Below are 115,343 nucleotides of genomic sequence, written 5' to 3'. Positions count from 1 at the left end.
GACCACGCTGGATCATCAGCAGGCGAGGATACTCTGCCGCTGCGAACGCTCGCACCCTGCATCGGCCTGACTCCCGTGTCATGCGTCCCGATTCATGATCGTCATCACAATGTGAAGCGGACTCCCCACACCGTGCCCTCCCCCTGGCGCCGATCAAGCCATAACAGGCGTCAAGGTAGTGCAATTACGATACGCCGAGTGCGGGACGCGTCAATCGCGCCGTCTCGTTTCGGGACGGCGCGCACAATCGGGAGTCAAAAAGGCGACTTACTGCTCCGGACGCATGTACGGGAACAGCAGTACATCGCGGATCGAGCTGCTGCCGGTCAGCAGCATCACCAGACGATCCACGCCGATGCCGAGGCCGCCGGTCGGTGCCATGCCGTACTCCAGCGCACGGATGTAGTCGGCGTCGTAGTGCATGGCCTCGTCATCGCCACCTTCCTTCGCGGCCACCTGGGCCTGGAAGCGCTGGGCCTGGTCTTCCGGATCGTTCAGCTCGGAGAAGCCGTTGGCCAGCTCCTTGCCGTTGACGAACAGCTCGAAGCGGTCGGTGTAGCCCGGATCATTGTCGTTGGCACGGGCCAGCGGCGAGACCTCCACCGGGTGGTCGGTGATGAAGGTCGGCTGGATCAGGGTGTGCTCGACGGTGGCCTCGAAGATCTCCAGCAGCAGCTTGCCCCAGCCGTAGGACGGCTTGACGCGGATCTTCAGGCGCTCGCAATGGCGCAGCAGCGCGTCGCGGTCGGTACAGTCGGCGACGGAGATTTCCGGGTTGTGGTGGCGGACTGCCTCGTCCATGCGCCAGCGGCGGAACGCCGGGCCCAGGTCGATCTTCGCGCCATCCCACTCGACCTCGGTGCTGCCGTTGACGGTCCTGGCCACGTCACGGATCACGCCTTCGGTCAGGTCCATGATCTCGTTGTACGTGGCGTAGGCCTCGTACAGCTCCATCATGGTGAATTCCGGGTTGTGGCGGGTGCTGACGCCTTCATTGCGGAAGTTGCGGTTGATCTCGTACACCCGCTCCAGGCCACCCACGGTCAGGCGCTTGAGGTACAGCTCCGGCGCCACGCGCAGGTACAGGTCCAGGTCCAGCGCATTGTGGTGGGTGGTGAACGGCTTGGCCGCCGCGCCGCCGGGGATGTAATGCATCATCGGCGTCTCGACTTCCAGGAAGTCGCGGCTGTCCAGCCATGCGCGCATGGCGCGGATGATCTTGGAGCGCTTGATGAAGACCGCGCGCGACTCCGGGGTCACGATCAGGTCGACGTAGCGCTGGCGATAGCGCTGCTCGACGTCGGCCAGGCCGTGCCACTTGTCCGGCAGCGGGCGCAGCGACTTGGTCAGCAGGCGGATCGACTCGGCCTTGACCGACAGTTCGCCGGTCTTGGTGCGGGTCAGGCCGCCTTCGACGGCGATGATGTCACCCACGTCCCAGCCCTTGAACGCGGTGTAGGCATCGCCCAGCACGGCACCCTGCAGGAACAGCTGGATGCGGCCGGACTCGTCCTGGATCTGCGCGAAGCTGGCCTTGCCCATGATGCGCTTGGCCATCAGGCGGCCGGCCATCTTCACCTGGCGGCCGTTGCCTTCCAGCGCCTCGGCGGTCCACTGTTCGGCATCGGCGAATTCTTCCTGCAGGCGGCCGGCGAAGTCCTCGCGACGGAAATCGTTCGGATACGCGATGCCCTGCCCACGCAGCGCTTTGAGTTTCTCGCGGCGCTCGGCGATCAACTTGTTTTCGTCGACGGGGGGGGTATCGGTAGCTTCGCTCATGGATCTGCGGGAATCGTGTAGTGAGGGGGGATGCAGCGCCCGGCACAGCCGGTTGCCCAGCATACCAAAACCGCCCTGCCCCAGCCGGGAGAGGGGTCAGATCCCCCTGCTGCGCAAAGGAATCTGACCGCCTCCGGGACCCTGCCTGGACCCTGGATGTCTACCTGTTGCCGGGGAAGGCCTGCCGCAACTCATCCACCAGCACCCGCTGGTTCTCCGAATAGTCTACCGGCACCGAGACCAGGTGCACCCCACCCTCGTTGAACGCAGCTTCCAGGGTCGGGATGAACTGCTCGATGGCGGTCACCTCGTGGCCCTTGCAGCCGTAGGCCTCCGCGTACTTCACGAAATCCGGGTTGCTGAAGGTCATGCCATAGTCGGTGAAACCATCCACCGCCTGCTTCCAGCGGATCATGCCGTAGGCGCCATCGTTGAGGATCAGCACCACCAGGTTCAGGCCCAGCCGCCGCGCCGTCTCCAGCTCCTGGCTGTTCATCATGAAGCCGCCGTCGCCACACACCGCCAGCACCCGTCGTTGCGGGTACAGGATCGAGGCCATGATCGCCGACGGCAGGCCCGCGCCCATGGTCGCCAGCGCGTTGTCCAGCAGCAATGTGTTGGCCACCTGGGTGCGGTAGTTGCGCGCAAACCAGATCTTGTACATGCCGTTGTCCAGCGCCACGATGCCATCGGGTGGCATCACCTGGCGCACGTCGTGCACCAGCCGCTGCGGGGTGAACCGGGCCTCATCGGCACGGTCGGCCAGGTGCTCGAGGATGGTTGCGCGCAGCGGCAGCAGCGCATCGGCATTGGGCACTGCACCTTCGATGCGATCGGCCAGCTGGGTCAAGGAACGGCCGATATCACCGATCACCTCCACCTGCGGGAAGTACACCTGCTCCACCGCCGCCTGCGAGTAGCCGATATGGATCACCGTCGGCCCACCGGGGCGCATCACGAACGGCGGCTTCTCGGTGACTTCGTGACCGATGGTCACGATCACGTCGGCCTGGTCGATCGCCATGTGCACGTAATCACGCTCGGTCAGCGCCGCGGTGCCCATGTACAGGCCCGAGCCCCCGGCCACCGCGCCTTTGCCCATCTGCGTGGTGAAGAACGGAATGCCGGCGCGCAGCACGAACGCCGACAGCGCCTCGCTGGACTGCGGCCGCGACGCCGCCGAAGCGATCATCAGCAGCGGACGCCGGGCGTTGCGGATGATCTCTGCCGCGCGGTCCAGCGCTTCCGGGCTGGCGACCGGGCGGTCCACCGCGTGCGGCGGGATCAGCGCCGCGCCCTCGACCTCATCGGCGGCGATGTCCTCGGGCAGCTCCAGCAGCACCGGGCCTGGCCGCTCCTCCTGGGCAACCCGGAACGCCTCGCGGACGATGGTCGGGATCGTGCGCGCCGAGACGATCTGCCGCGCCTGCTTGGTCAGCGGCTTCATCGTGCTGACGATGTCGACGATCTGGAAGCGCGCCTGCTTGCTGGCGACGATGCCCTTCTGTCCGGTGATCAGGATCACCGGCCACGCACCGAGCAGCGCATAGGCAGCGCCGGTGGTGAAGTTGAGCGCGCCCGGACCGAGCGTTGCCAGGCATACGCCCGGCTTGCCGGTCAGGCGACCGTAAGTGGCCGCCATGAACACCGCCGCCTGTTCGTGGCGGGTGATGACCAGTTCGATGCTGGAATGGCGGAGCGACTCGACCACGTCGAGGTTCTCTTCGCCGGGAATACCGAAAATGCGCTCGACGCCTTCGTTCTCAAGTGCGGCGACGAGCAGATCTGAACCCTTGGACATCGGATGCCGTCCTTTGTGCTGGACTGATGGTGGATCGTTGCAGGAAGGATGAGAGCCGCGCGTCAATGCTTGTCGAACCACACTGTCTGCGCGTTGACGAATTCACGGATGCCGAAGTGCGAGAGCTCGCGGCCGAAACCGCTCTTCTTCACGCCGCCGATCGGCACGCGGGGGTCGGAAGCGGAGAAGCCGTTGACGAACACACCGCCGGTCTGCAGCCGGCGCGCCAGCTGCATGGCACGGGCGCGGTCACCGGTCCACAGGTTGCCGCTGAGGCCGAATTCGCTCTGGTTGGCCAGTTCCACTGCGTGGTCGGCGTCACGGGCGCGGCTGATCGAGGCCACCGGCCCGAACGTCTCCGTATCAAAGGCCTGCATGCCCGGCTCCACGTCCGCCAGCACGGTGGGCGCATAGAACGCGCCCGGGCGACCGAGCTGATGGCCACCGACGAGCAGCTTCGCGCCTGCGTCCACCGAGGCGCGCACCTGCGCGTCCAACTGTTCCAGCAGGTCCTGGCGTGCCATCGGCCCGATGCGGTTGCCTGCCTCGCGGCCATCGCCGATGGTCAGTGCCTGCACCTTCTGGCAGAACTGCGCGACGAAGCGGTCGTACACCGCGTCTTCAACGATGATCCGCTTGCCGGCAATGCAGACCTGCCCGGTATTCTGGAAGCGCGAGGCCACCGCCGCGTCCACGGCAGCGTCCAGATCGGCATCGGCCAGCACGATGAACGGATCCGAGCCCCCCAGCTCCAGCACCACCTTCTTCAGCGCCTGCCCGGCCTGGGCGGCGATGCTGCGGCCGGCGGCCACGCTGCCGGTCAGGGTGACTGCCGCAATGCGGTCATCGGCAATCGCGCGGCTGGTGCCCTCGCGGCTGATGTTGGCGGCGATGAAGGTGCCTTCCGGCAGCCCCGCGTCGCGCCAGGCGGCGTCGAGCAGCTGCGCGGTACCGACGATGTTCTCGGCCGGCTTCAGCAGGAAGCCGTTGCCCCCCATCAGGATCGGCACCGCCGCGCGCATCACCTGCCAGTACGGGAAATTCCACGGCATGATGCCCAGCACCACGCCCAGCGGCAGGTAGGACACGTAGGCCTTGTCATCGGGCACCTGGGTGGGTTCGTCACGCAGGAACTGCGCGCCGTGGTCGGCGTACCAGTCGCACAGCACGGCGCACTTCTCGATCTCGGCCAGTGCTTCGGCCTGGACCTTGCCCATTTCGGCAGTGGCCAGCGCGGCCAGCTTTTCACGGTCACGGCGCAGTACGGCGGCCATCGCACGCAGCACTGCGGCCCGCTGTTCGAGGCTGCTGGCGCTCCAGGCGGCGAAGCCGGCCTGGCCACGCTCGAGGATCGCATCCAGTTCGGCATCGGTGGCGAAGGGATGGCTGGCGATCTGCTGGCCGGTAGCCGGATCGCGGGAAATGGCGGTGGTGGGGGCAGCGGACATGCAGGGCTCCTGTTGTCTCGACAACGGGCGGTGGCCCGTCTTCTGCACAGGAATGTGGACCCGATTGGCGGAGGCAACAAGGCGTCTGCCTATCCTGTGACCGGCACTTACCTGGCTGAATGGGGATAGATGCGGGCAGGCCGCTGTAGTCCCGGCCGCTGGCCGGCAACCTCAAAAGCAGAAGCTGGCCGTCCGCGGGATGGCGGTTTTCCGCAATCTATCGGAACGACTCTCGGGGTCAGATCCGTTTTCCGAAGGCAAACGGATCTGACCCCGGAATCTCATTCGATATCCCACAGAATGTCCGCTGTTGCTGTTGCTTCTGAGGTTGCCGGCCAGCGGCCGGCACTACCGCAGGTGCAGGGCTGCAAGCCCTGCCGAACACCCCCTACTTTCGCGGCAGGTAGGTCACCAGGGAAAGATCGTGCCGGCTCTCCGGCACCAGCGCCACGTACTGCAGGTCCAGCAGCCCGCGCGTGGGATGGTTCAGCTTCTTCGCACCCTCATCGAACCGGCGCACGTCGTGCTCCGGCCACCACTGGCGGAATTCTTCGCTGTGCGCGGCGAGGTTCTCGACCAGCGCCAGGAACGGCGCCTTGTCCGGCGCCTGCGCCATCGCCGCGCGGAAGCCGGCCAGCAGGCCACGGGTCATTTCTTCCCAGTTGAGGATCAACGTGCGGTACGGCGGGTACAGGAACATCAGCCGCAGCGTGTTGCGCTCATGCGGCGCCAACTGGCTGTAGTCCACGAACAGATCGGCAATGGCCGGATTCCAGGCCAGGATATCGAAGCGGGTGTTGCGCACGTAGGCCGGGATCGGCTGCATCGCCTCCACCAACTGGCGCAGGCCATCGGTCACGCTCTCGTCCGGCGACTCCAGCGGCACGCCGTAGCCGGACAGCGCAAACGCATAGGCGCGCTCGTCGTCGCTCATGCGCAGCACCTGCGCCAGCCGCTCCAGCACCTCGGGCGAGGCGCGCACTTCACGGCCCTGCTCGATCCAGGTGTACCAGCTGACGCTGACCCCGATCGCCAGCGCGACTTCCTCGCGTTTCAGGCCCGGGGTACGCCGGCGCCCGGCCGGCAGGCCGAGCGTGGCGGGGTCGACACGGGCGCGGCAGGCCTTGAGGAAGCCGCCCAGTTCCTTGCGTTCACTTTCGCTGCGCATCATCGCCCTCCGTTGCGGAAGGCGATGCTATCCGCGCAGGCGCGTCGATCAGGCATCGACGCGCTTGGAGCCCACGGCCAGGCCGGCCTTCAGGCTGGCCTCGACGAACTCGTCCAGGTCGCCGTCGAGCACCTTCTGCGTATCCGAGCGCTCGATGCCGGTACGCAGGTCCTTGATACGGCTCTGGTCGAGCACGTAGTTGCGGATCTGGCTGCCCCAGCCGATGTCGGACTTGGTGGCTTCCACCGCGTCCTTCTCGGCGTTGCGCTTCTGGATCTCCAGCTCGTACAGCTTGGCGGCCAGCATCTTCATCGCGTTGTCGCGGTTCTGGTGCTGGCTGCGGCCGGTCTGGCAGGCCACGACGATGTTGGTCGGGATGTGGGTGATGCGCACCGCCGACTCGGTCTTGTTCACGTGCTGGCCACCGGCACCGGACGAACGGTACACGTCGGTACGCAGGTCGGCCGGGTTGATGGTGATGTCGATGTTGTCGTCGATTTCCGGCGACACGAACACCGAGGTGAAGCTGGTGTGGCGGCGATTGTCCGAGTCGAACGGCGACTTGCGCACCAGGCGGTGCACACCGGTCTCGGTCTTCAGCCAGCCATAGGCATAGTCGCCTTCCACGCGCAGCGTGGCCGACTTGATGCCAGCAACGTCGCCGCCGGATACTTCCATCAGCTCGGTCTTCCAGCCACGCGATTCACACCAGCGCAGGTACATGCGCAGCAGGATCTCGGCCCAGTCCTGGGCTTCGGTACCACCGGCACCGGCCTGGATGTCGACGAACGCGGCCGCATTGTCCATCTCGCCGGAGAACATGCGCTGGAACTCCAGCTTCTCCACGTGCGCCTGGTGCTTGTCGAGGTCGGCGACCACGGCCAGAGCGGTTTCCTCGTCCTGCTCGGACTCGGCCAGCTCCAGCAGCTCGGTGGCGTCGTTCAGGCCATCGAGCACCGAGGCGATGCCGCCCACGGTCTTTTCCAGGCTGGAACGCTCGCGGCCCAGGTTCTGGGCGTATTCGGCGTTGTTCCAGACGTCGGGGCTTTCCAGCTCCCGCGTTACTTCTTCAAGACGCTCTTTCTTGGCGTCGTAGTCAAAGATACCCCCGAAGCGACAGCACGCGATCGGTCAGATCGGTGATGCGCTGGCGGACAGGATTCAGTTCGATCATGTCGGCGGTCGTGCATTCAAAAGATGACTCGTAATGATACCGCAGGCGGCGGGTGCCCGGAATGAGGGCCCGGGCAGGCTGCGGGCGGGCGCGAGCGTGGTCCACCGCCGCAGCCTCCGGACCGGGGGGATGGCCGCCATGGGCCGGGAGCGGCTGAGCGGCAGCCGCCCCCCCCCCAGGGCATCGATGCTCTGCGGCCGACGACGGTGTCCCCGGCCCAACCCACCGGACCGCGGCCGCCAGCCGATCACTACTTCACCTCGAACTCGCCTACCAGCACGGTCTCGGCACGGTCCTTCAGCCGCATCGTCACGCTCTGGTCCTTCTGCTTCGGCGTACCCCAGTGGGTGGTCAGGCGCAGCATGAGCGTGGTGGCACCGGTGACCAGCTCCTGGCGGCTGCCGAAGTAGTTGGCCTCCACCTTGTACCTGCCCGGCTTGGCGTTGCGCAGCGAGAACTGCTCGGGGCCATAGCCGCCGGTGAAGTCCTCCGACATCTGTCCGCCCTGGTAGGTCAGGCGGTTGCCGTAGTACGCGCGCTCGCCGTTCGGGTCGGTCACCCACAGGTCCATGTCGCTGTTGTCGGCATCCCAGGACAGCACCACGCGCAGGTCCAGCGGCATTGCCTGCAGCAGGCGCGGGTCGATGGCCGAGGTATCCAGCCGCGGCGTGCTGCGTGCCACCAGGTTGGTCAGTTCATCCAGGGCAACCAGCGCGATGCCGTCGAAGCGGCTGTCCCACGGCCGCACCACCACCTGGTACAGCGGCGCCAGGGCCTGCTGCGGCTGGCCGGCCGCTGCCAGTGCCAGCCCCAGGTCGCGGAAGCTCTGCGGTTCCTCCTGGCCCATCGCCAGCACCTGCTCGAATACCGGCACCGCCAGTGCGGGCGCGTCGGCCTGCATCAGCCGGTAACCGAGCACGCGCAGCAGGTGGCGGTTGTCCAGCTCCATCTCGGCCAGGTTCGACAGCACCCGCAGCGCCAGCTCGCGCTGGCCCTGCTCCATCAGCAGGTCGGCCACATCGAGGAAGAACGCGCTGCTGTCGGCGTGGTCATCGCGCTCGGCCAGATAGCGGTCATAGAGCTGCGACGGCTGCCCCTGGCGCAGGCGCCGGGCGACGGCCGAGTCCGGCTGCCAGGCCGCCAGCCGGATGCCGAGCTGGCCATCGTTGGCGGCTGCAGCGGCATCGACCGAGCCGCCGGTGACCACAATCGAATCCAGTGCATTCTCCGACGCGGGCGCCGGACGACGCGCGCGTGCGCTGCTGGCCTGCATGCGCTGTTCTGCCGCCGCGGCCATCGGTGCAGGCGCGGGCGGTGCCGCGGGCGCCGGTGCGACGAGCATCGCCATCGGCGCTGACTCAGCAGGATAGTCGGCCGAAGCAACGTGCAGCGCTGCTTCCTTGGCCCGCGGCGGCGCACCCTTCGGCCAGCTGCGGCTCCACCACTGCTGGCGCTCCTTCCAGCGCGCAGCCACCTGGTCCAGGCGCTCGCGATCGGCAGCAGCGCGGTCAGTCACCTGCCGTGCGAACCGCGCATCGTAGTCCGCGCGCAGCTTGCCGGACGGACGGATGGCATAGCGCAGGTAATCCTCCAGCGTCTCCAGCACGATCAACGAGGTGTCCGGCCCGACCAGGCCAAACTGCTGCGACAGGCGCTGCATGGCCTCGCGGTTGCCGCGGCGGTCGACGGCCAGTTGCTGCAGGCGCGCCTGCGCCCACAGGCCGGCCAGCAGTTCGCCGTCCTCGCTTTTCTGCGTGGCCGGCAGCGCCTGCCATTCGCCGCCACCCACGCGCACCCGCATCGGCACGCCGTCGGCTGCCAGTCGTGCATGCAGCCACAGCCAACCCTGGGCTTCACTGCGACGGTCGACGACCACGTCCTGCACGCCGCGCCCCGCATCGACCTGCACATCCAACGGCGACGCCAGCAGCGCATGCGCGGCCGCGTCGACATCCTTGCCCAGCGCGACGAAACGGCCGCCATGCGCCTCACTCCAACCCCGCAGTCGCACGGCATCGGTGCGCGCGCCGGCGCTGCTGACCGCAAACAGGCGTTGATCCGGCGCCATCGCCGGCAGCTGTTCCGGCCCATAGGTCAGCAGGCCATCGCTGAACAGCAGGTATTCCGTCACGCTCGCTTGCGGCTGCCACTGCGCCAGCGCGCTGGCACCGTCCGGGCGCACGGCCTGGAGGGCTGCGCGCAGCTCGCTCCAGTTGCCGGCGCGGATACGGAATCGACGCACCGGCTCGGCGCGATCCCGCAGCACGGTCAACGCCACGCTGCCGTCACCCAGCGCAGCGAAATAGCGATCCAGCAGGGCGAACTCACGTGTGCGATCGCGCTGGCCCGCCGAGCCGGAACCGTCCCACAGCAGCCCGATCTCACTGGGCAACGTGCGCGGCGTGCTGCTGGCCGCCACCGGCAGCTGCGCCAGCAGGTAATGGCCGTCCTGCCAGGGCGCCACCTGCACCTGTGCCTGGCGGGCTGCCGGCAGGCTCCACTGCAGTTGCTGCGGCAGCTGCGCACCCCTGCCCTGCCACTGCAGCTGGCCCGCGCTGATGCGGAAGGGTGCCGTACCCGCAGTAGTCGCGCCGGGGGCCTGCAGTTTCAGCTCAACCGAGGCTGCACCGGCGGCAAACTGCAGCGGCAGTGTCCACTGCCAGCCTTGGCCGGCGAAGGCCAACGGCTCGCGGATCACCAGCTGCACGCGCCGGCTACCGCCGGCCGGCAGCGGATAGATGCGCAGCCGGAACTGGTTGCCGGCGGTCTGTTCCAGCAGCCCCGGGTCGACGCCACGACGGGCGATCTCCTCGAACACCTGGCGGCCGCGGTCCTTGGGCACCGGCACCGCGTCACGCATCTCGCCGTTGATATCCAGCGCGAAGCCGCTGATCTGCTGGCCATCGGCCAGCGGGAACTGCAGCTCGCCCTCCAGCACAAGCCGGTTGGGGTTGTGGAATTCCAGCGTGATCCGGGTCTGGGCGATGCCGGCCTGCACCTCGCCTTCGATGCGGGCTTGTCGTAATTGAACCGGCTGCTCAGCCGCCGGCGCGATCAGCAGCGGCGTGGCGGACTGCGGCCGGGAGATCGGCGGCGCCTGCGCGCCAGCGGGCCAGGCCGCAAGGGCCAGCAGCAATACGGTGCAGCAACGGGTGAAGACCATGACCGGGCTCCAGTGGGATCGTGGACCGTTGAACGCACCAGCAACCGTAACGGGGTTGGCACCCCCAAAAAGGGGACGGAGGGGATTAAGTCGCAATTGGCATACAAGGCAAAAGCGGCTTAATCCCCTCCGTCCCCTTTTTCTATGCGGGCAGGCAGTGCTCCACGATCAGCTGGATGGCGCTGCCGCCACGGTAGTCATCACAGGCCAGCCGGTAGGCCAGGTGGACGTGACGTGATGGCGCGTTGCCGTGCCAGCCGCCGAAATGGATGGCGTTGATCGTGCCGGGTACGCCGGGCAGGCGCAGTTCCAGCTTCAGGTGACGCTCCTTCAGCACGCGCCAGTTGGCCACTTCGAAGTGGCCGTCGAACAGCGGCTCGGGGAAGCCCTGGCCCCACGGCCCGGCCAGGCGCAACGCATCGGCGTGGCGATGGTCCAGCTCGTCCGCGGCCAGCTCGCCGTCACTGAGCACCTGCTGCTGCAGTGCCGCCGGATCGAGCATCTCCAGCACCACCGCGACGAAGGCGGCCTTGAAGTCATCGACGTGGTCACGCCGCAGGCTGAGGCCGGCCGCCATGGCGTGGCCACCGAAGCGTTCGATCAGGCCCGGGTGGCGCGCATCGACCAGCGCCAGGGCGTCACGGATGTGCAGGCCGGGAATGGAGCGCGCCGAGCCTCGCAGGGTGTCGGCGCCGGGTTCGGCCGGCGCGAAGGCGATCACCGGGCGATGCAGGCGATCCTTCATCTTCGACGCGACCAGGCCGACCACACCCGGATGCCAGTCGGCATCGAACAGGCAGGCCGCCACCGGGCGCTGCCCGGCCATGTCCAGCACCACGCGGGTCAACGCCTGCTCGGCGTCATCGGTCATCGACTGCTGCACCGCACGACGTTCTGAGTTGATCTGTTCCAGCGTCTGCGCGATCTCCCGCGCCTGGCGCGGGTCTTCGGTCAGCAGCAGCGCGATGCCCAGCGCCATGTCTTCCAACCGGCCCGCGGCATTCAGGCGCGGGCCGAGCGCGAAGCCGATGTCGGTGGCAGTGAGCCGCGCGGCATCACGGCCGCTGGCTTCGATCAGCGCACGCAGGCCGACACAGCCCAGCCCCGCGCGCAGGCGCCGCAGGCCCGCGCTGACCAGTGCCCGATTGTTCGGATCCAGCGCCACCAGGTCGGCGACGGTGCCGACCGCCACCAGGTCCAGCAGCGTGGTCAGGTCCGGCCCCTTGCCATCGGCGAAGACGCCGGCCTCGCGCATGTGCCGGCGCAGCGCCATCAGCACGTAGAAGATCACGCCGACGCCGGCCAGTGACTTGCTGGGGAACGCATCACCGTCAAGATTGGGATCGACGATGACATCGGCCGGCGGCAGCTGCGGCCCGGGAAGGTGATGGTCGGTGACCAGCACCTGCCAGCCACGCGCCTTGGCCGCGGTCACGCCCGCATGGCAGGCGATGCCGTGATCGACGGTCACCAGCAGGTCCGGCTGCAGCGCGGCCAGTTCCTCCACCAGCGACGGCGACAGGCCATAGCCATGCACCATGCGGTTCGGCACCGCGTGGAAGACGTGTTGCGCGCCGAGCATGCGCAGGCCGCGCACGCCGACCGCACAGGCGGTGGCGCCATCGCAATCGAAATCGCCGACCACCAGGATGCGCCTGTCATTGGCGATGGCCTCGATCAGCAGACCCACCGCATCATCGATGCCGGTCAGCAGCTCCGGCGCGTGGAGGCTGCCCAATTTCGGCAGCGCCAGCTCTGGCGTACCTGCGCCACGGCTGGCATACAGGCGCGCCAGCAGTGGCAGCGTGCCCTCTGGCCAGCTGCCGGGTACGACCGCATCGCGGCGGCGGATCATCGGCGTATCGGAGGGGGAGTGCGCAGCATCGGCGGCAAGGGACATCGGCATCGCCGGGTTGCGGAAGACATCCCCATGATAGCGCGGGGTCGGATCTCTCTGCCCGCAGGAGGCTCCACCCCGATCGCGAGCATTTGGAATTTGCCAGCATATCTTCCATGCTTGTCGGCCCGGAAATGGACTTCAACGCATGCATCGCACGCTCCTTCCCGCGCTGCTGGGCCTCGCCCTGGCCCCGGCCACCCACGCCGCCACGCCCGAACCGAGGGCCGGCGTGCAGTTCCAGCACAACGACTGGTCGCTGGCCTGTGACAACACCCGCACCTGCCGCGCCGCCGGCTACAGTCCGGAACAACCCGGCAATCTGCTCAGCCTGATGCTGGAACGCGCGGGCGGCCCGGGTACGAAGGTGCTCGCGCGGCTGCGCAATGGCGAGGATGGCGAAAGCGCGACGCCGGCCGGGGCGCTGCGCCTGCGCCTGAACGGCAAGGACCTGGGCCCGGTGCGGGACACCGGCGACGGGGACAAAGTGTTGTTGCAGCAGGCACAGACCGATGCCCTGGTCGCCGCACTGCCGCGCCAGGCACGCATCGAGATCATCGACGGCAAGGGCAAGGCGTGGCCGATCTCCGACAGCGGTGCAGCGGCCGTCCTGCTGAAGATGGACGAGGCCCAGGGCCGGCTGGGCACGCCCGGTGCGCTGGTGCGGCGTGGCGACAAGCCCGAAGCGAGCGTGCCTGCGGCATTGCCGGTGCCAGTGATCATGCGCGGCACGCTGGTGGCACCGCGCGCCTCGGACGCGGCACTGGCGAAAGCACCGGGGCTGCGCAAGGCACTGATCGCCAGCCTGCCGAAGCCGGATGAGTGCGGCCGCCTGAGCGAGGGCGGGACGGATGAGATCGAGATCCAGCGACTGGACGCCCAGCATGTGCTGGCAAGCACCAGCTGCTTCATGGGTGCCTACAACTTCAGCAGCGGCTACTGGGTAGTGCAGGACAAGGCGCCGTACGAAGCACGCTTCGTCACGTCCGATGCGGAAGACTTCGATCGCGACGACGCTATGTTGAGCGGTCGCTTTCGCGGGCGCGGCGTCGGCGACTGCTTCTCCGGCCACGACTGGGTCTGGGATGGAACGCGTTTCGTGGAGGCCAGTGCGTTCACTACCGGGCAGTGCCGGGGCGTAGCGGGCGGGCACTGGACGCTGCCGACGGTGGTCAGCGAGGTCCGCTGAGGCGCCGCTACCTGCGGTAGTGCCGGCCGCTGGCCGGCACCCCCGACAAACATCGGGGTCAGAGCCATTTTCCGATGGAAAACGGATCCGACCCCGATCGGGCACTGGACGCTGCCGACGGTGGTCAGCGAGGTTCGTTGAGGCGCCGCTACCTGCGGTAGTGCCGGCCGCTGGCCGGCAACCCCGGCAAACATCGGGGTCAGAGCCATTTTCCGATGGAAAACGGATCCGACCCCGATCGGTCGACCCCGTCGGGCACTGGACGCTGCCGACGACGGTCAGCGAGCTTCGTTGACGCGCCGCTACCTGCGGTAGTGCCGGCCGCTGGCCGGCAACCCCGTTAATCCCTGGGGATCAGCGCCGTTCTCCGATGGAAAACGGATCCGACCCCGCTCGGCCGACCCCGGCGGGCACTGGACGCTGCCGACGGTGGTCAGCGAGGTTCGTTGACGCGCCGCTACCTGCGGTAGTGCCGGCCGCTGGCCGGCAACCCCGGGAAACATCGGGGCCAGAGCCATTTTCCGATGGCAAACGGATCCGACCCCGCTCGGCCGAGGCCCCGATCAGTCGTGGAGCTGGCGCGGCTTCTTCCAGAACTGCCAGCGCTGGCCGCGGTCCAGCTGGAACTGCAGACCGTCCTCGAAATCCAATACCAGCCGCTGCAGTTCGCCACGCTTCAGCGCGGCCAGCAACGGCCGGATCGCATCGTTGCCGAGCTGCTGCAGCGAACGCAGCTGGCGCAGATCAACCAGTGCGTCCACCGCCTGCTCGCCGTCGACCGCCACACCGGCGGCAAGGGCCAGGCCCTGCAGCAGCGCGTCGCGGCTGCGCACCTGCGCGTGCGGCGTGCTGACCGACACCGGCATCACGCCACCGCCCCAGAACCACAGCGAATTGATCGGCTGCTGTCCCTGCGCGGCGCGCTGCTGGTTCCAGGAATGGTTGTGCAGCAGCACCTGCGCCTCGGTCATCAGCGCCCGCCAGCGGCGGCCGCCCTCGCCTTCCGGCAGGTGCGAGAACAGGTCATCGCCGAGGACCTCGTCCGGACTGTCGAAGTCCGGCAGGACCACGTCGATCGGCAGGCGCAGGTACCAGCGCGAAGGATCGGGTGCATCAAGCACGAACCCGGCATCGGCGAACAAGGGCTGCAGCACCGGCAGCAGGGCCAGGCTGTCGGCCAGCGTCGGCCGCAGCGTTTCGCCGTAGGCCATCATCCGCGCGCCATGCATGTCCGGCACCATGCAGGCCGGATCGGCACGCAGCCAGCTGGCGCCAGCGGCATCGCCGACATCGCGCTGGCGGGTCAGCGCGGCCACCGGCCAGTGCGGCGCGGCGACCGAGAAATGGCGTGACAGCTGCGCGCGTTCGCCCGGCGCGACCTGCACGGTCGTGGCACGGCCGAGCGCACGTGCCACATCGTCCGGCAACGCCGCCGCGGCAAAGCGGCTGCGCGCCGGCAACAGCAGGGTCGCCGTCGCCACCCGGTCAGTCCACGTAGCTGACGCTGACGATCTCGTACTCGCGCTGGCCGGCCGGGGCGTCGATCACGATCGAATCGCCTTCCAGCTTGCCGATCATCGCGCGCGCCACCGGCGAGGAAATCGCGATCAGGCCCTGCTTGATGTCCGCCTCCAGGTCACCGACGATCTGGTACTTCTTCTCTTCGTCGGTTTCCACGTCGGCCAGCGTCACGCTGGCGCCGAACACCACCTTGGAGCCGGCATTGAGCTTGCTCACGTCGATGATCTCGGCGTGCGACAGCTCGCCTTCCAGCTGCTTGATGCGGCCTTCGATGAAGCCCTGTTCCTCGCGCGCGGCGTGGTACTCGGCATTCTCCTTCAGGTCGCCATGCTCGCGCGCTTCGGCGATCGCGGCGATCACCTTCGGGCGCTTGACCGACTTCAGGTGATCCAGTTCGTCGCGCAGCTTCTGCGCGCCCTTCATGGTAATGGGGGCTCTCATGCATTCAACTCCTTGTGCAGCTCCTGCAGCGACCAGACGGGACCGGTGCCGCGGAATTCCAGTGAATCCACCAGCGCCTTGGCGCCGGCAATGGTGGTCGAGTAGGTGACGCGATGCTGCAGCGCCTCGCGACGGATCGAGAACGAGTCGTTGATCGCCGAACGACCTTCGGTCGTGTTGACGATGTAGACGATCTCGCCGTTCTTGATCGAGTCGACGATGTGCGGACGGCCTTCGACCACCTTGTTGATGATCTCGCAGTCCATGCCGTGCTGCTGCAGCCACGCGGCGGTGCCACGGGTGGCGACCAGGCTGTAGCCACGCGCCAGCAGCGCCTTGGCCACCGGCAGCACGCGCTTCTTGTCCGGATCACGCACCGAGACGAACGCCTTGCCGACCGGCGGTGCCTTGATGCCACCGGCCTCCTGCGCACGCGCGAAGGCGGCGTTGAAGCTGCGGCCCACGCCCATCACCTCACCGGTGGAGCGCATCTCCGGCCCGAGGATCGGGTCGACGCCCTGGAACTTGGCGAACGGGAAGATCGCTTCCTTCACCGAGTAGTAGTCCGGCACGATTTCCTTGGTCGCGCCCTGCTCGGCCAGCGTCTTGCCGGCCATGCAGCGGGCGGCGATCTTGGCCAGCGGCATGCCGGTGGCCTTGGACACGAACGGCACGGTGCGCGAGGCACGCGGGTTCACTTCCAGCAGGTAGATGGTGTCGGCACCTTCGTCGCTGGTCTGGATCGCGAACTGGGTGTTCATCAGGCCGACCACGTTCAGGGCCTTGGCCAGCTCCACCACCTGGCGGCGCAGCTCGGCCTGGGTTTCAGCCGACAGCGAGTACGGCGGCAGCGAGCACGAGGAATCGCCCGAGTGCACGCCGGCTTCTTCGATGTGCTCCATCACGCCACCGATCAGGACGTTGCCGTCCTTGTCGGCGATGATGTCGACGTCGCACTCGACGGCGTTGTCGAGGAAGCGGTCCAGCAGCACCGGCGAATCGTTGGACACCTTCACCGCGTCGCGCACGTAGCGGGCCAGGTCGGCTTCACCGTAGACGATTTCCATCGCACGGCCACCCAGCACGTAGCTCGGGCGCACCACCAGCGGATAGCCGATCTCGCGGGCCAGCAGCAGGGCTTCCTGGTCGTTGCGGGCGATGCGGTTCGGCGGCTGCTTCAGGCCCAGCTTGTCGACCAGCTGCTGGAAGCGCTCGCGGTCTTCGGCCAGATCGATCGAGTCCGGGCTGGTGCCGATCACCGGCACGCCGTTGGCTTCCAGCGCGCGCGCCAGCTTCAGCGGGGTCTGGCCGCCGTACTGCACGATCACGCCCTTCGGCTGCTCCAGTTCGACGATTTCCAGCACGTCTTCCAGGGTCAGCGGTTCGAAGTACAGGCGGTCGGAGGTGTCGTAGTCGGTCGACACGGTCTCCGGGTTGCAGTTGACCATGATGGTTTCATAGCCATCCTCGCGCAGCGCCAGTGCCGCGTGCACGCAGCAGTAGTCGAACTCGATGCCCTGGCCGATGCGGTTCGGGCCACCGCCCAGGATCATGATCTTGTCGCGGTTGCTCGGCGCGGCCTCGCACTCATCCTCGTAGGTGGAGTACAGGTAGGCGGTGCCGGTGGAGAACTCGCCGGCGCAGGAGTCCACGCGCTTGTAGACCGGGCGCACCTTGTGCGCACGACGCAGCGCGCGGATGGCGGCTTCGTTGGTGCCGGTCAGCTGCGCCAGGCGCGCGTCGGAAAAGCCAGCGCGCTTCAGCTTGCGCAGGCGTGCGGCGTCCAGCGCGTCGATGCCACCGGCAGCGACTTCGCCTTCTGCAGCGATGATTTCCTCGATCTGATCCAGGAACCAGTGATCGATGAACGACAGCGCGTAGATCTCTTCCACGCTCATGCCGGCGCGGAACGCATCGGCGACGAAGAACAGGCGCTCCGGGCCAGGCGCCTTCAGCTCGCGGCGCAGGGTCTGCAGGTCGTCTTCGTTGGCCAGGTCCAGCCCGGTCGGGTCGAAGCCGACCTTGCCGGTCTCCAGGCCACGCAGGGCCTTCTGCACCGACTCCTGGAAGGTGCGGCCCATCGCCATCACCTCGCCCACCGACTTCATCTGGGTGGTCAGGCGGGCGTCGGCGGCCGGGAACTTCTCGAAGGCGAAGCGCGGGATCTTGGTGACGACGTAGTCGATGGACGGCTCGAACGAGGCCGGGGTCAGGCCGCCGGTGATCTCGTTCTTCAGTTCGTCCAGGGTGTAGCCCACGGCCAGCTTGGCGGCGACCTTGGCGATCGGGAAGCCGGTGGCCTTGGAGGCCAGCGCCGAGGAACGCGACACGCGCGGGTTCATCTCGATGACGACCACGCGGCCGGTCTTCGGGTTGATGCCGAACTGCACGTTCGAGCCACCGGTATCGACGCCGATCTTGCGCAGCACGGCGATGGAGGCATCGCGCAGGCGCTGGTATTCCTTGTCGGTCAGGGTCTGCGCCGGCGCCACGGTGATCGAGTCACCGGTGTGCACGCCCATCGGGTCCAGGTTTTCGATCGAGCAGACGATGATGCAGTTGTCCGCAGTGTCGCGGACCACTTCCATCTCGAACTCCTTCCAGCCCAGCACCGACTCTTCCACCAGCACTTCGGTGGTCGGCGACAGTTCCAGGCCGCGGCTGACGATCTCGACCAGCTCTTCGCGGTTGTAGGCAATGCCGCCACCGCTGCCGCCCAGGGTGAAGCTGGGGCGGATGATGGTCGGGTAGCCGACGCGGGTCTGGATTTCCAGCGCTTCGTCCAGGGTGTGGGCGACGGCGGCGGTCGGGCATTCCAGGCCGATCTCACCCATGGCCACGCGGAACAGCTCGCGGTCTTCGGCCATGCGGATCGCTTCGCGCTTGGCGCCGATCAGTTCGACGTTGTACTTCTCCAGCACGCCGTTGTCGGCCAGGTCCAGCGCGCAGTTCAGCGCGGTCTGGCCACCCATGGTCGGCAGCAGCGCGTCAGGCTTTTCCTTAGCGATGATCTTCTCGACCGTCTGCCAGTTGATCGGCTCGATGTAGACAGCGTCGGCCATCTCCGGGTCGGTCATGATCGTGGCCGGGTTGCTGTTGACCAGCACCACGCGGTAACCCTCGTCGCGCAGGGCCTTGCAGGCCTGGGCGCCGGAGTAGTCGAACTCGCAGGCCTGGCCGATGACGATCGGGCCAGCACCGATGATGAGGATGGTCTTGAGGTCAGTGCGCTTGGGCATTTTCTTCTCTAAGTCAGTACAGCGTGACAAGGGGGGTGATCGCACGCTGTCGATCAGGAATCTTGATCCGCAGCGCCGCGCCGGGGGCAGCAGCGATGCGGGGTTTACGGTCCATCGCGACGCCACCGGCAGGCCGGCGGCGTACTGATCACGCCTTGGCCTGCTCCATCAGCACCACGAAGCGGTCGAACAGCGGACCGACGTCATGCGGGCCCGGCGACGCTTCCGGATGTCCCTGGAACGAGAACGCCGGCACGTCGGTGCGCGCGACGCCCTGGTTGGTGCCGTCGAACAGCGAACGGTGGGTCACGCGCAGGGTCGGCGGCAGGGTTGCTTCATCGATCGCGAAACCGTGGTTCTGCGAGGTGATCATCACCCGCCCGCTGTCCAGGTCCTGCACCGGGTGGTTGGCACCGTGGTGGCCGTGGCCCATCTTCATGGTCTGCGCGCCCGAGGCCAGGCCCAGCAGCTGGTGGCCCAGGCAGATGCCGAAGGTCGGGATCTTCACATCGATGAAGGTCTTGATCGCCTCGATGGCGTAGTCACACGGCTCCGGGTCACCCGGGCCGTTGGACAGGAACACGCCGTCCGGCTTCAGTGCCAGCACTTCGGCGGCCGGGGTCTGCGCCGGTACCACGGTCACTTCGCAGCCGCGCTCGGCCAGCATGCGCAGGATGTTGGTCTTCACGCCGAAGTCGTAGGCCACGACCTTGAACCGGGCCGGCACGCTGACGAAGGCATTGGCATCCAGGTCCAGCTGGCCCTCGGTCCAGGTGTAGGTCTTCTCGGTAGTGACGACCTTGGCCAGATCCATGCCCTTCAGGCCCGGGAACTTGCGGGCGGCTTCCAGTGCCTTTTCCACGTCGATGTCGCCGGCCATCAGCGCACCGTTCTGCGCGCCCTTCTCGCGCAGGATGCGGGTCAGCTTGCGGGTGTCGATGCCGGCGATGGCAACCACGCCACGCTGGATCAGCCAGTCCTGCAGCGACACCTGGCTGCGCCAGTTGCTGGGACGGCGCGGAACATCGCGCACGATCAGGCCGGCCGACCACACCTTGGACGCTTCATCATCCTGGTCGGTCATGCCGGTGTTGCCGATATGCGGATAGGTCAGCGTGACCATCTGCCGGGCGTAGGACGGGTCGGTCAGAACTTCCTGATAGCCGGTCATGGCGGTGTTGAACACCACCTCACCGACGGACAGGCCGGGCGCGCCTACGGATTCGCCCTCGAATACGGTGCCGTCTTCGAGGACGAGGATTGCGGCTTGGGTCACGGGAATCTCACTTTGGCTACCGAGGGGGCTGCCGAAGTCACGCCTGCGCTTCACGGAAATCCGGTTGCAAAAAAGCGCGGACGTACGGTCTGGGACCGGTCCGGCTTTCGTGATTCGGCGAGTGCGAATTGTAGCGCTGCCGGGGCGCTCGCGCCAGCGGTTATCGCGCTTCATGAACAGGCGATTGCGCATTCATTTCAATCCGGCGGCGTATGCGGCACCCGCTACCGGATAGTGCCGGCCGTTGGCCGGCAATCCCATTGGCGCCCCCGTAACCCAAGGTTGCCGGCCAGCGGCCGGCACTACCGCCTTACGCCAGCAGGTCCCGCACCCGGTAGCTGCCCGGGCCCCGGCCCTGCAGCTGGCGGGCGGCGAACAGGGCGCCGCGGGCGAAGATGTCGCGGTTGGTGGCCCGATGCACCAGCTCGATGCGCTCGCCCAGCCCGGTGAACTGGACCAGGTGCTCGCCGACGATGTCGCCGGCACGCAGGCTGGCGTAGTGCGGCTCCGCCCCGCCCCGCTGCGCGGCCGCACCCAGGGTCAGCGCGGTGCCCGACGGCGCGTCCTTCTTCTGGGTGTGGTGCGATTCGACGATGTCGCAGTCCCAGCCGGGCAGCGCCTGCGCCGCGCGCTCGACCAGCTCGTCCAGTACCGCCACGCCCAAGCTGAAGTTCGAGGCCCAGACCAGCGGAATCTTCGCCGCTGCCGCCTCCAGCGCCTGGCGCTGCGTGCTGGAGATGCCGGTGGTGCCCGACACCAGCCCGGCCCCACGCTCCACGCACAGCGCCAGCAGCGGGTCGAAGCCCTCCGGCAGGCTGAAGTCGATCGCCACGTCGAACACCGGCGCGCCGGGCAGTTCGCTGGCACCGAAGAACGGCACGCCGTCGACCACGCGCTGCGCCGGCGCACGGCCGGTCACCGCGGCCACGATCTGCAGGGTTTCGGGATGTTCGGCGGCCAGCCGCAGCAGGGCCTGGCCCATGCGCCCGGAGGCGCCGTGAATGAGCAATCGCAGGGGAGTCTGGTTCATGCCTGCAGGCTAGCGGCAGCACGCCCGCTCCGGCAAGCGCCATCGCTGTGACGCTGCATGCTCTTTGATTGAGGGCGCTCATTCCTCGCGACGCACGGTGTTGCCTGCGCGCAACTGTCAGGCCGTTCGACTCCGGCGGTGACGGGTTTGCCACTGGACGCGACAACGCTCCGCTTCAAGTCTGTGGCCCTCCCTTCAGCCGGGGCAACACCCATGAAATCCTCGACCGTCTTCAGCAAGTGCGCAAGGAAGACCGGCTTTGCCGGGACGTCGACGACCCGCTACCGCTTGTTGGATGCCGCGCTGCTTGTCGTGAATCACCAGCGTGCCAGCGAAAGCCGGGGCTTCTATGTGAATGCTGGACTCTACTTCCCAGAGCTGCTCGCGTATCCGCTCGCGCCTGACGATCTTGAAACGGCCTTCCGGTACCGCTCCAGCATTCCCACGCCCCATGTCGACTGGCGGATCGAAGAAACGCCGGGCCTGCGCCGGGCCTTCATCCAGCAGGATCTTGAAGATCTGCTCGAGGCCGGCAATCGCGACGCATTGAAGGCCCTGCTGCTCGATGCCCTGGCGGACGTGGCGGGTTTTGCGGCAGCCCATGGGAACAGGGAATCGGTGCGGCGATTGAACCGGGACGGGAACTTCCGGGCGATCATCCGCAGAGAGGTCTGAACACTGAGAGCGTGCGAACCAAGGTTTGCACCCACCGGGCGACCGCCGCCGAGCATGGCTCGACGCTACCTCTTGGTCGGCCCGCAGCTGTCGCAACCGCCACAGGCACCCGCACCGCCGCTCGCCGGCGGCGCGATCTTTCGCCCCAGCGCCTGCGCCCAGGCCGCGCGGCCCGGCTTCAGCAGGGCCAGCGCCAGCGCCCCGCGCAGCGTGCGCACGGTGCCGGGGAACTGCTTCTTCAGCACCACCCAGGCACTGACCAGCACGGCCACCGCGATGATCAGGTACTGGACCAGCAGACCGGTATCCATCAGCCGCCTCCCAGCGCCCTGGTCACTTGGTAGGTGATCAGCGCGGCCACATAGGCCGCCGCGAACAGGTAGAACGCCGCGAAGCCCATCTGCTTCCACGAGTTGGTCTCGCGCTTGATGGTGGCCAGCGTCGAGATGCACATCGGGGCGTAGATGTACCAGACCAGCAGCGACAGAGCCGTGGCCAGCGACCAGCCATCGCTGATCAACGGCGTCAGTGCCTGGCTGGCGGCATCGTCGTCGGCCGCCGACAGCGCATACACCGTCGCCAGCGACGACACCGCCACTTCACGCGCGGCCAGGCCCGGAATCAGCGCGATGCAGATCTGCCAGTTGAAGCCCAGCGGCGCGAAGAACACGGCCATCGCATGGCCGATCCGGCCCGCGTAGCTGTAGTCGATCGCCGGCAGGGTGGCATCGACCGGGGCCGCCGGGAACGACAGCAGCACCCACAGCAGGATGGTCAGCGCCAGGATGATGCCGCCGACGCGCTTGAGGAAGATCATGCCGCGCTCATACAGGCCCACCGCCAGGTCACGCACGTGCGGCAGCCGGTAGGACGGCAGCTCCAGCATCAGCGGGTGCTCGCTCTTGTCGCGGCGCCACTTCTTCATGATCCACGACATCGCCAGCGCACTGAGGATGCCGGCCGCGTACAGGCCGAACAGGACCAGGCCCTGCTGGTTGAATACCCCCCACACCGTCTTCTGCGGAATGAACGCACCGATCAGCAGCGCATACACCGGCAGGCGCGCCGAGCAGGTCATCAGCGGTGCGACCAGGATGGTGGCCAGGCGGTCACGCGGGTCCTGGATGCTGCGCGTGGACATGATGCCCGGCACCGCGCAGGCGAAGCTGGACAGCAGCGGGATGAACGAGCGGCCGGACAGGCCGGCGGCAGCCATCATGCGGTCGAGCAGGAACGCCGCACGCGGCAGGTAGCCGGATTCCTCCAGCACCAGGATGAAGAAGAACAGGATCAGGATCTGCGGCAGGAACACCACCACGCCACCGACGCCGGCGATGATGCCGTCCGTCAGCAGGCTGGCCAGCGGGCCCTCCGGCAACACGCCGCCAACGAAAGTACCGAGCCAGGCGAAGCCAGCCTCGATGCCGTCCATCAGCGGCGTCGCCCACGCGTACACCGCCTGGAAGATAAGGAACATCACCACCGCCAGGCTGATCAGCCCGAACACCGGGTGCAGCAGCCAGCGGTCCAGCGCGTCGTCGATCTTCGCGGTCCGCGCCGGCATCCGCACGGCGACTGACAGGATCTCGCGCACCCTGGCGTGGTAATCGATGCCACCTTCCGGGCCCGGCACCGGTGCATCCAGGTGCGGCACCATCGCGTCCAGGCGCTCGACCAGGGCCCTGGCCCCCTGCTTGCGCACCGCCACGGTCTCCACCACCGGTACGCCCAGCTCGCGCTCCAGCGCGGCCACGTCCACCTGGATGCCACGGCGCTGGGCCGCGTCGACCATGTTCAGGGCCACCACCATCGGCTTGCCCAGTTCGCGCAGCTCCAGCGCGAAGCGCAGGTGCAGGCGCAGGTTGGTGGCGTCGATCACGCACAGCAGCACGTCCGGCGCCGCCTCGCCCGGGTAGAAGCCCCGGCACAGGTCACGGGTGATCGCCTCGTCCAGGCTGGCCGGATGCAGGCTGTAGGCGCCCGGCAGGTCGAGCACGGCGAATTCACGGCCGGACGGCGCACGCAGGCGGCCTTCCTTGCGCTCGACGGTGACGCCGGTGTAGTTGGCGACTTTCTGCCGGCTGCCGGTCAGCTGGTTGAACAGCGCGGTCTTGCCACTGTTGGGGTTACCGACCAGCGCGATGCGCAGGGGGGCGGAGGAGGCAGTAGCGGTCATGCACGGCGTTCCTGACTGACGGCGTCGACCACGACGCGCTTGGCTTCACTGATCCGCAGCGCGAACCGGGTGAACCCGACTTGCACCAGCAGCGGCTCGCCCCCCACCGGACCCTTGGCCACCAGGCGTACTTCCTCGCCATTCACGAAACCCAGCTCGCGCAGGCGACGGGCAATGGCATCGTTGGCATGCAGGTCCTGCACGGACTCGACCACGGCCGAGGTGTGCAGCGGCAGTTCGGACAGCGTCATCTAGCGTGTTCTCTGCTGGATGTAAATGGTTCTCGATTCTAACATTCCCGCGTCGCGTCATGGCCCATGACCAACGGCCCGCTATGATCCATACAGGTACAGGTATGGAGTGACTCTGGAATCCCATGAACGATGCTTTGCAGATCGAGCGCCGCGGCGCCGTCCTCACCCTCTGGCTGAACCGGCCGGAGCTGCACAACGCCTTCGACGCCAGCCTGATCGCCCGGCTGACCGCCGCGCTGGAGGCCGCCGGGCGCGACGATTCGATCCGGGCCGTGGTGGTGGCCGGTCACGGCGCCTCCTTCTCGGCCGGTGCCGACATGCAGTGGATGCGCGGCATGGCGGCGGCCAGCGAAGCCGACAACCGTGAGGACTCGCTGGCCCTGGCACGGCTGATGCGCACCCTGGACGAGCTGCCCAGACCGACCCTGGCACGGGTCCACGGCGCGGCCTTCGGCGGCGGTGTCGGCCTGGTCGCCTGCTGCGACATCGCCATCGCCAGCACCTCGGCCCGCTTCGGCCTGACCGAAAGCCGCCTGGGCCTGCTGCCCGCCGTCATCTCCCCCTATGTGATCGAGGCCATCGGCCCCCGCCAGGCCCGTCGCTGGTTCGCCACCGGCGAGCACTTCGATGCCGACACCGCGCTGCGCATCGGCCTGGTCCATCAGCTGGTCGAGCCCGAGCGCCTGGACGAGGCGCTCGAACGCCAGCTGGCGCTGCTCGACAAGGCCGGCCCGATCGCCTCGTCCACCGCCAAGCAGCTGGTGCGGCAGGTCCGGGACAGCCATGACCGCGACGCCCTGGATCGCGATAATGCGGCCCTGATCGCGCGCCTGCGAGTCTCCGCCGAGGGCCAGGAAGGCCTGGGCGCCTTCCTCGACAAGCGCGCCCCCCATTGGGTCACGGAAGCCTGAACATGCTCGATCATCTTGGTTTGACCAGCGCCGACCTGGCGCGCAGCAAGACCTTCTTCCTGCAGGCGCTGGCGCCGCTGCAGATCGACGTGGTGATGGAAGTGAGCGCCGAACAGACCGGCGACCACGACCACGTCGGCTTCGGCAGCGACGGCAAGCCGTTCTTCTGGCTCGGCAATGGCGGCACCGCCAGCCACGGCGTGCACGTGGCCTTCGCCTGCGCCCGCCGCGCGCAGGTGGACGCCTTCCACGCCGTTGTCGCCGCCGGTGGCCGCGACAACGGCGCCCCGGGCCTGCGCCCGTGGTACCACCCGGATTACTACGCTGCCTTCGTGCTCGACCCGGACGGCAACAACATCGAGGCGGTCTGCCACCTCCCGGCCGATGGGGCAGCCGCATGAGCGATCATGTCCGCATCGTCGAGGTTGGCCCGCGTGACGGCCTGCAGAACGAAAAGCAGTCGGTGTCCACCACCGACAAGATCGAACTGATCAACCGCCTGTCGGCCACCGGCCTGCGCAGCATCGAGGCGACCAGTTTCGTCAGCCCGAAGTGGATCCCGCAGCTGGCAGACGCCGCCGAGGTCTACGCCGGCATCCAGCGCCGGCCCGGCATCCACTACCCGGTGCTGGTGCCGAACGAACAGGGCTACGACCGCGCCCGCGCGGTGGGCGTGGAGGAAGTGGCGGTGTTCACCGCTGCGTCCGAGGCCTTCAACCGCACCAACACCAATGCCGGCATCGACGAATCGCTGGCCAGGTTCGAGCCGATCCTGCGCCGCGCCGCCGCCGATGGCGTGCGCGTGCGCGGCTACGTCTCCACCGTGCTCGGCTGCCCTTACCAGGGCGAGGTGCCGCTGGCCGACGTGGTGCGGGTGGCGCGCGCGCTGCACCAGATGGGCTGTTACGAAATCTCGCTGGGCGACACCATCGGCGTCGGCACCCCGCGCAAGGCACGGGCGATGCTGCAGGCGGTCGCCGCCGAGATTCCGATGGACGCCTTGGCCGTGCACTTCCACGACACCTACGGCCAGGCCATCGCCAACATCGCCACCTGCCTGGAAGAAGGCGTGCGCGTGGTCGACAGCGCCGTGTCCGGTGCCGGTGGCTGCCCGTATGCGAAGGGGGCCAGCGGCAACGTCGCCAGCGAGGACGTGGTCTACCTGCTGCAGGGCCTGGGCCTGGACAGCGGCGTGGACCTGCCGGCACTGGCCGAGACCGGCCGCTGGCTGGCTGGCCTGCTCGGCCGCGCCACCGCCAGCCGCACCGGGCAGGCGCTGGCAGCGACCGGCTGAGCACCCCGCTGCGCCGCTCCTGCCGGGGCGGCGCAGTGCACAACGGCGGCGGTCGCCGCTTCCGTTAGAATCGGCGGTTCTCGAACCTGCAGGACCGTTCAATGCAGCTGTCTTCCGTACGTGCCGTGATCACTGGCGGCGTCTCCGGCCTCGGCCTGGCCGTGGCCCAGCACCTCGTCGCCCAGGGCGGCAAGGTGGCCCTGTTCGACCTCAACGATGACAAGGGCGCTGCCGCCGTCACCGCATTGGGTGCCGACAAGGCCCGCTATTTCAACGTCAACGTCAGCGATGAGTCGGCCGTGGCTGCGGCCATCGACCAGGCCCGCGATTTCCTCGGCGGCCTGAACGTGGCGATGAACTGTGCCGGCATCCTCGGCGCCGGCCGCGTGCTGGGCAAGGAAGGCCCGATGCCGCTGGCCGCTTTCCAGGGCACGGTGATGGTCAACCTGGTCGGCAGCTTCAACGTGGCCAAGGCCGCGGCCAACCGCATGCAGCACAACGACGCCGGCGAAGACGGCGAGCGCGGCGTGATCATCAACACCGCCAGCATCGCCGCCTATGAAGGCCAGATCGGCCAGGCCGCGTATGCGGCCAGCAAGGGCGGCGTGGTGTCGATGACGCTGCCGATGGCGCGCGAGCTGTCGCGCTTCGGCATCCGCGTCAACACCATCGCCCCGGGCGTGTTCTGGACGCCGATGGTCGATGGCATGCCCGAAGCCGTGCAGCAGTCGCTGGCCGCCTCGATCCCGTTCCCGTCGCGGCTGGGCAAGCCGGAAGACTTCGCCAGCCTGGTCGGCTTCATCCTCGGCAACACCTACCTCAACGGCGAGACCATCCGCCTGGACGGCGCCACCCGCCTCGCTCCGAAGTGATTCCCCCCGGGCGCCGGGACGGCGCCCTCCCCCAACGACCTAGATCACCATGAAAGCCAACGACATCAAGAAGGGCAACGTCGTCGAGTACAACAACGGCGTGTACCAGATCCGCGACATCGAGCGCAGCTCGCCGCAGGGTCGCGGCGGCAACGTGCGCTTCCGCTTCATCATGTACAGCGTGCCGGGCGGCAACAAGCTCGATGCCAGCTTCGATGCCGACGACAACCTGGTCGAGGTCGAACTGCTGCGCCGCCAGTCCACCTATTCGTACAAGGACGGCGATGCCTTCGTGTTCCTCGATGACGAGGACTACACCCCCTACACCCTGGACGCGGACGTGATCGGCGATGACGCCGGCTACATCACCGACGGCCTGACCGGCATCTACGTGCAGGTGATCGACGAGCAGCCGGTGGCGATCCAGCTGCCGGCCTCGGTGGTGCTGGAAGTGATCGAGACCCCGCCGGAACTGAAGGGCGGCACCGCGACCAAGCGCCCGAAGCCGGCCAAGCTCAACACTGGCATCGAGATCATGGTGCCGGAGTACATCGTCAACGGTGAACGCGTGCTGGTGAACACCGCCACCGGCGAATTCGCCGGTCGCGCCGACTAAGCGCTTTCGCTGATCGGCAGCCTGTCCCTGCCTGCGGCAAGTTCACCGCAGGCAGCGGGCAGCGCATCGGATGCAGCAGCCGTGTAGAGCCGAGCGCGGGCTCGGCTCCACAGGAAGCTTACGGCTGCTGTGTACCGAAGTTGCCGCAGCCGTGGTACTGGCGGGTGCCGATGGTCAGATTCACCTTGGCCTCGAACGCCTCGCCGCTCATGTCGTCCTGGCAGGAGGTGCGCTGGAAGCTGAGCTTGACGTCGGTGCCATCGGATGCTTTGCCGCTCCATCCGTCAGCGCCCTGGGTGGGCTGGGCGACGTCGAAGCGGCGCTCGCCATAATCGACTTCCACCTGCAGGCCCGGCGCGTCGCCATCGACGACCGCCAACCAGCCCGGCTCGTTGCCCGTGGCGCGGAACGCGGCCGTGCCCGCGCTGCCATCGCCTTCGGTCGCTTCGACCGCATGGCACTCGCGGTCCGTCTCGCCCTTCAGGCTCAACAGGCCGTCATCGCTGCCCTTGGTCCAGAAGCTGTTGCCCTGGCCATCGCTGTACTTGGCGCCGGATGCCGCGCGCTCGGAGGTCATGGCGAAGGTACGGTCGCCGATCACCACGGTCGCCGCATCCTCGCCATTGAAGGTCGCGCGCACGCCCAGGTCACCGCATTGATAGTCGGTCTCGCTGCCGCCGCCCTTGGCGCCGGGGTCCGGCTGCGGCGTGGCAGGCGGGGTGTCATTGCCGGCGGCGGGTGCCTGAGCCGGCTGGCACGCGGCCAGCACCAAGCCGAGGGAGGCCGCCAACAGACTGGGAACTACACGCATGGCTCGACTCCTTGTCGAAACTACAGAGACGCTCGACCCTACCACCTTGCGGTGAGCAGGGCCTGAAAGCGGCCTGACCGCACTCACGCGGCCAACACCGCCATCGACAGCAACCGGGCGCCGCTGTCTCCAGAACTGCAGGTCCAGACCCGCAGCAGGCGCAGTTTCAACTCGCGCTCCCGGCCCTGCCAATGCACCACCCCGTGCACATCGCCGGACAGCAACGCCAGGCGGCCACACAGCAGCGTTTCCACCGCGTGCAGGCGCAGGCTCCGCACCTGCAGGCCACCGGCACGCCACGCTCCCAGCCACGGCAGGTCGCGCATCCGGCCACCGTGGCCATCCATCATGAACAGGGCTGGCGATAGCAGCGTGGCCAGCGCATCGTGATCATTCTCCAGCAGTGCCGTGCACAGGCGCTGCTCCAGCGCCATCAACTGGGGCTCGTGCAGATCTTCAACGCTGTTGCGTTCCATCCACGGTTCCTTCCGGCATCGGCCGGCGCCTGCGCAGCCGCTGCGCGATCCACTGCCGCGCGCGCTGCACCACTACATAGAAGACCGGCACGAAGAACACCGCCAGCACGGTCGCACTGACCATGCCGCCGAACACACCGGTTCCAATCGCCTGCTGGGTTTCCTTCGACGCGCCCTGCGCAAGCATCAGCGGCACCACGCCCAGCGCGAACGCCAGCGAGGTCATCACGATCGGCCGCAGGCGCAGCCGCGCCGCCTCAAGCGCTGCTTCAACCAGGCCGCGACCCTGCTGCTGCAACTGGCGCGCGAACTCGACGATGAGGATCGCGTTCTTCGCCGACAGCCCGATCACGGTGATCATGCCGACCTTGAAGAACACGTCGTTGGGCATGCCACGCAACAGCACCGCAGCAACCGCACCGAGCAGGCCCAGTGGCACCACCAGCATCACCGCCAGCGGGATCGACCAGCTCTCGTACAGTGCCGCCAGCACCAGGAACACCACCAGCATCGACAGCAGCAACAACCACGGTGCCTGCTGTCCCGATTCGCGCTCCTGCAGCGACTGGCTGGTCCACTGCAGGGCAAAACCGGACGGCAGCTTGTGCGCCAACCGCTCCATCTCCGCCATGGCCTGGCCGGTCGATACGCCGGAGGCCGGTGCGCCGGACAGATTCAACGCCGGGAAGCCGAGATAGCGCTGCAGCTGCAGCGGCGCCTCGGTCCAGTGCGGGGTGACCAGCTCGGACAGCGCCACCATGCCGCCTTCGCTGTTGCGCACGTACAGCTTCAGCACATCCTCCAGTTCCATCCGGTGGGGTGCGTCGGCCTGCAGGATCACCTGCTGCAAGCGGCCCTTGTTGGGGAAATCGTTGACGTACTGCGAGCCCATCGCCGCCGACAGCGTGCTGCTGATGTGCTCGAAGCCCACCCCCATCGCCTCGGCCTTGGCCCGATCGATGTCCAGCCGCACGCTGGTGCCGGCCGGCAGGCCGTCGGCATGCACCTCCGACAGCAGCGGACTGGCCTCGGCCAGCTTCAACAGCTGCTGCAGGGCCGCGCGCAGTTCGGCCTGGCTCTGCCCGGTGCGCGCCTGCAGGGCCAGCGAGAAGCCGGACGATCGGCCCAGGCTGTCGATGGCGGGCGGCATCACGCTCATCACCTCGCCCTCGGCAACCGCCGCCATCGCCTTCTGCGCGGCCTCCACTTCGCCGGCCGCGGTGGCCCCTGCACGCTCACCCCAGTCCTTCAGCATCGTATAGGTCAGCGCTGCGCTCGGGCCGGAACCGGAGAAGCTGTAGCCGAGGATCGCCTGGTTGGAGCCGATGCCCGGCCGCGAGGCCACATGGCGTTCGTAGGCTTCGACCACCGCCAAGGTGCGTTCGGCCGTCGCCTCGGCCGGCAACTGGATCGAGGTCATGAAATAACCCTGGTCCTCCTCCGGCAGGAACGCGCCCGGCAGCCAGTGCAGGCCCAGCAGTAGCGCCACGACCAGCGCCGCGAACACGCCCATCACCCGCCCGCTCCGCTGCAGCACCGAAGCAACACCACGCTGGTAACGCCCGGTCATCCGCTCGAAGCCGCGATTGAAGGCACCGAACAACCCGCCGCGGCCATGATGGTCATGGGTGCTCGGGCGCAGCAGCGTCGCGCACAGCGCCGGGGTCAGGCTCAACGCCAGCAGCGCCGAGAACAGGATCGACACCGCCATCGCCACGGTGAACTGGCGGTAGATAGCGCCCACCGAGCCGCTGGCCAGCGCCATCGGGATGAACACCGCGGTCAGCACCAGGGTGATGCCGATCACCGCACCGGTCAGCTCGCGCATCGCCTTGAGGGTGGCCTCGCGCGGGGGCAGGCTCTCCTCGGCCATGATCCGTTCCACGCCTTCGACCACGACGATTGCATCATCGACGATGATGCCGATCGCCAGCACCATGCCGAACATGGTCAGCACGTTGATCGAGAAGCCCAGGGCCAGCATCACCGCGAAGGTCCCCAGCAGCGCGATCGGTGCCACCAGCGCTGGAATCAGCGTGTAGCGCCAGTTCTGCAGGAACAGGTACATCACCGCGAACACCAGCAGCATCGCCTCCAGCAGGGTCTGCACCACCTTCTGGATCGAGATCTTCACGAAGGGTGCGGTATCGAACGGAATGCTCGACTCCACCCCGCGCGGCAGCAGCGGTGCCAGCTCGGCCATCCGCTCGCGCACCGCCGCGGCCGTGCGCACCGCGTTCGCGCCCGGGCGCAGCTGCACGCCGGCGGCGGTGGCCGGGTGACCGTCCTCGCGGGTACCCCAGGCGTAGCTCTGCGCGCCCAGCTCGACGCGGGCGACATCGCCCAGCAGTACACGCGAACCGTCGGCCCCGGCGCGCAGCACGATGGCGGCGAACTGCTCCGGCGTGGACAGCTGGCCATCGGCGCTCAACGGCACGGTGATGCGCTGGCCCGGCACACCCGGCGAATCGCCGATGCGCCCCGGAGAGATCTCCAGGTTCTGCTGCTCGATGGCCGTGGCCACATCAGTGATGGTCAGGCCGTAACCGGTCAACCGGGCCGGGTCCAGCCACACGCGCATCGCCTGTTCGGCGCCGAACAGCTGCACGCGGCCGACGCCATCGATGCGGCGCAGCTCCTCGATGATGTTGCGGGCCATGAAGTCGCCCAGCGCCGCTTCGCTGACGCTGGCATCCGGTGAGCGCAGGCCGACCAGCATGAGGAAGCCGGAATCGGCGGCCTCCACGAACAGGCCGTTCTGGCGCACGCTGCGTGGCAGGCGTGGCTCGATCGCCTTGATCCGGTTCTGCACGTCCACCTGCGCCAGCTCCGGGTCGGTCCCCGGCTTGAAGGTGGCCGTGATCGACGCTTCACCGGAGGTATCCACCGACGATTCGAAGTACAGCAGATGCTTGACGCTGGACAGCTCGCGCTCGATCAGGCCGACCACGGCGTCGTTCAGCGTCTGCGGGCTGGCGCCCGGATAGCTGGCGTAGATGCTGACGCTGGGCGGCGCAACGGCCGGATAGCGCTCCACCGCCAGCCGCGGGATCGCCAGTACGCCGGCCAGGATGATGAAGATCGCCAGCACCCAGGCGAACACCGGGCGATCGATGAAAAAACGTGCCATGTTGGATTTCCCTGGAGGGACCGGCCCGGGAAAGGCTCAGCCCTGGCTGCCGGCCTGCACGGCACCGGCGCTGGCGACTGGCCTGTGCCAGTCGCGTGCATCGACCACCACGCCTTCCTGCAGGCGTTCCTGGCCCTCGACCACCACTTTCTCGCCCGCCTTCAGGCCAGAGCGCACCAGCCATTGCCGGTCGACGCTGCCGTCCACCTCCAGCGTGCGGATCACCGCCTTGCCGTCGCCGCCGATCACCCAGGCATAGGCCTGGCCACCGGCGCTGCGCAGGACCGCCTGCTGCGGCACGGTCAGGGCACTGGCCGGCGCGCCGCGTGGCACCCGCGCGCGCACGTACATGCCAGGCAGCAGCTGGCGGCGTGGGTTGTCGACCAGGATGCGGAGGATCACGTCTCCCGTTCGCGCATCGACGTTGATGCCGGAAAACAGCAGCGTGCCACGCTCGGGCAAGGGCTTGCCAGCGGCGCCGATGATCGTCACCGGCAGTTCGCCGGCACCGCCCGCACTGCGCTGCAGCGATTCCAGCTGCGCGGCGGGCTGCCGCACATCGACGTAGACCTGGTCGATCTGCTGCACCACCGCCATGGGCTCGGAATCGGCCACGTCGACCAGCGCGCCTTCGGTCACCAGCGCCTGGTCGATGCGACCGGCAATCGGTGCGCTGACCGTCGCATGGCGCAGGTCGAGCTGGCGACGCGCCAGGATGGCGCGTGCCTCGTTCACGGCGGCACGGGCCTGTTCGTAATCGGCGCTGGCGTCGTCGCGATGCTGCTGGCTGACCGCCTGCGCGGCGGCCAATGCATGCAGGCGCTGCGACTGAACGCGGCTGCGGGCCAGCGCGGCCTCAGTGCGCTGCAGCGCGGCCAATGCCGAATCGACATCGGCACGGAACGCTGCCGGGTCGATCTGGAACAGGGCCTGGCCGGCACTGACTTCCGCGCCCTGTTCGAACAGGCGCCGCTGCACGATGCCGCCCACCTGGGCTCGGATCTGCGCGGTGCGCACCGCCGCCACGCGGCCGGGCAGTTCGTCATCGCGCTGCACCACCTGCGGACCCACGCTCACCACGCTGACACGCGGCGCCGGTTCCGGGGTGGCTTCGGGGGAGGAGCAGGCCGTCATGGCCAAGGCAAGGGCCGCGATCAACGCGACCGGAGTCCTGAAGGTTCTCATTGCTGTGCACAATGCCGCGCAGGCGGCGGATAGGTTCTGAAGCGCGCAGTGTGCGTGGCGATGATGGGGTTTCGATGGAGGAAGTGTGGAGATACGATGGAGGCAAGCACCTTACGGCCCCGCCCTGCATGCATGCCTCACCCGCCCTCGCCGCCCTCGTCCTGATTGTCGAGGATGAGGTCGAGATCGCCGACATCCTTACCGCCTACCTGGAACGCGAAGGCCTGCGTACCCTGCGTGCCGCCGATGGCCACAGCGCACTGGATCTGCATCGCAGCGCCCGCCCCGACCTGGTCCTGCTCGATGTGCAGCTGCCGCGCCTGGATGGCTGGAGCGTACTGACCCAGCTGCGCCAGCGTGGCGAGACGCCGGTGATCATGCTGACCGCATTGGACCAGGACCTGGACAAGCTGACCGCGCTGCGGATGGGCGCCGACGACTACGTGGTCAAGCCGTTCAACCCGGCCGAGGTGGCCGCGCGCGTGCGCGCCGTGCTGCGGCGGACGTTGCGGGCCTCGCGGGTGGATGCACCCACTGCGCTGCGGGTCGGCCCACTGCTGATCGATTCGGCCACCCATGCCGTGCACGTCGAGGGCGAAGGCTACAGCCATGAAGTACTGCTCACCCTCACCGAGTTCAAGCTGCTGCACTGCATGGCGCTGGCGCCCACGCGCATCTTCAGCCGTAGCGAACTGATGCATGAATGCCTGCCGGAAAGCGAAGCGCTGGAGCGCACCGTCGACAGCCATGTCAGCAAGCTGCGCCGCAAGCTCGACGAAGTGGGCATGGTCAACGTGCCGGCCAGCGTGCGCGGCGTCGGCTACCGGCTGATGGCCGACCGCTGATGGCCCGCCTGCGCCGCTCCGGGCTCAGCCGCCACATCATCGTGTCGATGTCGCTGATGGTGATCGGCGTCATCGTGATGATGATCCTGTCGTCGTGGCTGCTGTATGCGGTGCTGGTCGAATTCTTCCCCGGCAGCACCGAAGAGCCCGAAAGCTGGCTGCCGACCGGGCCGGAGCTGGCATGGATGGTCGGCGTGATCCTGACCGGACTGGCGCTGGCCCTCGCTGCTTCATTCCGCCTGGCCCATCGCATCCTGTCGCCGTTGAATTCGGTGGTGGACAGCGTGCGCGCGCTTGCCGGCGGCGACCTCGGCGCACGTGCCAGCGCCGAGGAGAATTCCCCCGGCGAAGTGGCCACCCTGGTCGAGGATTTCAACGCAATGGCGCGCCGCCTGCAGCACATGGAGAGCGAGCGCGCGATGTGGCACGCGGCCATCGCCCATGAGCTGCGCACGCCGGTGACGATCCTGCGTGGTCGCCTGCAGGGGCTGGCCGAGGGTGTGTTCCAGCCGGACGAGTCGCAGTTCCGCAGCCTGCTTGCGCAGGTCGAAGGACTGTCGCGCCTGATCGAGGACCTGCGCGTGCTGAGCCTGTCCGACAACGCACGGCTGGATGTACGCCGCGCGCGCACCGACGTGGTGGCCGAGGTGCACTCGGTGATGACGTTGGTCGACCCGCAGTTCCGCGCCGCCGGTTTCGTGCTCGAACTGGAAACCACCCGTGAGGAGCACAACGCGCACTGTGATCCCACGCGCCTGCGCCAGGCGTTGCTGGCATTGCTGGAGAACGCGCGCCGCTATGCCAGCCCGGGCAAGGTGCGCATCGCCGTGCATGACACGCCGGGCCACGTGCAGGTGGCAATCGAGGATGAGGGCCCGGGCATCGATCCGGCACTGCACGCGGACATCTTCACGCCGTTCACGCGCGCCGACGGCTCGCGCTCACGCCAGGGCGGTGGCAGCGGGCTGGGCCTGGCGGTGGTCAAGGCGATTGCCGATGCGCACGGTGGCCAAGCCTACTGCACGCCGGGCAGCGCCGGCGGCAGTCGCTTCGTCATCGAACTGCCGCGCCAGTAGCCGGAGCCGCGGCCTGTGCCCGCAGCCGTGCACCGAGCGCGGCCAGGTTCGCGTCGATCGCATCCATTTCCTCGCGTTGCCGCACCGGCAGCTGCTGGCGCAGCCGCGAACGCAAGGCCTGCCATGCCGGTACGGCCTGTGCGCTGGCCGTGGCCACGGCCGTGGACAGCAGTGCCTGCTCGTCGGCCAGCGGCAACCCGTAGCCGCCATCCTGCAGCAGCGTACCGGGGCGCAGCCATTGCCCGCCCTGCTCCAGCAACGCGCGCAGGCTGCGGGTTTCTGCGCTGTCCGGCGCCGCCAGCAGCTGCCGCTTGAGCACGTCGCGCGCGCGCAGCTCGGCGCGCCGCTGCGCGGCCTGTTCCAGCAGAAGCAGGCCGGCACTGGCGCGCAGGTCACCCTGCAGCAGCCACGGCGCGCGCTGCCGTGCCGGCAGCTTCAGCCAGCCGTGCACATCACGGGCGGGCAAGGCCAGCTGCGCCGCCGCCACTGCGAACAACTGCTGGTACTGGTCGCGCGCCGAAGCGAAGTAATACCCCTGCGCCTGTGCTGCGCTGCGATCGGCCAGCACGCGCTCATCGAGCGCATCCAGCCGTACCAGTCGCCGTTTCAGGCCACGCGGGCTCAGCTGGGCCAGCCCGGCCTCGCCCAGCCGTGGCACACCGGCCTGCAGCAGCTTCGCGGTTTCCACTGCGCAGTTGTTGCTGACGAAGTAATAGCGCCCGTCATAGCTCCAGTGCACCTGGGCGGTCCGCTCCAGAAGGCTGGCGATCTCCTCGCGGTGCAGCCGCAACGGCAGCGACTGCAGCCCGCGCAGTTCCACCTTGGTGTATTCGTCCACCACCTGCTGCAGCGGCAGCACGAACAGGCGCGACGGGTAGCCGCCGGTGAGGCCGCGCCAGTTGGATATCTGCACGTCGCCGACGAAGGCGCGGAAGGACAACACGCGGTGGTGCTCCAGGTCCAGGCGGCAGTCCGGTCCCGGCGCGCGGCCCGGTTTGCAGATCACCAGCCGCAGCATGCTGTGCCCCCAGCGGCTCATCGGCTGCGCACTGCCTTCGGCGAACAGGTAGTCCACGGCGTAGACGCGGGCGGGATCGAGCTGCAGCAGCGATGCCGCGCCCTCTTCCGATTCGGCCTGCAGCAACGGCAACGCTGCGGCACACTGCGGTTGCGGCAGCGAGGGCGGCGCTCCGAAGTGGGCCTGGTACCACTGCGCCAGCGCCGGGCGCCGGCAGGCGAACGTGCTGTCGAGCACGAAGTGCTCGGCGTTCACCGCCAGGTATTCGGCGGGGTCCTTCCGTTCATAGGCATCGGGGCTGCGGTCACGGAAATCGTTGTCGCCACGACCGAGGTGCCAGGGTTTGCGCTGCCAACCGGCCAGGTCACGCCAGCGCGCACTGCGCGACCAGTTCGCGCCGCCGCGGTCGGCAACGTGGGTCAGCTCATGCACCAGCGCGCTGCGTCGCGCGCGCCGCGCACCCGGCACCGCCTCGTCCAGCAGGTCGCGGCGCAGCGCGATGCGCCCGCCGAAGGCACGGCCATGTACATCGACCGGCAGGTCATCGCTCCAGCGCACCTGGACCTGCGCCGGCAATGCGCGCAGCAGGCCCTCGGGCAGCAATGACTGCACATCGGCGAGCGTCTGCGACGCCGCCTGCCGTTGGGCAGGGCTCAACCCTGCCGGGTCCAGCTGCAGGCGATCAGCTGCGTGCGCGACGTGGGCGGCCAGCAGTAGAGCCACGCCATGCGTGGCGGCGTTCCGTACAGATGTCATGCAGTTGCCAGCCAGCGGCCGGCACTACCCGAAGGCCGGATCAACGCGCCAGCAGTGAGCGGGCCAGTTCCAGGTCGCTCTGCTGCTGCGCGGCGGCGCTCTGCTCACGCAGGTGGGCCAGTGCGGCCTGCAGGCGGGCGCCGCGGATCTGGCCGTCGCTGGCGACGAAGGCAGCGGCGTCGTCGCGTGCCGCCAGCACCACCTTGTCGTCACCCGAGCTGCTGCCCGAGGAACCGGAAGAGGCACCGGTCGCCGAACCGGCCGAGGTGCCGGCGAAGCTGGAAGCAAAGCCGGCCAGCGGCAGGGACAGCAGGGCGAGCAGCAGGATCGGACGGGTCATCGGTTCGAAGCCGGTTGTGAGGATCCGTGGAGCGTAACGGGTGCGTGAAGGATTTGCCCGGTTCAGGCGTCAAACAGCTTGCCGGGATTCAGCCGCGCTTGGGGATCGAACGCGCGTTTGACTGCTTTCATCAGCGCGATCTCGGCCGGGCCGCGGGTACTGTCCAGGTAGCCCTTCTTGACCAGGCCGATACCGTGCTCGGCCGAGATGCTGCCATCGAAGCGCGCCAGTACCTGCGCCAGCAGCTTCGTTACCTGCTCGCACTGCGCGACGAAATCGGCGTCGCTGGTGTCGTCGGGCTTGAGCACGTTGATGTGCAGGTTGCCGTCGCCGATATGGCCGAACCAGACCACGTCGAAATGCGGGTAAGCCTGCCCGATCAGTGCCTGGGTCTCGGCCAGGAACGCCGGCATCGCCGAGATCCGCACCGAGACATCATTCTTGTAGGGCTTGTAGCGCGCCAGCGATTCGGTGATGCCTTCGCGCAGGCGCCACAGCTGGGCGGCCTGGGCGTCGCTGGCACTGATCACCCCGTCGCTGACCCAGCCGTTGCCCATGCAGTCCTCGAAGGCCGCCATCGCCGCCGCTTCCTGCGCTTCGTCGTTGGCGGCGAACTCGGTGACCACGTAATACGGGTGCACCTCGTCGAACGGTGCCTGGGCGCCATGCGCCAGCACGTGCTCCAGCGCCCGGTCGGTAAAGAATTCGAAGGCCTGCAGCTGCAACCGCGCGCGGAACGCGGCGAATACCTGCATCAGCACTTCGAAGCTGGGCAGCGCCAGCAGCATCACGTTGCTGGCCGGCGGCGGATCGGTCAGCTTCACCGTCGCTTCGACGATCACGCCCAGCGTGCCTTCCGAACCGATCAGCAGCTGGCGGAAGTCATAGCCGCTGGAGTTCTTGATCAGGCCCTTGTTGAGCTCCAGCAGTTCGCCGCTGGCGGTAACCACCTTCAGCCCGGCGATCCACTCGCGGGTGTTGCCGTAGCGGATCACGCGGATGCCGCCGGCATTGGTGGCGATGTTGCCGCCGATCGTGCACGACCCGCGCGCGGCGAAGTCCACCGGGTAGATCAGGCCGTGGTCCAGCGCGGCGTTGTGCACGGCCTCCAGCGGCATGCCGGCCTGCACCACCAGGGTGCGATCGACCGCGTCGTAGGCCAGCGCCTTGTTCATCCGCTCCAGGCTGAGCACCAGCTCGCCATTGGCCGCCACCGCGCCACCGGAAAGGCCGGTGCGGCCACCGGACGGCACCACGGGCACGCCCTCGCCCGCGCTCCAGCGCATCACCGCCTGCACTTCCTCGACCGTGGCCGGCAGTGCGATCGCCAGCGGCGCCGGCGTCCAGCGCCGGGTCCAGTCACGCCCGTAATGCTCCAGGTCGGCCGGGTCGGTCTTCAGCTTCAGGCCGGGACAGGCCTGCTGCAGCGAGGCAATGCGGGAATCGGTCATGACGGTCCAGCGCGGTGCGTGAAGAACGGGCAAGCGTGCCAGCGGCACGCGCCAGCGTCCAGCCCCGCAGCCGTACAGATAGCTACGGATGCAACCAATTGCGCACTGCACCATGGGCGTTGCGATCTGGCATAGTGGTCAGCCCCTGTCCCACTGGCCGTGTTGCCCCATGTCGCCGAAGAAGACCTCGTTCCCCAAGCAGGATATCCGCGTGCTGTTGCTGGAGGGGGTCAGCCAGACCGCCGTGGAGGTGTTCAGCGCCGCCGGCTACAGCCAGATCGAGGCGCACACCAAGGCACTGCCCGAGGACGAACTGAAGGCGCGCATCGCCGAGGCGCACATCGTCGGCATCCGTTCGCGCACCCAGCTCAGCGCCGAGGTGCTGGCCGAGGCCAAGCGCCTGATCGCGGTGGGCTGCTTCTGCATCGGCACCAACCAGGTCGACCTGGACGCGGCCGAGCTGGCCGGCATCCCGGTGTTCAATGCGCCCTACTCCAACACCCGCAGCGTGGCCGAGCTGGTGATCGCCGAGGCGATCATGCTGACCCGTGGCATTCCGCAGAAGAACGCCGAATGCCATCGCGGCGGCTGGTCGAAGTCGGCCAGCGGCAGCCATGAGGTGCGTGGCAAGACCCTGGGCATCATCGGCTATGGCCACATCGGCACCCAGGTCGGCGTGCTGGCCGAATCGCTGGGCATGCAGGTGATCTTCCACGACGTGGAAACCAAGCTGGCGCTGGGCAATGCGCGTGCCGCGGCGAGCCTGGACGACCTGCTGGCCCGCGCCGACATCGTCACCCTGCACGTGCCGGAGACCCCGGCCACGCAGTGGATGATCGGCGGCACCGAGCTGGCGAAGATGCGCAAGGGCGCGCACCTGATCAACGCCGCGCGTGGCACCGTGGTCGACATCGATGCACTGGACGCTGCGCTGGCCAGCGGCCACGTCGGCGGTGCCGCGCTGGACGTGTTCCCGGTCGAACCGAAGGGCAATGGCGATATCTTCGAGTCGCCGCTGACCCGCCACGACAACGTGATCCTGACCCCGCACGTGGGCGGCAGCACGCTGGAAGCGCAGGACAACATCGGCGTGGAAGTGGCGGCCAAGCTGGTGCGCTACAGCGACAACGGCAGCACCCTGTCGGCGGTCAACTTCCCGGAAGTGACCCTGCCCGAGCACGAAGACAGCCTGCGCCTGCTGCACATCCACCAGAACGTGCCGGGCGTGCTGTCCAGGGTCAACGAGATCTTCTCGCGCCACAACGTCAACATCGACGGCCAGTTCCTGCGCACCGACCCGAAGGTGGGCTACGTGGTGATCGACATCACCGCCAGCGAGGCGCAGGCCGCCGCCGTCCGCGACGAACTGGCCGCGATTCCGGGCACGCTGCGGACGCGCATCCTGTATTGAGCAAGGCGTCGCCGGGCATGCCCCGGCGGATTGCTTCCGGCGTCGCACCATCCACGCATGGCGTGGATGGAAAACCTCAGAACCTTACGGCGTGGAGGTTCTTGTAAAAGTCCCAATGGATCAGAACCCTGTCTTCCATCGACAGGAACAGCGTATCGACGAAATCCAGCTCCTCGGCATGAACCAGCCAGTCCTGCAGGCGGCTGCCCAGCGAAGGTACCGCCCCATCCACCTGGACAACCGTCAACGCAGCCTCGCTTGGCAAGCCAACAGCATCTGCAATGGCGCTCAACTCCTGCGCCAGCCGCTCCCGCCCCACCCCGGGGACCTCCAGGCGCGATGGCACGCGCTCCCAGTCGATGGATGTGATGACTGGCAATGCAGCCTTGATCATCGCAAGGGCAGCATCCTGCTTCGCCTCGCCACAGGCATGAGCCGCAACAAACGCGGCACAGCCGTCCGAGAGCATCAACGTGCCAGCCATCGGCGCGCCATGCGCTGCATGGATTCATCCGACGCCGGGTCGGCCGCGACCTCGGTTACCGGCCGCCAGGCCAGCTCCAGCGATTCCTCGCTGAGCACGAATGCCTCGCCACCGAGCGCCCGGATCACGAAACGCACGTCGTAGTGCCAGTGCCCCGGCACATCCTTGCGCTCGGGAATCCAGTGCTTGTCCAGATCGAAGATGGCGGGGTCTTCCAGTACCAGGCCGCTCAGACCGGACTCCTCCTCGGCTTCCTTCAGCGCCACCCGGGCCAGGTCGCGGTCACCGTCGGCGTGGCCGCCCAGCTGCAGCCAGCGCTGCAGCTTGCGATGGTGGGTCAGCAGCAGGCGCTGGCCGTCGGCGCTGACCAGCCAGCAGCTGGCGGTGAAGTGGCCGGCCAGCCGCTCACGCCGGAACGGATCCTGCGGATCATCCAGCAATGTGCCGAATTCGGCAGCCAGGGCGTCGTGGGCGGGATCGCGGCGCGCGTAGTCGCGGAGCAGGCCGCGCAGGCGATCGTCAAGCGCGGCAAGGGTTTCGACGGTCTGGCTCATGAATGGGGGCAGTTCGGAAAAATACTGCTCATTATCGCCGTTCATTGTTGCGATTGCGCTTGTGCGTTGGCTTCAGCTTTGGCTAAGGTACAGCGGGCCGTTCGCACGGCCTTCACCATTCAAGGCAGCCGGCAACGTATCGGCCGCCCACCCCATCCGATCACTAGGAAGTACTGCATGCTGAAAGCTCTGTTGAGGGTCAAGCCGGTCGAGCCGGCCGGGCACGTCGATGCCGGCGAACCCATCGAAGGCAGCCTGGACGGCGAAGCCACGTTGAAACGGACCCTCACGGCTAAACACCTCATCCTGCTGGGCGTGGGTGCGGTGATCGGCGCAGGCATCTTCGTGCTGACCGGCCAGGCCGCAGCCAACCACGCGGGCCCGGCGGTGATGCTGTCGTTCGTGCTGGCCGGTTTCGCCTGTGCGCTGGCAGGCCTGTGCTATGCCGAGTTCGCGGCGATGATGCCGGTCTCCGGCAGTGCCTACTCCTATTCCTATGCCACCCTCGGCGAAGGCATGGCCTGGTTCATCGGCTGGTGCCTGGTGCTGGAGTACCTGTTCGCCTCAGCGTCGGTCGCGGTGGGCTGGTCGGCCTACCTGATCAGCTTCATCACCACCACGCTGCACATGCCCTTCCCGGACCTGCTCAGCGCCGCGCCCATCGCCTGGACCGGCAGCGAGTTCGTCTCCTCCGGCAAGCTGTTCAACCTGCCGGCGGTGCTGATCGTGGCGGCGGTATCCGGCCTGCTGTACGTGGGCGTGACCCAGTCGGCGTTCGTCAACGCGATCATCGTGGCGATCAAGGTCACCGTCATCTGCCTGTTCATCGGCATCGGCGCGGCCCACATCGACCCGGCCAACTGGCACCCGTTCATTCCGGAAAACACCGGCGTGCCGGGTGAGTTCGGCTGGAGCGGCATCTTCCGCGCCGCCACCATCGTGTTCTTCGCGTACATCGGCTTCGATGCGGTCTCCACCGCTGCCGGTGAAACCAAGGACCCGCAACGCAACATGCCGATCGGCCTGCTCGGCTCGCTGGCCGTGTGCACCATCGTCTACATCATCGTCTGTGCGGTGCTGACCGGCATGATGCCGTACCACCTGCTGGGCACCGACAAGCCGGTGGCGACCGCGCTGGAGCCGTACCCGACCCTGTCCTGGCTCAAGACGTTCGTGGAAGTCGGCGCCATCGCCGGCCTGTCCTCGGTGGTGCTGGTGATGATGATGGGCCAGACCCGCATCGCCTACACCATCTCCCGCGACGGCCTGCTGCCGAAGTTCTTCGGCAAGGTCCACGCCCGCTTCCGCACCCCGTACGTCGCCACCATCGTGGTCGGCGTGATCGCTGCCGCGCTGGCCGGCCTGGTGCCGCTGAACGTGCTCGGCGAACTTGTCTCGATGGGTACCCTGCTGGCCTTCGCCACGGTCTGCATCGGCGTGCTGGTGCTGCGCTATTCCAAGCCGGACCTGCACCGCCCGTTCCGCGTGCCGATGGTCTGGATCATCTGCCCGCTCGGCGCGGCCACCTGCCTGTTCCTGTTCTGGCAGGCGTTCGTGGTGCACTGGCACCTGTTCGTTGGCTGGACGCTGCTCGGCCTGCTGATCTACCTGGGCTACGGCATCCGCAACAGCAAGCTCGCCAAGTCGCCCTGATCCGCCTTCGGGCCGGCCTCGCGCCGGCCCGTCCGTTTTCCCGCGCGCCGCCCATGGCGCGCTTCGACAAGACCACCACACATGTTCAAGCAACTGTGGGCCACCAAGCATCCGCATGCCGCCCATGAAGACGCCAACGGCCTGAGCCTGCGTCGCCACCTTGGCCCCTGGGGGCTGACCGCGCTCGGCATCGGCGCGGTGATCGGCGGAGGCATTTTCGTCATCACCGGCCAGGCCGCCGCCAACCACGCCGGCCCGGCGATCATGCTGTCCTTCGTGCTGGCCGCCGTCTGCTGCGCCTTCTGCGCGCTGGCCTATGCCGAATTCGCCTCGATGGTGCCGGTCTCCGGCAGCGCCTACACCTACACCTACGCCACCTTCGGCGAGCTCTCGGCCTGGTTCATCGGCTGGATGCTGGTGCTCGAGTACGGCGTCTCCGCCTCGGCGGTGGCGGTCAGCTGGACCGGTTATTTCCTCAGCCTGCTCAGCCAGTTCGACATCCATCTACCGGCGGCCCTGGTCAGTGCCCCGCTCGACGCGCAGCTGCGCCCCACCGGCGCGATCGCCAACCTGCCCGCCGCCGCGCTCGTGCTGCTGCTGACCTGGCTGTGCTACGTCGGCATCAGCAAGTCCTCGGCGATGAACATGGCGATGGTCGTGCTCAAGACCGGCCTGATCGTGCTGGTCATCGTGGTCGGCTGGAAGTACGTGGACACCAGTAACTGGACTCCGTTCATCCCCGCCAATGAAGGCCCCGGCAAGTACGGCATGGAAGGCGTGCTGCGTGGCGCGGCGATGGTGTTCTTCGCCTACATCGGTTTCGAGGCGGTATCGGTGGCGGCGCAGGAATCGAAGAACCCGCAACGCGACATGCCGATCGGCATGATGCTGTCGCTGGTGATCTGTACCGTGCTGTACATCGCGATGGCCGCGGTGATGACCGGCCTGGTGCCGTTCCAGCTGCTGGGCACCGATGAGCCGGTGGTGACCGCGGTGGCGGCGCATCCCCAGCTCGGCTGGCTGCGCTGGGTGGTCGAGGTCGGCGCGCTGGTCGGCCTGTCCTCGGTGGTGCTGGTGATGATCATCGGCCAGCCGCGCATCTTCATGATCATGGGCCGCGACGGCCTGCTGCCGCCGGTGTTCACCCGGATCCACCCGAAGTACCGCACCCCGCACATCAACACCGTGATCACCGGCATCGGCATCGCGCTGCTGGCGGCGCTGTTCCCGCTGGACATCCTGGGCGAGCTGACCTCGATGGGCACGCTGATCGCCTTTGCGGCGGTGTGTGCCGGCGTGCTGATCCTGCGCCGCACCCAGCCGGACCTGCCCCGTCCGTTCCGCATGCCGATGGCGTGGCTGATCTGCAGCCTGGGCGTGCTGAGCTGCCTTGCCCTGCTGTCGGCGATGACGATGCACAACTGGATGCTGATGGGGGTGTGGACGTTCGTCGGCTTCGTGATCTATTTCTGCTACGGGTTCCGGCACAGCCGCCTGCGGGGTCAGTAAGGGGTTTTTGTATTGCAGGGCCTGCGGCCCTGCACCCGCGGGAGCAACGTCAACAGCAACAGCTGGACTGAGGGCTTGGCGGGACGGGTTGGGTTCGCGGGGGACGCCGTAAACCCATCCTTGGGGGCTTGGCCGTGGCATCCATGCCGCGGACACCCCCGCGAACCCAACCCGCCCCACCTCCGAGAGTCCACCGGCGCGTTCAGTAGATCCACGCCATGCGTGGATGAAGCGTTCTCATGAACGAATGTTCCGGAATGAATATTTCTGTCGAGCGGAGCCATGCTCGACTGCGAGCAAGCGCAGCGAAGCGAAGCGACCCGCTTTTCGCTTTTCCTTATTCACTCCGTGGCAGGCCGCGCGCGGAACCTGTCAGAGGCGGGGCGGGTGGGCCGCGCAGGGGCGTTGGCGCCATGGATGGCGCCATCGAGCTTACAGGGACGTACTTGCAGCGTCCCCTGCACGGCCCACCCGCCCCGCCCGCCATGAACCGCTCTACAAGACCCGCCACGAGGGGCTCAGCCGTTGGCCGAATCCAGTAAAATCGCCCACATGAACGCCCCCACCTTCCCGTACGACACCGCGCGCCTGAGCGAACTGGCCCAGCTGCTGATCGACAACGTCCGCGAACTGGCCCAGGCCGGCTGGACCCCGGCCACCAGCAGCAACTTCTCCCACCGCCTGGACGACCGCCACGCGGCGATCACCGTCTCCGGCAAGGACAAGGGCCGCCTGATCGAGGACGACATCATGGTGGTGGACTTCGATGGCAAGGCCGTCGGCCGCCCGCTGCGCCCCTCCGCCGAAACCCTGCTGCACACCCAGCTGTACCGCCGCTTCCCGGAAATCGGCTGCGTACTGCACACCCATTCGCCGGTGCAGACCATTGCCTCGCGCCTGTACGCGCCGCAGGGTCATGTGCACCTGGAAGGCTACGAACTGCTGAAGGCCTTCGCCGGCAACAGCACCCACGAGATGGCCATCGACGTACCGGTGTTCGCCAACACCCAGGACATGAACGTGCTTTCGCAGCAGGTCGATGACCTGCTCGACCGCCAGAACCTGTGGGGCTACCTGATCGACGGCCATGGCCTGTATGCCTGGGGCCGCGACATGGCCGAGGCACGCCGCCACCTGGAAGCGTTCGAGTTCCTGTTCCACTGCGAACTGGAGCTGCGCAAGTTGCGCAGCTGAACCGGCGCGCAGGTGCAGATGCCGATCCGGAATCTGCACCCCGCGCCCGCCCTGCTACCCTGTCTTCCCCCCGAGACGTTCAAGCTGCCGCCATGAGCCGACTGCGCATCTACGACGACACCCGCCCCGAATCGCCGCTGCTGGACACCCAGGACGGCGCGGTCATCACTGCCGAACTGCAGAAGATCGGCGTCACTTTCGAGCGCTGGCAGGCCGCCGCGCCGGTCGCGCCGGGCGCCAGCCAGGAGGAAGTGTTCGCCGCTTACCGTGCCGACATCGATCGCCTGGTCGCCGAGCGCGGCTTCAAGAGCGTGGACGTCGCCTCGATCGCCCCGGACAACCCGAACCGCGCCGAGCTGCGCAAGAAGTTCCTCGACGAGCACTTCCACAAGGAGGACGAGGTGCGCTTCTTCGTCGCAGGCTCGGGCCTGTTCACCCTGCACGTGGGGGACAAGGTCTATGAGATCGAGTGCGTGAAGGACGACCTGATCGCCGTGCCCGATGGCACCTCCCACTGGTTCGACATGGGCGATGAGCCGAGCTTCGTGGCGATCCGCTTCTTCACCGAGCCGGACGGCTGGGTGGGTCATTTCACCGGCACCGACATCGCGCAGAAGTTCCCCCGCTACGTACCCACCCAGGCGTCCTGATCCATGCAGCCCCGCGTCATCCTGACCGATATCGAAGGCACCACCAGCAGCATCTCGTTCGTCAAGAACGTGCTGTTCCCCTATGCCCGCAAAGCGCTGCCCGCGTTCATCGCCGAGCACGGCCAGCAGCCCGACGTCCGCCGCTGGCTGGATGCGGTCGCTGCCGAGATCGGCGGGGCCTGCCAGGACAGCCTGGTGGCCGAAACGCTGCAGGGCTGGATCGACCAGGACCGCAAGCACACCGCGCTGAAAGCGCTGCAGGGGCTGATCTGGGATGAAGGCTACCGCCGCGGCGACTACACCGCGCACTTCTACCCGGAAGTGGCGCCGGTGCTGAAAGGCTGGCATGCCTCCGGCCTGCCGCTGTACGTGTACTCCTCCGGCTCGGTGCCGGCACAGATGCTGTTCTTCGGGTTCAGCGATGCCGGTGACCTCAGCCCGCTGGTGTCGGGCTGGTTCGATACCGAGATCGGCGGCAAGCGTGAGGCCGACAGCTACCGCCGCATCGTGCAGTCGATCGGCGTGCCCGCCGGCGAGATCCTGTTCCTGTCCGATGTGGTGGAAGAGCTGGATGCCGCCCGTGAAGCCGGCCTGCAGACGCGCCTGATCGACCGCCGCGACGACTACCCGATGCCGCGCACCGGCCAGGCCGCCAATGGCCACGAGCGGGTCGAGAACTTCCAGCAGATCCAGCTGTAAGCAGGAAAAAAGGGACGGAGGGGATTAAGTCGTTTGTGGCACACAGGGGCCACAACCGACTTAATCCCCTCCGTCCCCCTTTTTTTGCTCAACGATCGTTGAGGGTCTTCACCTTCAGCGCTTCGCGCAGCGCTGCCAGGTCCACCGGACCGCGCACCGCGATATCGCGGGTTTCACCCGGCAGCAGGTCCAGCAGGTTGTCTTCGAGCTGCACGTCCAGCGCGCCGAAGTCGATCCACGCCGCGCGCACGTACGCCGCGCTTTCCAGGCGCAGGCGGTAGTGGTCGCCGTCAATGGCCAACGTGGCCTTGAGTTTCTGCCGCGGCAGCACCTGGTCCTTGGCCTCGACGAATCCGACCACCTGCCGCGCACGCACCGCGCCGTTCTGCAGCAGCTCGAACACGGCCACCGTGTGCTTCGGGTCGGCGCCGGCCAGCAGCTCGGCATCGCGGAAATCACCGATCGAGGTGACGCCCTCCGCCGACAGCATCACCGCGTCCTCGCGACGACGCAGCACCTTGCCATCCACATCCATCACCCGCAGCCGCCAGCGCGCTTCCAGTGAGGCGCCATCATTGATCAGGCGCACCCGCGTCCTGCCCTCATCACGCAATGCCGCCAGCGTGACCGGCGCGAAGAAACGCCGCGCGGCAAAGTGCAGCGCCTTCCAGCGACCGAAGTAGTCCACGCTGGACCATGAAGCACCCGGCCAGACATCGTTGAGCTGCCAGTACAGCGAGCCCATCGTGTACGGCCGCGAGGCGCGATGGTGCAGTGCCGCCAGAGCGATGCCATCGGCCTGCATGACCTGGCTGAGGTAGACGAAGTCCTCGAAGTCCTTCGGCGCACCGTAGCCCAGCTCGATGTAGTGCAGCAGGCGGCTGTTGCCCTCGCCAGCCATGAACTTCTGGTGTGCACGGATCACCGGGCTGTCGATGCGCTGCTCGGCGCGGGTGGCGATCTGGTCCACGGTGGCCACCGACGGCCACGCCTGCAGCCCGTACTCGGACATGAAGCGCGGCGTCTCGCGCAGGTAAGCCTGCACCGGCAGCGCCGGATTGCCCCAGACCTGCCAGTAGTGCTTGTCGCCACGGGTCGAGTCGTTCGCCTTTTCGTCCAGGTCGTTGCTGGGCGAGCTGGACCAGTACGGCACGCCCAGCCCCTCCTCACCCACTACCTGGCGCAGGTCATTGCCGAACAGGTCGACATAGCCCTGCCAGACCTTCTCTGCAAACGCCGGGTCGGCCGCCTTCAGGTCGCGGCCGTGGCCCCAGTCCTTCCAGGCGGTTTCTTCCTCGTTGTTGCCACACCACAGCACGATGCTGGGGTGATGGCGCAGGCGGCGCACGTTGTCGCGCGCCTCGGCGACCACGCTGGCGCGGAACGCCGGATCGTAGCCCGGCTGCATGCCGCCACCGAACATGAAGTCCTGCCAGACCAGCAGGCCCAGCTCGTCGGCGATGTCGAAGAACGCGTCGTCCTCGTAGTAGCCACCGCCCCAGTTGCGCAGCATGTTCATGTTGGCGTCGCGCGCGGCGGTCAGCACCTGGCGCAGGCGCGTGGCATCGACGCGTGCGGGGAAGGCATCGAACGGAATCACGTTGGCGCCCTTGGCGAAGATCGGCACGCCGTTGATGACGAAGGCGAAGCCCTGCCCGCCCTTGCCGTCCTCATCGCGGCGCAGTTCGACCGTGCGCAGGCCGATGCGCTGCTCGCGCACCAGCGTTGCGTCGGCACCGCCATCCAGGCGCGCCTGCACGGTATAGCGATCCTGCGCACCATGGCCGACCGGCCACCACCGCTTCGGTTCCGCCAGTTCAATCGGTAGTTCAACACTGTTCTGCCCGGGCTTCAGCAGTACGGTGCGCTGCTGCTGGGCCACGCCGCGACCCTGCGGATCGCGGACTTCCACATTGACGACCGCAGAACCGGTGGCGCTGCCCTGCTCCACCTGCAGCAGCACCGCCAGCTTCGCCTGCTCCGCGCTCAATGCATCGGTGCGCACCGCAAGATCGGTCAGGCGGTGCGTGTCCCAGGCCTGCAGGTCGATTCCACGCCAGACGCCGGCGGTGACATAGCGCGGACCCCAGTCCCAGCCGAAGTGGTAGGCCGGCTTGCGCGCGAAGTTGCCGACCATCGCGTCCTTCGGCTCGTCCCCATAGGGCGAAGGATAGTTGCCGGCGATCTTGTGCGGCATCGCCTGTACGCCCGGCAGCAGCGTGCGGATCGGTGAGCGGAACACGATCTGCAGTTCATTGTCCCTGGCCCGCAGGCGCCCTTCCACGCGCGCACGCCAGGTCCGGTGCGCGTTGTCCGCGCGCAGCAGCGGCTTACCGTTGAGGCTGACTTCGGCATAAGTGTCCAGCCCGTCGAAGCGCAGTTCGGCATTGGGCTTGGCCAGCGTCGCCGCGTCCACGTCGAAGCGCGCGCGGTACTCCCAGGCCGCCAGGCCGATCCATTGCAGCTCGGCTTCGGGCGCACCCACGTACGGGTCGCGGATCAGCGCATGCGCCAGCAGGTCGGTGTGCACGCTGCCCGGCACCGTGGCCGCACGCCATTGCTGCAGGCCCGGGTGCGCGGCGCCCTGCGCGTCGCCGGGCAGCATGCGGAATTCCCATTGCGCCTGCAGCGGGGCTGCAGTTGCCGGGAAGGCCGACGTTGCGACCAGCAGCAGGAGCAGACGGACAACGAGGGAAAGACGATGCACGCGGGGCTCCTGTTTTTCCGCCGGGCGTGGCCCGGCGCTACCGATTTGGGATTGCCAGGCATGGTCTGGCACTACTGCATTCGAACGATCTTCAACGCACGACGTTCAACACTTCGTAGCACGCACCCATGGTGTGGTAATCCACCTTGCCGGCCGGGCTTTTCTCGTCGCTGTACTTGCGGTTGTCAGCATCGAGGATGCGGAACCAGGCGCCGTACTGATGGTCGACGAAGTGCGCCCACGCGTACGCCCAGATGCGCTCGTAACACTGCCAGTAGCGGTCATCACCGGTGCGCTTGGCCATCAGTGCGGCGGTGGCCAGCGTTTCGGCCTGCACCCAGAAGTACTTGTCGTCGTCGCAGACGAAGCTGTCGCCACCGATCGGCGCGCCATCCATGCCCGGCTGCCGGCGCGATTCCGGTGCGAAGCCGTAGTACAGGCCGCCACGGGCGTCGTCCCAGCTGCGCGCCACGGCCACGTCGAACAGGTGCTGGGCGGTCGGCACCAGCCAGTCGGCCTGCACGTGGCGATCGAGGATCAACAGCAGTTTGGCCCATTCGGTCTGGTGGCCCGGCTGGAAGCCCCACGGGCGGAACAGGTGCTTGGGGTTGTCCAGGTTGTAATCCCAGTCGATCTCCCAGTTCTCATCGTAGTGCTCCCAGACCAGCCCGCCGGCCTTGGCCGCCTGGCGGCGGGTCATGTTGTCGGCCAGCTGCAGCGCACGCTCGACATAGCGCCGCTCGCCACTGGCCTCGAACGCGGCCAGCATCGCCTCGCACATGTGCATGTTGGCGTTCTGTCCACGGTAGCCGGTGAAGTTCCACTGGCCGTCCGCTTCATCCTTGTAGAGTCCGTGCTGCGGCTCCCAGAAGCGCGTTTCCAGCAGCTGCCAGGTCTCGTCCATCCACGCGCGCGCCTGTTCGATGCCTGCCTTCAGCGCACAGCTGTAGGCCAGCAGCACGAAGGCCACGCCGTAGCAGTGGTTCATATCGTCCTCGACCTTGCCATCACGCAGGGTCCAGGCATAGCCGCCGGTGGCGGGGTTGCGGTGCACCTCGCGCAGGTAGCGCACGCCGTGCTCGACCGCGTCGCGGTACTCGGCATTGCCGAACTCGCGGTAAGCCATCGCATAGTTGAAGACGAAACGGGTGCTGCTCACCAGGTGGCGATGGCTGGCATCGTAGATGCTGCCGTCGTCACGGAAGTAGTGGAAGAAGCCACCGTTGGGATCGATGCAGCGCGGGTGGTAGAACGCCATGGTCTCGGCGATGTGCGCGCGCAGGAACGCGGGCGAACGGAAATCGGGCGAAGGGCTCATGCGGTAATGTCCTGTGCCTGCAGCAGCTGCTGCACTTCATCGAGCGAGGGCATCGCGGCGAACGCGCCCTTGCGGGTAACAGCCAGCGCGCCGACCGCAGCGCCGAAGCGCAGCGTGGCGGTGATCGCCTCGGGGTCCTGGCAGAAGGCGGCAAAACCGGTACCGGCACCGCCGCGCTCCAGCAGCCCAACCAGCACGCCACCGACGAACGCGTCGCCCGCCGCCGTGGTGTCGACCGTAGCCACGCGGAAGCTGGTGACGGTGCCGTGGTTGTCGCGGGTGTACCAGTGCAGCGTGGCGGCACCGTCGGTGACGATCACCCAGCGCGCCTGCGCAGCCAGCAGGCGCCGCAGCACCGCCGCCTCGCCGTCGGCACCCAGCGGCGCAGCCAGGTAGTCCAGCTCCTCGCGCGACAGCTTGACCAGGTCAGCGCGTTCCAGTGCCTGCCACAGCCGCGGCGTCGGATCTTCGTTGGCGGGCCACAGCGCCGGGCGCAGGTTGAGGTCCAGGCTGACCACCGCACCGGCGGCACGGGCGCGGTCCATGCCGGCGAAGGTCGCCCCGGCAATGGCCGGCTCGGTCAGGCTGTTGGAGCAGACGTGGAAGCACTGCGCGCTGTCCAGGCACGCGGCCTGGAAATCGCTGTCACGGAACAGCAGGTCGGCCGCCGGCGGCCGGTAGAAGCTGAAGCTGCGCTCGCCATTGGCATCCAGGGCCACGAAGGCCAGTGCGGTCTTGGCCGCGTCGGTGCGCACGATGTAATCGGTACCCACGCCGTGCTCGACCAGGCTGTCGGCCAGGAAGTCACCGAACATGTCGCGGCCCAGCATGCCGACGAACTGGGTCTTCGCGCCCAGCCGTGCAGCCGCCACGGCGACGTTGGCCGGTGCACCGCCGGCGTACTGCAGGAATGCGCGCGGCGTGTCGGCCGAGGCCGGCGGCTGCGCTAGTAGATCGATCAAAATTTCGCCGAAGCAGACAATGGCACCCATTCCGAACTCAGCCTCCCTGCGTTGCGGAGGCCGGCGTACGCGCGCCGACCAGTCCGTAGAAAATGATGTAGCCGTAGCACAGCAGCGGCAGGATGAAGCTGGCCTGCACGCCGATGTGGTCGGCCAGCACGCCCTGCAGGTACGGCACCACGGCACCGCCGACGATGGCCATGATCAGCAGGCTGGAGCCCTTGTTGGTCAGCGGGCCCAGGCGCTCGATGCTCAGCGCGAAAATAGTGGGGAACATGATCGAATTGAACAGGCCGATCGCCACCACCGAGTACAGCGCGATGTTGCCGGAGGTCAGCATGGTGGTGACCAGCAGCGCCACGTTGACCAGCGCGAAGATCGCCAGCAGGCGGCTCGGCGAGAAGCGCGCCAGCAGCGCGGAGCCGGCGAAGCGGCCGATCATCGCCATCGTCCAGTAGGCCGACACGTAATGCGTGGCTTCCTGTTCGCTGAAGCCACCGATGTTGGGCATCGACAGGTAGTTGACCAGGAAGCTGCCGATCGACACTTCGGCGCCGACGTAGAAGAAGATGCCCAGCACGCCCAGCAGCAGGTGGCGCTTGCGCAGCGCATCCAGGTAGCTGTGGTGGTGGCCCTGGTCGGCCTGCTCGGTGGCGTCGCTCAGCGCCGGCAGGCGGAACAGGAACACGAACAGCGCCAGCAGCACCAGCGCCACGGCCAGGCCCACGTACGGACCCTGCACCGCCTGCGCCTCGGCGGCACGGTAGGCCAGCTGCTCGGCGGCCGGCAGCGCCGCGATGTCGTCAGCGCTCTTGACCGTGTTGGACAGGATCAGCATGCCGCCGAAGATCGGCGCGATGGCGGTACCCAGCGAGTTCAGCGCCTGCGCCAGGGTCAGGCGACTGGAGCTGGTCTGCTCCGGGCCCAGCAGCGCGACATAGGGGTTGGCGGCCACCTGCAGCACGGTAATGCCGGTGGCCAGCACGAACAGGGCACCGAGGAAGGCGCCATAGACGCGCAGTTCGGCCGCCGGCCAGAAGCCCAGCGCGCCGATGCCGGCGATCACCAGGCCGGCCACGATGCCCTTCTTGTAGCCCAGCGCCGCCACCAGCCGACCGGCCGGCAACGACATCAGGAAATAGGTGCCGAAGAAGGTGAACTGCACCAGCATCGCCTTGGCGTAGTTCAGTTCGAACACCGCCTTCAGGTGCGGGATCAGGATGTCATTGAGGCAGGTCAGGAAGCCCCACATGAAGAAGATCGTGGTGACGACAGCCAGCGCCTTGCCGTTGGTGACGGCGGGTGCGTTGCCCGAAGAACCCGATGGACGGGGCGTTGCGGAGATCGGCATGCGGTACGCGCCTCGATGCGCGGAAGATCGTTGTTGCGTGGAAGGGGTATGCGGAAGGAATCAGTTCGGTCGTGCGGCACTGCTTTCGCGGATGCGCAGCTGCACCGGCGCGACCGTGCGCCGCGGCGGCGCGTCCGGTTCGTCCAGCCGTTGCAGCAGCAGCGCCGCAGCCTGGCGGCCACGCTCGCGCGGATCGGCGGTAAGCGTGGTCAATGGCGGTACCGCCACCGCCGCCTCGGAAATGTCATCGAAGCCGGTCACGGCGAAATCGCCGCCCGGACGGATGCCCCGCGAGTTCAAGCCCAGCATCAGGCCCAGCGCGACGGTGTCGTTGTAGCAGACCGCCGCACTCGGCCGATGACCGTCGGCGAAGAGCTCATCGGTGCGCGCTGCCGCTTCCAGACGGTTAGGCGCCGACTCGATCATCCAACCCGGCGGCAGCGACAGCCCGGCCTCGGCCAACGCCTGCTGGAACCCGGCGCGGCGCTGGTGGCAGGAACTGGATGCGGCGTGGCCGCCGAAGAAGGCGATCTGGCGATGGCCGCGCTCGATCAGGTGGCGCGTGGCCAGATAGGCGCCGTGCTGGTTGTCCAGGGTCAGGAAGTCCCAGTCAGCCCCGGCCAGTTCGCGGTTGAACAGCAGCACGTTGGCATTGGCGCCCAGCGCCTGCCGCAACTGCGCGGTGTCGCTGCCCTCGGCCGGCGACAGGATCAGGCCGGCCGGGGTGTGCTCCATCAGCGTGGACAGCACCGCCTGCTGGCGCTCCGGCGATTCCCCGGTGCTGCCCAGCAGCGTCACGTAACCGCGCCCGCCCAGCGCCTCGTCCACGCCGGACGCGAATTCGGCGAAGAACGGGTTGGACAGGTCGTTGATCACCAGCGCAATGCTCGACGAGGTGCGCCGGCGCAGGTTGGCCGCCGCGCGGTTGTAGACATAGCGCTGGCGGCGCAGCTCGGCCTCGACCTTGGCGCGGGTATCGACATTGACCAGCGGGCTGCCGCGCAACACCAGCGACACGGTTGCCCGTGACACGCCGATCGCACGCGCGATGTCGGTCACCGTCACCGCCTTGCCGGCGCGCTTGCTGGGACTGCTGCCGTTGTCGTTCATCGTCTTCCCGGACTCCGCTGGAGGCTCAAGCCTAATGGATCAGGGCCGTGTCGTGCCGTGCCGTTCGCTGGGTCACCGCGAACGGCACAGTCCGGCTCAGCGCAGCTGGCTGCCCGGTGCCGCGCACCAGGATACCGGCAGGTCCTTCACCGCCGTGCCCCAGCCCTGCTCCGGCACCTTCGCATCCAGCGCAAAGCGCACGCGCGGGCCCTGCTGCAGGCGGCTCCAGTCCAGCCACACCGGTGCATGCGCCTGGCCATCGACCTGCACGCCCTGCACGTACTGCAGGCGGCGGCCATCGGCGCCCGGCGCGTCGATGCGCAGGGTGCGGCCGTTGCCCATGTCCACTTCCACCTTGCTGAAACGCGGGGTGTGCAGCAGGAACTGGCCGCTGCCCGGCACCGCCGGGTACACGCCGATGGCGCTGAACAGGTACCAGGCCGACATCGTGCCAAGATCATCGTTGCCGGTCACGCCGTTGGGGGCATTGGTGAACAGCTGCTGCGCCGCACGCACCACGGCCGCGGTCTTCCACGGCTGGCCGATCAGCGTGTACAGCCACGGCGAATGCAGGTCCGGCTCGTTGTTCGGGTTGTAGCGGAACTGGTTGTAGTAGCTGTACGGCCCGACCACCCACGCCTTGCGCGCGGCGTTGAGCGGGTCGGCCTGCAGCGCGTCCATCGCGAAGAACGCATCGAGGCGGCGGCCCGCTTGTTCGCGGCCATCCATCGCTTCGACCAGGCCCGGCACGTCCTGCTGCGCCAGCCACTGGTACTGCCACGCCGTGCCCTCGTGGAAACCGTGGTGCGAACGCGGGCTGTAATGGCCGTCGGACGGGGTGTACCACTGGCCATCCTCGGTGCGCGGGCGCGGGAACCCGGTGAAGCCGGTCTCGGCATCGCGCACCTGCGGGTCCCACACCTTGCGCCAGTTGCGGCCGCGCTCGCGCAGCGTCGCCGCATCCTGGGCGTGGCCCAGGCCATGGGCCATCTGCGAGAGCGCGCAATCGGCCAGCGCATACTCCAGCGTGGCCGAGCCACCGTGGTGCGGATCGACGTCCATGCCCTTGGACGGGAATGCACGGTCATAGGCCACGTAGCCCTTGTCCAGGTAGGTCGGGTTGCCGGAGCGACCGGCCATGCGCGAGTTCAGCGGCGGCGTACCGAAGGCATTGCGGCGCAGCGCATCCCAGGCCTGCGATTCACGCCCCTTGAGCGCACCGAAGCGCCACAGGTCGACCATGAACGGGGTGACCGGATCGCCGGTCATGATGTTGGTCTCGAAGTTGGCATAGCCCCAACGCGGCAGCCAACCGCCCTGCTCATCGATCGCCAGCAGGGTGCGGCCGATGTCGCGCGCCACGTCCGGGCGGGTCAGTGCCAGCCACTGGTTCTGCGCGCGGTAGGTATCCCACAGCGAGAAGTACTCGTAGTAGGTCCAGCCATCGGCACGGTGGATGCCATCGTCATAGCCGCGGTAGCGGCCGTCGGCGTCGTTGCCGGTCATCGGCTGCAGCAGCGCGTGGTAGACCGCGCTGTAGAACACGGTGCGGTCATCGGCGGTACCGCCCTGCACGCGCACCCGGCCCAACTGCTCACGCCAGGCCTGCTGGGACAGCGCGCGCATGCGGTCGAAGCCGAGCAGCGCCCCACCCTGCATGCCCTCCGCGCGCAGGTTGGTGCGCGCGCCTTCGGCATCCACGTGCGAGATCGCGCTGACCGCTGTCACCGACTGGCCCTTGGCCAGGTCGAAGCTGAGCCAGGCACCGTTCGGCTTCTGCTCGCCTTCCATGCTGTGGCGCGCGCCCGGCAGGCCACCGCCCTCGCCCCAGGTGCCATGCGCCTTGAACGGACGGTCGAACTCGATGCGGAACCAGGTGGTGTACTGATGGCCGCCGCAGAAACTCTTGGTGACCAGCTTGCCCTCGACCACGCGGTCGCCGACCACATCGACCACGCTGCCGATCACCGAATGGCGCTCGTTGGCCTGGCCGACGTTGACCAGCACGTGGCCATCGCCACTGCGCTGGCTGAAGGTATAGCGCTCGGCCGCGGCACGGGTACGCGCGGTCGCCTCGGCATCGATGCCGCCGTAGCTGGTCAGGCGCACCTTGTAGTAGCCGGCCTGGCCGACCTCGCCGTCATGGGTGTAAGCCGAGGCATAGGCCTTGTGGTCGAACTGCTTGGCGTTGCCGGTATCGAAATCACCGCCCGGACCGATCGAGCCGGTCACCGGCAGCACCGACACCTGGCCGCCCTGTTCCCAGCAACCCGCGCCGGACAGGAAGGAGTGGCCGAACCCGCGGATCTTCTCATCGTCATAGCGCCAGCCCGAGTAGTGGCTGCCGATCGGGCTGACCTGGATCAGGCCGAACGGTGCCGACGCACCCGGGAACGTGTTGCCGTCGTCCTTGCTGCCGATGAAGGTGTTGACCTCGCGCTCCAGCGCTGCCGGCGCGGCCTGCAGCAGCATCGGCGCCGCCGACAGCGCAAGCAGGCAGGCCAGGCGCACCAGCGGGCGCGAGGATGATGGGACGGCGGGAGCGGACGGCACTGGACGCATGTCGGGTTCCTGTAGTCGATGGCGCGGAGGCAGACGGCCGGGGCCGTCCGGCAGCGTTCCGCTGAGCCCTGCCCTGACCTGCAGAGAGCTCCCCCTGGAATGATGCCCGACCCGTGCGACCGTGAATTTAGATCGATTCAAGTAGAGCATGCGGGTTCAGCCGAATGCATTCTGCGGCGCAGCATGAGGGGGTTCGGCAGGGCTGCGCCCTGCACCCGCGCGTACTGCCGGCTGCTGGCCGGCAACGCCAGAAGCAACAGCAAAAGCCGGCGATCCGTGCGATGGCGGGGTGGGTCCGGTTGCGGGGGGCGCCGTAAATACGTCCATGTAGGCTCGGTCGCCGCATCCATGCGGCTCACGCCCCCGCAACCGGACCCACCCCGCCTTCGACAGATCTCCGTGATCTGCAATGGATCTCTGACGGATAACGAAAATCGATCCGGGGTCAGATCCGTTTTCCAACGGAAAACGGATCTGACCCCATGACCCCATGTCGCTCCAGGATCAATCCAACCGTCACCGGGAAACTGTCAACGGTGGGGCGGTGTGGGCTGGCAGGACCGTTGGCGCCATGGATGGCGCCATCGAGCCCCCATGGGTGAGGGCGCTTTGCTTGCGAAGCACTGCTTCGCAAGCGCCCGAACGCCCAGCCGCCAGCGGCTGGGCCGGACCCCGGAGGGGGGGTTACGGCGTGTCCTGCCAGTCCACACCGCCCCGCCAACCCACAGACAACCCCGAGCCGCTTTGGCTTTGGCTCTTGCCGGCCAGCGGCCGGCACTACCCCCCGCAGGTGCAGGGCGCAGCCCTGCCGACCCCCTCTCCCTGCGCACGAAAACGATTTCACTGATTTCAGCAAACCGTCATCCCTTCGCCACGCCAGTACCATATTGCGCAGCAGCATGCGCCTGCGGGCGACCCGTGCTAAAAATCGCCCGCCCATCGCTTAGATCGATCCAAGACGACGCTGCGATGGCCGGGAGTTGGGGGAGCAGCAACAGGACGTACCAGGCCACACGCGCGGTGCTACTGCCACTGCATGGCGACCGCCGCAAAGTCACTTCAAATTAGATCGATTCAAGTTGTCCGTGCCACGTCACCGGATCAATCCAGGAGAGAGGGAGAGATGGGAATGAAGCATTCAACACGTACGCACGGCCAGGACGCATTGTCGCTGGCCATCGCGCTGGCCCTGGCTGCCGCCGTCATTCCGGCAGGCGCCGCCGCGCAGCAGGCCGCGTCCACCGGCACGCAGGACGCCACGACTCTGGACAGCGTCCAGGTCACCGGCTACCGCTACGCCATTGAAAAGAGCCTCGAGCAGAAGCGCGATGCCAACGCCGTGGTCGAAGTGATCACCGCCGAAGACGTCGGCAAGTTCCCCGACAAGAATGTGGCCGACGCCCTGCAGCGCGTGCCCGGCGTGGTCATCACCCGCAGCGGTGGCGAAGGCAAGAGCGTCAGCGTGCGCGGCCTTGCACCGGACCTGACCCTGACCCAGTTGAACGGCAACTTCGTCGCCTCGTCGGAGACCAATAACGAAGCGACCCGCTCCTTCAACTACACCCTGCTGCCGTCGAACATGCTGTCCAGCGCCGAGCTGTTCAAGTCGCCGGAAGCCCGCATCGACGAAGGCGGCATCGGCGGCACGGTCATCCTGCATACCCGCCGTCCGCTCGACATGGAATCCAACTCCGGCTACGTGAACCTGGAGGGCACCACCTCCGACACCAGCCACGACGTCGATCCGCAGGTGTCGGCGCTGTATTCCTGGCACAGCAAGGACGAGCGCTTCGGCGTGCTGGTCGGCGTGACCCAGCAGAAGCGCACTACCCGCACCATGGAAGCCAGCACCGAGGACTACCAGTGGTACGGCAACGGCACTACCGCCCGCGATGCCAACGGCAACCTGCTGGAGCAGGATGGCATCCACTACTGGTGGGGCCAGTCCGGCTTCAACAACCAGACAGGCAAGAACTACAGCGAGTTCTTCATGCCGACCTCGGTGAACTTCGCGGTGAAGGAAGAGAAGCGCGAACGCAAGGGCGGGCAGCTGACCTTCCAGTTCAAGCCGGTCGACAACGTCACGATGACGGCCAACTACTTCCGCTTCGAACTGCAGGGTGACTACACCCAGAACATGCTGAAGGTGCCGGAATGGAACCTGGCCCGCTACAACCAGGACGGCAACTGGGCCGGCGGCCGCCTGCTCAATGGCCTCGACTTCGATCCGAGCGGCAGCATCGTCACCGGCGCGCAGTACCAGAAGCTGGCCGGCAAGACCTACTACTGCAGCGAGGATGAAGCGGCTGCCGCCGGCCTCAAGCCCGGTGGCTGGGGCCCGGACGACTGCACCATCCCCACCCCGCAGCTCACCGGCGGCTACAGCAAGGAAAAGGCGCTGTCGCAGACTGCGGACCTGACCATTGACTGGGACATCAGCCCGCTCTGGAAAGCCTCGTTCACCGGCGGCCGCACCTGGTCCGAAGGTGGCCCGTCGATGAACTTCCGCATGTCGGCCAAGCCGCGCCGCAAGGTTGGCAACCAGTGGCAGTCCGGCAACCAGTACACCGCGTGGGACCTCACCGGGACGCCGTCGGTGCAGTTCTCGCCCGACCTGCAGCAGCAGCTGATGGCCGGCATCGCCGAAGTCGATACCGGTTCCACCGATTCGTCTTGGATGCAGACCGAAGTCAAGCAGAACTACTTCCAGGCAGACGTCACCAAGCTGTTCGAGGCGGGTTGGCTGGACTCGATCCAGTTCGGCGCCAAGTACCGCGACGGCAAGGTCCACCGCAACACCGGCAACACCTACTGGGTGTGCCCGGGCCTGGACCCGTCCGACTATGACAACAACCGCTACCAGGCCGGTTGCGATCCGACCGCTGGCAACGCGCAGCCGGGCTTCTTCCTGTCCAACCCGATCAGCAACATCACCGGCGCCTTCAACGCCAATGTGTTCCCGGGCATCAACTACCCGGCCTACATCGATTACCTGAACAAGACCTACGGCGGCTCGCACAACCGCACCGAGGAAGACTTCGTCTACGACGTCAACGAGAAGATCTACTCCGGTTACTTCCAGGCCAACTTCCGCACCGAGCGCGTGCGCGGCAACGTCGGCGTGCGCGTGGTGCGCACCAAGCAGTTCGCCCAGTCCAGCGACTCGGTCGAGCGCTTCAACGACTACTTCGTCGATAACGCCAGCGGCGCACCGATGAGCTGCGATGATCCGGCCGCCGATCCGAACCTGCGCTGCCAGGGTGGCTTCGTCCGCCTGCCCGACGCCCAGGTGCGCGACAAGGTGTACGCGCTGTCGTCGCTGGAAAAGACCTATACCGACGTGCTGCCCAGCTTCAACATCGCCTGGGACATCACCGACAACCTGGTGCTGCGCGGCGCAGCATCGAAGGTGGTCGCGCGCCCGAGCTACACCAGCATCGCCTACCCCGGTGGCCTGCGTTACATCAGCGAGGAGTACGCCAACGATCGCCGTGTCACCGGCGGCACCGACACGCCCGGCTGGTACGGCTCAGGCAGCAACAAGGCGCTGGAGCCGTTCAAGGCGGTCCAGTTCGACTTGGGCCTGGAGTGGTACTTCAAGCCGGGCGCCGTCGCGGGTGTTTCGCTGTTCCGCAAGAACGTGGACAACTTCACCGTGCCGGTGGTACGCGACCAGCAGATGAACGTCGGCGGGCAGTCGGTCACCGTGCAGAAGTACGAGACCCAGGCCAACGGCCGCGATGGCGTTTCGCAGGGCGTGGAACTGTATGGCCAGTACACCTTCGACTTCGGCCTGGGTATGCAGGCCAACTACACCTACAACGACACCAATCTGGCCTCGATCGTGCTGGACGGCGAGGAAATCGGCTCCTCGCCGCTGGTCGGCAGCGCCAAGAACCAGGCCAACGTCACCGTGTTCTACGAGAACGACAAGTTCCTGGCGCGTGCCTCGTACAACCGTCGCGGTGAAGTGGTCGGCGGCCTGAACAATGGCATGACCACCTACACCAAGCCGTACAGCCAGCTTGACCTGAACGTGGCCTACAACCTCACCCCGGACTGGACGGTGACCGCCGCCGTGCTGAACGCCACCAAGTCCGAGCTGCGCAGCTACATCGGCAACGACAGCCAGGCCCGCCTGCTGTCCAACCTGTACGCCGGCCGCCAGCTGTATTTCGGCGTGAACTGGAAGTTCTGAGGCGGCGCCGGGCCTGCCCGGCGCGCTCTCGCCCCGTTCCGGCGGGGAGGGTCCTCCACGGCAGCCACGCTGGTACAGGTGGCTGCCGTTTTTCATGGATGCATGTTCATGGGCCCCTTGGCCGCCGTTCAGTCCGGCGCTTGACCCTGCCATCGTTGGAAGGTGCACACTGGCCCTATCCCAAGAGCATCGAAGGAGGCACAGATGGAATTCCATGTCGACGGCATGACCTGCGGCGGCTGCGCACGCAGCGTGACCCGCGCGATCCAGCAGATCGATCCGAACGCCCGCGTAGTCGCTGACCCGCCGAGCGGCCTGGTCAAGGTGCAGACCACCGCGTCGCAGGAACAGGTGTTCGCCGCGGTGAACGATGCAGGTTTCCCGCCGCGCAGCGCCTGATCCCCTGCCCGGCATCCACAACGAAGCCCGCCCCGTGCACTGTCACAGGGCGGGCTTTTCAATGCATGCGAACATGAAAACTCAGTGCTTGCGCGCGCGGCGGCGCACCGCGCCGGTCTTGGCCGCTTCCACCGGCAGCGGGTCCTCATCGTCTTCACCCAGCCGCTGCAGGATCGGGCATTCCGGGCGCTCATCGCCGGCACAGCAGCGGATCAGCGATTTCAGCGTATCGGCCATCTGCCGCATGTGCTCGATGCGCTGTTCCAGGTCGGCGATGTGCTGCTCGGCCAGCTGCTTGACGTCGGCACTGTGGCGCGACGTGTCATTCCACAGGCCCAGCAGGTCGCCGATCTCGGCCACCTGGAAGCCGAGATCGCGCGCGCGGCGGATGAAGCGCAGGCGATGGATGTCGGCCTGCGAATACGCCCGATAGCCCGACTCCGTTCTATCCGCCGCAGGAATCAAGCCGATCTGTTCGTAGTAGCGGATCATCTTCGCCGATACGCTGGAGGCCTTGGCGGCTTCACCGATGTTCATGCGATTCTCCTTCAGTGGGTCGCAGCGGCGGCATCGGCCATCGGTGGCTGGAAGCGGCGCAGGCGCAGTGCGTTGCCCAGCACGAACACACTGGACAGCGCCATCGCACCGGCCGCGAACACCGGCGACAGCAGCACGCCCCAGACCGGGTACAGCACGCCGGCGGCCACCGGAATCAACGCGGTGTTGTAGGCGAAGGCCCAGAACAGGTTCTGCCGGATGTTGCCCAGCGTCGCCTTCGATAGCGCAATGGCGTTCGGTACGCCCTGCAGGTTGCCCGACATCAGCACCACATCAGCCGATTCCACCGCGATATCGGTACCGGTGCCAATGGCCAGGCCGACATCGGCCTCGGCCAGTGCTGGCGCGTCATTGATACCGTCGCCGACGAAGGCGATCTGGCCGTAGGTGGACTTCAAGCGACGCACCGCTTCGACCTTGCCTTCCGGCAGCACCTCGGCCACGACCTCGTCGATGCCCAGCTGGCGCGCGATCGCCTGCGCGGTGGCAGCGTTGTCGCCGGTGATCATCGCCACCTTCAGGCCCAGCTGATGCAGCGCCGCGATCGCCGCCGGGGTGCTCGGCTTGATCGGGTCGGACACCGCGATGATCGCGGCCAGGCGTCCATCGATGGCCACGTACATCGGTGACTTGCCCTGCGCGCCAAGTTCCGCCGCCAATGCTGCGAATGCCGTGATGTCCACGCCCAGCTCGCGCATGAAGCGATCGGCACCGACCTCCACCCGAGCACCCTCGACACTGGCCCGCACGCCCATGCCGGTGACCGATTCGAAATCGACCAGCGATGGCAGCACAATGCCCTGCCCGATCGCGGCGTCAACAATCGCGCGGGCAATCGGATGCTCCGAGCGCGATTCCACCGCGGCAACCGCCGCCAGTACGGCGTCGCGCTCGAAACCGGCGGCAACGTCCAGATCGGTCAGGCGCGGGCGTCCTTCGGTCAGCGTGCCGGTCTTGTCCACGGCCACGACCTGCGCGTCCTTCAGCAACTGCAGCGCTTCGCCCTTGCGGAACAGCACGCCCATCTCGGCGCCACGGCCGGTACCGACCATGATCGAGGTCGGCGTGGCCAGTCCCATCGCGCAAGGGCAGGCAATGATCAGCACCGCCACCGCATTGACCAGCGCGAAGCTCAGCGCCGGTGACGGGCCCAAGATCAACCAGAGCACGAAGGTGGCCAGTGCAGCCAGCATCACCGCGGGCACGAACCACAACGTCACCTTGTCGACCACCGCCTGGATCGGCAGCTTCGAGCCCTGCGCCTGTTCCACCATGCGGATGATCTGCGCCAGCATGGTCTGCGCGCCCACCGCGGTGGCGCGCACCGTCAGTGCGCCCGTCTGGTTGACGGTGCCGCCGACCACGCTGCTGCCGGCCTGCTTCTCGACCGGGATCGGCTCGCCGCTGATCATCGACTCGTCGATGAAGCTGCGGCCTTCAACCACCTCGCCGTCCACCGGCACGCGCTCGCCCGGACGCACTTCCACCACGTCGCCGCTCAGCACTTCATTGACCGGGACATCCACCGTTCGGCCGTCACGGATCACATGGGCGACCTTGGCCTGCAGGTTGACCAGGCGCTTGATCGCCTCGGAGGTACGGCCCTTGGCACGCGCCTCCAGGAAGCGGCCGAGCAGGATCAGCGCCACGATCACCGCTGCTGCTTCGTAGTAGACGTTCACCGTACCCGCCGGCAACAGCTTCGGCAGGAAGGTCGCCACCACCGAGTAACCGAAGGCCGCGGCGGTACCCACCGCGACCAGCGAGTTCATGTCCGGCGCACGCCGCAGCAATGCGGGCACGCCCTTCTGGTAGAAGCGACGGCCGGGAACGGCCAGCACCAGCGCGGTCAGCACGAACTGCAAGTACCAACTGGCCTGCATGCCGATCGTGGACATCACCCATGCGTGCATGCCGGGGATCAGGTGCGAGCCCATTTCCAGCACGAACACCGGCAATGCCAGCGCCGTGGCCACGATCAGGTCGCGCTTCAGTTCGGCACGCTCGGCATCCTTCCTTTCTGCGGCCTCGTCATCGGACTGCACACCCGCCTCGATCACGCGTGCGTCATAGCCGGCCTTGTCGATGGCGGCGACCAGCGCCGCAGCATCCGCCACGCCACGCACCGTGGCGCGCTCGGTGGCCAGGTTCACGCTGGCCTGGCTGACGCCTGGCACGGCCAACAGCGCACGTTCGACACGGCCCACGCAGGACGCACAGGTCATGCCCTCGACCGACAGCTCAGTGGTACCGGCGGGCACGTCATAGCCCGCCCGCTCCACCGCCTGGATCAGCGCCGCGCGATCGACCGGGCCCGACGGGCGGATGTCCGCCCGCTCGGTGGCCAGGTTCACCGCGACACTTCCCACGCCCTCGACCCTGGACAGTGCCGCTTCGACCCTACCCACGCAGCTGGCGCAGGTCATGCCCTCGATCGGCAGGCTGATCGGGGCGCTAGTGGGGACGGCAGTGGCGCGTGGCGTGCTCATGATCAGATTCCCGGAATTCCTTCTGGATGCGGACAGGCTAAACCTTGCCATCGTGGGAAGGTCAAATCCAGCCTGTCCGCAGTTCCTGAATGGCACCCGGCATCCACGTCCGTGCATGGCCAGATCCACGCATGGCGTGGATCCATCGCCGGCGGCAGCTCGCCTCAGAAGGTGAACACATACTCCAGTGCGAACTCGCGACCGACCGCGCTCAGCAGGCGGGTCGGGGCGAAGTCATAGTCCAGCTTGTACGGGTCCTTGTGGTTCCAGCTGGCCGAATTGAACACGTTGTTGACGTAGACATTGACCTTGGCGTGCTCGGTTACCTGATAGCCCACGTTGACGTTCCAGGTGATGAACGGCCCGACCCGGCCGAAGTAGCGCGAGGTCTGCTGGCCGGCATTGGGGTTCGGGTTCACCGAGCCATCCGGCAGCCGTGCCGGTTCCAGGCAGTTCAGCGACGGACTGTCACTGGGCACGTAACCGTCGGCGAACGGCAGGCAGCCGCCGGGGTTGTCCAGGCGATCGGTGCCCCAGTGGTAACGCACGCCCGGCACCGAGCCGATGCGGTCGGCATAGACGTTGGCGTTCCAGTTGCCGCGTTGCCAGGCCAGGCTCGCGCGCAGCTTGCTGCGCAGGTCGCGGTCGCGGCGTTCCGGATTCGGATCGGCGGCGTAGCGCTGTTCCTTGGTCGAGATCTGGTTGGTGTAGTTCACCCCAAGCTGGAAGCTGCCCCACTGGGCGGTTTCCAGCCGGTAACGCGCGGTCAGGTCGATGCCGCGCACTTCGCGGCTGGCCAGGTTGAATGGGCCGCGCTCGATCGACACCAGCCGGCCACTGCTGTCACGGTTCACGCGGGCCAGGATGCCGGCGCAGTAGTCGCCACCGGCCGGATTGGCCCACGGCGTGCCATCGATGTTCTTGCCGGTCAGGCAACCGGCCTCGCTGGCCAGCACCTCGTCGGCGCCGACGTCGACGATCATGTCTTCCAGCTTGATGGCCCAGTAGTCGGCGCTGACCGACAGGTTGGGCATCACGTCCCAGACAAAGCCGACCGTCCACGAATCGCCGGTCTCCGAGCGCAGCAGCGGCGTGCCGCGCCGGTTCACGTCGAAGGTGTACCAGACATCGGTGTTGCCCACCCCGCAGTTGTTGACCAGGTAGGCACCGCTCTGGATGCAGCGCAGGCGGTCATAGGTCTGCACTTCGGAACTGCTCGGCTGGCCCAGCAGGTAATGCATGTCCGGCGCATGGAAACTGGTGGCGTACGAGCCACGCACCAGCAGCGATTCGACCGGACGCCATTCCAGGCCAACGTTCCAGGTGGTTTCCTTCTGGCTGCCGATGTCCAGCGCCTGGCTGCTGTCATCGGCCTTGTAGTTGCCGTAGCGGTCGTAGCGCGCGGCTGCGGTGGCGGTCACGCTGTCCAGCAGCGGAATCTTGAACTCGACGCCGGCCGAATAGCGGGTGCGTTCGCCGCCACCGCGGTCAACGTTCTGCAGGTCGAAGTCGATACCGGCGCGCGGGTCCGGGCTGAGGTGATAGCCCTGCTGCGCCACTTCGGCCACGGCGGCGAACGAGATCGGGCCCGCCCAGCCCTGGAACAGCTCACCGGTGATGTCCGCCGAGGCCTGGTTGACCCACGATGACGCGCGGTTCCTCGCCACCGTACCCATCTGCCAGTACTGGTCCGGCGTCAGCGGGTTCCACCAGCGCGACTCGTTCAGCGCGTAGATCGCCTCGCCATCGGCGGTGGTGCCCAGGCGCGGGCCGAGGAAATAATCGTACGACTTCTGCTCGTCGACCACGTTCTGCCGTTCTTCCACGCGGTAATAGGAACGCCCCACCGTCGCGCTCCAGTCGAAGCGGTCGGCGAGGCGGCCACGCAGGCCGGCGCTCCAGTCCCAGGACAGTTCACGATTGGTGTTGCGCAGCGTATCCAGGCCGCCGACCTCGTTCGGGGTGAACTGGCGCACGCCCAGGATCGGCCGGTTACGGTTGGCGTCCCAGTAATAGCCGTTGGCATCGTCGATCAGCGAGACGCTGGGTGGATTGGTGCCCCAGATCGCTTCGGAGCGGTAGACCGCCAGGTTGGTCCAGGCCTGCAGGTCGCTGCTGAAATCGAAGGTGGCATACAGGTTGCCGGACACGTTCTCGGCACCACCGGTGAGCAGCCAGTTGGCGTAGTCGGCGCTCATGCCGCACAGGCGGCCGGTGTTGGTGATGCGGTTGGCGGCGTAGTTGTAGACCAGTCGATCGGCCGTGTAGTACTCACCGTCGAACTTCTCGCAGGTACCGGTGGGCGGCGCCAGGCGCTGGCCCGTCGTCGGATCGATCAGCGCCAGCCCGGCCGTGGGACGGAAGCCGACCTTGCGCTGCTCCATGTTCCAGGACGCATACGGTGCATCATCGGCATCGTCCATCTGCGGGCGATCGCGGCCGAACAACGGATCGCGCTTGGTGTACTGCAACGCATAGGTCACGCTCCAGTTGTCCCCTGTCCTGCCGCCGGCCCAGGACAGGTCCCAGGTATCGCGTCCGCCTTCGGTGGAGGTGCCGCCGCGCACGCGCACTTCGTCACCGTCGTAGTTGGTCTTGAGGATGACGTTGACCACGCCGGCGATCGCATCCGAGCCATAGATGGCCGAGGCGCCACCGGTCAGCACTTCGATCCGCTCCACCGCCGCGGCCGGAATGTTGCCGTAGTTGGAGAAGTTGGTTTCGCCGCCGTACGGCAGCGGGTAATCGGCCACGCGGCGGCCGTTGACCAGCAGCAGCGAGCGGTTCGGCCCCATCCCGCGCAGATTCAGCCCGCTGGCGTTGGGCGTGTGCGAACCCCACTGCGAGGCCGCTTCGACGGTACCGGTCGCTTCGGTAAGCGTCTTCAGCGCGTCATACACGCTGACGAAGCCCTCTTTCTGGATCTGCTGCGCGGTGATCACGTTGACCGGGGCCGGGCCTTCGACCGCGGCGCGCTTGATGCGCGAGCCGGTAACGGTGACCGCGTCGAGATCCTGGGTGGAGGGGCTGGCGGCTTCCTGTGCGCTGGCTGCCAGCGGCAACAGAGCCAGGATCAGGGCCTGGGACAGGAGGTGACGACGCTTGTGGACGATCTGAGCCATGGGTGGTTGCTCTTCGAAGATGTGGACGCACGGGCGGACGGTGGCGCGGCACTACGACGGATCCAGGCGCCTGGATCGGTTCACGACCGATACGGCACCTCCCCTGTGGATCGATCCAAACTAAAGCACAGCTGAACCACACCGGGCATGCGGCGATGCAGCAATGCCCGGGGGAATGCCGTTAACGGCTCCCTCTACGCAGAACAATCAAAGGGTTGCGAAACATCATTGAGAGACCGGCGCACGAAGACGTGACACGGTCACGACAGTCGCGCGCGGAACGGTTTTGTCCGCCCTCAGCGATTCCCCTCACCCGAGCTAGTTGGGACGAAGCGGCCATTTCGGAGGGCGTAGTGGCTCGACGTAACGCCTCCGGGCCCATTACCCCACCACTCGATGGTGAACCCGTCGCCCCGCCAGATGACCGAGGAAAAGTCGGATTCACTGTGGGGTCGCCCTGCGTTCTGGCTGGCGAGGGACACGGATTGGAGGCAGCTGCTGACCAGGATCCTGCCGCGTTCAATGGGCTTCGGCGAGGTCAAATCGTAGACGAACAAACGGATCTCGTGCCCCGCCCCACAGTGCCCCATCGGGTTGGACGCGTTTGAATCGAACACCTGATACAGCGCGCGGAAGCGCTTCTTCCCGATTCGATGTACGCGCGTGTCGACGAACGCGCCAGTAGCAGCAGCGGCTAGCGTCACGCCGTCCAGCACAGCGTCCATGCCGCCTCCCTCCGGTCCGGCCGCCGTCCAGATCAACAGTGGGGGCCGTGCCTCCTCTCCAGCTATTGCGGCGATGGGCAGCAGACAGAGAAGCAGCAAGAGCAGTCGAGACATGCGGAAGGAGGGCCATTGCCACGGGGAGTCGGACCCACTGTCAACAATCCCCGCTTGATCGTCTACACGGAAAGATGGATGCCCCTGCGTTCCGCTGTTTGGCAGACGGACTGGCGATCCGCGCACGTCAGAAGCGTCACTTTTCGGCAACGGGTGCGCGTTCCGCAGCGGGGTCGGAGCCCTTCTGCGAAGGGATCCGACCCCGCCCTGCGATCAGCCGTCGAGGGCCTGACGCAGTGCGGCCACGGTCGCGGTGCTGGTCTGGCTCCAGTCCGGGTCCAGACCGCGCAGCGCCGGGTTCTGGAACTGCATCGCCGAGCGGCGCAGGCCTTTTGCGGACGCGTGCAGTTCAGTACAGCCACTCCGTCGTGCCACGGCGGCGATGTTGGCCGGCCCCAGGCCCGCACCGGCCATCACCGTGATCCGGCCTGCCGCCTGGGTGACCAGACCGGCGAGCATATCCACGCCCGCTTCGGCGCTGACCTGGCCGCCCGAGGTCAGCACGCGCTGGCAGCCCAGCCCGATCACCTGCTCCAGCGCCGCCGACAGATCGCGGGCCGCATCGAACGCGCGATGGAAGGTCACCTGCAACGGCCCGGCGGCCTGGACCAGCTCGCGGCAGAGCGCCAGGTCAATACCGCCCTGCACGTCCAGCGCACCGATCACCACGCCATCGCAGCCCAGCGCGCGGCACTGCGCGATGTCACGCAGCATCAGTTCGGTTTCCAGCGCGTCGTAGTGGAAGTCGCCCGGCCGTGGCCGCACCAGCACGAACAGCGGGATCGACAGGCGTTCGCGGGCAATCGCGATGCTGGCGAAGGACGGCGTGGTGCCGCCCTCGGCCAGGTTGTCGAACAGCTCGATGCGGTCGGCGCCGCCGGCCTGCGCGGCCAGTGCCGAGGCCAACGAATTGCTGGCGACCTCCAGGGTCAGCCGCGTGCTCACGCCTGGCTGCTCGTGTAGATCGACGGCGAGTCGCGCAGGTCATCCTGGCGCTGCGCATCGCACACCGCGTAGACGAAGCCGCGATGCAGGGCGTAGGCACCGACCTCGCCCTGCTTGTTCATCGCCAGGAAGCAGACCTGCAAGGTCTTGCTCGCTTCAGGCCGCTTGCGTACGACGCGGTCGATCGCCTCGCGGCAGGCCTGCGCCGGCGAACGCCCCTGGCGCATCAGCTCGACCACCAGGAACGAGGCGGCGTTGCGGATCATCTCCTCGCCCACGCCCGAGGCAGTGGCCGCTCCGACGTCGTTGTCGACATACAGGCCAGCACCGATGATCGGGCTGTCGCCGACCCGGCCGTGCAGCTTCCAGGCCATGCCACTGGTGGTGCACGCACCGGCCAGGCGGCCTTGGGCATCCAGCGCCAGCATGCCGATGGTGTCGTGGTTGTCGCTGTTACCGGGAATACCTCGCCGCTCGGCGTTGATCTGCGGCTGGTACTTCTCGGTCTTCAGCCACTCGCGCCAGGCCGCTTCGGCCTGCGGCGTCAGCAGATGCTTGCGCTCGAACCCCTGCTGCACCGCGAACTGCTGCGCGCCCTCGCCTACCAGCAGCACGTGCGGGCTGTTTTCCATCACTTTGCGGGCCACCGACACCGGATGCAGGATGTCGACCAGCGCGGCCACCGCGCCACAACGGCCATCGCCATCCATGATGCTCGCGTCCAGGCTGAGCACGCCGTCGCGATCGGGGTTGCCGCAATGGCCGACGGTGGGATTGCACAGCTCGCTCTCGGCCCAGCGTGCGCCCGCTTCCACCGCATCCAGCGCGCTGCCGCCCTGCGCCAGCACCTTCCATGCGGCCTGGTTGGCCGGCACGCCGAAGTCCCAGGTGGAAACCACCCTGGCCCCACCCTGCGTGCGTGCATGCACGCCCGGCAAGGCCGCCATGCCCGCGGCCAGTGCACCGGCCTGCAGGAACTGCCTGCGATCCACCATCTTCCCCTCCCAGTCTGCAATGCGCGGCCGGCCCGATGCCGGCCCCGACGATCAGTCGTGCGTGGGCTGCCGTGCGGCGTGCCAGACCGCTGCGCCGAGCACGCCCAGCTGGCCATGCTCCACGCGCCATACCGGCACCTGGCGCAGCACCTCGGTCAGCACGCCCTTGTTGAGGAAGCGCTCACGGAAGCGACCATCGGCCAGGAAATCCTGCACATGCGCGGAAATGCCCCCGGCCAGGTACACCGAACGCGCACCGACGGCGATCGCTGCGTCGCCGGCCAGGCTGCCCAGCCAGGCACAGAACACCTGCAGCGTCTCCACCGCCAGGGCATCCTCGCCGCTGCGCGCTGCGCCGATCAGTGCCTCGGTGCTGCTCCACACCGGGGTGACGCCGCGCAACTCGCACAGGCACGGATACAGGTTCATCAGGCCACTGCCGGACAGCACGCGCTCGTTGTCCACATGCGGCCAGCGCTGCAGCAGCTTGCCCAGCACCTGCAGCTCCAGCGCATTGCCGGCGCCGAGCGCGGCATGGCCGATTTCGCTGGCCAGCACCGGGCGCTCGCCATCGGCGAAGCGCAGCGCGGCGCCCAGGCCGGTACCGGCGCCCAGAACCAGTGCCGGGAACGCCTGCGCCGGATCCGCGTCGCCATTCAGCGGCACCAGCGTGTCGGGCTGAAGGAAGGGAATGGCCAACGCCACCGCCTCGAAATCATTGATCAGCTGCAGTTCGCGCAGCCCGGACTGCGCGCGCGTGGCTGCGAGCGACACCGTCCACGGCAGGTTGGAATTGATCAGCACGTCGCCATCGAGCAGGCCGGCGATGGCGACCACTGCGGTCTGCACCGGCTGGCCGAGGCCTGCGGTGAAGTCAGCCAGGATCGCGGCCAGGCTGGGATGCTCGGCACAGGCATAGGTGCGGTGGCTGCCCAACGACGGCGCCCTGCCAGGTGCGGTTTCAGCCAGCGCAAGGCGGGCGAAGGTGCCGCCAACATCGGCGACGACCAAGCGGCGCGGAAGACCGCCGCAGGTGGAGTCGGAGGAAACCGGGGACGCTGCTGCGATGGTCACGCTGGCCTGCTTGGATCGATTGAATCGCCCCGATTCTCAGGCATCGGGGCCGCTTTGCCTAGCGCGACGGCGGTTCAGGTTGGCCTGCATGCCTTCCTGCTCGGCCACCTGCACGCCGTCCACCAGCACGCGCAGTCGTTGCGGGCGGAAGCCGGCGAACAACAGCGGCCGGGTGCGCTCGACCAGCACTTCGTGGCCGGCGATATGTCGCAGCCACGACTGTACCAGCGAGAACGAGAAGTGGGTGCCCGGATGCAGCGGATGCTGCACCCAGACTTTCTCGGTGGCGCTTTGCAGCAGCATCGCGCCGGTGAACCAGTGGCGGCTGAGGGTGACCGGCGTGGTGCCGGCCATGAAGCGGATATCCATGCGGGGTCCTTTCGCTGGAACGGTGGTGCGGGATCAGGGCTGGGCGGCCTGCAGGCTGTAGCGGGTGGTCGCGGTGAACACCGCGCCATCGGGCTGGGTGGAGCGTACCTCAACCTTGTGGCTGCCCACCGCCAGGTCGGTCGGCAGCGCACCACGCCACAGGTGCGGCGATGCGGTGGCCTCCGGTGAGCGGTCGTAGCCGCGCAGGCTGTCGGCCAGGTCGTCGGCCACGTTCTCCACCATCAGGCGCGGATCGGGCTGGCTGACCTGCTTCATCGGCTGCCAGGCGCCACCATCGACGCGGTACTCGACCACGCTGGCATCTTCGCCCATGTACACGTTGGCGTACACGCCCCACGCCGGGTAGGCCCCCTGGCGCAGCACCTTGGGTGCATGCAGGCCGATCTGCTCGCTGGCCGGCTTGCCCGCCACCCGGTACTGCAACCGGTAGCTGCCGTTGCCGGCCACGTCGAGCAGCGCATAGCCCTTCGGCGTGCCATCGCTCATCGTGCTGTCCGGCACGCCGGCGGCATTCTTCACCCCGGACCAGAACGCACCGCAGTTGGCCCCGACGTTGTACTCATGCAGCGGCTTGTCGCCGTTCCAGCCGTCGGCCTTGCCGTGGTAGACGTGCTGCTGGGTGTGGCTGTGGCCGCTGAGCACCAGCACGTTGCGGAAGTCCTTCAGCAGGTCGAACAGGCGCTGGCGGTCGGCGTGGCGGAAGGTCTCCCGCCCCGGTGCCGCGTCGAACAGCGGGATGTGCATGCCCAGCACCAGCAGGCGGTCCTTGTGCAGGCCCTTCAGGTAGCTGGCGAGGAAGGCGAACTGGTCTTCGCGCAGGCCACCGACGTACTTCGGGCTGGCCTTGGGGTCGTACACCACGTCGTCCAGGAACACGAAACTGGCGCCGCCCTCTTCCACCGCGTAGGTGTCCGGGCCATAGATGTTGCGCCAGCTGTCCAGCGAATGCGCATCGCTGGCCGCATCGAAGTCGAGGTCGTGGTTGCCCGGCACATGGAACCACGGCACGCCGAGTTCGGTGGTGACCTTGTTGATCGCCGGGTACAGGGTCAGGTCGTCGTTGACGATGTCGCCCAGGGTGGTGCCCATGCGTGCCTTGGTCTGCCCGACCAGCGGCGCCACGATCGACTGCTGGTAGTAGCCGATGTCCTTCAGGCTGGCGGTCTGCGAATCAGTGAACACCAGCATCTGGAAGCCACGACGGCTGTCATGGCGGTCTGACTGCAGGGCGAAATCCCAGTTGCGGGTGACGTCGCCGGTCGCGGCGATGCCACCGTACTTCAGCGCCGGCGAGCCGCTCGGACGATAGTGGCGCCAGAACGAGGGCAGGCCATCGGCCGCCTTCGGGAAGGCGTAGGCATCGGGCTTGATCACGAATACCGTCTGGCCGTCGCGCACCGGCAGGCTGTAGCTGCCGTCAGCGGCAGTCTTGACGATGGTCTCGCCGTTGGAGACCTGCACTCCGGCCAGGCCCGGATCGGTCGCACCGCGGCCAGGCTTGCCGTCACGCTCCAGATACACCTTGCCGGTGACCACGGTGTCCGCGGCCCAGGCCGGCGAGGTCAGCAACAGGCAGCACAGCCAGGTGGCAGGCAGTTTCATGGGAGAGATCCGGCAAAAAGAGACGCGGTATTGTAGAGCCCCGACACGCTCGGCTGCATTTCCGGCCGGTAGTGCCGGCCGCTGGCCGGCAACCTCATGATCGTCGGGCATCTGGGGGTTGCCGGCCAGCGGCCGGCACTACCACGCTTCAGCGATGGCGTTTTTCCAGTACTGCCCGCGCATCATCCAGTGACAGCCCACGCGCGCGCAGCAGCACCAGCAGGTGGTACAGCAGGTCCGAGGCCTCGCCCAGCAGCGCCGCATCGTCCTGCGCCACCGCCGCCAGGGCGGTCTCCACGCCCTCCTCGCCCACCTTCTGTGCGATGCGGCGGATGCCACCCTCGAACAGGCTCGTCGTGTAGCTGCCGGGCGGGCGCTGCGCCTCGCGCATGGCCACCAGCTGGCCCAGCCCGCCCAGGAAATCCTTCGGCGCCTGGTCGAAACAGCTCTCGGCACCGGTGTGGCAGGTTGGTCCCGCCGGCCGTGCCGTCACCAGCAGCGTATCGGCATCGCAGTCGACACGGATCGATTGCACCACCAGTACGTTGCCGGACTGCTCGCCCTTGGTCCACAGCCGTTGCTTGCTGCGGCTGAAAAAGGTCATGTGACCGATGGCCAGCGTGGCGGCCAGTGATTCGGCACTGACATACCCGAGCATCAGCACCTGCAGGGTGTCGGCATCCTGCACCACCGCCGGCAGCAGGCCGTCGCCCTTGCCCCAGTCCAGCGCCTGCAACGCGTCCAGAGAGGGCCTCACTTCAATAGACATCCCGCACCTCGATCTGCTGTGCGCGCAGGTAGCGCTTCAATTCCGGAATGGCGATCGCGCCGCTGTGAAACACACTGGCGGCCAGCGCGCCGTCGACGTCGGCCTGGTCGAAGGCTTCGGCGAAATGCTCCATCGTACCGGCACCGCCGGAGGCGATCAGCGGCACCTGGCACAGGGCCCGCGCCTGCTGCAGCTGCGCGACGTCGTAGCCGCGGCGCACGCCATCGCTGTCCATGCAGTTCAGTACGATCTCGCCCGCGCCACGCCGTTGTGCTTCGACGATCCAGTCCAGGGTGCGCAGCGGCACCGCCTGGGTCTTGTCCGGATCGCCGCTGAAACGACGCACCCGCCACTGCCCGTCGGCCTCGCGCACCGAATCGACGCCCACCACAACGCACTGCACGCCAAACTCGTCCGCCAGCTCGGTGATCAGCTCCGGCCGGCCCAGCGCCGGCGAATTGATCGACACCTTGTCGGCACCGGCAAACAGAACGCGGCGCGCGGTTTCGACGCTGTCGATGCCACCGGCCACGCAGAACGGAATATCGATCAGGCGCGCGATGCGCTCGATCCACGCCACGTCCACCGAACGCGCTTCGGGACTGGCGCCGATGTCATAGAACACCAGCTCGTCCGCGCCCTGGTCGCGATAGCGCTGCGCCAACTCGGCGATGTCGCCCATGTCGACGTGGTCGCGGAAGCGCACGCCCTTGACCACGCGGCCGTCGCGCACGTCCAGGCAGGGAATGATGCGGCGGCTCAACATGCCAGCGCCTCCGCCAGGTCCATGCGCTGCTCCAGCAGCGCCTTGCCGAGAATCGCACCGCCACAGCCAGCGGCACGGGCCTCGGCCACATCGGCCACGTCACGGATGCCGCCGGACGCCTGCACCGCCACGCCCGGCAGCAATGCCGACAGGTGCTGGTAGAGGCCGATGTTGGGCCCGGCCAGCATGCCATCGCGGGCGATGTCGGTGCACAGCAGGTGGCGCATGCCGGCGCGCGCGTAGCGCTGGGCCAGCTCGTCCAGGGTCACCCCGGCATTTTCGGTCCAGCCGTGCACCGGCAGCTGCCATTGCCCCTGTGCATCCTGGCGCGCGTCGAGCGCGATCGTGATGCGCTCGGCACCAAACTCCCCCAGCCAGCCGACCACTTCGTCGGGGCGGCGCACCGCCAGCGAACCGACCACCACGCGGCCGGCGCCAGCGTCGAGGATGCGCGCCACGTCGTCACGGCCTCGCACGCCACCGCCGGTCTGCACCTGGAGTGGCGTGTGCGCACGGATCGCCGCGAGCAGCGGCGCCAGCGTGTAGCCACCGGCGCGGGCGGCATCCAGGTCGACCAGGTGCATCCATTGCGCGCCCTGCGCGGCGAAGGCTTGCGCGCGCGGCAACGGGTCATCGCCATAGGAGGTTTCCTGCGCATAGTCGCCCTGGCGCAGGCGCACCACGCGGCCATCACGGATATCCAGCGCGGGGTAGACGATGAAACTCATGCAGCAGTGCCCTCAAGGAAATTGCGCAGCATCAGCGAACCGGTTTCGCCGGAGCGTTCGGGATGGAACTGCGCGCCGTAGTAGCGGCCCTGCTCCACCACGGCAGTGAACAGGCCGCCATGGTCGCAGGCAGCCACCGTGTGGGTGTTCAGTGGCGCCGCATAGCTGTGCACGAAGTAGGCGCTGGCGCGCTCGGGTACGCCGCGCAGCAGCAGCGACTCACGCAGCGGCAGCAGGCGGTTCCAGCCCATGTGCGGCACGCGGATGCCACAGGCCGGCACCAGCTTGCGCACCACCCCGGGAATCAGTCCCAAAGTCTCCACGCCGGCCTCTTCGGAGCGCTCGAACAGCAGCTGCATGCCCAGGCAGATGCCCATCAACGGCACCTCCAGCCGCTGCAGCGGTTCCACCAGGCCCTGCGCATGCAGGCGCTGCATGCCGGGACCGGCGGCGCCGACGCCGGGCAGGATCACCCGCTGCGCACCGGCCAGGCCGTCCGCATCGCGCACCAGCCGCACCGTCGCGCCCAGGCGCTCCAGTGCGTAGCGCACCGAACCGAGGTTGGCGCCACCGGCATCGATCAGCGCAACGTCGCTCACAGCGCCCCCTTGGTGCTCGGCAGCGCCGTGCCCTGGCGGGCCAGCGCCGGGCGCAGTGCGCGCGCCAGTGCCTTGAAGCAGGCCTCTACCTTGTGGTGATCGTTGTCGCCGCGCACCTGAAGGTTGAGGTTCAGGCCGCTGGCATCGCACAGCGAGCGGAAGAAGTGCGGCACCAGCTCGGTGGGCATGTCACCCACCCGCTCGCGCTTGAACTCGCCCTCGAACACGAAGTATGGCCGGCCACTGAAGTCCAGCGCGGCGCTGGCCAGCGTCTCGTCCATCGGCAGCGTGAAACCGTAGCGGCCGATGCCGCGCTTGTCGCCCAGCGCCTCGCGCAGGGCCTGGCCCAGGGCCAGCCCGGTGTCTTCGATGGTGTGGTGCTCGTCGATGTGCAGGTCGCCCTCGGCCTGGATGTCCAGCGCGAAGCCGCCGTGCTTGCCGATCTGTTCCAGCATGTGGTCGAAGAACGGCAATCCGGTGGAGATGCGTGCATCACCGGCACGGTCCAGGTCCAGTTCCACGCGGATCTTCGTTTCTTTCGTGTTGCGCTGGACCACGGCGGTGCGCGGTGCGTCGGCCAGCGCGTGGGCAATGCCCGGCCAGTCCCACTCACCACCGAACTGCTCGGTGCGCAGCTGGAAGCCCCGGATGTTGAGGTTGTCGGCGAACTGCAGATCGGTGATGCGGTCGCCGACCATGCCCGAGCGCGCCCAGTCGATGCTGCGGTCCTGCAGGTAAGCCGTCATCAGCCCGATGCCCGGCTTGCGGGTCGGTGCATTGTCGTGCGGCCAGCTGCAGTCGATCAGCACGTCACGGAACGTGATGCCCTGGCTTTCGAAGATCTGCAGCATCAGGTCGTTGGGGCCGTCGAAGCTGGCGCGCGGGTAGCTGTCGCTGCCGAGGCCGTCCTGGTTGGTGACGATCACGAACTGATAGCCGGCGTCGCGCAGCTTCAGCAGCGCCGGGATCACCTGCGGCACGAAGCGCAGCTTTTCGTAGGCGTCGATCTGGAAATCGGACGGCTCTTCGATGAGTGTGCCGTCGCGGTCGATGAACAGGATCGGGGTCATGCTGCGGCCCTCCGCGCCGACAGGGCCGCAAGCACGCGGTCATTCTCTTCGGGACTGCCGATGCTGATGCGCAGTGCATCACCCAGTTGCGGCGCGGCGCGCTGGTCGCGCACCACCACGCCTGCGTCCAGCAGTGTATCGAATGCGGCCTGGGCGTCGGCGAAGCGCGCCAGCAGGTAGTTGCCTGCCGAGGCGTACACCCGGCGCACGCCGGGCAGGCCGGCCAGGGCTGCACGCAGGCGCTCGCGCTCGGCGATCACCGTCGCCACGCGCTCGGCGGTGCGCGCCAGCGCTTCGGGTTGCAGTGCCTGCACGGCCAGTTCGGCGCACGGGGTCGGCACCGGGTACGGCGCCTGGCAGCGGCGCAGCACGGCAATCAGCTCCGGTGCGGCGATCAGGGTTCCAATGCGGGCCGCGGCCAGGGCATGCGCCTTCGACAGCGTGCGCAGCACCGCCAGGTTGGCATGCGCGGCCAGCAACGTCGTCGCCGACGGGCGCTGCGCGTATTCCACATACGCCTCGTCCACCACGACCAACGCCTGTCCGCGCAGCGCAACGGCAACGCGCTCGACATCGTCCAGCGCGATATCACTGCCGGCCGGGTTCGACGGCGCGCACAGGAACACCAGCGTGGCATTGCGGGCCTTGGCCGCGTCGATCACCGCATCCAGATCGGTGCGCAGGCCATCCTCGCTGTCCACCAGCGGCACTTCAATCAGTGCGGCCCCCTGCAGCCGCGCGCACACCGCATACATGCCGAACACCGGTGGCGTGACCAGCACGCCATCGCGGCCCGGCACGCACAGGGCGCGCACCAGCAGGTCAATGGCTTCGTCACTCCCACGGCCGATCAGCAGCTGCTGCGCCTGCACGCCATACAGCGCGGCCAGGCCCTCGCGCAGTGCCAGCGGCTGCGGCTCCGGATAGCGCCGGCTGCTGCCCGCCGCATCGGCCGGATTGGCCCAGGCCGACTCGTTGGCATTCAACCAGACTTCGCCCTGCACCGCCGCGCTGCGCGCCGAACTGTAGCCGGCGAACGCCTGCAGGTCCGGGCGCACCAGCGCCAGCACGTCCTCGATCGCCGCGCTCATGCCGCCGCCTCCATGCGCAATGCCACCGCACGCTCGTGGGCATCCAGGCCTTCGGCGCTGGCGATGATGCGCGCGCAGCCGCCAATCGCCGCCAGGCCGGCGGCGCTGGCGCTCTGCACGCTGATCAGGTTCTGGAAACTGGCCACGCTGACACCACTGTAGGCGCGCGCGGCACCGGCGGTGGGCAGCACGTGGTTGGTGCCGCTGCAGTAGTCGCCCAATGCCTCGGGGGTGTAATCCCCCAGGAACACCGAGCCGGCTGCCTGCACCTTGTCCAGCCACGCGCGCGGTTCACGCAGGGCCAGGATCAGGTGCTCGGGCGCATAGCGGTTGCTGATCGCGAACGCCTCGGCCAACGCATCGACCAGGATCAGCCGCGACGCCGACAAGGCCTGCCGTGCGATCTGCTGGCGCGGCAGCAGGGCGACCTGGCGCTCCACCTCGGCTTCGACCGCGGCCAGCATCGCCGCATCGTCGGTCAGCAGCAGCACCTGCGAATCCGGGCCGTGCTCGGCCTGCGACAGCAGGTCGGCGGCGACGAACGCTGGATTGGCGCCGGCATCGGCGATCACCAGCACTTCCGAGGGACCGGCCGGCATGTCGATGGCGGCGGCGCCGTCCTGTGCGACCTGCTGCTTGGCTTCGGTCACGAAGCTGTTGCCCGGCCCGAACAGCTTGTCGCAGGCCGGAATGCTGGCCGTGCCATAGGCCATCGCGGCGATCGCCTGCGCGCCGCCCAGCTTGAACACGCGCTGCACGCCGGTCAGCCGCGCGGCCACCAGCACCGCCGGATCAGCCGTGCCATCGGCACGCGGCGGCGTGCACAGCACCACCTGCGGGCAGCCGGCCAGCTGCGCCGGCACGCCCAGCATCAGCGCGGTGGACGGCAGCGGCGCGCTGCCGGCCGGCACGTAGAGCCCTACCCGTCCGATCGGACGCAGCATGCGTTCGCAGACCACCCCCGGCGCGGTCTCCACCGCGTATCCCTTGCCCATGCCGGCGGCGTGGAAGCGGGCGATGCGCTCGGCGGCGTCCACCATGGCCTGGCGCAGTTCGGCGGGCACGGCGGCTTCGGCAGCGGCGAATTCGGCTTCGCTCACTTCAAAGGACGACAGCTCGACACCATCGAAACGCGCGGTGATCGCACGCAGCGCGTCGTCGCCCTGCGCACGCACCTGCGCGATCAGCGCAGCCACCGCGTCGCGGGTCTGCTGCGCCACGGTCTGCACCGGGCGGGTCAGCGCGGCGCGGCGCGCGGTTTCATCAAGTCGGGACCAGGTCAGACGGTTCATGCCAGCGACCGCTCCACGCTCAACACCATCAGGCCCTGCGCGCCGGCGCGCTCGAGTTCTTCCATGCGCTGCCAGCTCAGCGGGCCCGGGCACATGGTCTGCAGGCGCAGCGCGCCGCCATCGGCCGGCAGCCGCACCAGCGGCTCGGCATCGGCCAGCAGCTGCGCCAGCGCGTCGACGCGATCCTCGCTGGCGCGGAACATCAGCAGCTTGCGGTCCTGGCGCTGCACCACGCCGTCGAGGCGGCGCAGCAGCATCGCGCGCAGCGATGCGCGCGCATCATCCGGTACGCGCACCGCGCCGGCCAGCACTGCTTCGCTGTCGAGCAGGTTGTGTACCGGGGTCAGCTGATTGGCGCGCAGTGTCGCGCCGCTGGACACCAGATCGCAGATCAGGTCGGCCGTGCCCAGGCGCGGTGCGATTTCCACCGAACCGGACAGCTCGACCACCTGTGCATCCACGCCCTGCTCGGCCAGCCACTGCTTGAGGATGGCCGGGTAGCTGGTGGCGATGCGGGTACCGGCCAGCTGCGCCGGTCCCTGCCACTGCCACTCCTCGGGTACTGCCAGCATCAGCCGGCACTGGCCAAAGCCCAGCCCGCGCAGCGCCTGGTACGCATCGGGCAGCCCGATCTGGCGCCGCGCCGCGGCCTGCTCGTCCAGCTCGTTGCGGCCCACGATGCCGAGGTCACAGACGCCGTCGGCGATCAGGCCGGGGATGTCGTCGTCGCGCACCAGCAGCAGGTCCACCGGCAGTGATTCGCCATAGCAGAACAGCTTGTCGCGGCTCTCACGCCAGCTCAGGCCACACGCGCTGAGCAGGTTGCGGGCGGGCTCGGCCAGCCGGCCACTCTTCTGGATGGCGATACGCAGCCGGTCTCGTACCGGCGCTGCCTGGGTTGCACTCATGGGGGAGGTCTCGAAGTTCGGAACGGGGCGCGGATCAGCGCAGGGCAAGGCGGTCGATGGCAGCGGCATAGCCTCGATGGCCATGCTCGAGCGTGCGCGCCACCCGTCCGGTGGTGGTCACGCTGACGCCGGTGCGCTCGTGGATCTCGCGGTACGGCACGCCCTGCTGCAGCAACGGCACCACCTTCCAGCGGTCGGCCATGGCCTCCAGCTCGGCCGGGGTGCAGAGGTCGCGCAGGAAGGCCTCGACCTGCTCCGGCTCGCGCAGGGCGGCAAAGGCCCGGGCCAGGGCTTCCAGGTCGGCCTTGGGGTCTTTGGCGGCAATCTCGGGGCGGGCTTTCACGGGGTCGGGTCCATGCATCAATGTAATAGCGCGTTAGTACATTAGCGCATTCTTGCGCGATGCGTCAAATCGGGGGGATTGGGGGGCGGCAAGGCTGCTGCCCTGCACCCGCAGAGGCAAGAGCCAGAGCAACAGCAAAAGGCGGTTTCCCGAGGGTTGGCGGGATGGATCCGGTTGAGGGGGCCGCTGCAAGTACGTCCATGTAAGCTCGGTCGCCGCATCCATGCGGCTCACGCCCCCTCAACCGGACCCACCCCGCCTTCGACAGTTGACCGCGATCTGTCAGAACAGCATGGATCGGATCGGAACCGGCTTTTGTAGAGTCGAGCCATGCTCGACTGCGCTTCGCCCGCAAACGCAGAACGCCCACCGAAGGGCGGGCGTTCTGCTTTCAAATCAACAATCTGGCCGACTCAGGGCAGACAGCGCACCTCGGCCTGCAGCGCCCCACGCCGCAGGCATTCGCCGAACAGGCTGCCCTGCCGGCTCGGCAGGGACTGGATGTTTTCCAACGCCCCTGCGCCGGCCGGACACGTCCGCGAGGCCAGGGCCTGCAGGTCGCCCTCCAGCTGCGCGCGATCGATCACGTGGCAGCGATCGACCTGCAGCCGGTACTGTGCCGGCCCTATCCGTGCACTGCGCAGCGCCGGGTCGCTCTGGCAGCCCGCCAGCAGGAGCACGCACAGCGCCCCTGCGGCGGCCCGCATCACGCCATTGCCTTGGACTGCTCCAGCTCCACCTGCAGGGTGCTGGCCAGCTCGTCGCGGGAGACTTCGAACTGCTGCTCGCGCAGCAGGTCCTTCACCGCCACCACGCCACGTGCCAGCTCGTCCTCGCCGGCCAGCACCACGAAACGGATGCCGGCCTTGGCCGCGTACTGGAACTGCTTGCCGATCTTCTTCGGCTCCATCTGCACTTCGGTGTTGATGCCACCGGCGCGCAGGCGGCGCGCGATGTCCAGCGACTGCGGCATGCCCTGCTCGTCCATCAGTGCCACCAGTGCCTGCACGCTGCTGGCCTCGATGCCGTCGATCAGGCCGGCTTCGCGCAGCTGCCAGAACAGGCGCGACAGGCCGATGGAGATGCCCACGCCCGGCAGCTTCGACTTGCTGTAGTGGCTGGCCAGGTCTTCGTAGCGGCCGCCCGAGCAGATCGAGCCGATCTGCGGATGGTCGGTCAGCGTGGTCTCGTAGACGGTGCCGGTGTAGTAGTCCAGGCCCCGAGCGATGGAGAAGTTCAGGCAGTACGCGGTTTCCGGCACGCCCAGCGCCTGCACCAGCTGCAGCACCTCGCGCAGTTCGGCCACGCCAGTGCGCAGGATCTCCGAAGAACCGGCGTCGGCTTCAAGGGCAGCCAACTGCGCGAGCGCATCGGCATGCCCCTGCGAACGCACGGCCACGAATGCCAGGATCCTCTCGACCTGTTCGGCCGGGATGTTGAAGCCCTCGCCCACCAGCGTCTCGCGCACGTAATCGGCGCCGCGCTTGTCCAGCTTGTCCACTTCGCGCAAGACCGCCAGCTGGCGCTCGCCTTCGGCCACGCCCAGGCTTTCGAAGAAGCCGCGCATCAGCTTGCGGTTGTTCAGCTGGATGCTGAAGTCACCGATGCGCAGTTCCGAGAACACGGCGTGGATGACCGCCAGCACTTCGGCGTCGTAACGCACGCTCAGGCTGTCCTTGCCGATCACGTCGATGTCGCACTGGTAGAACTCGCGGAAGCGGCCGCGCTGGGCGCGTTCGCCACGGTACACGCGCTGCATCTGGTAACGGCGGAACGGGAAGGTCAGCTCGTGTTCGTGTTCGGCCACGTAGCGCGCCAGCGGCACGGTCAGGTCGAAACGCAGCGCCATTTCCGGCAACGAACGGTCGCCCGATTCAGCCGCATTGGCCAGCGCACCGGTGGACTGCACGAAATACACCTGGCGCTCGGTCTCGCCACCGGACTTGGTCAGCAGCACGTCGGACAGTTCGAACACCGGCGTCTCGACCGGCAGGAACCCGAAGCGCTCGTAGTTGCGGCGGATGACGTCCAGCATGCGCTGGAACGCAATCTGCTCGCGCGGCAGCAGCTCAAGGGTGCCGGGCGGGGTACGGGGCTTGATCACGGGCGGAACTCCTGCTGGAACGGGACGTGGGAGGGGGCGACATTCTAGCGCCCCCGCCTCCGGCAGGGTCGAACGGCCGCTTGAAGTATCATAAGGCCCTCCCCGCCCGCGATACGCCCCCGCAACATGTCACGGCCTTCCGGCGCTCCGCCCGCCAACAACGATCCCGCCGCGCCGTCCTGCATCACGCTGGACTGCCTGCACTGCTCGGTTCGCCACCTTGCGGTGTGCTCGGCGTTGTCGCCCGATGAAGTGCAGGCGCTGGAACAGGTCACCGTTTCGCAGCAGGTCGGCATGGGCAGCACCCTGGCCCGCACCGGCGAGGAGCGCCAGCATGTCTATACATTGACCGGCGGTGCGCTGCGCCTGGTTCGCACCCTGGCCGACGGCCGGCGCCAGATCAGCGGCTTCGTGCTGCCCGGTGACTACCTCGGGCTGAGTGGCAGCGATCACCACCGCTACGACATCGAAGCGATCGCCGACAGCCGCGTCTGCCGGGTCGCGCTGCCACAGATGAAGGCGCTGCGCAGCCGCTTCCCGCACCTGGAGCGCAAGCTGCTGCAGCGCGCCTGCCAGGAACTGGACGCCGCCCAGGATGCGGCGCTGGCATTGGCACGCCTGCAGCCGGCCGAGAAGCTGGCCGATTTCCTGCTGCGCCTGGCCGCACGCGAGGCCAGGCTCGGCGGTGACGGCCTGCGCGTATCGCTGCCGATGGGGCGCGGCGATATCGCCGACCACCTGGGCCTGACCATGGAAACGGTCAGCCGCACCTTCACCAAGCTGCGCCAGCAGGGGCTGATCGCCCTGCCCCACCTGAACGTGGTGGAGATCCTCGACGAGGACGGGCTGCGCACGCTGGCCGGTGAAGGATTGATCTGACGGCATCGCGGTTGATGGGGTTGCCGGCCAGCGGCCGGCACTACCCGTGTTGCATCCTCCATCTGCGATCAACGCATCAACACCTCACGCAACGCCGCGTAATCGGCCGCCAATGGCTCGGCATGCGCCGGTCGCTGCAGCAACGCGTCCAATGCCGGCGGCACCGCGACCGGGCCGCCGATCAACGGCTCCACCACCACCTCGAACTTGGCCGGATGCGCCGTGGCCAGCACCGCCCAGTCGCCCTTGGCACCGCGCGCGCGCAGGTCCTGCAACACCTTCACCGCCGTCGCCGTGTGCGGGCAGAACAGTTCGCCGCTGCTGGCATGCGCTGCGGCAATCGTCGCGCGGATGGTCACGTCATCCACCGCGAACGCGCGGAAGGCAGCGCGCAGCTCGGCATCATCACCGTGATAGAGCCAGCGCAGGCGCTCGAAGTTGCTGGGCGCCCCCACATCCATTGCGTTGGCAACCGTGGCCACACTGGCCTGCGGCTGATAGTCGCCACCGTTGAAGTACGCCGGCAGCACCGCATTGGCATTGGTCGCCAGCACGATCTGCCCGATCGGAACGCCCAGCGCGCGCGCCAGCACTGCGGCCATCGCATTGCCCAGATTGCCGGTCGGCACCACCAGGTTGAGCCGACGACGATGCGCTGCGTAATGGGTCAACGCCGCATGTGCGTAGTAACTCATCTGAGGGAGCAGGCGGCCGAGGCTGATGCTGTTGGCCGAGCTGAGCGGCACCTGCGCCTGCAGGTCACGGTCGGCCAGCGCCTGCTTGACCATGGCCTGGCAATCGTCAAACGCCCCGGCCACACGCAGCGCCTGGATGTTGTCGCCGAAGCAGCCAAGCTGATGCGCCTGCCGCGGCGACACGCGGCCATCCGGGTACAGCACCACCACACGCACGCCCGGCTGGCGATGGAAGGCTGCCGCCACGGCGGCACCGGTATCGCCAGAGGTGGCGACAACGATCGTCAGGTCGCGGTCCTTGCCGGCCTGCAGCCGCGACAGCGTTCCGGCCAGGAAACGCGCGCCGATGTCCTTGAACGCCGCCGTCGGCCCATGGAACAGCTCCAGCACATGGTCGCCGTTGCCAAGTGCACGCAGCGGCACCGGGAAGTCGAACGCCTCGCGGCAGATCGACGGCAACGCGGCCTCGAGTGCGTCAGCGGCGAAGAACGGTGCCAGCAGGTCCGCGGCGGTATCGGCCAGCGTCGCCCCGGCCTGCAGCTCACGTGCCGCCGGCAGGGTGGCGGGCACATACAGCCCGCCGTCAGGTGCCAATCCTGCAGCGATCGCCGCGCTGAGGCCAACGGCCGGGGCCTGGCCGCGGGTCGAAACAAAGTGCATGGGGTCGGTATCCAGTAGGGGGGAAGGATTCAGCACAGCCGGGCTCCCGGCGCATCCAGCGGCGACACCCAGGCGTCGCTGTCGAAACCGGCGGCGGCAAATGCAGCCTGCACCGGTGCAGCGGCGGCACGGGCCTGGTCGGCGTCCTCGAACCAGGCAAACACACTGGGGCCGGCACCGGAGATACCTGCGCCCATCGCCTGCGCCGACAGCGCCGCATCGCGGGCGGCCTCGAAGCCGCCGATCAGGCCAGCGCGGCGCGGCTCCACCAGCACATCGCGCAGCCCCGCGCGGACCAGCCCGGCGTCGCTGCGATGGCAGCCGGCAAGCACCAGCGCCAGGTTCGCGCTCTGTGCCACGAATTCAGCCAGCGCATAGCTGCCCTGCAGGGCCTGGCGCGCAAGCCGGGTTTCCAGCACTGCGTGCGGATGCACCAGCAGGCTGTGCCAGGCGGCCGGCACCGGAATCGGCAGCAGGCGGTCCGCCGTGCACAGCGCCAGCCCGCCCAGCAGCAGCGGTCCCACGTTGTCGCCGTGGCGCCCGCCACTGGCCACGGCTTCGCCGTCCAGCGCAAACGGGTACAGCGCCTCGCGTGGCAGCGGCACATCGAGCAGCGCATTGGCGGCCACCAGTGCAGCAACGCACGACGCGGCCGAGCCGCCCATGCCGGAGCCGAACGGAATGCCCTTGTCGATCTCCACCGCGAAACCGAACTCCAGGCCCAGCCCGGCGCGCAGCGACATCAACGCTGCGCCGGCGGTGTTCCCGGCCGCATCCAGCGGCAGCGCGACGGCGCTGCCACGGATCGCGTCGATGCGCACCCGCGGCTCATCGAGACGGCGCACGCTTACGGTATCGCCGACACCGGCAAGCGCATGGCCAAGAATGTCGAAGCCGACCGCCACGTTGGCCACCGAGGCGGGCGCGAACGCACGTGCGATCACAGGCGTGCTCCTTCGCCAGCGGCCACCCGCAGCAGGTCCGCGAACACGCCCGCTGCCGTGACTTCCGGCCCCGCGCCCGGCCCCTGCACCACCAGCGGATTGTCGCAATAGCGACGGGTACGGAACTGCACCACGTTGTCGGTCAGCCGCAGGTTGGCGAAGGCGTGGTCGGCCGGCAGTTCCTGCAGGCCCACCGAGGCACCGTCCGCACCGAGCCGAGCCACATAGCGCAGTACCGCGCCGCGCGCCCGCGCTTCCTGCAGGCGCTGCAGCAGGCTGGCGTCGGACTCGCCCAGCCGCGCCATGAAGTCGTCCACGCCGCCGTCGCGCAGCAGCGCCGGCACCAGGCTTTCCACCTGCACCTGCTCCAGGCTGAGCGCGTGGCCGGCCTCGCGGGCAAGGATGACCAGCTTGCGCGCCACGTCCACGCCGGACAGGTCATCGCGCGGGTCCGGCTCGGTGTAGCCCATCGACCGCGCCTGCGCGACCAGCGCGGAGAACGGCTGGCTGCCATCGAAGCGGTTGAACAGCCAGGCCAGCGTGCCGGAGAAGATGCCTTCGATGGCCAGTACCTCGTCGCCGGTATCGACCAGGTCGCGCAGCGTGGTGATCACCGGAAGGCCCGCGCCCACCGTGGCCTCGTAGCGGAACCGCGCACCACTGGCCGCCGCCGCGGCGCGGATGCGCTGATAACGCGGCAGCGGGCCGGCGCCAGCCTGCTTGTTCGGGGTGACCACGTGGATGCCGGCTGCCAGCCAGCCCTCATAGCGCTCAGCCACCTTGGCACTGCCACTGCAGTCGATCACCACCGCATGCGGCAGGTGCGCGGCCAACAGGTGTTCGGTGAAGCGATCCAGATCGCTGGGCTCACCCGCCTGCTGCAGGGCATCGCGCCAGTCCGCATGCAGGCCATCCGCCTCCAGCCGCATGCGCGAACGCGAGGCCAGGGCGCGCAGGCGCAGGTCGACGTTGGCCTTGGCCAGCAGCTGCGGACGGGCGGCCAGCAGCTGGTCCAGCAGCGCGGCGCCGACATTGCCCGGCCCGATCACCCCCACCGCGAAGGTCTGCGGCGACAGCCAGAAACCCGCATGCGCGGCGCGCAGCGCACGGGTGGCATCGGCACTGTCCACGGCCACGGAGATGTTGCGCTCGGACGAGCCCTGCGCGATCGCCAGGATGTTCACCTGCGCACGCCCCAGCGCTTCGAACAGGCGCGCGGCCACGCCCGGCTGGCCGGCCATGCCATCGCCGACCGCCGCCAGCACGCTCACACCATCACTGACCTGCACGCGCTGCACCTGGCCCACCGACAGCTCGTGGGCGAACGCGTGCAGCAGGGCCTCGCGGCCGCGGCCGGCTTCGGCAGCGCGTACCACGCAGCAGATCGAATGTTCCGACGAACCCTGCGAGATCATCACCACCGATACCTGCGCCTGGCGCAGCGCGGCGAACACGCGCTCGGCGGTACCGGGCACGCCGATCAGGCCGGTGCCCTCCAGGTTCAACAGGGACAGCCCGGGGCTCAGGGTCAGGCCCTTCACTGGCCCACGCGGCGAGCGTTCTGCACTGATGCGCGTTCCCGGGTGTGCCGGCTGGAAGGTGTTGCGGATGAAGATCGGCAGGCCGAGGCGGATGGCCGGCGACATCGTCTGCGGGTGCACCACCTTTGCGCCGAAGTAGGCCAGTTCGCAGGCCTCGTCGTAGCTCAGCGATTCCAGCTGCACGGCTTCGGGCACCAGCCGCGGATCGGCTGACAGCACGCCGTCGACGTCGGTCCAGATGTGCAGTTCATCGGCATTGAACAGCGCGGCGAAGATCGCTCCGGAGTAGTCACTGCCATTGCGGCCCAGGGTGGTGATGCGGTCATCGCGGTCGCGCGCGACGAAGCCGGTGGCCACCAGCCGCGACTGCGGATGCTGCAGGCGCCACCTGGCGAGCCGGTCAGCACTGGCCTCCCAGTCGACATCCACGCCGAGTTCGCCATGCCCGACCACCAGCACATCGCGGGCATCGAGCACGGCACAGTCTTCGCCCAGGGCACGCAGGTGGCTGCCGAGCAGCTGTGCGGAAAACACTTCGCCCAGGCCCTGCACGCGGTCGAGCACTTCGCGCGGCAGCTCGCCGATCACCGCCAGCGCCGCCAGCACTTCGGCCAGCTGATCGAAGTGGGCGTCGATCCATTCGACCGTCTCGCCGACCTGCTCGCCCAGCAGCGCCACGGCGGCGCCGCGATGGCGCGCGCGCAGGGCATGCCACGCCTCGCGCCAACCTTCGTCGCCCTTGGCCGCCAGCTGCGCCAGATCGATCAGCGCGTCAGTGACGCCCTTCATCGCCGAGACGACAGTGACCTGCAGCGGTTCGGGGCGGGCCAGCAGCAGGCCGGCAACATGGCGATAGCGTTCGGCATCGGCCACCGAGGTGCCGCCGAACTTGTGCACGACAGTGGACGGCGCAGCCAGATCGGCCGGGGCAACGGGATGGGCGGGGGCGTGGGAAGACATGCAGACCTCGGCAGGAGGCCCCGTCGCATGCAGGTGTCGAGTTTCCCCGCCACCTGGATGGTGCGGGGCCGTGGTTTTCGGGAGTTACACGAAGACGACGGGCCGCACCAGGGCAGTGGTGACGGTGGTGGTGGTAATGGTGGTGGTGGCGACCGGCGCAGTCGAACGGCCCGCAGTGGCGGGGGCGATCAGGCTGGCGTGGGCGGCATCAAGGACCATGGCGCACAGAAAACACTGCGCATGGGCCTGCTGTCAAGTGTTGCACCGCAAAAGACCGCTGCCGTGATCATCGGCCAACGTGCGTGCATTTGGTTGCAATTGAGACCAAGCGTGCATCAGCACGCTTGTCGACCGGATTCAGCCTGCATGTTCGGCGATCGCCCGCGGCGTGCGGTGGGCATGCGCGCACAGCATCACGCCGGCCACCAGGAACACGATCGCCAGTGCTTCCAGCAGCGACGGCCAACGCTGTTGCCAGGCGAAGGCATACAGCAGCGCGAACAGCGTTTCGAACACGATCATCTGCCCGGTCAGGGTCAATGGCAGCAGGCGGCTGGCACGGTTCCAGAACGCGTTGCCGAGGATCGAGGCCACCACTGCCACGCCGGCGCTGATCGCCCAGAAGCCACCCCACTGCGCCGCCGTGTGGTCGCCAGGGCCGATGAAGGCCATCGGCACCAGCAGCAGCGCCAGGCCACCGGTGGTGACGCCGGTCAGCAGCGACCAGTCATGGCTGGACAGATCCGGCCTGCGCGCCAGCCAGCGGCTGTTGCCGATCGAGTACAGCGCCCACGAGAACAGCGCGCCGAACGCGCACAGCAGTCCGACCACGCGCTGGCGCCACGGCGTGGCCAGATGCTCGGACATCAGCGACTCCCAGCCGACCAGAGCGACCCCCAGAACGCACAGGCCCAGCGCCGGTAGCAGCTGCTTCAGCGGCACGGCCCCCTGCTCGCGCACGCCGACCAGCGTGACCACCACCGGGATCAGGCCAACGATCAGCGATGCCGCAGCGCCACCGGCCCACTGCACGGCCGTGGCCAGCAGCAGGAAGTACACCAGGTTGCCGGCCAGGCTCAGCCACAGCAGGCCGAACCATTCGGCGCGGCCCAGCCGTGGCGCCAGCCGCCTCCAGCGCGGCAGCAGCAGCGCGACGGCAATCAGGCCGTAGACCAGATAACGGCCAGCCGACAGCTGCAGCGCATTGAACGACTGCAGCACGGCGGGGGCCAGAAAGACCACGCCCCACAGCGCGCCGGCGGCAATGCCGTTGGCGATGCCCAGGGCCATCGGGTTGTTGCGCATTCGGATACTTCGGGGGAGAGAACAGGCCACGCAGTGTATGCGTTGCACGGCGGGCGCTCTTGACCGAGGCTACTGCCCTGCCCGGCTGTGCGCATGCGGAGTCGCCTCGACTCGGGAGCCGAGCCATGGGCTCGGCTCTACAGGTCAGGTGGCGCCCCTTCGCCACGCAGCGGGAGTCTGGCCACATTCGCGGCGCAGCGCACGGGTCAATGCGCTCTGCTCGGAATAGCCTGCGGCCAGTGCGATATCACTGATCGGCGCGGCGCTGGTGCGCAGCTGATGCTTGGCCCAGCGCAACCGGCACGCACTGAGCCATGCCTGCGGGCCGAGCCCGAATTCCCGCTGGAACAGCGCATGCAAGCGACTCTCGCTGACACCGACGAAGCCGGCCATGCGTGCCACCGGCCACGCCTGCCCGGGGTCGGCCTGCACCGCCGCGCACAGGCCCTGCATGCGCGCGCCACTACCGGCGGGCGCAAACACCTGCAGCAACTGCGGCAGCAGGGGCGGCAACGGTTGGCCCGCACGCACCTGCGCCAGGCACTGGCGCAACGCCAGCGGCAGGTGCAGCCAGCGCTGGCGGGACAGGTGTTCCTGGGTTGCGTCATCCAGCACGCCGGGTGGGCAGTCGACAATCACGAAACCGTTGGGACCGTCTGCCATCTGGTCGTGGGCTTCGCCCGCTGCAACGAACGCGCCCTGCAGCAGGTCCAAGCGCCCCCCGCGCCCCTCCATCTCGAACTGCAGCTCGCCCTGCAGCGGCAACACCCACTGCGCATAGTCATGGCGATCCAGGCCGGTGGCCTGGCCGTACTGCCGCAGGTGGAAGATCGCGCCCATCCGGCGAGTGTGCGCGTGCTTGGATATCCCTGCAACGCGGGCGCGCCTCCACACGCGATGGCTCCCACGATCGGTGGCGGGTCGTGCCTGACCGGGCGCCGGACTAACCGTCCACGCCCAGGAAGGTGAACGGTGCACTGGGCACGAACTGGCCCAGCGCATTGCCGGAATAGGTGTTGCGCTGGTCCGGGCCGAGATCGAGCTTGAGCACCTTGCCGCCGAAATCCACCTTGTTGAGGTCGACCCAGAACGTGTTCGGGGTCAATGCCGATTCGAAGAAGTACAAGCGCCGCTTGTGGTCGGCCACGGTACGCCAGCGCGTGGAGGAGATGTTCGGCTCGCCCGGCGTGGTGATGCCGTAGGGCACCGATGTATTGCGGATCACGCTGAACACGCTGGCCAGCGCCACCACCGGGTCTTCGGACTTGGGAATGGCGTTGATGTAGAACGAAGCCCGCGCGAAGCGATCGGCCGAGCGGTTGGTGCCGGGCAGCATCACGGTGCCGCCGATCTGCTGCCAGTAGCTGTTGAGCGCCAGCTGCTGTTCGAAGATCGGCGAATTGGTCATCACCTGGTAACGGCGGTCATGGTGGATCACCTGGCGGCCACCGATGTATTCGACGATGGCGCTGTCGCCGGTGGCATCGGACAGCGACAGGTGCAGCGTTGCCTGGCGGTCTTCGCCCGGCACTTTGTCGGTGACGATCGAGTACGGCTCACGCTCCAACGCCGCCACCGCCTCGCCAACGGTCGCAAAGTTGTCGAGCACGTACTGCGCCCAGAGCGAAATGGCCAGTCCGGGCTTGTTGCCACGCTGCTTCGGATACTCCGATTCGACCAGCCACAGCAGGTTGGCCACCAGGCCCTTTTCGTTCATGCCGTCGGTGGTCGACACGTCGTAGCCGGTGGCCACGACCGAGCCATAGCGCGCCGTCCAGGCCAGCGACTTCGGGCCGGCCTGGCCGGTGCGCGCGATGCCGCGTGGCAGCACATAGAGGTTGGTCGCCACATCGACTTTCCAGTCCATCGAACGCGCGGTGATCACATCACCGTTGTCGCCCAGGTACACCGCCCGCGTGCAGGCCAGCGCCGGTGCGACCGCGGCAGCCAGTGCGACCGCCAGCATTGCCCGGCCCGTCCACTTCATCCGTACCATGTCGTTGCACTCCTTTCCCCGTGATCGGTGGATCTCACCCCATGCAGGGTGACACAGCAGTGAAGCCTCATCGAAGGAGGCGATCGTGCAGCCAGAAGCCTGCCAGCATCGCCGGCACGAACCACAGGGCTTCGTGGGCGCCGACCGCCAGGCCCGCGATGGCCGGCCCCGGGCAGTAGCCCGCCCAGCCCCAGCCGATCCCGAACAGCGCCGCGCCCAGCAGCAGCCGCCCATCAATGCCACGGGCAGTGGGCAACTGGAAGCGCTCCGCGCACAGCGGTTGCGCACGGCGCAGCACCGCGCGCTGCCCGACTGCACTGACCAGCACCGCCGACGCCAATACCCAGGCCAGAGTCGGATCGAACTGCCCGGCCACATCGAGGAAACCGAGAATGCGGCGTGGATCGGTCATCCCGGCCAGCGCCAATCCCGCGCCGAACAGCATCCCTGCGCCACCGGCAGCCCAGGTCGTGCGGCTCACCGGAGGCCTCCGCCGTGGCGAATGAGGAACGTGGTCAGCATGGCGCAGGCCATGAACACCAGCACCGCCAGCATCGAGCGCTTCGAGCCCCGCGCCATGCCACATACGCCGTGCCCACTGGTGCAGCCATTGCCCAGCCGCGTGCCAACGCCCACCAGCACACCGGCGCCGACCAGTTGCCAGGCGGGCAGCGCGTCGCGCAGCAGCGCCCGCGGCGCCTCCCCGGGCGGTGCCTGCCACCACAGCACGGCTGCGGCGGCGGCCGCCAGGCCGAGCAGGAACGCCCAGCGCCAGGCGCGTTCCTCCGGTTCCGCACGCAGGCTGCCGGCGGCGATGCCGCTCACGCCCGCCACGCGCCCGGTGGTGGCCAGCAACAGCACCGCGGCGGCCCCGATCATCGCCCCGCCCGCCACAGCGGCCCATGGCAGGTTCATGTCCGGCCTCCGCGCATTGCATCCATCGACTTGCCTTTTTATTTAGCTTTTTCTAAATTAGCGTCTTCTAAACAAAAAGGTCAACCATGCCGCGCACCGCGCTCGACAGTGCCGCAATGGCAAAGCACGCCGCGCAGGCCGCCGCCCTGCTCAAGAGCCTGGCCCATCCGGCCCGGCTGCGTGTGCTGTGCCGCCTGGTTGAGGGGGAAGCGCCGGTGCCCGAACTGCAGGCGCTGACCGGATTGAGCGCATCGGCGCTCTCGCAGCATCTGGCCGTGCTGCGCGAACTGGGCATCGTGGCGACCCGGCGCGAAGCACAGGCCATCCACTACCGCATGATCGAAGGGCCCGCACTGGGCGTGCTGCACGCACTGCACGCCGCATACTGCGGTAGCGGCACCTCGCGCTGACGCTCAGCCCGCGTGCAGCACCGGCTGCACGACGTTGTCCAGCAGGTCCAGCGGCGTCGGCACGGCGCGATCGCCGTGCAGGGTACGGCTGAAGCCCGACCAGTCGCCGGATGAAAGCCGCCGCAACAGCGCCTCGTCCACCGGCAACGCGCGCATCGACCAGTACGGAAACTGGCGCTGGCCCAGGCGGCCACGCGCCAGTTCAATGATGTCGACATGGCTGCCGGCCTGGAGGATGCGCTCGTACACCGACGCAATGCCATCCGGCGGCCCTTCGATGTACTGCAGGAAGTGCCCGCCATCGTGCAGCAGCACCCCGGTCACGCCGGCCATCTTGTTGAAGCGGGCCGCATCGTCAACCACCGCCTGCAGCCGTTCAGCGGAAAGATCCGCCCGCGCCTGGCTGACGTAGGCGATCGCGCGCAATGGCATGGTGCTTCCTTGGCAGTGGATGCAGCCACGGTAGCAGTTGCGGACGAGTCCGTCTCAGATCCACCGCAGGCTTGCTGAAGGATTCAGGTTGCGGCCGCTGCCGTCCCGTCACAGCGCCGCGGCAACATTGCCTCGAACACCACCAGACCGGCGTCGTTGCGCGCGCCGATGCGGCCACCGTGGGCGCGGACGAACTGGTCGACGATGTACAGCCCCAGGCCCAGGCCATTGCTGGGATGGAAACTGGCCTTGAACGGCTCGAACAGGCGTGGCAGCAGCGCGTCATCGATCCGACCTGCGTTGCTGACCCGCAGCAGCACAGTGCGCGGGTCACGACCGTCCACCTCCACCCTCGCCTCGCTGCCATGGGTGAGCGCGTTGCCGACCAGGTTCGCAGCGACCTGGCCCAGCCGATCCAGGTCGCCCTGCAGGCGGGTATCGCCCAGCGTGTCGAGATGGATCCGCGCATGGCCGTGCGCACTGCCGGCCTCGGCCACCACCGCACGGGTCACCTCGGCAAGGTCGCAGGCACTGGCCTGCAGGCGCAGGCCGCCGCTGCGGATCCGCGAAAAGTCCAGCAGCTGCTCGACCATCCGCGCCATGCGCAGCGTGCTGGCCTCCAGATGTTTCAGGGTCTGCTGCGCGCCGCTGTTGTCCTGCGGAAGCTCCAGCGACAGCTTGTCGGCGCACAGCAGGATCGCCGACAGCGGCGTGCGCAGATCGTGGGTGAGCACGGCCGCCATCGTCTCGTTGAGCTTGAGCGAGCGTTCCAGCGCCTCGTTGCGCGCCTTCAGCAGCTGGCGCTGCTGGTAGAGCTCGATGAAGACGTTGACCTTGCTCAGGATCACCCGCGGTGCCACCGGCTTGTGCAGGAAGTCGACCGCGCCGGTTTCGTAGCCCTTGAACGCACGCACCGGGTCATCCGGCGAGGCCGTCAGGAAGATGATCGGCACATCGCGGCTGCGGTGCGAGCCGCGCATCAGTTCGGCCAGGGTGAAGCCGTCGATCTCCGGCATGTGCACGTCCAGCAACGCCAGCGCCACCTCATGTTCCAGCAGCAACTCCAGCGCCTGCGCGCCCGAGCCGGCCAGCAGCAGGTTCACGCCCTCGCGCTGCAGCAGCGCCTGCATGGCCACCAGGTTCTGCGGCACGTCATCGACGATCAGCAGGTTGACCGGGGTCTGCGACTGCGCAGGGTCCGGTGGCAGCAGGTTCATGCAAACAACTCCTTCAGGCGACGGCACATCAGATCAAGGGGCAGCACGGCGTCGGCGCCGGCATGCTGCAGGGCGGAGGCCGGCATCATCGATGCCTCGGCCTCCTGGGGACATTGCAGCCAGGCGCGGCCACCGGCAGCGCGCACCGCGGCGACGCCTTCACTGCCGTCGCTGCTGGCGCCGGTGAGCAGCAGGGCCAGCACCTGGTCGCCGAACACGGCCGCTGCCGATTCGAACAGCGGATCGATGGCCGGGCGCGAGAACAGCACCGGCGCATCGACCGACAGCGCCAGCGAGCGGGCATCTTCCACCAGCAGGTGGTAATCCGGCGGCGCAAAGGTGACCGTGCCGCGCTGCAGCGGCTGCTTGTCCTCGGCCTCGCGCACCGGCAGCGCGCAGTAGGGCGCCAGCACTTCGGCGATGCGGCTGCTGCGGTCGCGTGGCAGGTGCAGCACCGCCAGCACCGGCGCCGGCAGTGCCGCGGGCAACGCACCGAGCACGACCTGCAGGGCCGCGACGCCCCCGGCCGAAGCGCCGATCACCAGCACGGCCGGGCGTGTCGGCGTGGCCATCAGGCCACCTTCCGGTACAGGCGATGCTCGCGCGAACAGACCTCGAACGCATCATGGTGGCAGCCGAACTGCAGCGACTCCTTGCTGCCGAGGCCGAGGAAGCCGCGGTGCACCAGCGCTTCGCGGAACAGGCCCACCGCACGGTCCTGCAGGTCGCGGTTGAAATAGATCAGCACATTGCGGCACGACACCAGGTGCACTTCGGAGAACACGGTGTCGGTGGCCAGACTGTGGTCGGCAAACACCACGTTGCGGCGCAGCTGTCGATCCAGCACGGCACCATCGTAGGCCGTGGCGTAATAGTCCGACAACGACGCAGTGCCGCCCGCCGCCAGGTAGTTGCGGCTGAACTGGGCCATCCGGTCGATGCCATAGGCCCCGGCTTCCGCCGTGGCCAGCGCCGCCGGATTGATGTCGGTGGCGTAGACGATGCTGCGCTCGAGCAGGCCTTCCTCGTGCAGCAGGATCGCCAGCGACCAGACTTCTTCGCCCGTGCTGCAACCGGCTACCCACAGCTTCACCGACGGATAGGTGCGCAGCACCGGCACCACCTGTTCGCGCAGCTCACGGAAATAGGCCGGGTCACGGAACATCTCCGACACCTGCACGGTGAAGAACTGCATCGCCTGCGCGAACAGGTCCGGCTCGTGCAGCAGGCGATGCTGCAGGTCAACCAGCCGCTCGCACTCATAGCGCTGCATGGCCTGGCGGATGCGCCGGCGCAGCGACGACACCGCATAACTGCGGAAATCGTAGTGGTAGCGCTGGTACAACGCTTCCAGCAGGACCTTCAGTTCCAGGTCGAACAGGGCCTGCTCGTTCATTGCCGCGAGCACCAGACCCGGCACAGCGACACCAGCTTGTCGACGTCGATGGGCTTGGCGATGTAGTCGTTGGCACCGGCCTGCAGGCAGCGCTCACGGTCGTCCGGCATGGCCTTGGCGGTCAGCGCGATGATCGGCAGGTCCTGCAGGTGGCGCTGCGCGCGGATCTCGCGCATTGCCGCCAGGCCGTCCTTCTCCGGCATCATGATGTCCATCAACACCAGGTCGACCTCGCGCTCGGCCAGCCGATCCACCGCCTCCTGGCCATTGCGCGCGATCTCCAGCGTCACACCGAGCGGTTCGAGCACGCTGGACAGGGCGAAGATGTTGCGCACGTCGTCCTCGGCCAGCAGTACCGTGCGGCCGTCGAGTACGGTGTCGCGGCGGCGCGCCTCGCGCAGCAGGCGCTGCTGGTCGGTTGGCAGGCTGGCCTCCACGCTGTGCAGGAACAGGGTCACTTCATCCAGCAGGCGTTCGGGCGAGCGCGCACCCTTGATGATGATGCTCTTGGAATAGCGGCGCAGGCGCTGCTCTTCCTCGCGGCTGAGCGCGCGACCGGTGTAGACGATCACCGGCGGGAAACCGACGTCATCGTTGCCGGCCATGTGTTCGAGCAGGTCGTAACCGCTGCCGTCGGGCAGCGACAGGTCCATCACCATGCAGTCGAACGTGACCGTGCTGAGCTGTTCCAGCGCACCGGCCAGGGTGCCCACCGCGACGATCTGCAGCTGGTCGCGGCCCAGCAGCAGTTCCAGGTTGCGGCGCAGCTCGCTGTCGTCCTCGACGATCAGCAGGCGCCGCACGTCGCGCTGGCTGGTCTGTTCCAGTTGCTCGATGGCCGTCACCAACCGCTCGCGCGTGGTCGGCTTGATCGCAAAACCGATCGCGCCCAGCTCGCGCGCCACCTGGCTGCGGTCCGTTGCCGAGACCACATGCACCGGGATGTGCCGGGTATCAGGGTTGCGCTTCAGGCGCTCCAGCACGCTCAGGCCCGACACGTCCGGCAGGCCGATATCGAGCAGGATGCCGTTCGGACGCAGTTCGCCGGCCAGCGCCAGCGCCTCTTCCGCCGTGCCCGCCACCACGCAGTCGAAGTCCAGTTCATGGGCCAGGGCCACCAGTGCTTCGGCGAACGTGGCATCGTCCTCGACCGCCAGGATCAGGCGCCCGGCGCGCTGGCGGCGGCCGCGGTCGTCGGCCACGCCGGCGGACGCGGTGACCGGCGCCGCCGCAGTGGCAGCGCGCACGGGTGCCGGCGGCAGCACGGCCGGTGTGCGTGCCGGCGTCGGCACTGCCACGGGGGCCTCGGCAGCCTCGGCTGCGCTCGCCGCCGGGGCGCCCTGCAACGGCAGCTCCAGGATGAAGCAGCTGCCGCGCCCGGGCTCGCTGTCGACCTGGATGTAGCCACCCATGCGCTCGGCCAGATCGCGCGAGATCGACAGGCCCAGGCCGGTACCGCCGTAGCGACGGCGGGTGCTGCCATCGGCCTGGCGGAAGGCTTCAAAGATGACGTCCAGCTGCTCGCGGGCGATGCCGATGCCGGTGTCGCAGACCTCGAACCGGATGCGGCCGTTGCCGGCCGCACGCACGTGCAGGCTGACCTTTCCGTGCTCGGTGAACTTCACCGCGTTGGCCAGCAGGTTCTTCAGAATCTGCTGCAGCCGCTGGCTGTCGACCACCAGCTGGCTCGGTGCCAGCGCATCGGCTTCGATCTGCAGGGCCAGGCCCTTCTGCCGCGCCATCGGCTCGAAGGTCTCGCGCAGGCGCTGCAGCGCGCTGTCGACCACCACCACTTCATCGGACAGTTCGACATGGCCGGCCTCGATGCGCGACAGGTCGAGGATGTCGTTGATCAGTGCCAGCAGGTCGTTGTTGGACGAGAGGATCGCACGGGCGTACTTCACCTGTTCCTCGGTGAGCGTGCCGTCCTTGTTGTCGGCCAGCAGCTTGGCCAGGATCAGCGAGCTGTTCAGCGGCGTGCGCAGCTCGTGCGACATGTTGGCCAGGAACTCGGACTTGTAACGCGACGTCGCGGCCAGCTCGTTGCTGTTGCGCACCAGCTGGCTCTGCGCGACCAGCAGTGCCTGCTTCTGCGCCTCCAGCTCGTGGGTGCGCTCTTCCAGCTGCACGTTGCTCTGTTCCAGCTCGGCCTGCTGTTCTTCCAGGTGGCTCTGCGACTGCAGCAGGCTGCGGCTCTGCTCTTCCAGTTCCTCGTTGGCCACGCGCAGCTCTTCCTGCTGGGCCTGCAGCTCCTCGCCCTGGCGCTGCGACTCTTCCAGCAGCACCACCAGCTGCGCGCGCAGCAGCGATGCGCGCAGCGCCATGCCGATGGTCTCGGCACAGCGCTCCAGCAGCTCGCGATCCAGATCACGCAGCTCGCCGACCCGGGCGCGCCCCAGCTCGATGATGCCGACCACCGCGCCATCGCTGCTGAGCGGCGCCAGGATGCGCTCGCGCACCGGCAGCCGGCCCAGGCTGGTCTGCAGTTCAAGCACGGCGGCATCGTCACCGTGCAGGTGGCGGATGCGTTCATCACGCGCGACCTGCCCGGCCAGCCCCTCGTGCAGGGCCAGCGAGGCCGGCGCCCCCGAAGGCAGCGCCATGCCCCCGGTCAGCTGCAGCCGCCCGCCTTCCAGGCGGTAGACCGCAGCGACCTCTGCGCCCAGCTGCCCGGCCACGCTCGTTGCTGCGGCCTCGGCGATCTGCTCCGGCCCCAGGTCACCGCGAAGGCTGATCGCCACCGCGTTCTCGGCCTCCTGCAACCAGAGCGCGCGCATGGCCTGGCGGCGCGCCTGGATCGCGCGCGAGACGATCAGCGCGATCATCATGAAGGCGAAACCGCCAATGGTCCGGTTGACGAACGAAAACGCCGAGTTGGAACTGACGGGCGCGACGTTGAAACCAATGACCAGCAGGATGCAGGACAGCACGGCCACCACGAATGGCGCCCGCGCACTGCGCTGGAACACCGTGACGCCAACGGCCAGGAAGTAGGCCAGCCAGACGGCATAGCCCAGCGGTACGACCAGTTCCAGCGAAATGGTCGCGGCCAGCAGCACAGCGGACGTCATCCAGATCCAGCGGTCACGCGTAGTCGCACCAGGACGCATGCAGGTCGGTTCCAGAAGGCAAAGGGTGGAAGATGGTACTCCGTGTCGCATTCAGCCGCACAGGACAAATGGCACGTGTCAGGTGTGCACGCATCCTTCACACTTGAATGCCTAGCTTCACGTGCCTCACAGGGGTAACACTTATTTTCACGTGGACGCAGCTGCCTCTACGACGTCCGTGCTGACGGATCCTTCCCGACAACTGCGGTTGCTGATCGACAGCGTGCGCGACCATGCGCTGTACCTGCTTGATCCAGAAGGCATTGTCTGCAGCTGGAACCCCGGCGCCGAGCGCATCAAGGGCTATTCCGCCGATGAAGTGATCGGCACGCACTTTGGCCGCTTCTACCTGCCTGCCGACCGTGAGGCCGGCGAACCACTGCGCCTGCTCCGCCTCGCGGCGCAGCATGGCCATGTGGCCAGCGAAGGCTGGCGGGTACGCCGGGACGGTTCGTCGTTCCGCGCCAGCGTGGTCATCGAGCCGGTCATGGAAGCGGGCGAACTCCTTGGCTTCGTCAAGATCACCCGCGACATCACCGAACAGTGGCAGGCGCAGCGACTGCTGCGCGATGCCCAGCGGGCGCTGCGCAACACCCAGCAGTTCGAGACCGTCGGCCGCCTCAGCCGCGGCCTGTCGCACGAGTTCAACAACCTGCTGACCACCATCGGCAATGCGCTGGACCTGCTTTCCCTTCGCGTGGGCGGCGATGATGCGCGCACGGCCGAGCTGCTGGATGCCGCGCAGGCCGCCACCGACCGCGGCGCGCTGCTCACCCGGCAGCTGCTGGCATTCAGCACCGGCCAGACCCTGATCCGCGAACCGGTGGACATCAACACCCTGCTGCAGCGCTGGTTGCCGGACCTGCAACGAACCTGCCCGGCGCATGTGACGCTGGAAGCCGAGCTGGCGCCCGGGCTGCCGCAGGTCAGCACTGACGCGATGCAGCTGCAGACCGCGCTGGCCAATCTGGTCGCCAATGCGGCCGAGGCCACGCTGGAGGGCGGCCGCATCCTGATCGGCACGACCCTCCAGCATCGCCTCGACCCGGATGCAGACACGGCCCTGCAACGCGGCTATGTCACGCTCAGTGTCTGCGACGAAGGCCACGGCATGGCCGCCGACATCGCCGAGCGCGCGACCGAACCCTTCTTCACCACCAAGGACATCGGCAAGGGCAGCGGCCTGGGCCTGAGCCAGGTGTTCGGATTTACCACCCAGAGCGGCGGCTTCGTCGATGTGTCCACCACGCCCGGTGTCGGCACCACGGTCAGCCTGCTGCTACCCGCAATTGAGGACCCCGCCCATGACCGATGAACCGATCCGCGTGTTGATGGTGGAGGACCAGAACGATCTGCGTGAGATGATCGGCCTGGCCCTGCGCGATTTCGGCATCGAGGTGTCCACCACTGCCGATGGGCATGAAGCGGCCGCGTTGCTGAAGAGCGACGCACGCTTCGACGTGGTGTTCAGTGACGTCAGCATGCCCAATGGCATGTCCGGCATCGAACTCAGCGAGCACGTCGCCCGCGACCAGCCGCAGGCACGCATGATCCTGTCCTCCGGCTACGCGCGTTCGCAGCTGCCGCCGCTTCCGGAGCAGGTGGAGTTCCTGCCCAAGCCCTACCGCCTGCGCCAGCTGGTTGAACTGCTCAAGCAGGACTGAAGGCGTACCGGCCTGCGTGGCCATGCTCAGCGCCGGGCCCGCTGCATGAACAGCAGCGCCGGCGTGGATGCAGCGTCCACCGGCTCGAAGCCGAGGGAGCGGTACAACGCAACTGCAGCGGCATTGTCCCGATAGACCCGCAAGGTCAGCCGTTCAACGGCAGCAGCCTGGAACGCCTGCGCGATCAGCGCCTGCACCAACCCACGCCCGAGACCGCGGCCCCGCGCCTGCGGCGCAACCAGCAGGCGGCCCAGATGGACGGTGCCCGGCTGCGTGGACCAGGCCTGGCCGAAACCCACGCGCTGGTCGCTTGCGTCCAGCAGCACCCACCCCGGGCGTTCGCGCAGCTGCAATACGTGCTCGAACCGATCGGGTCGCAATGGATAGGGCACGCCCGGCCCGGCCCAGCGCAGCGTCGCCACGGCCGAATCCAGCCACGCGGCGATGCTCGCGTAGTCCTGGGGTTGCACGGGCTGCAGGCGGTGGTCCATGGCGGGCGGATCGCGTGGCGAGGCGCCAGCATATCCGAGTGGCCTGGCGGGCAGCGCGCGGACGTGGCGCCGCAAACAGGGTGACCCCGGCCCGATTCGAACGGGCGACCTTATCCATAGGAGGGGACTTCCACTGCACGTTAGGCCAACGACTTGCAAGATTGCTGGGACCGGCTTGGATCCACCTTCGCTCAAACACCCCACCGTAGCTGCTGCAGCCCTGCCCTCACCCACGCCTGGGTGCGGGCGTCCCTCGCTCGGGGCTTCCTCTCTGCCGGCGGCTTGGGCGGCTCTAGCGCCGCCTTGATCTGCTCGATCCCCTTAGCCCCCGCCTCGGCCAGACGCCGGGCCTGCTGCTGCTCGCGCGTTGGTGGCAGGCCCGGTAGTGGCGGCGGATTCCGCTGGGGATAACATTCGCCCATCGGTCAGCGTAAGGAACCCATGATGCGTTCAATCGTTCTGGCAGTTGTGGTGTCTTCCCTGAGTTCTCCGGCTTTTGCCCAATCAGCCAGACCCCAGACTCCACCTGTATCGAATGCCGAGGCGTATAAGTGGATTCACATCAGCGGCGGCGTTACAGAGGCGACGAGGCGCGGCGTGACGATGCCCCTTTGGGACTCCGAATCCAAAGACGGCGAGTCACTCGACAGCTTTGTTACCCGTACAGGTCGTGACGCACTGCGCGTACTGGAATCATCCCCGGCTACGATCTGCGGTCAGCTGGAAGAGACACCAGGCAAGTACAAGATCTTACTGAAAGCCACGAGCAAGGCGGCAGACTGTAGTGCCCAAGGCTCGCGCCTTCCCTACATGCATATCAGACGCGCAGAAGCCGGTGTAAAGAGCGTTGGTCCGTCCCCGAGCGAGCTTCGCGGACCGGTGTATGTAGTCGACCTGTCTGGCATCAAGTTCGAAGACGGCAGGAAGACTCGACCGGTCGTAGATTTCGGCAAGAAGTAGGCTGTATTGCTGCGCAACCCTTGCCGCATGCCTGCGAACATCAGCTCTCCACTACACGACTGTCGGCTAATAACGATGCCTGCGCCGCTAATCGGCCACCAACGCTTGATTCATCTCAGTGCCAGAGCACCGCACCAAGCCCTTCGTAATCTAACGGCAGCTCCGCCCTCTCCGGCCAGGCGAACGTCTCCGGTTGCGGCAACAGCGCGCGCAGCTAGGCCGGAGTTCCGTTGCGAAGGGTGCAGATTCTGGCCGGGTACGCTGATTACGCCACGACGAAGAAGTACTACGTACACCTCGCCCCTGAGGGTAATGATGGAGCGGTGGCGAAGCTAACCTATTGATTCGCCATTGTGACCACTGTGACCAAGTGGTGCCTTTTGATGGCCTGATATGGCCAATGGCGGTGTAGCAGCTATCGCAAGTTATTGATTCTGGTGACCCCGGCCCGATTCGAACGGGCGACCTTCCCCTTAGGAGGGGGACGCTCTATCCAGCTGAGCTACGGGGCCATGCAGCCGGGAAGTTTACAGGCAAGGTGCCCTGCCCTCCAAGCATTCATGTCCGGCCCGATTCGGCTGGCGCGTTGCACCATGGCCGGTCGGGGCGCTCTGCTACCATCGGCGATTCAGTTCATCGCGTCCCCCACCTGCCCGCGATGGCACCAAACAACGTAACGAAACACAGGAGTCTGCATGTCTTCCGAGCTGCTCAAGTCCCTTGGCCTGGACGCGATCAACGCTGGCACGTACCTGGGCAACGGGGAGTGGTCGAGCGCGACCAGCGGTGAGCTGATCACCCCGGTCAACCCGACCACCGGCGAGCCGATCGCGCAGGTCCGCGCCACCACCGAGGCCGAGTACGAGACCGTCGTCGCCCGCGCCCAGGAAGCCTTCAAGGTCTGGCGCACCACGCCGGCACCGCGCCGAGGCGAAGCCGTGCGCCTGTGCGGCGAAGCACTGCGCAGGCACAAGGACGCCCTGGGTTCGCTGGTTGCGCTGGAAATGGGCAAGAGCAAGCCGGAAGGCGATGGCGAAGTGCAGGAGATGATCGACATCGCCGATTTCGCCGTGGGCCAGAGCCGCATGCTGTACGGCTACACCATGCATTCCGAGCGCCCGGGCCACCGCATGTACGAGCAGTATCATCCGCTCGGCCTGGTCGGCATCATCTCGGCCTTCAACTTCCCGGTGGCGGTGTGGAGCTGGAATTCGTTCCTGGCGGCCATCTGCGGCGACGTGTGCATCTGGAAGCCGTCCAACAAGACGCCGCTGACCGCCATCGCCTCGCTGAAGATCTGCAACGACGCCCTGCGCGAAGCCGGCTTCCCGGACATCTTCTTCCTGATCAACGATGCCGGTACCGCGCTGTCGGAAAAGATGGTCGATGACCGCCGCGTGCCGCTGATCAGCTTCACCGGCTCGACCCAGGTCGGCCGCACCGTCAACGAGAAGGTCGCGCGCCGCCTCGGCCGCTGCCTGCTGGAACTGGGCGGCAACAACGCCATCATCCTGGACGAAACCGCCGACCTGAAGCTGGCTGTGCCGGGCATCGTGTTCGGCGCCGTCGGCACCGCCGGCCAGCGCTGCACCACCACCCGCCGCCTGATAGTGCACCGCTCGATCTACGCCGACGTGCTGGCCACCCTGGTCAAGGCTTACAAGCAGGTGGAAGGCAAGATCGGCGACCCGACCGATGCGGCCAACCTGATGGGCCCGCTGAACAGCGAAGGCGCCGTGCAGCAGTTCCTCGATGCGATCGCCCAGGCCAAGGCGGCCGGCGGCACCATCGAAACCGGTGGCAGCCGCATCGACCGCCCGGGCAACTTCGTGCTGCCGGCCATCGTCTCCGGCCTGAAGAACAGCGACGCCGTGGTCCAGCACGAGACCTTCGCGCCGATCCTGTACGTGATGCCGTACGACACCCTCGATGAAGCCATCGACATGCAGAACGGCGTGCCGCAGGGCCTGTCGTCCTCGATCTTCACCCAGAACCTGAAGACTGCCGAGAAGTTCCTGTCGGCCGCCGGCAGCGACTGCGGCATCGCCAACATCAACATCGGCACGTCGGGCGCGGAGATCGGCGGCGCCTTCGGCGGCGAGAAGGACACCGGCGGTGGCCGCGAGTCCGGCTCGGATGCATGGAAGGTCTACATGCGCCGCCAGACCAACACCATCAACTATTCGGATTCGCTGCCGCTGGCACAGGGGATCAAGTTCGACCTGTGATGGCAAACGACGCCGACACGCCTGTGGGTCAGGGCCCTTCCGGGGTTCTGGCCCAGGCCCAGGGTCGGATCCCCGCAGGGGCTCCGATCCTCGATTTCAGCGGCCGCCGCGTGCTCATCGCAGGCGGCAGCAAGGGCATCGGCCGTGAAATGGCGCTGGCGTTTGCCGGCGCCGGCGCACAGGTTTCGGTCTGCGCGCGTGGCCGGGCCGGGCTGGATGCCCTGTGCGCCGATGCCCAGGCACAGGGCACGCCAGTGCACGCGTTCTCCGCCGATCTGGCCGACCCCGACCAGATCCAGGCCTGGCTGCAGGCCGCCGCCGATGCCCTCGGCGGTATCGATGTGCTGGTCAACAATGCCACCGGCTACGGCATGGCCGACGACGAGGATGGCTGGGCCGCGAGCCTGCAGATCGACCTGATGGCAGCCGTGCGCGCCTCGCGGCTGGCGCTGCCCTGGCTGCGCGCATCCGGCGACGCCTGCATCCTCAACCTCTCTTCGATTGCCGCGCAGCAGCCCCGTCCCGGTGGCGCACCCTATGCTGCTGCCAAGGCCGCCCTTTCGCACTACACCACCTCGCAGGCACTGGCGCTGGCCAAGGACCGGATCCGGGTCAATGCCATCGCACCCGGCTCGATCGCGTTCGATGACGGCCTGTGGGATCGCCGCCGCGTCGAAGACCCCGACCTGTACCACGGCACGCTGGCGAAGATTCCGTTCGGCCGCTTCGGCCACCCGCGCGAGATCGCCGATGCCGCCCTGTTCCTGTGCTCGCCGCTGGCGCGCTGGGTGACCGGCAGCGTGCTCAACGTGGATGGCGGCCAGGTGTTGATGGGCTGATACTGGCACCCCGGTAGCTGCCAACCTGGGTGGGCACGCCTTTCGTCGACCAAGGCCGACGCCTGCCAGGGCCGAAATCCCATTCGTCGACCAGGGGGCGACGCCTTCCCTCACATCTGCCGGGCATGGGATTGCCCGGGCAGACGCACTATCATGTGCACACTGCCAAGGAGGACCCCGATGAGCGTGGCACCCCGACAGACAAGCGCCCTGGCCGTGGTCAGCCTGGTCATGGGCATCGCCAGCTGGACCGTCCTGCCCTTCGTGGCCAGCATCGTCGCCATCATCACCGGCCACATGGCCCGCGCCGAGATCCGCCGCCGCCCGCATGAGCTGGAAGGCGATGGCATGGCACTCACCGGCCTGGTGCTGGGCTGGGTGATGGTCGGCGCCGTGGTTGCCGCCATCCTGGTCTTCATCCTGTTCTTCGGTGGCCTGGCGTGGCTGGCGGCGGTGTCGAACTGACGCCATGACCGCCTCCGACAGCACCGAACGCTTCAGCAGCCGCGTCGCCGACTATGTCCGCTACCGGCCCGACTATCCGGCCGCACTGCTGGACTGGCTGCACGGCCCGATGGGTGTCAGCCACCAGGCCCGTGTCGCCGACATCGGCGCTGGCACCGGCATCTCCAGCCGCGCGTTTCTCGCCAGCGGCCATCCGCTGGTGGCGGTCGAGCCCAACGCTGCCATGCGTGCTGCCGCCGAACAGTGGCTGGCGCCACAGTACCCGCAGTTCTCCGCCGTCGATGGCCGCGCCGAGGCCACCGGCCTGGCGGACGCCAGCATCGATCTGGTCAGCGCCGCGCAGGCCTTCCACTGGTTCGACACCGTGGCGGTGCGCGCCGAGTGGCAGCGCATCCTGCGCCCCGGTGGCCTGGCACTGATCTACTGGAATTCGCGCCTGCTCGATGCCAGCCCGTTCCTGGTCGGCTACGAACAGCTGCTGCTGGACTACGGCACCGACTACACCGCCGTGGCCGAGCGCTACCAGGACGATGCCACCATGCAGGCCTGGTTCGGCGCTGGCCTGCGCGGCAGGGTGGAGCTACCGAACGTGCAGTATCTGGACTTCGACGCCCTGCGCGGGCGCCTGCTCTCCTCTTCCTACGCCCCGCAATCCGGTCATCCGCGCCACGCGCCGATGATCGACGCTCTGCAGCACCTGTTCGCCGCCCACGCGGTGGACGGCCAGGTTGCTTTTGAATATCGAACCCGAGCCTTCCTCGGCACGCTGGACTGAACCGACGCATGTATTCGCTTGCCCGCCCCTTCCTGTTCTCGCTCGACGCCGAGCGCGCCCACGGCCTCGGCCTGTCCGCACTGGACCTGGCCTATCGCACCGGCACCACGCCGCTGCTGGCCGCCCGCATCGCGCCGATGCCGAGCACGGTGTTCGGGCTGACCTTCCCCAACCCGGTCGGCCTGGCCGCCGGCCTGGACAAGAACGGCGAGCATATCGATGCACTGTTCGCGCTGGGATTCGGCTTCGTCGAGATCGGCACCATCACCCCGCGCCCGCAGGCCGGCAATCCGCAGCCGCGCCTGTTCCGCCTGCCGGAACACAACGCGATCATCAACCGCATGGGCTTCAACAATGCGGGCGTGGACGCGCTGGTGCGCAACGTCGAGCGCGCGCGCAACCGCCGCGGCCTGCTCGGCATCAACATCGGCAAGAACAAGGACACCCCCAACGAACAGGCCGTGGACGATTACATCGCCTGCCTGGACAAGGTGTACCCGCTGGCCGACTACATCACTGTCAACATTTCCTCGCCCAACACCGCCGGCCTGCGCGAACTGCAGGAAGAAACCGCGCTGCGCCAACTGGTCAGCCAGCTGCGTGACCGCCAGGAGGAGCTCGCGGCCCGCCACGGCCGCCGCGTGCCGATGCTGGTGAAGGTGGCGCCGGACCTCAGCGAGCGTGACATCGATGCCGCCGCCCGCGTACTGGGCGAGCTGCAGGTGGATGGCGTGATCGCCACCAACACCACCATCGACCACAGCAAGGTGGCCGGCGACCCGCTGGCCAACGAGGCCGGCGGCCTGTCGGGCGCGCCGGTGCTGGAGCAGTCCACGCTGGTGCTGCGCCGCCTGCGCTCGCGCCTGCCCGAGTCGGTGCCCTTGGTCGGCGTCGGCGGCATCCTGTCCGGTGCCGACGCGGTGGCCAAGATGGCGGCCGGTGCCGCGCTGGTGCAGTGCTACAGCGGCCTGATCTTCCGTGGACCGGCGCTGGTTTCCGAATGCGTGGAGGCGATCCGTCGCCGCCGCGAAGCGCCGAGCCGCGGCGCGGTGGCCCCCCTGTGAGCGCGCCCATGGATAGCACCGACGGCAACGCCCCGCTGCGCTGGACGCTCACCCGCAATGCGCCGCTGCAGGCACTGAACACCTTCCACGTGCAGGCCAATGCGGAACAGCTGCTGGAACTGCACGATGCCGCGCTGCTGCCGGACGTGCTGGCGTTGCCCGACGTGGCCAACGGCCCGCTGCTGGTGCTGGGCAGCGGCAGCAACGTCCTGATCGCCGAGGACCTGCCGGGCACCGTGCTGGTGTTCGGCAACCGCGACATCAGTTTCCTTGAACACCGCGCCGACCATGCCGTGATCCGCGCCGGCGCCGGCGTGCCCTGGCATGGCCTGGTGATGTGGTCGCTGCAGGAAGGCCTGTCCGGCCTGGAAAACCTGGCGCTGATTCCCGGCACCGCCGGTGCCGCACCGATCCAGAACATCGGCGCCTATGGCGCGCAGGTGGGCGAGTTCATCCAGGCGGTCGAAGCCTGGGACTGCCAGGACCAGGCCTGGGTGCGGCTGGACAACGAGCAGTGTCGCTTCGCTTACCGCGACAGCGTGTTCAAGCAGCAGCCCGACCGCTACCTGATCACCGCCATCGAACTGAAGCTGCCCCTGCTGCACGACCTGCGCATGGACTATGCCGGCATCCGCGAGGAACTGCAGGCACAGGGCGTGGAACTGCCCAGCGCCGTGGACGTGGCCAATGCGGTGATCGCGATCCGCCGCCGCAAGCTGCCCGACCCCGAGGTACTGGGCAACGCCGGCAGCTTCTTCAAGAACCCGGTGCTGCCGCTGGAACAGGTCGACGTGTTGCTGCAGCACTTCCCCGACCTGCCCGTGTTCCCGGCCGAGCAGGACGACAGGCGCAAGGTCTCCGCGGCCTGGATGATCGAATCCTGTGGCTGGAAGGGCTTCCGCGAGGGTGATGCCGGCGTGGCGCCGAGCCACGCGCTGGTGCTGGTCAACCACGGCAATGCCAGCGGCGCTGATCTGCTGGCGCTGGCGCGCCGCATCTCGGCCTCGGTGCTGGAAAAATTCGGCGTGCCGATCGAACCGGAGCCCCGCCTGCTCGGCGCACAGTGGTGAACAGCCCCGCCCTTTCCCCTGGCGCCACTCCGATGCGGGCGGCGCTGCTGATGCTCGGCAGCACGATGGCATTCGGCCTGATGGCGGTGGCCATCCGCTATGCCACCCGTTACGTGCCGACGCAGGAAGTGGCGTTCTTCCGCAATGCCTTTGGCCTGCTGGCCCTGCTGCCGATGCTGCTGCGGCCGGGCCGCGCGCCCTTGAAGACGCAGCAGCTGCCACGCTATTTCGTGCGCAGTGCGATCGGCCTGGGCTCGATGCTGTGCGCGTTCTGGGCGCTGGGCCACCTGCCGTTGGCGCAGGCGGTTTCGCTCTCCTATTCCACGCCGCTGTTCGTCACCATCGCCGCCGTGCTGTGGCTGGGCGAAACCGTGCGCGTGCGCCGTTGGGCGGCAGTGGTGGTGGGTTTCATCGGCGTGCTGGTGATCGTGCGCCCCGGCACGGCCGGCTTCACCGCCGGCAGCCTGGTCGCGGTCGCCGCCGCGGTGCTCAGCTCGCTGGTGGCAATCCAGATCAAGCAACTCACCCGCGTCGACAGCGCCGATACCGTGGTGCTCTACACCTACGTCTTCTGGGTCCCCCTGTCGCTGGTCCCGGCGTTGTTCGTCTGGGTCTGGCCGACCGGGTTGGCCTGGCTGTGGCTGCTGGCCACCGGCGTGCTCGGCACCGTCGGCCAACTGCTGTGGACCCGGGCGCTGCGGCTGGGCGAAGTCTCGGCGCTGACACCGATCAGTTTCCTGCAGCTTCCCCTGGTGACGCTGTGCGGCTGGCTGTTGTTCAACGAAAGCGTGGACCGCTGGACGATCATCGGCGCCGGCATCATCCTGGCCGCCAACGCCTACATCGCCCATCGCGAAGCCGTGCTGTCGCGCCGCGCCGCAAGTGCGGCCGCCTCAGCAGCGGCCAAGCCTGCAGAATGAAAACCACCTGCACGGACCATGGGTAGAGTCGACTGTTGGTCGACTGCTCTTCGTCTGGAACAGGCAAAGCCCGCGCTGCGCGCGATAGTCGACTCTACCCGGGGTGATCCTGGCAACGGCCCGGGAACTAACCCAGCGCGCGATACACCCGCTCGGCGGCGTCGAACACGTTGCCCGGTGCGAACTGCTCGCTGAGGAAATGCAGCGATTGCCGGCGCAACGGCGGCGAACGCTCCTCGCCATCACTGCCCAGCAGCACCTGCTGGAACTCGATCAGGTCCTGCAGGATGCGCCAGTGCCGGTACCAGGCAATCCAGCGCGGATCACCGCGGTCGCTGCCATAGCCCTCCTCGAATCCCAACGGGTTCTCGCGGCCCCAGCGCCCGCCGACCGCGCCGCCGATGAACATCAGGTCGCGCTCGCGCGGTGCCAGCGACAGGCCATCCCAGTCGATCAGGTGCAGGCCACCGTCATTGCCCATCAGCAGGTTGCCGGCATGCAGGTCGCTATGGCACAGGTGCAGCCCCCTCGGCACGTCCTGCAACGCCGCATGCAGCTGCACGGCCTGCGCATGCAGCGCGGCGATGCGTGCGTGCTGCTGGTCCCAGACCGACACGAACGCACGGCCCAGGCCGTCCTTGGCGGCCGCCAGGCCCTCGCCAGCCAGCCACTGGCCCACCGTATCAAGCGCCGCGGTTTCCATCCGCGCGCTCGGCAGCGCCTCCTGCAGCTGCAGCGGCGGGCGGGCCTCGTGCAGACGGCGCAGCACTTCACCCAGCCGTTGCCACTGCGTGCGGCTCAACGCCGCCTCGAAGCCGGACTGGCCTTCCACATAGGGAAACAGGGTGAACTGCAGGCCCCAGCGCTGCACCGAAGCGCCACCGGTCAGTGCCGGCCAGGGTGCGACGATTTCCTCGATGCCCAGCGTGCCGCGCAGCCAGTGCAGGGTATCCCAGACGGCAGGGTCGACCTGGTAGCTGCGGCATTTCAACCACCATTGCCCACGCCGTGCATCGATGCGATACACGCTTGCGTTGGCGTCGGCGCCAACCGGGCGTGGCACCACGGCCGTGGCGGTGATGCCATAGGACTGCAGGAGGACTTCGCCGAGGTGCTGCGCCGAAGCGGATGACATGGATGCAAGCGGAAAGTGTTACCTGCCGCCACTATCGCAGATGCGCAGGCCGCGACACAGACATGTCCGTCACAACATCACGCCTGCGCGACCAAAGTGCTAGCCGGCGACGCGCCGCATCACCGCTTCCAGTGGCCCCCGCGCGAACCGCAACGACCACAGCCACGCGGCGGCCGTGGCCAGCAGCAGGAACAGCAGCGCGCACCACAGCACCGCCGGCAATGACGCGCTGCCATCGAGCACGCCCAATCCTTCCAGCGTCCCCATGCCCAGCAGGATGTGGCCGACGTACAGGCTGAGGGTCATCCGCCCTGCCGCAGTGAGCGGCGCCCGCCAATTCCCGGGATACCGGCGGCTGACCCACAGGCACGCGGCGATCACACTGCAGGCCGCGCCCGAACCGGTCAGCACGTAGGCCGGTCCCGGCGGCATCGGCTGCGTTCCCAGCCACACCTGCCAGGGCGTTCCCAGCGCAAGGTGCTGCACGCCCTGGCCGGCGCCGATCAGCAGCACGCCCAGCAACAGCAAGGCACGCTGCACGCGCGGCTGTGACAACTGCAGGCGCGCCAGCAGCATGCCCAGCAGGAAGAAGCACATCCACGGCAGCAGGGGATGGAAGCCGTTGAACAGCAGGTTGCGCGCGGCACCCGGCCACTGCCAGAGACCGGTGTACTCCAGCGTCTGCCAGTTCCAGCCCTGGCTGTAGTCCCAATGCAGCAGTGCCCAGAACGAACCGGCCGCCAGGCCCACGATGCTGGCCAGCAGCGCCCGTGGCGACGCACGCAGCCACAGCACCGCCAGCGCGAAATACACCGCGTAGTAGTGCAGGATGTCGGCCGGGAACAGGGTCAGGTTGAGCAGGCCCAGCACCAGCAGGAACAGCGCGCGCCGCCAGGTCTGCACGCAGGCCTGCCTCCGGCCCAAGCGCTGCGTGGCCAGTACCAGGCCAAGCCCGGCCAGGGTGACGAAGGTCGCCGAAGCCTTGCCTTCCAGCAGATGGAAGAAGCCGGCCAGCCACCCCCCGCGCTCGGCAGGTACGGCCATCGCCAGGCGGAAGTTGACCAGCACCATGCCGGCCAATGCGAAGTAGCGCGCCAGGTCCAGGCCGTGCAGCCGCCGGTCATCGGCGCTCATGCACGTGATCCCAGCAACCGTGTTAGCAGCTCGAGATCCAGCGCGGCGTTCTCCGCGTTGCCGGCTTCACCCAGGCCCTGGCGCAGCGCATCGCTTTCGATGGCATCCAGCAACACCTGCGCCTGCAGTGCCGGGGCCAGCGCAGGGCGCCGCCGCTCGCGCCGCGCAATGCCCTGCAATGCATCGCCCAGCACCTGTTGAAGCTGCCTGCGGTTGGCGGCGAAGGCCTCGGCTACGGCGGGGTTGCGTGCACTCTCGGCCAGCACCTCGGCCGCGAGCGTTGCCCACTCCGGTTGCCGGCACAACGCATGGAAGTCCTGCAGGAACGCCAGCACCTGCGCGCGCTCGCCGTCGGCCGCCGCCAGCCGCTGCAGCATCGGGGCCAGTTCCTCGCTTTCGGCCACGGCCACCGCAAGGATGATCGCCTCCTTGCCCGGGAAATGGTTGTAGAGATTGCCCAGGCTGACACCGGCCGCCTGCGCGATGTCGCGCATGCTGGTCTGGTGGAAGCCCTTGGCCAGGAAACACTGCAGGGCCGCCTGCAGGATCAGGGTCACGCGCTGCTCATTGCGGTCGATTCGGCTCATGCCACACATAGTGAACGAACGTTCGTCCATTTTGAATATTGGAGAGGTCCGTCAGCAGGGCAGCATTCAGCCCTGCCCTGCGCTGCCCGGCGCGGTTTCAGAAGAACTCGTCGAGAAGACGGTAGAACGCCAGCCGCCGTTCGTCGGGCACAACGCCATAACTGCGGAACAGCGACGCGACCCACCGGGTGTCGCCGAAGTTGTGGACCAGGCTGCGCGCGGCCAACGCCAGATCCTGGTAGCGATCGGCCACGCCCAGCCGGCCACAGTCAATGAAACCGCTGAAACGCCCCTCGACGGCCAGCAGGTTCGGCAGGCAGGCATCGCCATGGCTGACCACCAGATCCTCGTGATCAGGCCGGGTAGCGCGCAGTTCGGCGAAGACCTGCTGTGCGCTCTGCCCCAGGCGCTCGTCATCGAAGTCATCGAAGTCATCGGCGTCGACCCGGCCCGCCTCGACCCGTGCCTGTGCGGCCTGAAGGCGCGAAGCCAGCCGCTGGTCGAACGGACAGGCCGCCACCGGCAGGGCATGCAGGCCCCGCAGCGCGTCGGCCAGCAGTTGCACCCGGTGCTGGGGCGCGAGCGCCGGCGACGAGGCCAGATCGTGGCCGGGCAACGCACTCATCAGCAGCCAGCGGCGCCCTTCCTCCTCGGCGATAGCGATCACCGTCGGCGCCGGCTGGCCCTGCGCCTGCAGCCAGCGCAGGCGCGCGATCTCGTCGCCCAGCTCACTGAAGGCGTCGATCACTTCCGATTTCAGGAAGGCATCGGCCTGCCCCGGACGATGCACGCGGGCAACGTCCGCACGCGATACGCCGATCGACTGCCGCTCGATGCGCGCATCGGCCAGTGCTTCCTGCCAGGCGTGAGGCAGGGGCATGCCCTCCATGCGTGCGCGGGGTGCTTCCATGCCAGGGGACGCCTGTAACCGATGACTGCATGGATTCTCGCTCATCCGGCATTCCTCCCGTCAACAGCAGTGATGCCGGGCAGTCGTCGCTACAGCAACGCCCACGGATCCGTCACCGTGTAACGTCGGCGCCGATCGCCCCTGCATTCCCGCAAGGTCGCGCTGAACATGCGCATCGCCGATGCGCTGTGCAAGGGTTTCCGCGATCGCCGGCCCGCGCTACTGACCCAGCGGGCCGCCGCAGGGCATCGTCAGTGGCCGCGCGCGCGGCCGTGGTTTACCCTGCTCGTCACCGGCCGTCGGTCACAGGCGGGAACCTGCTATGGATGCGCTTTCACGGGTCTCGGCCCAGGTCCTGGACAGTGCCCTGCCCAGCCTGCCGCTGTACCTGCTGCAGGCCACCGCGGTGATCGGCATGATCGGCGTGCTGCTGATCGCCACCCGTCGCGCCGGGCACGCCATCGAGGGCCGTCGCCTGTATGTCGGCGTGACGCTGGGGCTGATCTACCTGTTCAATTCCTGGTTCGTGGCCGGTTACACCCAGGGCGTGGTCAAGCTGCACCTTGGCTTCGACATCCTGCTGGTCAGCGGCCTGCTCGGCGGGTGGCGCGGTGGTCTGGCCTGCCTGGCGGCTGCCGTGCTGGCCCGCTACCAGTTTGTCGGCACCCAGTTTTTCCTGCCCGCCAGCCTGGAGGCCGCGCTGCAGATGATCACCGGCGTCTGGCTGCGCAGGCGCCTGCACCCGCGCATGCTCAACGAGCTGTCGCTGCGCATGATCCTGCGGGCGTGGTCGGCGCGCATCGCCGCGACCGCTGTGGGGCTGGCACTGGGCGTGGCGATCATCGGCGCCGACCAGCTGCCGGTGGCCGAACTGGCGATCCAGCGCGTACTGGCACTGCCGGTCTCGCTGCTGGTGCTGGGCGCGGTGTTCGCGCTGGTCTACAACGACGCCCAGATCGACGCGCAGCGCCAGCGCGAGCAGGCCTGGTTGCGCATCGACCCGATCAGTGGCCTGCCCAACATGCGCGCGCTGGGCGAACGACTGCAGGACTTCTGGCGCGGCAACGACGGCTTCGGCAAGGCCTGCCTGGTCGTGGTCGAGATGGGCAACCTGCGCGATCTGCGCCTGCGTTACGGCCCACTGCAGGACAACGGGCTATGGCATCGCGATACGGCGGCGGACA

At 67.9% G+C, this 115,343-nt stretch carries 101 protein-coding genes and 1 tRNA gene (2 of these 102 cut by a window edge); 30 read left to right on the top strand and 72 right to left on the bottom strand.

Translation table 11 applies throughout. The annotated features are described in order from the left end of the window. From LRM18_RS07580 to recJ, 9 genes are all read right to left on the bottom strand, one after another. Positions 1-62, bottom strand: partial view of a two-component system response regulator gene (locus LRM18_RS07580; RefSeq protein WP_049466787.1) — the 5' end (the start) only. 1,084 nt of this gene lie to the left of the window's left edge; only the first 62 of its 1,146 coding nucleotides appear in the window; it begins with the start codon at positions 60-62; its stop codon lies beyond the left edge, outside the window. Between the two features lie 205 nt (positions 63-267). Beyond that, positions 268-1,779 (bottom strand): lysine--tRNA ligase, encoded by a 1,512-nt coding sequence (gene lysS / locus LRM18_RS07575; protein WP_049466789.1) that lies wholly within the window; start codon positions 1,777-1,779, stop codon positions 268-270. 160 nt (positions 1,780-1,939) lie between these two features. Further along, positions 1,940-3,580, bottom strand: coding sequence for an acetolactate synthase large subunit (locus LRM18_RS07570; protein ID WP_270953090.1), 1,641 nt, complete (start codon positions 3,578-3,580; stop codon positions 1,940-1,942). Positions 3,581-3,642: 62 nt separating this feature from the next. Then, positions 3,643-5,028 carry an NAD-dependent succinate-semialdehyde dehydrogenase gene (locus LRM18_RS07565; protein WP_270953088.1) on the bottom strand — a complete coding sequence of 462 codons (1,386 nt, stop codon included), beginning with the start codon at positions 5,026-5,028 and terminating at the stop codon, positions 3,643-3,645. A 388-nt stretch (positions 5,029-5,416) separates the two neighbouring features. Beyond that, on the bottom strand, positions 5,417-6,199 hold the full coding sequence (locus LRM18_RS07560) for a helix-turn-helix transcriptional regulator (protein ID WP_336297082.1): 783 nt from the start codon (positions 6,197-6,199) through the stop codon (positions 5,417-5,419). 45 nt (positions 6,200-6,244) lie between these two features. Next, a protein-coding gene (gene prfB, locus LRM18_RS07555) for a peptide chain release factor 2 (protein ID WP_099479803.1) occupies positions 6,245-7,370 on the bottom strand; the annotation gives its coding sequence in 2 pieces (ribosomal slippage) (positions 6,245-7,294 and positions 7,296-7,370; 1,125 coding nt in all). Next, positions 7,293-7,475, bottom strand: coding sequence for a hypothetical protein (locus tag LRM18_RS07550; protein ID WP_270953141.1), 183 nt, complete (start codon positions 7,473-7,475; stop codon positions 7,293-7,295). The genes prfB and LRM18_RS07550 overlap by 78 nt, the downstream gene beginning before the upstream one ends. A 145-nt stretch (positions 7,476-7,620) precedes the next feature. Continuing rightward, a complete protein-coding gene (locus LRM18_RS07545; RefSeq protein WP_270953083.1) occupies positions 7,621-10,533 on the bottom strand; it encodes a VIT domain-containing protein in 2,913 nt (970 codons plus the stop codon). A 142-nt stretch (positions 10,534-10,675) separates the two neighbouring features. Further along, positions 10,676-12,433, bottom strand: coding sequence for a single-stranded-DNA-specific exonuclease RecJ (gene recJ, locus LRM18_RS07540; protein ID WP_270953081.1), 1,758 nt, complete (start codon positions 12,431-12,433; stop codon positions 10,676-10,678). Between the two features lie 145 nt (positions 12,434-12,578). On the opposite strand from recJ, the gene LRM18_RS07535 reads away from it, so the two are divergent. Then, positions 12,579-13,619 carry a DUF1176 domain-containing protein gene (locus LRM18_RS07535; RefSeq protein ID WP_270953079.1) on the top strand — a complete coding sequence of 347 codons (1,041 nt, stop codon included), beginning with the start codon at positions 12,579-12,581 and terminating at the stop codon, positions 13,617-13,619. 563 nt (positions 13,620-14,182) lie between these two features. On the opposite strand, the gene LRM18_RS07530 is transcribed toward LRM18_RS07535, so the two are convergent. From LRM18_RS07530 to dapB, 5 genes are all read right to left on the bottom strand, one after another. Further along, the gene (locus LRM18_RS07530) at positions 14,183-15,100 is read right to left on the bottom strand and encodes a phosphoglycerate mutase (protein WP_049464323.1); all 918 of its coding nucleotides are present in this window, start codon (positions 15,098-15,100) and stop codon (positions 14,183-14,185) included. Between the two features lie 4 nt (positions 15,101-15,104). Continuing rightward, positions 15,105-15,581, bottom strand: a complete 477-nt coding sequence (greA, locus tag LRM18_RS07525) for a transcription elongation factor GreA (protein WP_005409483.1) — start codon at positions 15,579-15,581, stop codon at positions 15,105-15,107. Beyond that, on the bottom strand, positions 15,578-18,820 hold the full coding sequence (carB, locus tag LRM18_RS07520; RefSeq protein WP_057495103.1) for a carbamoyl-phosphate synthase large subunit: 3,243 nt from the start codon (positions 18,818-18,820) through the stop codon (positions 15,578-15,580). The genes greA and carB overlap by 4 nt, the downstream gene beginning before the upstream one ends. A 148-nt stretch (positions 18,821-18,968) precedes the next feature. Next, the gene (carA, locus tag LRM18_RS07515; RefSeq protein WP_049464327.1) at positions 18,969-20,096 is read right to left on the bottom strand and encodes a glutamine-hydrolyzing carbamoyl-phosphate synthase small subunit; all 1,128 of its coding nucleotides are present in this window, start codon (positions 20,094-20,096) and stop codon (positions 18,969-18,971) included. Between the two features lie 310 nt (positions 20,097-20,406). After that, complete coding sequence (dapB, locus tag LRM18_RS07510; protein ID WP_074726322.1) at positions 20,407-21,126, bottom strand: 4-hydroxy-tetrahydrodipicolinate reductase; 720 nt, start codon at positions 21,124-21,126, stop codon at positions 20,407-20,409. A 213-nt stretch (positions 21,127-21,339) separates the two neighbouring features. Between dapB and LRM18_RS07505 the strand changes: the two genes are divergently transcribed. Continuing rightward, complete coding sequence (locus LRM18_RS07505; protein WP_270953070.1) at positions 21,340-21,801, top strand: DUF4304 domain-containing protein; 462 nt, start codon at positions 21,340-21,342, stop codon at positions 21,799-21,801. 65 nt (positions 21,802-21,866) lie between these two features. Here LRM18_RS07505 and LRM18_RS07500 read toward each other — a convergent pair whose 3' ends face one another. From LRM18_RS07500 to LRM18_RS07490, 3 genes are read right to left on the bottom strand one after another with little or no spacing between them, the layout of a single operon-like run. Continuing rightward, entirely contained in the window at positions 21,867-22,112 is a 246-nt protein-coding gene (locus tag LRM18_RS07500) for a DUF6587 family protein (protein ID WP_270953068.1), read from the bottom strand. Further along, a complete protein-coding gene (locus tag LRM18_RS07495; RefSeq protein WP_270953066.1) occupies positions 22,112-23,977 on the bottom strand; it encodes a ferrous iron transporter B in 1,866 nt (621 codons plus the stop codon). Before LRM18_RS07495 ends, LRM18_RS07500 begins: the two co-directional genes overlap by 1 nt. Further along, entirely contained in the window at positions 23,974-24,228 is a 255-nt protein-coding gene (locus LRM18_RS07490) for a FeoA family protein (protein WP_049464336.1), read from the bottom strand. The genes LRM18_RS07495 and LRM18_RS07490 overlap by 4 nt, the downstream gene beginning before the upstream one ends. Positions 24,229-24,353: 125 nt before the next feature. Between LRM18_RS07490 and LRM18_RS07485 the strand changes: the two genes are divergently transcribed. The 5 genes from LRM18_RS07485 (at position 24,354) to yeiP (ending at position 27,924) form a co-directional block, all read left to right on the top strand. Next, positions 24,354-25,142, top strand: coding sequence for an enoyl-CoA hydratase/isomerase family protein (locus LRM18_RS07485; protein ID WP_150826554.1), 789 nt, complete (start codon positions 24,354-24,356; stop codon positions 25,140-25,142). Between the two features lie 2 nt (positions 25,143-25,144). Further along, positions 25,145-25,543, top strand: a complete 399-nt coding sequence (locus tag LRM18_RS07480; protein WP_270953063.1) for a VOC family protein — start codon at positions 25,145-25,147, stop codon at positions 25,541-25,543. Next, complete coding sequence (locus LRM18_RS07475; RefSeq protein ID WP_270953060.1) at positions 25,540-26,436, top strand: hydroxymethylglutaryl-CoA lyase; 897 nt, start codon at positions 25,540-25,542, stop codon at positions 26,434-26,436. Before LRM18_RS07480 ends, LRM18_RS07475 begins: the two co-directional genes overlap by 4 nt. Before the next feature lie 101 nt (positions 26,437-26,537). Continuing rightward, positions 26,538-27,308 carry an SDR family NAD(P)-dependent oxidoreductase gene (locus LRM18_RS07470; RefSeq protein WP_270953058.1) on the top strand — a complete coding sequence of 257 codons (771 nt, stop codon included), beginning with the start codon at positions 26,538-26,540 and terminating at the stop codon, positions 27,306-27,308. A 49-nt stretch (positions 27,309-27,357) separates the two neighbouring features. Further along, on the top strand, positions 27,358-27,924 hold the full coding sequence (gene yeiP, locus LRM18_RS07465; protein ID WP_005409468.1) for an elongation factor P-like protein YeiP: 567 nt from the start codon (positions 27,358-27,360) through the stop codon (positions 27,922-27,924). Between the two features lie 118 nt (positions 27,925-28,042). Here the strand turns inward: yeiP and LRM18_RS07460 are convergent, their stop codons facing one another. The 4 genes from LRM18_RS07460 to LRM18_RS07445 form a co-directional block, all read right to left on the bottom strand. Continuing rightward, positions 28,043-28,735: an MliC family protein gene (locus LRM18_RS07460; RefSeq protein ID WP_270953032.1), complete on the bottom strand. Its 693-nt coding sequence runs from the start codon at positions 28,733-28,735 to the stop codon at positions 28,043-28,045. A gap of 83 nt (positions 28,736-28,818) precedes the next feature. After that, positions 28,819-29,211, bottom strand: coding sequence for a nuclear transport factor 2 family protein (locus tag LRM18_RS07455; protein WP_182067374.1), 393 nt, complete (start codon positions 29,209-29,211; stop codon positions 28,819-28,821). Then, positions 29,192-32,341 carry a multidrug efflux RND transporter permease subunit gene (locus tag LRM18_RS07450; RefSeq protein WP_270953028.1) on the bottom strand — a complete coding sequence of 1,050 codons (3,150 nt, stop codon included), beginning with the start codon at positions 32,339-32,341 and terminating at the stop codon, positions 29,192-29,194. Before LRM18_RS07450 ends, LRM18_RS07455 begins: the two co-directional genes overlap by 20 nt. 36 nt (positions 32,342-32,377) lie before the next feature. Next, positions 32,378-33,526 carry an efflux RND transporter periplasmic adaptor subunit gene (locus LRM18_RS07445; RefSeq protein WP_270953026.1) on the bottom strand — a complete coding sequence of 383 codons (1,149 nt, stop codon included), beginning with the start codon at positions 33,524-33,526 and terminating at the stop codon, positions 32,378-32,380. 128 nt (positions 33,527-33,654) lie between these two features. Here LRM18_RS07445 and LRM18_RS07440 point away from each other — a divergent pair, with 128 nt between their 5' ends. Then, entirely contained in the window at positions 33,655-34,371 is a 717-nt protein-coding gene (locus LRM18_RS07440; protein ID WP_049468695.1) for a response regulator, read from the top strand. Next, positions 34,371-35,447, top strand: a complete 1,077-nt coding sequence (locus tag LRM18_RS07435) for an ATP-binding protein (RefSeq protein WP_270953022.1) — start codon at positions 34,371-34,373, stop codon at positions 35,445-35,447. Before LRM18_RS07440 ends, LRM18_RS07435 begins: the two co-directional genes overlap by 1 nt. On the opposite strand, the gene LRM18_RS07430 is transcribed toward LRM18_RS07435, so the two are convergent. From LRM18_RS07430 to LRM18_RS07420, 3 genes are all read right to left on the bottom strand, one after another. Next, positions 35,425-37,221 (bottom strand): DUF4105 domain-containing protein, encoded by a 1,797-nt coding sequence (locus LRM18_RS07430; RefSeq protein WP_270953020.1) that lies wholly within the window; start codon positions 37,219-37,221, stop codon positions 35,425-35,427. The two genes, LRM18_RS07435 and LRM18_RS07430, sit on opposite strands and share 23 nt — an antisense overlap. A gap of 40 nt (positions 37,222-37,261) precedes the next feature. Beyond that, complete coding sequence (locus LRM18_RS07425; protein ID WP_049468701.1) at positions 37,262-37,561, bottom strand: DUF2388 domain-containing protein; 300 nt, start codon at positions 37,559-37,561, stop codon at positions 37,262-37,264. A gap of 62 nt (positions 37,562-37,623) precedes the next feature. Next, the gene (locus tag LRM18_RS07420) at positions 37,624-39,012 is read right to left on the bottom strand and encodes an FAD-binding oxidoreductase (protein WP_053462684.1); all 1,389 of its coding nucleotides are present in this window, start codon (positions 39,010-39,012) and stop codon (positions 37,624-37,626) included. A gap of 169 nt (positions 39,013-39,181) precedes the next feature. On the opposite strand from LRM18_RS07420, the gene serA reads away from it, so the two are divergent. After that, the gene (serA, locus tag LRM18_RS07415) at positions 39,182-40,423 is read left to right on the top strand and encodes a phosphoglycerate dehydrogenase (protein ID WP_206632654.1); all 1,242 of its coding nucleotides are present in this window, start codon (positions 39,182-39,184) and stop codon (positions 40,421-40,423) included. Between the two features lie 76 nt (positions 40,424-40,499). On the opposite strand, the gene LRM18_RS07410 is transcribed toward serA, so the two are convergent. Together LRM18_RS07410 and LRM18_RS07405 are read right to left on the bottom strand one after the other, a co-directional pair. Further along, positions 40,500-40,907, bottom strand: coding sequence for a hypothetical protein (locus LRM18_RS07410; RefSeq protein WP_154330503.1), 408 nt, complete (start codon positions 40,905-40,907; stop codon positions 40,500-40,502). Continuing rightward, positions 40,892-41,506, bottom strand: coding sequence for an NUDIX hydrolase (locus LRM18_RS07405; protein WP_270953014.1), 615 nt, complete (start codon positions 41,504-41,506; stop codon positions 40,892-40,894). Before LRM18_RS07405 ends, LRM18_RS07410 begins: the two co-directional genes overlap by 16 nt. Positions 41,507-41,638: 132 nt before the next feature. Here LRM18_RS07405 and LRM18_RS07400 point away from each other — a divergent pair, with 132 nt between their 5' ends. From LRM18_RS07400 to mtnC, 5 genes are all read left to right on the top strand, one after another. After that, on the top strand, positions 41,639-43,114 hold the full coding sequence (locus LRM18_RS07400; protein ID WP_053462686.1) for an amino acid permease: 1,476 nt from the start codon (positions 41,639-41,641) through the stop codon (positions 43,112-43,114). A gap of 81 nt (positions 43,115-43,195) precedes the next feature. Continuing rightward, the gene (locus tag LRM18_RS07395) at positions 43,196-44,623 is read left to right on the top strand and encodes an amino acid permease (RefSeq protein WP_270953011.1); all 1,428 of its coding nucleotides are present in this window, start codon (positions 43,196-43,198) and stop codon (positions 44,621-44,623) included. Positions 44,624-45,175: 552 nt separating this feature from the next. Further along, complete coding sequence (locus LRM18_RS07390) at positions 45,176-45,817, top strand: methylthioribulose 1-phosphate dehydratase (protein WP_049464316.1); 642 nt, start codon at positions 45,176-45,178, stop codon at positions 45,815-45,817. A gap of 92 nt (positions 45,818-45,909) precedes the next feature. Then, entirely contained in the window at positions 45,910-46,467 is a 558-nt protein-coding gene (locus LRM18_RS07385; protein WP_270953008.1) for an acireductone dioxygenase, read from the top strand. 3 nt (positions 46,468-46,470) lie between these two features. Beyond that, complete coding sequence (gene mtnC, locus LRM18_RS07380; RefSeq protein WP_270953006.1) at positions 46,471-47,166, top strand: acireductone synthase; 696 nt, start codon at positions 46,471-46,473, stop codon at positions 47,164-47,166. An 88-nt stretch (positions 47,167-47,254) separates the two neighbouring features. Here mtnC and LRM18_RS07375 read toward each other — a convergent pair whose 3' ends face one another. From LRM18_RS07375 to LRM18_RS07350, 6 genes are all read right to left on the bottom strand, one after another. Next, positions 47,255-49,873, bottom strand: coding sequence for a glycoside hydrolase family 2 protein (locus LRM18_RS07375; protein WP_270953004.1), 2,619 nt, complete (start codon positions 49,871-49,873; stop codon positions 47,255-47,257). Between the two features lie 91 nt (positions 49,874-49,964). Further along, positions 49,965-51,191 (bottom strand): AGE family epimerase/isomerase, encoded by a 1,227-nt coding sequence (locus tag LRM18_RS07370; RefSeq protein WP_270953002.1) that lies wholly within the window; start codon positions 51,189-51,191, stop codon positions 49,965-49,967. Then, complete coding sequence (locus LRM18_RS07365) at positions 51,188-52,183, bottom strand: carbohydrate kinase (protein WP_049464306.1); 996 nt, start codon at positions 52,181-52,183, stop codon at positions 51,188-51,190. The genes LRM18_RS07370 and LRM18_RS07365 overlap by 4 nt, the downstream gene beginning before the upstream one ends. A gap of 7 nt (positions 52,184-52,190) precedes the next feature. Then, positions 52,191-53,504 (bottom strand): L-fucose:H+ symporter permease, encoded by a 1,314-nt coding sequence (fucP, locus tag LRM18_RS07360; RefSeq protein ID WP_049464304.1) that lies wholly within the window; start codon positions 53,502-53,504, stop codon positions 52,191-52,193. A 60-nt stretch (positions 53,505-53,564) separates the two neighbouring features. Further along, positions 53,565-54,614 carry a LacI family DNA-binding transcriptional regulator gene (locus LRM18_RS07355; RefSeq protein ID WP_014646964.1) on the bottom strand — a complete coding sequence of 350 codons (1,050 nt, stop codon included), beginning with the start codon at positions 54,612-54,614 and terminating at the stop codon, positions 53,565-53,567. Between the two features lie 96 nt (positions 54,615-54,710). Continuing rightward, complete coding sequence (locus LRM18_RS07350) at positions 54,711-57,176, bottom strand: GH92 family glycosyl hydrolase (RefSeq protein WP_270952996.1); 2,466 nt, start codon at positions 57,174-57,176, stop codon at positions 54,711-54,713. A gap of 1,123 nt (positions 57,177-58,299) precedes the next feature. Here LRM18_RS07350 and LRM18_RS07345 point away from each other — a divergent pair. Both LRM18_RS07345 and LRM18_RS07340 read left to right on the top strand, forming a co-directional pair. Continuing rightward, the gene (locus tag LRM18_RS07345) at positions 58,300-61,374 is read left to right on the top strand and encodes a TonB-dependent receptor (RefSeq protein WP_270952994.1); all 3,075 of its coding nucleotides are present in this window, start codon (positions 58,300-58,302) and stop codon (positions 61,372-61,374) included. 204 nt (positions 61,375-61,578) lie between these two features. Further along, positions 61,579-61,773 (top strand): heavy-metal-associated domain-containing protein, encoded by a 195-nt coding sequence (locus LRM18_RS07340; RefSeq protein WP_049471345.1) that lies wholly within the window; start codon positions 61,579-61,581, stop codon positions 61,771-61,773. An 81-nt stretch (positions 61,774-61,854) separates the two neighbouring features. Here the strand turns inward: LRM18_RS07340 and cueR are convergent, their stop codons facing one another. From cueR to hisS, 20 genes are all read right to left on the bottom strand, one after another. Next, positions 61,855-62,310, bottom strand: a complete 456-nt coding sequence (gene cueR / locus LRM18_RS07335; protein ID WP_270952991.1) for a Cu(I)-responsive transcriptional regulator — start codon at positions 62,308-62,310, stop codon at positions 61,855-61,857. 11 nt (positions 62,311-62,321) lie between these two features. Next, positions 62,322-64,820 (bottom strand): heavy metal translocating P-type ATPase, encoded by a 2,499-nt coding sequence (locus LRM18_RS07330; protein WP_270952989.1) that lies wholly within the window; start codon positions 64,818-64,820, stop codon positions 62,322-62,324. Between the two features lie 164 nt (positions 64,821-64,984). After that, positions 64,985-67,942 carry a TonB-dependent receptor gene (locus LRM18_RS07325; RefSeq protein ID WP_057494487.1) on the bottom strand — a complete coding sequence of 986 codons (2,958 nt, stop codon included), beginning with the start codon at positions 67,940-67,942 and terminating at the stop codon, positions 64,985-64,987. A 296-nt stretch (positions 67,943-68,238) separates the two neighbouring features. Next, complete coding sequence (locus LRM18_RS07320) at positions 68,239-68,667, bottom strand: hypothetical protein (RefSeq protein ID WP_239505181.1); 429 nt, start codon at positions 68,665-68,667, stop codon at positions 68,239-68,241. A gap of 327 nt (positions 68,668-68,994) precedes the next feature. Further along, positions 68,995-69,726 (bottom strand): copper homeostasis protein CutC, encoded by a 732-nt coding sequence (locus LRM18_RS07315; RefSeq protein ID WP_130768146.1) that lies wholly within the window; start codon positions 69,724-69,726, stop codon positions 68,995-68,997. Further along, positions 69,723-70,721, bottom strand: coding sequence for a N(4)-(beta-N-acetylglucosaminyl)-L-asparaginase (locus LRM18_RS07310; protein ID WP_064238371.1), 999 nt, complete (start codon positions 70,719-70,721; stop codon positions 69,723-69,725). The genes LRM18_RS07315 and LRM18_RS07310 overlap by 4 nt, the downstream gene beginning before the upstream one ends. 51 nt (positions 70,722-70,772) lie before the next feature. Beyond that, positions 70,773-71,795 (bottom strand): glucokinase, encoded by a 1,023-nt coding sequence (locus tag LRM18_RS07305; protein ID WP_130768148.1) that lies wholly within the window; start codon positions 71,793-71,795, stop codon positions 70,773-70,775. Between the two features lie 36 nt (positions 71,796-71,831). Beyond that, the gene (locus tag LRM18_RS07300) at positions 71,832-72,164 is read right to left on the bottom strand and encodes a hypothetical protein (RefSeq protein WP_270952981.1); all 333 of its coding nucleotides are present in this window, start codon (positions 72,162-72,164) and stop codon (positions 71,832-71,834) included. Between the two features lie 33 nt (positions 72,165-72,197). Continuing rightward, entirely contained in the window at positions 72,198-73,787 is a 1,590-nt protein-coding gene (locus LRM18_RS07295; protein WP_270952979.1) for a calcineurin-like phosphoesterase family protein, read from the bottom strand. Positions 73,788-73,935: 148 nt separating this feature from the next. Beyond that, positions 73,936-74,556 (bottom strand): bifunctional phosphoribosyl-AMP cyclohydrolase/phosphoribosyl-ATP diphosphatase HisIE, encoded by a 621-nt coding sequence (gene hisIE / locus LRM18_RS07290; protein WP_064238364.1) that lies wholly within the window; start codon positions 74,554-74,556, stop codon positions 73,936-73,938. Beyond that, positions 74,546-75,322, bottom strand: coding sequence for an imidazole glycerol phosphate synthase subunit HisF (gene hisF, locus LRM18_RS07285; RefSeq protein WP_270952976.1), 777 nt, complete (start codon positions 75,320-75,322; stop codon positions 74,546-74,548). The genes hisIE and hisF overlap by 11 nt, the downstream gene beginning before the upstream one ends. Continuing rightward, positions 75,316-76,050 (bottom strand): 1-(5-phosphoribosyl)-5-[(5-phosphoribosylamino)methylideneamino]imidazole-4-carboxamide isomerase, encoded by a 735-nt coding sequence (hisA, locus tag LRM18_RS07280; protein ID WP_049471326.1) that lies wholly within the window; start codon positions 76,048-76,050, stop codon positions 75,316-75,318. The genes hisF and hisA overlap by 7 nt, the downstream gene beginning before the upstream one ends. Then, positions 76,047-76,649, bottom strand: coding sequence for an imidazole glycerol phosphate synthase subunit HisH (hisH, locus tag LRM18_RS07275; RefSeq protein ID WP_049471324.1), 603 nt, complete (start codon positions 76,647-76,649; stop codon positions 76,047-76,049). The genes hisA and hisH overlap by 4 nt, the downstream gene beginning before the upstream one ends. Beyond that, positions 76,646-77,719, bottom strand: coding sequence for a bifunctional histidinol-phosphatase/imidazoleglycerol-phosphate dehydratase HisB (gene hisB, locus LRM18_RS07270; RefSeq protein WP_053462805.1), 1,074 nt, complete (start codon positions 77,717-77,719; stop codon positions 76,646-76,648). The genes hisH and hisB overlap by 4 nt, the downstream gene beginning before the upstream one ends. After that, a complete protein-coding gene (hisC, locus tag LRM18_RS07265; RefSeq protein WP_270952971.1) occupies positions 77,716-78,810 on the bottom strand; it encodes a histidinol-phosphate transaminase in 1,095 nt (364 codons plus the stop codon). The genes hisB and hisC overlap by 4 nt, the downstream gene beginning before the upstream one ends. Next, positions 78,807-80,102 (bottom strand): histidinol dehydrogenase, encoded by a 1,296-nt coding sequence (gene hisD / locus LRM18_RS07260; RefSeq protein WP_049471319.1) that lies wholly within the window; start codon positions 80,100-80,102, stop codon positions 78,807-78,809. The genes hisC and hisD overlap by 4 nt, the downstream gene beginning before the upstream one ends. Then, positions 80,099-81,010 carry an ATP phosphoribosyltransferase gene (hisG, locus tag LRM18_RS07255; protein ID WP_270952970.1) on the bottom strand — a complete coding sequence of 304 codons (912 nt, stop codon included), beginning with the start codon at positions 81,008-81,010 and terminating at the stop codon, positions 80,099-80,101. Before hisG ends, hisD begins: the two co-directional genes overlap by 4 nt. A 34-nt stretch (positions 81,011-81,044) precedes the next feature. After that, positions 81,045-81,371 (bottom strand): YerC/YecD family TrpR-related protein, encoded by a 327-nt coding sequence (locus LRM18_RS07250; protein ID WP_080355606.1) that lies wholly within the window; start codon positions 81,369-81,371, stop codon positions 81,045-81,047. Positions 81,372-81,766: 395 nt separating this feature from the next. Beyond that, entirely contained in the window at positions 81,767-82,060 is a 294-nt protein-coding gene (locus LRM18_RS07245; protein WP_270952967.1) for a hypothetical protein, read from the bottom strand. Continuing rightward, the gene (gene hisS, locus LRM18_RS07240; RefSeq protein ID WP_053504968.1) at positions 82,060-83,457 is read right to left on the bottom strand and encodes a histidine--tRNA ligase; all 1,398 of its coding nucleotides are present in this window, start codon (positions 83,455-83,457) and stop codon (positions 82,060-82,062) included. Before hisS ends, LRM18_RS07245 begins: the two co-directional genes overlap by 1 nt. Positions 83,458-83,583: 126 nt before the next feature. Between hisS and LRM18_RS07235 the strand changes: the two genes are divergently transcribed. Next, positions 83,584-84,336 (top strand): helix-turn-helix domain-containing protein, encoded by a 753-nt coding sequence (locus LRM18_RS07235; RefSeq protein WP_049471312.1) that lies wholly within the window; start codon positions 83,584-83,586, stop codon positions 84,334-84,336. Between the two features lie 68 nt (positions 84,337-84,404). Here LRM18_RS07235 and thrC read toward each other — a convergent pair whose 3' ends face one another. From thrC to LRM18_RS07190, 9 genes are all read right to left on the bottom strand, one after another. Then, entirely contained in the window at positions 84,405-85,691 is a 1,287-nt protein-coding gene (thrC, locus tag LRM18_RS07230) for a threonine synthase (RefSeq protein ID WP_270952964.1), read from the bottom strand. Between the two features lie 29 nt (positions 85,692-85,720). Further along, positions 85,721-86,635 carry a homoserine kinase gene (locus tag LRM18_RS07225; protein WP_049471309.1) on the bottom strand — a complete coding sequence of 305 codons (915 nt, stop codon included), beginning with the start codon at positions 86,633-86,635 and terminating at the stop codon, positions 85,721-85,723. Next, positions 86,632-89,136, bottom strand: a complete 2,505-nt coding sequence (gene thrA / locus LRM18_RS07220; RefSeq protein ID WP_270952961.1) for a bifunctional aspartate kinase/homoserine dehydrogenase I — start codon at positions 89,134-89,136, stop codon at positions 86,632-86,634. Before thrA ends, LRM18_RS07225 begins: the two co-directional genes overlap by 4 nt. Before the next feature lie 84 nt (positions 89,137-89,220). Further along, the gene (locus LRM18_RS07215; protein WP_005413160.1) at positions 89,221-89,355 is read right to left on the bottom strand and encodes a hypothetical protein; all 135 of its coding nucleotides are present in this window, start codon (positions 89,353-89,355) and stop codon (positions 89,221-89,223) included. Between the two features lie 138 nt (positions 89,356-89,493). After that, positions 89,494-90,441, bottom strand: a complete 948-nt coding sequence (locus LRM18_RS07210; RefSeq protein WP_049471306.1) for a DMT family transporter — start codon at positions 90,439-90,441, stop codon at positions 89,494-89,496. Between the two features lie 144 nt (positions 90,442-90,585). Beyond that, on the bottom strand, positions 90,586-91,281 hold the full coding sequence (locus LRM18_RS07205) for an AraC family transcriptional regulator (protein WP_057494501.1): 696 nt from the start codon (positions 91,279-91,281) through the stop codon (positions 90,586-90,588). A gap of 103 nt (positions 91,282-91,384) precedes the next feature. Continuing rightward, positions 91,385-92,437, bottom strand: coding sequence for a linear amide C-N hydrolase (locus LRM18_RS07200; protein WP_064238347.1), 1,053 nt, complete (start codon positions 92,435-92,437; stop codon positions 91,385-91,387). Positions 92,438-92,504: 67 nt separating this feature from the next. Beyond that, on the bottom strand, positions 92,505-92,918 hold the full coding sequence (locus tag LRM18_RS07195; RefSeq protein WP_103282998.1) for a DUF6691 family protein: 414 nt from the start codon (positions 92,916-92,918) through the stop codon (positions 92,505-92,507). Then, positions 92,915-93,352 (bottom strand): YeeE/YedE thiosulfate transporter family protein, encoded by a 438-nt coding sequence (locus LRM18_RS07190; RefSeq protein ID WP_270952955.1) that lies wholly within the window; start codon positions 93,350-93,352, stop codon positions 92,915-92,917. Before LRM18_RS07190 ends, LRM18_RS07195 begins: the two co-directional genes overlap by 4 nt. Before the next feature lie 86 nt (positions 93,353-93,438). On the opposite strand from LRM18_RS07190, the gene LRM18_RS07185 reads away from it, so the two are divergent. Then, positions 93,439-93,762, top strand: a complete 324-nt coding sequence (locus tag LRM18_RS07185; protein ID WP_064238340.1) for a metalloregulator ArsR/SmtB family transcription factor — start codon at positions 93,439-93,441, stop codon at positions 93,760-93,762. Positions 93,763-93,765: 3 nt separating this feature from the next. Here the strand turns inward: LRM18_RS07185 and LRM18_RS07180 are convergent, their stop codons facing one another. From LRM18_RS07180 to LRM18_RS07160, 5 genes are all read right to left on the bottom strand, one after another. Then, the gene (locus tag LRM18_RS07180) at positions 93,766-94,194 is read right to left on the bottom strand and encodes a BLUF domain-containing protein (protein WP_053462792.1); all 429 of its coding nucleotides are present in this window, start codon (positions 94,192-94,194) and stop codon (positions 93,766-93,768) included. 83 nt (positions 94,195-94,277) lie between these two features. Beyond that, on the bottom strand, positions 94,278-95,411 hold the full coding sequence (locus tag LRM18_RS07175; RefSeq protein ID WP_049471295.1) for a hybrid sensor histidine kinase/response regulator: 1,134 nt from the start codon (positions 95,409-95,411) through the stop codon (positions 94,278-94,280). Next, the gene (locus LRM18_RS07170; protein WP_206632604.1) at positions 95,408-95,983 is read right to left on the bottom strand and encodes a chemotaxis protein CheB; all 576 of its coding nucleotides are present in this window, start codon (positions 95,981-95,983) and stop codon (positions 95,408-95,410) included. The genes LRM18_RS07175 and LRM18_RS07170 overlap by 4 nt, the downstream gene beginning before the upstream one ends. Continuing rightward, positions 95,983-96,807: a CheR family methyltransferase gene (locus LRM18_RS07165; protein WP_049471292.1), complete on the bottom strand. Its 825-nt coding sequence runs from the start codon at positions 96,805-96,807 to the stop codon at positions 95,983-95,985. The genes LRM18_RS07170 and LRM18_RS07165 overlap by 1 nt, the downstream gene beginning before the upstream one ends. Beyond that, positions 96,804-99,917: a response regulator gene (locus LRM18_RS07160; RefSeq protein ID WP_270952949.1), complete on the bottom strand. Its 3,114-nt coding sequence runs from the start codon at positions 99,915-99,917 to the stop codon at positions 96,804-96,806. Before LRM18_RS07160 ends, LRM18_RS07165 begins: the two co-directional genes overlap by 4 nt. A 178-nt stretch (positions 99,918-100,095) precedes the next feature. Between LRM18_RS07160 and LRM18_RS07155 the strand changes: the two genes are divergently transcribed. Continuing rightward, the gene (locus LRM18_RS07155; RefSeq protein ID WP_270952947.1) at positions 100,096-101,232 is read left to right on the top strand and encodes a PAS domain-containing sensor histidine kinase; all 1,137 of its coding nucleotides are present in this window, start codon (positions 100,096-100,098) and stop codon (positions 101,230-101,232) included. Next, on the top strand, positions 101,222-101,581 hold the full coding sequence (locus LRM18_RS07150; RefSeq protein ID WP_049471288.1) for a response regulator: 360 nt from the start codon (positions 101,222-101,224) through the stop codon (positions 101,579-101,581). Before LRM18_RS07155 ends, LRM18_RS07150 begins: the two co-directional genes overlap by 11 nt. Before the next feature lie 26 nt (positions 101,582-101,607). On the opposite strand, the gene LRM18_RS07145 is transcribed toward LRM18_RS07150, so the two are convergent. Further along, complete coding sequence (locus LRM18_RS07145; RefSeq protein WP_154330483.1) at positions 101,608-102,072, bottom strand: GNAT family N-acetyltransferase; 465 nt, start codon at positions 102,070-102,072, stop codon at positions 101,608-101,610. A 444-nt stretch (positions 102,073-102,516) separates the two neighbouring features. Here LRM18_RS07145 and LRM18_RS07140 point away from each other — a divergent pair, with 444 nt between their 5' ends. Further along, on the top strand, positions 102,517-103,032 hold the full coding sequence (locus LRM18_RS07140) for a hypothetical protein (protein ID WP_270952942.1): 516 nt from the start codon (positions 102,517-102,519) through the stop codon (positions 103,030-103,032). Between the two features lie 435 nt (positions 103,033-103,467). On the opposite strand, the gene LRM18_RS07135 is transcribed toward LRM18_RS07140, so the two are convergent. Then, a tRNA-Arg gene (locus tag LRM18_RS07135) sits at positions 103,468-103,544 on the bottom strand. 183 nt (positions 103,545-103,727) lie between these two features. Between LRM18_RS07135 and LRM18_RS07130 the strand changes: the two genes are divergently transcribed. From LRM18_RS07130 to LRM18_RS07100, 7 genes are all read left to right on the top strand, one after another. Continuing rightward, positions 103,728-105,260: an aldehyde dehydrogenase family protein gene (locus LRM18_RS07130; protein WP_014646923.1), complete on the top strand. Its 1,533-nt coding sequence runs from the start codon at positions 103,728-103,730 to the stop codon at positions 105,258-105,260. Next, positions 105,260-106,099 (top strand): SDR family NAD(P)-dependent oxidoreductase, encoded by an 840-nt coding sequence (locus LRM18_RS07125; RefSeq protein ID WP_270952940.1) that lies wholly within the window; start codon positions 105,260-105,262, stop codon positions 106,097-106,099. The genes LRM18_RS07130 and LRM18_RS07125 overlap by 1 nt, the downstream gene beginning before the upstream one ends. Positions 106,100-106,279: 180 nt before the next feature. Beyond that, a complete protein-coding gene (locus LRM18_RS07120) occupies positions 106,280-106,564 on the top strand; it encodes a DUF4190 domain-containing protein (protein ID WP_049471284.1) in 285 nt (94 codons plus the stop codon). A gap of 4 nt (positions 106,565-106,568) precedes the next feature. After that, the gene (locus LRM18_RS07115; protein ID WP_064238325.1) at positions 106,569-107,339 is read left to right on the top strand and encodes a class I SAM-dependent methyltransferase; all 771 of its coding nucleotides are present in this window, start codon (positions 106,569-106,571) and stop codon (positions 107,337-107,339) included. 8 nt (positions 107,340-107,347) lie between these two features. After that, on the top strand, positions 107,348-108,403 hold the full coding sequence (locus tag LRM18_RS07110; protein WP_049471279.1) for a quinone-dependent dihydroorotate dehydrogenase: 1,056 nt from the start codon (positions 107,348-107,350) through the stop codon (positions 108,401-108,403). An 8-nt stretch (positions 108,404-108,411) separates the two neighbouring features. Next, positions 108,412-109,473: a UDP-N-acetylmuramate dehydrogenase gene (gene murB, locus LRM18_RS07105; protein ID WP_150826463.1), complete on the top strand. Its 1,062-nt coding sequence runs from the start codon at positions 108,412-108,414 to the stop codon at positions 109,471-109,473. A 32-nt stretch (positions 109,474-109,505) separates the two neighbouring features. Continuing rightward, complete coding sequence (locus LRM18_RS07100; RefSeq protein WP_049471276.1) at positions 109,506-110,393, top strand: DMT family transporter; 888 nt, start codon at positions 109,506-109,508, stop codon at positions 110,391-110,393. A 127-nt stretch (positions 110,394-110,520) separates the two neighbouring features. On the opposite strand, the gene LRM18_RS07095 is transcribed toward LRM18_RS07100, so the two are convergent. The 4 genes from LRM18_RS07095 to LRM18_RS07080 all read right to left on the bottom strand — a co-directional run bounded on the left by LRM18_RS07095 (position 110,521) and on the right by LRM18_RS07080 (position 114,159). Further along, on the bottom strand, positions 110,521-111,528 hold the full coding sequence (locus LRM18_RS07095) for an aminoglycoside phosphotransferase family protein (protein WP_270952934.1): 1,008 nt from the start codon (positions 111,526-111,528) through the stop codon (positions 110,521-110,523). Between the two features lie 99 nt (positions 111,529-111,627). Then, positions 111,628-112,662 (bottom strand): heparan-alpha-glucosaminide N-acetyltransferase domain-containing protein, encoded by a 1,035-nt coding sequence (locus LRM18_RS07090; protein WP_270952932.1) that lies wholly within the window; start codon positions 112,660-112,662, stop codon positions 111,628-111,630. Then, positions 112,659-113,249, bottom strand: a complete 591-nt coding sequence (locus LRM18_RS07085) for a TetR/AcrR family transcriptional regulator (protein WP_270952930.1) — start codon at positions 113,247-113,249, stop codon at positions 112,659-112,661. The genes LRM18_RS07090 and LRM18_RS07085 overlap by 4 nt, the downstream gene beginning before the upstream one ends. Positions 113,250-113,346: 97 nt before the next feature. Further along, complete coding sequence (locus LRM18_RS07080) at positions 113,347-114,159, bottom strand: APH(3')-II family aminoglycoside O-phosphotransferase (protein ID WP_336297080.1); 813 nt, start codon at positions 114,157-114,159, stop codon at positions 113,347-113,349. 322 nt (positions 114,160-114,481) lie between these two features. Here LRM18_RS07080 and LRM18_RS07075 point away from each other — a divergent pair, with 322 nt between their 5' ends. Next, on the top strand, positions 114,482-115,343 hold the 5' end (the start) of the coding sequence (locus LRM18_RS07075; protein WP_270952926.1) for an EAL domain-containing protein. 1,085 nt of this gene lie beyond the right edge of the window; the window shows 862 of its 1,947 coding nt (coding positions 1-862); the start codon lies at positions 114,482-114,484; the stop codon falls past the right edge of the window.

It is taken from the genome of Stenotrophomonas sp. PI_27 (assembly GCF_027854495.1).
GTDB lineage: Bacteria > Pseudomonadota > Gammaproteobacteria > Xanthomonadales > Xanthomonadaceae > Stenotrophomonas > Stenotrophomonas pavanii.
This window is presented reverse-complemented; position numbering and strand designations above follow the sequence as displayed.

Coding starts and splice junctions, on each gene's coding strand:
- dapB (WP_074726322.1), bottom strand. CDS start 21,126: ATGAACCAGACTCCCCTGCGATTGCTCATTCACGGCGCCTCCGGGCGC.
- LRM18_RS07500 (WP_270953068.1), bottom strand. CDS start 22,112: ATGGATACCGGTCTGCTGGTCCAGTACCTGATCATCGCGGTGGCCGTG.
- serA (WP_206632654.1), top strand. CDS start 39,182: ATGTCGCCGAAGAAGACCTCGTTCCCCAAGCAGGATATCCGCGTGCTG.
- LRM18_RS07215 (WP_005413160.1), bottom strand. CDS start 89,355: ATGGTCCTTGATGCCGCCCACGCCAGCCTGATCGCCCCCGCCACTGCG.
- LRM18_RS07450 (WP_270953028.1), bottom strand. CDS start 32,341: ATGGCACGTTTTTTCATCGATCGCCCGGTGTTCGCCTGGGTGCTGGCG.
- LRM18_RS07435 (WP_270953022.1), top strand. CDS start 34,371: ATGGCCCGCCTGCGCCGCTCCGGGCTCAGCCGCCACATCATCGTGTCG.
- LRM18_RS07505 (WP_270953070.1), top strand. CDS start 21,340: ATGAAATCCTCGACCGTCTTCAGCAAGTGCGCAAGGAAGACCGGCTTT.
- LRM18_RS07355 (WP_014646964.1), bottom strand. CDS start 54,614: ATGAACGACAACGGCAGCAGTCCCAGCAAGCGCGCCGGCAAGGCGGTG.
- hisIE (WP_064238364.1), bottom strand. CDS start 74,556: ATGTCTATTGAAGTGAGGCCCTCTCTGGACGCGTTGCAGGCGCTGGAC.
- LRM18_RS07480 (WP_270953063.1), top strand. CDS start 25,145: ATGCTCGATCATCTTGGTTTGACCAGCGCCGACCTGGCGCGCAGCAAG.
- thrC (WP_270952964.1), bottom strand. CDS start 85,691: ATGCACTTTGTTTCGACCCGCGGCCAGGCCCCGGCCGTTGGCCTCAGC.
- LRM18_RS07085 (WP_270952930.1), bottom strand. CDS start 113,249: ATGAGCCGAATCGACCGCAATGAGCAGCGCGTGACCCTGATCCTGCAG.
- LRM18_RS07210 (WP_049471306.1), bottom strand. CDS start 90,441: ATGCGCAACAACCCGATGGCCCTGGGCATCGCCAACGGCATTGCCGCC.
- LRM18_RS07420 (WP_053462684.1), bottom strand. CDS start 39,012: ATGACCGATTCCCGCATTGCCTCGCTGCAGCAGGCCTGTCCCGGCCTG.
- LRM18_RS07115 (WP_064238325.1), top strand. CDS start 106,569: ATGACCGCCTCCGACAGCACCGAACGCTTCAGCAGCCGCGTCGCCGAC.
- LRM18_RS07570 (WP_270953090.1), bottom strand. CDS start 3,580: ATGTCCAAGGGTTCAGATCTGCTCGTCGCCGCACTTGAGAACGAAGGC.
- LRM18_RS07095 (WP_270952934.1), bottom strand. CDS start 111,528: ATGTCATCCGCTTCGGCGCAGCACCTCGGCGAAGTCCTCCTGCAGTCC.
- LRM18_RS07370 (WP_270953002.1), bottom strand. CDS start 51,191: ATGAGCCCTTCGCCCGATTTCCGTTCGCCCGCGTTCCTGCGCGCGCAC.
- LRM18_RS07485 (WP_150826554.1), top strand. CDS start 24,354: ATGAACGATGCTTTGCAGATCGAGCGCCGCGGCGCCGTCCTCACCCTC.
- LRM18_RS07545 (WP_270953083.1), bottom strand. CDS start 10,533: ATGGTCTTCACCCGTTGCTGCACCGTATTGCTGCTGGCCCTTGCGGCC.
- LRM18_RS07490 (WP_049464336.1), bottom strand. CDS start 24,228: ATGACGCTGTCCGAACTGCCGCTGCACACCTCGGCCGTGGTCGAGTCC.
- LRM18_RS07125 (WP_270952940.1), top strand. CDS start 105,260: ATGGCAAACGACGCCGACACGCCTGTGGGTCAGGGCCCTTCCGGGGTT.
- hisC (WP_270952971.1), bottom strand. CDS start 78,810: ATGAGCGCGGCGATCGAGGACGTGCTGGCGCTGGTGCGCCCGGACCTG.
- LRM18_RS07565 (WP_270953088.1), bottom strand. CDS start 5,028: ATGTCCGCTGCCCCCACCACCGCCATTTCCCGCGATCCGGCTACCGGC.
- hisA (WP_049471326.1), bottom strand. CDS start 76,050: ATGAGTTTCATCGTCTACCCCGCGCTGGATATCCGTGATGGCCGCGTG.
- LRM18_RS07150 (WP_049471288.1), top strand. CDS start 101,222: ATGACCGATGAACCGATCCGCGTGTTGATGGTGGAGGACCAGAACGAT.
- LRM18_RS07430 (WP_270953020.1), bottom strand. CDS start 37,221: ATGACATCTGTACGGAACGCCGCCACGCATGGCGTGGCTCTACTGCTG.
- hisD (WP_049471319.1), bottom strand. CDS start 80,102: ATGAACCGTCTGACCTGGTCCCGACTTGATGAAACCGCGCGCCGCGCC.
- LRM18_RS07385 (WP_270953008.1), top strand. CDS start 45,910: ATGAGCCGACTGCGCATCTACGACGACACCCGCCCCGAATCGCCGCTG.
- LRM18_RS07185 (WP_064238340.1), top strand. CDS start 93,439: ATGCCGCGCACCGCGCTCGACAGTGCCGCAATGGCAAAGCACGCCGCG.
- LRM18_RS07300 (WP_270952981.1), bottom strand. CDS start 72,164: ATGGATATCCGCTTCATGGCCGGCACCACGCCGGTCACCCTCAGCCGC.
- LRM18_RS07160 (WP_270952949.1), bottom strand. CDS start 99,917: ATGCGTCCTGGTGCGACTACGCGTGACCGCTGGATCTGGATGACGTCC.
- LRM18_RS07395 (WP_270953011.1), top strand. CDS start 43,196: ATGTTCAAGCAACTGTGGGCCACCAAGCATCCGCATGCCGCCCATGAA.
- LRM18_RS07295 (WP_270952979.1), bottom strand. CDS start 73,787: ATGAAACTGCCTGCCACCTGGCTGTGCTGCCTGTTGCTGACCTCGCCG.
- LRM18_RS07200 (WP_064238347.1), bottom strand. CDS start 92,437: ATGGTACGGATGAAGTGGACGGGCCGGGCAATGCTGGCGGTCGCACTG.
- LRM18_RS07325 (WP_057494487.1), bottom strand. CDS start 67,942: ATGGCTCAGATCGTCCACAAGCGTCGTCACCTCCTGTCCCAGGCCCTG.
- LRM18_RS07140 (WP_270952942.1), top strand. CDS start 102,517: ATGCGTTCAATCGTTCTGGCAGTTGTGGTGTCTTCCCTGAGTTCTCCG.
- LRM18_RS07440 (WP_049468695.1), top strand. CDS start 33,655: ATGCATGCCTCACCCGCCCTCGCCGCCCTCGTCCTGATTGTCGAGGAT.
- LRM18_RS07245 (WP_270952967.1), bottom strand. CDS start 82,060: ATGCGGGCCGCCGCAGGGGCGCTGTGCGTGCTCCTGCTGGCGGGCTGC.
- LRM18_RS07100 (WP_049471276.1), top strand. CDS start 109,506: ATGCGGGCGGCGCTGCTGATGCTCGGCAGCACGATGGCATTCGGCCTG.
- LRM18_RS07330 (WP_270952989.1), bottom strand. CDS start 64,820: ATGAGCACGCCACGCGCCACTGCCGTCCCCACTAGCGCCCCGATCAGC.
- LRM18_RS07390 (WP_049464316.1), top strand. CDS start 45,176: ATGAACGCCCCCACCTTCCCGTACGACACCGCGCGCCTGAGCGAACTG.
- LRM18_RS07495 (WP_270953066.1), bottom strand. CDS start 23,977: ATGACCGCTACTGCCTCCTCCGCCCCCCTGCGCATCGCGCTGGTCGGT.
- LRM18_RS07470 (WP_270953058.1), top strand. CDS start 26,538: ATGCAGCTGTCTTCCGTACGTGCCGTGATCACTGGCGGCGTCTCCGGC.
- LRM18_RS07080 (WP_336297080.1), bottom strand. CDS start 114,159: ATGGAAGCACCCCGCGCACGCATGGAGGGCATGCCCCTGCCTCACGCC.
- LRM18_RS07235 (WP_049471312.1), top strand. CDS start 83,584: ATGTCACGGCCTTCCGGCGCTCCGCCCGCCAACAACGATCCCGCCGCG.
- LRM18_RS07145 (WP_154330483.1), bottom strand. CDS start 102,072: ATGGACCACCGCCTGCAGCCCGTGCAACCCCAGGACTACGCGAGCATC.
- LRM18_RS07120 (WP_049471284.1), top strand. CDS start 106,280: ATGAGCGTGGCACCCCGACAGACAAGCGCCCTGGCCGTGGTCAGCCTG.
- LRM18_RS07180 (WP_053462792.1), bottom strand. CDS start 94,194: ATGCCATTGCGCGCGATCGCCTACGTCAGCCAGGCGCGGGCGGATCTT.
- LRM18_RS07175 (WP_049471295.1), bottom strand. CDS start 95,411: ATGAACCTGCTGCCACCGGACCCTGCGCAGTCGCAGACCCCGGTCAAC.
- LRM18_RS07560 (WP_336297082.1), bottom strand. CDS start 6,199: ATGATGCGCAGCGAAAGTGAACGCAAGGAACTGGGCGGCTTCCTCAAG.
- LRM18_RS07445 (WP_270953026.1), bottom strand. CDS start 33,526: ATGAGAACCTTCAGGACTCCGGTCGCGTTGATCGCGGCCCTTGCCTTG.
- LRM18_RS07320 (WP_239505181.1), bottom strand. CDS start 68,667: ATGGACGCTGTGCTGGACGGCGTGACGCTAGCCGCTGCTGCTACTGGC.
- LRM18_RS07190 (WP_270952955.1), bottom strand. CDS start 93,352: ATGAACCTGCCATGGGCCGCTGTGGCGGGCGGGGCGATGATCGGGGCC.
- LRM18_RS07400 (WP_053462686.1), top strand. CDS start 41,639: ATGCTGAAAGCTCTGTTGAGGGTCAAGCCGGTCGAGCCGGCCGGGCAC.
- hisB (WP_053462805.1), bottom strand. CDS start 77,719: ATGACCCCGATCCTGTTCATCGACCGCGACGGCACACTCATCGAAGAG.
- cueR (WP_270952991.1), bottom strand. CDS start 62,310: ATGAACATCGGTGAAGCCGCCAAGGCCTCCAGCGTATCGGCGAAGATG.
- LRM18_RS07165 (WP_049471292.1), bottom strand. CDS start 96,807: ATGAACGAGCAGGCCCTGTTCGACCTGGAACTGAAGGTCCTGCTGGAA.
- mtnC (WP_270953006.1), top strand. CDS start 46,471: ATGCAGCCCCGCGTCATCCTGACCGATATCGAAGGCACCACCAGCAGC.
- LRM18_RS07475 (WP_270953060.1), top strand. CDS start 25,540: ATGAGCGATCATGTCCGCATCGTCGAGGTTGGCCCGCGTGACGGCCTG.
- LRM18_RS07170 (WP_206632604.1), bottom strand. CDS start 95,983: ATGGCCACGCCGACACGCCCGGCCGTGCTGGTGATCGGCGCTTCGGCC.
- LRM18_RS07460 (WP_270953032.1), bottom strand. CDS start 28,735: ATGCGTGTAGTTCCCAGTCTGTTGGCGGCCTCCCTCGGCTTGGTGCTG.
- LRM18_RS07365 (WP_049464306.1), bottom strand. CDS start 52,183: ATGGGTGCCATTGTCTGCTTCGGCGAAATTTTGATCGATCTACTAGCG.
- LRM18_RS07410 (WP_154330503.1), bottom strand. CDS start 40,907: ATGGCTGGCACGTTGATGCTCTCGGACGGCTGTGCCGCGTTTGTTGCG.
- hisG (WP_270952970.1), bottom strand. CDS start 81,010: ATGAGTGCAACCCAGGCAGCGCCGGTACGAGACCGGCTGCGTATCGCC.
- thrA (WP_270952961.1), bottom strand. CDS start 89,136: ATGTCTTCCCACGCCCCCGCCCATCCCGTTGCCCCGGCCGATCTGGCT.
- LRM18_RS07250 (WP_080355606.1), bottom strand. CDS start 81,371: ATGCATGGACCCGACCCCGTGAAAGCCCGCCCCGAGATTGCCGCCAAA.
- LRM18_RS07425 (WP_049468701.1), bottom strand. CDS start 37,561: ATGACCCGTCCGATCCTGCTGCTCGCCCTGCTGTCCCTGCCGCTGGCC.
- murB (WP_150826463.1), top strand. CDS start 108,412: ATGGATAGCACCGACGGCAACGCCCCGCTGCGCTGGACGCTCACCCGC.
- recJ (WP_270953081.1), bottom strand. CDS start 12,433: ATGTCCCTTGCCGCCGATGCTGCGCACTCCCCCTCCGATACGCCGATG.
- LRM18_RS07405 (WP_270953014.1), bottom strand. CDS start 41,506: ATGAACGGCGATAATGAGCAGTATTTTTCCGAACTGCCCCCATTCATG.
- LRM18_RS07090 (WP_270952932.1), bottom strand. CDS start 112,662: ATGAGCGCCGATGACCGGCGGCTGCACGGCCTGGACCTGGCGCGCTAC.
- LRM18_RS07130 (WP_014646923.1), top strand. CDS start 103,728: ATGTCTTCCGAGCTGCTCAAGTCCCTTGGCCTGGACGCGATCAACGCT.
- lysS (WP_049466789.1), bottom strand. CDS start 1,779: ATGAGCGAAGCTACCGATACCCCCCCCGTCGACGAAAACAAGTTGATC.
- hisF (WP_270952976.1), bottom strand. CDS start 75,322: ATGTTGAGCCGCCGCATCATTCCCTGCCTGGACGTGCGCGACGGCCGC.
- LRM18_RS07340 (WP_049471345.1), top strand. CDS start 61,579: ATGGAATTCCATGTCGACGGCATGACCTGCGGCGGCTGCGCACGCAGC.
- fucP (WP_049464304.1), bottom strand. CDS start 53,504: ATGCCGATCTCCGCAACGCCCCGTCCATCGGGTTCTTCGGGCAACGCA.
- LRM18_RS07350 (WP_270952996.1), bottom strand. CDS start 57,176: ATGCGTCCAGTGCCGTCCGCTCCCGCCGTCCCATCATCCTCGCGCCCG.
- LRM18_RS07110 (WP_049471279.1), top strand. CDS start 107,348: ATGTATTCGCTTGCCCGCCCCTTCCTGTTCTCGCTCGACGCCGAGCGC.
- LRM18_RS07535 (WP_270953079.1), top strand. CDS start 12,579: ATGCATCGCACGCTCCTTCCCGCGCTGCTGGGCCTCGCCCTGGCCCCG.
- LRM18_RS07205 (WP_057494501.1), bottom strand. CDS start 91,281: ATGGGCGCGATCTTCCACCTGCGGCAGTACGGCCAGGCCACCGGCCTG.
- LRM18_RS07455 (WP_182067374.1), bottom strand. CDS start 29,211: ATGGAACGCAACAGCGTTGAAGATCTGCACGAGCCCCAGTTGATGGCG.
- carB (WP_057495103.1), bottom strand. CDS start 18,820: ATGCCCAAGCGCACTGACCTCAAGACCATCCTCATCATCGGTGCTGGC.
- greA (WP_005409483.1), bottom strand. CDS start 15,581: ATGAGAGCCCCCATTACCATGAAGGGCGCGCAGAAGCTGCGCGACGAA.
- LRM18_RS07310 (WP_064238371.1), bottom strand. CDS start 70,721: ATGGTGGATCGCAGGCAGTTCCTGCAGGCCGGTGCACTGGCCGCGGGC.
- LRM18_RS07345 (WP_270952994.1), top strand. CDS start 58,300: ATGGGAATGAAGCATTCAACACGTACGCACGGCCAGGACGCATTGTCG.
- yeiP (WP_005409468.1), top strand. CDS start 27,358: ATGAAAGCCAACGACATCAAGAAGGGCAACGTCGTCGAGTACAACAAC.